Here is a 113,939-nt window from a genome sequence, read left to right on the forward strand (position 1 = left end):
CGATGCACAGAGATAACGCAATTCGATTGCGCTATCTCCACGCTAACACGCCACCGCCGTTAACGCAGCTCCCGTGCGTTACGGTGGGGCCATGCAACGCCGCGCCCGTTCGCCCGAGGCCAAGCTCCGCCGGACCGAAGACCTGCTCGACGCCGCCCGGGCGCTCGCCGCCACCCGGGGCGGTGTCCGGCACCTCACGCTGGCGGCCGTCACCGAGGCCGCGGGCCTGCACCCCTCGGCCGTGCGCCGCTACTTCGACAGCAAGGAGGAGCTCCTGCTCGAACTGGCCGAACGCGGCTGGCACGAGTGGAGCCTCCTTCTCACCGCCCGCCTGGCGGACGCCCGCGACCTCACCCCGGCGCAGACCGCGGACGCCGTGGCGGGCACCCTCGCCGCGCAACCGCTCTTCTGCGACCTGCTCACCCATGTCCCGCTGAGCCTGGAGGGCGATGTCGACATCGAGCGGGCCCGCCGCTTCAAGACCAGCTCGTTCACGTCGTACGACGCCATCGTCGACACCCTCACCGGCGCGGGCACCATGACCGGCGGTCAGGTCCAGGACCTCATCACGGTGGCGCTGGGGCTGACGGCCAACCTGTGGCAGATCTCCCACCCCACGCCCACGCTGGCCGCCCTCTACGCCCAGAACCCCCGCTGGGAGCACATCGCCCTGGACTTCGAGCCCCGGCTGACCCGGCTGCTCCGGGCGACGGCCACCGGGCTCACCGCCGGCGGTTAGAGCCTCTCGTTCCGATCAGCCCGCGCCCGCCTCCGGACGTCCGGCGCGGCGCGTCCGGCCGGGCCGGTTCCGTGAGGGTGAGGAAGAGCAGCCAGCTCAGGGCGGGCATCGCGATCAGCGGCAGCAGGGCGGTCCGCAGGGACGTGGCGTCGGCCAGCCGGCCGATCAGCGGGCTGAACAGGCCGCCGACGCTCACCGTCAGCCCCAGGGTGATGCCACTGGCCGTGCCGACCCGGCTGGGCAGGTAGTCCTGAGCCAGGGTCACCTGGAGGGAGAACGGGATGTAGAGGCCCGCCGAGGTCAGGGCGATACACACGTAGAGGGCCGACGCCCCCGGCAGGAGGACGAGCCCCGCGACCGCCCCCACCGTGAGGAGGTAGGACCGGCGCACCACCGTCACCCGGTCCCAGCGCTCGGCGAGAGCGCCGCCCAGGACGGTGCCGACCGCGCCGCCGAGGTAGAGGACGACCAGGGCCGCGGTCCCCGCCGCCGCCCCGCCGCCGGTGCGTTGGCGCACGTAGAACGCGATGAACGTACTCAGGCCGATGAAGACGACGGACCGGCAGACCACGGCCAGGGCGAGCCTCACGAACGAGGCCACATCGTCGGGGACCACGGGTGCCGTGCCCGCTTCCGGGGCTGCTGACGTCCGGCGTTCCAGGCCGCGCAGTACGGGCAGGGTCAGCAGGCTCCCGACGAGGGCGGGGACGACGAGCAGCGGGGTGAGCCCCAGTCCCCCGGCGCCGACGACCACGGCCACCAGGAGGGGCGCGAGGGCGAACCCGAGGTTGCCGCCCAGGGAGAACCAGCCCATCGCCGTATGGCTGCCCCCACTGGCGACGCGCGCCACCCGGGCGGACTCCGGGTGGTACGCGGCCACGCCGACCCCGCCGATGCCCACGAACAGCAGGGTCAGCGCGTAGGAATCGCCCAGCCCGCTCAGGGCGGTCCCGAGGCCTCCGACGAGCGTGCTCACGGGCAGCAGCCAGGGCATCGCCCGGCGGTCGGTCGCCAGGCCGAACAGGGGTTGTGCGACGGAGGAGAGCAGCGACGCGGCGAGCACGATGCCGGAGGCCGCGGCGTAGGTGTAGGCGCGTTCGGCGACGAAGTACGGGACGAGCGCGGCCACAGCGCCCTGGTAGACGTCGACGCACGCGTGCCCGATGGACAGCAGGGTGATTGCCTTGTTTTTCGCCACTCCGCCATCGTCGCCAGGCACCGGCTGTCGGACTTCCGATATAACGACAACCCATGACTGAGATCCGCCATGAGCCGGTCGCCCCGACCCGCACACAGTGGCTGGCGCCCGGTTCGGACATCGACGCCCACCGCCACGACGACCACCAGATCGTCTACGCGGCACGCGGCGTCCTGGCCGTCACCACCGATGCCGGTACGTGGATCGCGCCGGCGAACCGGGCCATCTGGGTGCCGGCGGGCACCGTGCACGCCCACCGTGCCCATGGGGCACTCCAGTTGCACCTGGTCGGGCTACCCGCGACGGAGAACCCGCTCGGGCTGGACGCCCCGGCCGTACTGACCGTGGAGCCGCTCCTGCGGGAGCTGATCCTCGCCCACACCGGCACCCCCGGCGACGACGACAGCCCCGAGGGCCGCCGGCTGCGGGCCGTGCTGCTGGACCGGCTGGCCGCCTCGCCGCAGCAGCCGGTCCAGCTGCCGTCCCCCTCCGACCCGCGCCTGAGGCACATCTGCGACACCCTGCGCGCCGACCCCGCGGACCGGCGGACGCTGGCCGCCCTGAGCAGGGAGGCAGGCGCGAGCGCGCGCACGCTGTCCCGGCTCTTCACCGCCGAGCTGGGCATGACGTTCCCTCAGTGGCGCACCCAGCTCCGCCTGTACCAGGCCTTGGTCCTGCTGGCCGAGGACGCTCCGGTGACCACCGTGGCCCACCGGTGCGGCTGGGCGTCCGCCAGCGCGTTCATCGACGTCTTCCGCCGGGCCTACGGCCACACCCCGGGCAGGCACCTGCCGCGAGGACGCTGACCCCGGTGGGCCCGCCCGGGGCCGCCCGGGCCCGCCCGGTGCCGCCCGCGGCCGCCCGGCGGGGCGGGACCCCCGCTCGGAGGTCCCGCCCGACCTTTGAACGCGTCATACGGCTCGGGGCCGTACGACCGGACTCAGAAGCGGTCCGGGGCGCGCTCCGGGAGCGGCGACCCGGGGAGCTCGTCTCCCTTCCGGTTCTGCCGCGCGTCCGCGTTCGACGCGGCGGTCGCCCGGCAGGTCACGTCCTTCGCCGGAAGCTTTCCGGAGAGCAGGTAGCCCGTGACCGTACCGTCCGTGCACGCGTTGCCGCTCGGGTAGACACCGTGGCCCTCGCCACCGAGGACGGTGACCATCCTGGAGCGCTTCAGGTCCTTGTGGAGGGCCTGGGCGCTGGGCAGCGGGGTCTGCGAGTCCCACTCGTTCTGGACGATCAGGGAGCCGGCCTTGTTGTTCACCACGGTCGCCCGTTCCACCGAGGGGTTCCAGAACGCACAGGGCTTGATGCTGGACGCGAAGTCGCCGAAGAGCGGGTAGCGGCCCTTGTCCGCGATGGCGTCCTGCCGGTAGCGCTCGGGGTTCCGCGGCCAGGCGGCCGAGTTGTCGCCGCACACCACGGCCCAGAAGCTCGCCGTCATGTTGTCCGCCGGCACGTCGGCGGCTTGGCGTGCCGCCCCGGTGGTCCCGGTGAACGCCGTGAGCTTCCGCGCGGCGGCCGGCTGACCGTCCGCGGCCTTCTTCAGCTCCACGAACGCCTCGGTGGCGGTCTGCGGGCTGAAGACCGCCGCCCGCATGCCGATGCGGATGTCATCGCCGGTCAGCAGGAGCCCGTCCAGGTCGATGGGCTTCCTGTCGGCCCGCGCGACCAGCTCCCAGAAGGTCCGGTCGACCTTCTTCGGCGTGTCACCGAGGCCGTACGTCTCCGAACGCGCGGCGGCCCACCCGGTCCACCGGTCGAACGCGGGCTCGGCGCCCCACGCCCACCACTGGACCATGCCCCGCCAGGCGAGCGCCGGGTCGACCGCGCTGTCGAGGACGAACCGGTCGGCGCGGCCCGGGAAGAGCTGGGTGTAGACGGCGCCCAGGTAGGTGCCGTACGAGTATCCGAGGTACGAGATCTTCTTCTCGCCGAGGACCGCCCGGAGCAGGTCCAGGTCGCGGGCGGTGTTGCGCGTGGTGATGTGCGGGAGGGTGGCGCCCGCCTTGGCCCGGCACTTGTCCGCGACCTTGCGCGCCCAGGCGACGTCCTTGGCGTACGTCTCCTTCTTGTACGGCCGCAGCCATTCCTCCTCGTCCGGTGTCAGGCCGCAGGTGACCGGGCTGCTCTCGCCCACCCCGCGCGGGTCGAAGCCGATGAGGTCGTACTTCCGCAGGACGGACTTGGGCAGCTCCTCCCGCAGCGCCAGCGGCATGTAGGTGCCCGATCCCCCGGGGCCGCCGGGGTTGGAGAGCAGCACACCGTGGCGTTTGCCGGGCTCGGCGGTCCTGATCCGGGATATCGCCAGGTCGATCCGCTTGCCGCCGGGTGCCCGGTAGTCCAGCGGGACCTTGATCGTGGCGCACTGGAACTCCGCCGGAGCGGTGGATTCGCATCGCTTCCATCGCGGCTTCTGCTTCGTGTACCGGTCCAGCGCGGCGCCCTGGGCGGCCGACGGAAGCGCGGCGGACGGAGGGGCTGCGTACGAGGAGTCGACCGATGGGGCGGCGGCCGGGGCGGCGCTGGCCGTGGAGGTGGCGAGCGCGGGAGCCAGCGTTGCCGTGAGACTCACGGCCAACAGCGGCACGAGACGTCGTCTGCGCACGATATCGATCCTTCCGGTCGCGTGTATCGGTCGGGAAAGACCCTTCAGGAACCGGCCGCGCCGGCGGATCCCTCCGCGAGGCGCACTTGTCTCCATCCTGGGAATGACGCAAAAGCCGTGTGTGATACCGGAGTTGTAGGCGGTGATCTGGCATCCGGCCGCCGCCGCATATCATCCCGGTGGGGGCTGTCACGGAAATCCGCAGGTGGAGGGCCGTCCCCTGGCGCGTTTCCGCGGCGGAGGGCCGGCCGTGCACACGTTCTTGACTCCCCGTCCCCCAGGTCCCTGGAGCCACCCCATGCCACGCGTCCTCCTCGTCGAAGACGACCGCTCCGTGCGCGAGGGGATCGAGCTCGGGCTGCGGCGGCTCGGGCACGAGGTGCTCGCCACCGCGACCGGCGAGGCCGGTCTGGAGGCGCTGGGGACCTTCCGCCCCGATCTGCTGCTGCTCGACCTGATGCTGCCCGCCATGAACGGCGTACAGGTGTGTCACCGGGTACGCGAGGCTGGGCAGTTGCCGATCATCATGCTGACCGCGCGCGGCGACGACGGCGACATCGTCCTCGGTCTGGACGCGGGCGCGGACGACTACATCGTCAAGCCCGCCCGTGCCGAGATCGTCGAGGCCCGCATCCGTGCCGTGCTGCGCCGTGCCGAGGACCCGGCCGGTGCGCGGCCCCCGGTCGAGCACCACGGTGAACTCACCGTCGACCGCGCCGCTCACACCGTCCTCAGGTCCGGCGCCCCGCTCCCCCTCGCACCGTCCGAACTCAAGCTGCTGCTGCACCTGTCCGCGGTGCCGGAGCAGGTCTTCAGCCGGCAGCGGCTCCTGAAGGAGGTGTGGGAGCTCAGCTACCACAGCGACGTCCGCCTGGTGGACGCCTGTGTGCGCCGGCTGCGCATCAAGATCGGCGAGCCGCCCGGCGCTCCCCGGTACATCCAGACCCTGCGCGGCCTCGGCTACCGCTTCGGCCCGCTGTGAGACGGCCCGCGGCGACCGTCGCGTTCGGGCTGCGCACTCGGCTGGTGCTCGCGTTCCTGCTGGTGGCGGCGGTCAGCGCCGTCACGACCGCCGCGCTGACCTACCGTGAGGCGCGCAACGCGGTCCTCACCCGCGCACAGGACACGGCCGTCGTCTCCTTCCGCGAGGAGGCCGAGCGGTTCGTCCCGGGCCTGCCGCTGGACCCGGACGGGCTGCGGTGGCACCTGTACGACATCGCGGCGCGCGCCAAGCCCCACCCGTGGATCGTCTTCGCCGAGTACGGCTCCGTACGCGCCTCCTCGGGTGACCGGCCCGTCTCCGGGGTGCTCACCGCGGAGCTGCGCCGCGCCGCGCGCACCTCGCCGCACGGCAGCTTCGAGCGGGTCGTCAAGGACGGCAAGGCGTATCTGACGATCGGGATGCCGGTGCTGACCCGGGTCGTCGCCGGTGGCCGCGCGGTGCCGAGCGGCCTCGTCCTGTACGCGGTGATGCCCATGACGAACGAGGAGGTCGACATCGACGCGCTGGTGACCGCCGCCCGCGACGGAGCGCTGCCGGGGCTGGCCGTGGCCCTGGTGCCCGCGCTCCTGGCGGCGCGCAGTGTGCTGCGCCCCGTCCGTGCACTGCGGCGTGCCGCACACTCCATGGGCGGCGGCCGGCTCGACACCCGCATCCCGGTGCGGGGCCGGGACGAGATGGCCGAACTGGCAAGGACGTTCAACGAGTCGGCGGCCCGACTGGAGCACTCCGTACAGGAGTTGCGGGACGCCGGCGGGCGGGCCCGGCGCTTCGCCTCGGACGTCTCGCACGAGTTGCGCACCCCGCTCGCCGGGATGCTCGCCGTCGCGGACGTGCTGGACGAGGACGCCGGGGAGCTCGGCCCGGACACCGCGCGGGCGGTGCGTCTGATCAGCGCCGAGACGACCAAACTGGCCGTGCTGGTGGAGGATCTGATGGAGATCTCCCGCTTCGACGCCCGCGCCGCGGAACTCACCACGGACGAGGTGGACGCGGCGGAGTCCGTACGGAACACGCTGGCCGACCGGCAGTGGCTCGGCCGGGTCCACACCGAGCTGCCCGACGGGTTCCGTATCCGCCTCGACCCGCGCCGCTTCGACGTGGTGGTGGCCAACCTCGTCGGCAACGCCCTACGCCACGGCACCGAACCGGTCACCGTACGGCTCTCGAAACGCGGGGATGCGCTGGTCACGGAGGTGCGTGACTGCGGCCCCGGGATCGCCCCGGAGGCGCTGCCGCACATCTTCGACCGCTTCTACAAGGCGGACGACGCCCGTTCCCGCTCGTCGGGCAGCGGCCTCGGGCTGGCGATCGCCGAGGAGAACGTGACGCTGCACGGCGGCACCCTCCGCGCGGAGAACGTCCCCGGGGGCGGCGCGCTGTTCACCGTGGAACTGCCTTTCGAGGGGCCCACGTCCGGGAGCGGCGCGCCGGACGGTCCGGCGGCCGGTGCGGGCTCGGAAGCTGCGGACAGCCGGGGCGTGAAGAGGTCGGGTAGGTGAGGCGGCCGGTGTTCCGTGTGCGGCGGGCGGGTCTGCTCGCCGCGCTGCTGGTGGTGGCCTGGGGCCCGCTCGTGGGCTGCGGTGTCCAGGAGACGGCGGTGATCGATGCGGGCCGCCCGGCCGTCGCCGATCTGCTTCCCCCGCGCGAGGGGCGCATGCTGTTGTTCTTCTACTCCCCCTCCGGCGAGCTGCTGCCCGTGCCCCGGATCGTCGAAGCGCCCTGGCCGGTTCCGGCCGAGGGCGCGGACGGGCCGGACGCACGCGCCGCCGTCACCGCTCTGCTCGCCGGGCCGGACAAGGCGGAGCGGCGGGCCGGGCTGCGCAGTGCTCCCTCGCTGCCCCGTTCGGCGTCCGCCGCCGACCGGGTCCAGGCGGACGGCCCCACCGTCGAGGTCAGGCTGCGCCTGCGGGTGGCGCGGCTGCCGGCCCGCGCCCGCGACCAGCTCGTCTGCACGGCGGCGTTCGCGGCGCATGCGCAGGGGGCCGTGTCCGTGAGCCTGGTGGGGCAGGACGAGCGCCTCGCCCCGGCGGACTGCCCCCTGCGCCCGGTCCCGGCTCCGGTGCGCTGAGCCGCTCCCTTTCCGCGTGGGCCCGCGCGGAAAGGGGGCGGCCCGCCGGAACGAAGGTTCCGGCGGGCCGCCCCCTCTCCACTCAACGGCGGTCTCTCACCTGCCGAAGAAGGCGTCGTGGATCGTGACCGTCGACCGGTTGCCGGCCTTGTCGGTGACGACGGCCTTCAGCGAGACCGCCTTGCCCTTCTCCGGGGCCCGTACCGTGACCTTGCCCGAACCGACCGGGGCGGAGAGCCATGTGGTGCCGTCGTACGACACCTGGACCTGAAGGGCCTTGAGGTTCGCACCGGCCGCCGCGCCCTGCACCTGGACGGGGACGGTCACCTTGCCGCCCGCCGGAACCGTGGAGTCCAGGGCGAGTTCCGGCCGGAAGCGGACCGTGGAGGCCGGAAGCAACGTCGCTTCCGTGGTGCGGGCCGAGGTGAAGGACCACGAGGCGTCGATCCGGGGGGCGGCGCGGTTGATCGCCGGGTTGCGGCGGACCGTGGTCGCCACCGTGTACGCGGCGGACTCCGCCGGGAGCGTGAAGGTCTGCCGGTCGATGGCGACGTCCTCCCGCGTGAGCAGTCGGCCGTCGCGGTGGACGGTGGTGCTCGCCTCCGTGTACTCGGCGAACCCGGAGTGGTCCGCCCCGTCACTGACCAGCGGCAACGAGCCGTGGAGGTCGTCGCCGTCGCGGACGAGCCCCTCGTCCGCGTTCATCCGCGGCCCCATGACACCGGCGTTGAAGGTCTCGGTGTACGTCGCCCCCGCCGTGAACTTCCGGTCGCCGAGCTCGTACACCGAGTCGAAGCCCCGGTATCCCGTCGGGTCCGCCTCGCCCAGCAGACCCGCGACGATGTTCCAGGCGGCCCCGTCCGCCGTGGAGAGATACACGTTCCGTGTCTCCGGTGCGGACCGCACCGTGTAGAGGGCCTGGACGCCGCCGCCGTTGTCCATCAGGCCGTGCGCCGCGAGGGCACCGTCGGCACCGGGGACGGACGATCCGATCCGCGCCTTCACCAGGGCCATGTCCTTGGTCGTGTAGGTCTTGGTGAAGCCGGTGGCCAGCTTGCGCACCGGGCCGCCGGTGAGGACGTTGTACTCGGTGCCGTTCCGCTCCCAGTGGGCGGACCACTGCTGGGTGAGGGAGCCGTCGGCCATGCTGGGACCCTGGTAGGCGGTACGGAGGTTGGTGAAGCTGCCGTACTCGGCCCCCTCCATGATGAACGTCTCGGGTGTGCTCAGGGTGTACATCATTCCGGCGCGGGTGGGGCGTGCGGCCGGGTCCGGGACCGTGACCTTCACGGGCCGGGTGGTCCGGGCGTCGAGGGTGACCGTCGTGGGACCGGTCACCGACAGCTCCGGATTGCTGATCAGATCGGCGCCCTTGCCGGGGGCGGCGGGGTCGGCCGGCAGGTCGGCGGCAAGGCTGTAGGTGCCGCGCGGCAGCCGGACCGTCGTGGTGGAGCCCGACGACAGGTCCGGGAAGAACCGCAGGCCCGCCGCGGATTCGCGGTAGCCCTTCAGGTCGGCGTGCCAGGCGGTGCTGGGTGCTCCGTCCCGTCCGAGGGTCTTGAAGGTGACGTCGTACGACTCGCTCTCCCGGTCCACCGCCGCCGGGGTGCGCACGGTCTGACCGCCTCCGGTCGCGACGACCGTGGCCGAGTACGAGCCGTCGACCGTGCCGCCGAGCCGGGTGTCGGCCGTCAGCTCCACGGCGGCGGTGGAGCCCGCCGGGACCGTGATCCGCTGCGCGCCGAGGGTGAAGAACCCGGCCGGTGCGGGCTGTCCGTCGCCGCCGGTGGGTGCCTCCAGCGCCAGGTCCACCGTCACGTCGGCGGTGCCGTTGTTCCGGTACGTCACCCGCTCGGTGACGGGCGTGTCGTCGGTGTGGGGCCACGGCTGGGTGCCCAGGGTGACCGAGACCGGTTCGGCGACGAGCGTCTGGTCGATCGCCTTGCCGACGGCGAGCCGGCCCGCGCCCTGCTGGAAGACCGTGTGGGGGCCGCCCTCGGCCGAGCCCGTGAGGGCGGCCTTGATCTGTGCGCCCGTCCAGGCGGGGTTCTTCTGCTTGAGGATGGCCGCGGCTCCCGCGACGTGCGGGGTCGCCATCGATGTGCCGTCCAGGGTGGCGTATCCGGGCGGGTTCTGTCCTCCGGTGCCGGTGGCCGCGGCCGCGGTGATGCCCACGCCCGGCGCGGTGAGGTCGGGCTTGACTGCGCCGTCCCCGGTGCGGGGCCCGACGCCGGAGAAGTCGGCGATCGCGTCGTCGTCGTCGACGGCGCCGACCGTCAGGGCCGCGTCGGCGCTGCCCGGCGACGCGACCGTGCCCAGACCCGGCCCGTTGTTGCCCGCGGCTACCGCGAAGAGGATGCCCTTCTCCGCGGAGACCTTGTCGACCTGTGCCTCCAGCGGGTCGATCCCCGGGGTGTCGGGGCCGCCCAGGCTCATGTTGATGACATCGGCGCCCTGGGCGACGGCCCAGTCGACACCGGCGATGACACCGGAGTCGTCACCGGCTCCCCGGTCGTCCAGCACCTTGGCGTTGATCAGCTGCGCCCCGGGGGCGACGCCCTTGAACCGGGCGTCCTTCGCCCCCGTACCGGCGGCGGTGGAGGCGACGTGCGTGCCGTGCCCGACCCGGTCCTTGGCGTCCGGGGAGCCGCTGAAGTTCCGCTCCGCCACCACCCGGCCGGCCAGATCCGGGTGGGTGGCGTCGATGCCGGTGTCCACGACGGCGATCTTCGTACCGGTCCCGTCGTACGAGCGGGCCCAGGCCGCCGGGGCGCCGACCTGGCCGGTGCTGCGGTCGAGCGAGGCCTTGCGCACCCCGTCGAGCCAGATGCGCGCGATGCCGGCAGTCGTGGCCGCCGAGCCGTCGCTCCGCTCACGCGTCAGGGCGTCCCACAGAGCACCGGTGCTGTCGGTGGTGGCGCTGGTGACGGCATCGGCGTCGAGGGCGGACAGGGTGCGGCGGAGGGTGGTGCCGTCGGACGAACGCACTTCGCTGCGGGCGGACTTGGCCGCAGCGCCCCGGTAGCCGACGATCACCTTGAGCCCGGCCCGGTGGGCCTTGCGGCTCTCCGGTCCCGCGAGTTCACCGATGTCGAACAGCCGCTGGTCCAGCGTGCCGTCGGCGATCAGGCGCCGTGCGTCGCGCGGCACGACATAGGTACGGCCGTTGTGGGTCTGCGTGAAGAAGGGGATGCCCTCCCGGCCCTTCGCCCGCTCGATACCGCCGGCCCGGCCGCGCGAGTCGACGAGGACCCGGTCGCCGGTGATCAGGGTGACGGTGGTGCCCGACGCCCCCAAGTCCTCGGCGATGGCCAGGGGTTGGGGTCCGGCTTCCCCGTTCTGCGCCGATACCGGGCCGGTCGTGCCCGCCGTCAGCACGACGGCGGCCGCGGCCGCGACGGCGTACGCCTTCTTTGATCGTTTACGCAAGATGGCCCCTGCTCAGGAGTGGATCGGGCGGGCGAAGGCCCAGCCCGCGCAGGGCCGTTCGGATACGCGTACGGCCCCGGGTTCCGAAGTATGCCGAGGCCCCTGAAAGGCACTCAATGATCGTTGTGTAACAGCGGTCGGGGCGGATCCGGCGGGCCGGGAAGGACCGTCTCCGCGCGCGAGCAGCGCATCACCGGCCCGAAGGCCGACCGCGAACGCACCCTAGCTTGGTCTAGACCAAGCGGGGTACGCTCCCCTGGTCGCCCATGACCGCCCGAACGTCATGCACGACACCGCTTGTCATGTCCATGCATACCCATTCCTTGGGCATGCACCAACCCCTGCAGAGGAGTTGTCATGAAGAGCAAGAAGCTGCTGGCCGTCGCTCTCGGCGCGGGCATCGCCCCGCTCCTGGCCGTCACCCTGCCTGCCGGCGGCGCGAGCGCGCACGGCTACATATCCTCGCCCCCCAGCCGGCAGGCCCAGTGCGCCGCCGGCACGGTCTCCTGCGGCGCCATCAAGTACGAGCCGCAGAGCGTCGAGGGCCCCAAGGGCTTAACGAGCTGCAGCGGAGGGAACGCCGCCTTCGCCGAGCTCAACAACGACAACAAAGGCTGGAGGGTCACCCCGGTCAGCCGGACGACCAGCTTCAACTGGCGGCTGACGGCACGGCACGCCACCAGCACCTGGCAGTACTACGCGGGCGGCCGGAAGATCGCGGAGTTCAACGACGGTGGCGCCCGGCCGGGAGAGACCGTCACCCACCAGGTGAACTTCGGCACCCTGACCGGCAAGCAGAAGGTGCTGGCCGTGTGGAACATCGCCGACACCGCCAACGCCTTCTACGCCTGCGTGGACGTGAACGTGAGCTGACGCGCGACCGCACCACCGTACCGCCGCACCTCGGCGCCACCCGGCTCGGCCGGCAGGCACCGGAACCTGAGTGAACCAGTCCGGCCGACGCCCGGCCGGTGCCCGGAGCGGGCGGTGCACCGTCCGCTCCGGGCACCGGGCGGCACCTCGCGCTCGTGTGCAAGCGATCACGTCAAGCGCGTACGCGTACGCGGGCGAGGATGCCGCCGGACCGCCGGGCGGACCCGACGACCACCCCATCGAGATGAGGTCCCATGAACCGCCACCGAGTCACCGCCCGCGCAGCCGTCGTGGCCCTGCTCGCCACCGGCCTCGCCGCGTCCCCGGCCGTCGCGGCTCCCGCCGCCACCGGTGCCAAGGCCCGCATCGGCGCCGACTGGGCGAAGCAGTCGATCACCTTCACCGCCGCCCCGGGGCAGGTCAACGACCTCCACGTGGTCCCGATGGACCAGGGCGACGGGGTCCGGCGCATCGGCTTCCGCGACGCGGTCCCCCTCCAGCCCGGCGACCACTGCACGTACCTGGAGCCGGGGGTCGAGACGTACGTCGTCTGCGAACTGCCCACCGGCAGCTCCCGGCCGGACCGGATCGATGTCTTCCTCGGCGACGGCGACGACGAGATCGCCACCAGCGACCCCGGGGTGGCCACCGTCAGCGGTGGTCCCGGTGACGACACCCTGCACGCCCACACCGCACACACGGTGAGGGGCGACGCGGGCGACGACATGGTCATGGGGCGCGTGGTCCTGGACGGCGGTGACGGCATGGACCACCTGATGGGCGACGACGGCGACCAGCGGATGTGGGGCGGCCGGGGCGACGACATGATCGAGGGCTACGGCGGCAGGGACCTCGTGTACGCGGGCCCGGGCGACGACCACGTTATGGGCGGGGACGGCAAGGACGTCCTCCTCGGCGGCCCGGGCGACGACATGCTGCACGGCGAGGCCGGCGACGACGTGATCCTGGGCGGACCGGGCAAGGACATGGTCGAAGGCGGTCCCGGCCGGAACCTCGTCCTCCCGTAAGCAGCACCCGTCCCCCGTATGGGCGCGCGATGGCCGGGTTTCGGCCGGCCCGCGCGTCAGCTGCCCCGGAGACCGACCGCCAGCGTCAGTTCCAGGACCTTGTCCGGCGACGCGAGATCCGGGAACAGCTCCCGTAGCTGCGACATCCGGTAGCGGACCGTCTGGGGATGGACGAACAAGGCCGCCGCCGCCTCGTCCCGCCGGCCCTGGTGCAGCAGCCATGCCCGCAGCGTCTCCTCCAGCCGCCGCGCGGTCGCGGCAGGCAAGGTCCGCAGCGGCGCGAGGGCCCGGGCACGCAGGTCCGCGAACGCGTCCGCGTCGGCGCTCAGCACCAGCTCGGGCAGGTGGTCCTCGGTGTCGCGGATGTCAGGGGAGAGGGAACGCGCCCGCACGGCTCGCGCGTACGAGGCGGACACACGGGTCCACGGCCGTGCCGGGCCGACCACGGCGGTGCGGTCGGTCAGCTGCCGCAGGAGATGCGACCGGTCGGCGTCCGGGACGAGCAGCACACCTGTGTCATCCGGCAGATCGTCGAGGACGAGGGTGCTCGGGTCGAGTGCGCGGTAGGCAGGCCGGGCCTGGGCGGCGGGCAGCAGGACCGCGGTCAGCGTGACCGGAGGCTGCCACCCGGCCCGTTGGCCGGAGGCCAGCAGCACGTCCGGTCCCGCGCCGGTGAGGAGGTCCCGGGCCAGGTCTTCCAGGAGGCGCTCGTGGGCCCTGCCCCGGGCGGCCAGTTCATCGGCGTGGCCCGCGGCGCTCGCGGCGGAGAGCTCGTCGATGTAGGCGAAGGTCAGCTCGGCGAACTTGGCGACGTCGGCGGCGGGCAGACCCGCGGGTACGGCACCCGCCGCCAGGCATCGCCAGGCCACGCGGGCACCGACGCGGTAGGCGCTGAGCAGGGCGTCCATCGAACGGCCGTCGCGCACCTCGCCGCGGCCCAGCTCGTAGGCCGCGTCACCGCCGTCGCCGCCTGTGGCCTTCCCGCTCGCGAGGTCCAGGTAGTGCCCCAGCGCGGTGCGGACCGCCCGGCGGATGGTGCCGCCCATACGGCCCGCAAGGGCGTTGGCATAGGAGGGCACCTCGTCGATGATCGCCTGGACGATTTCGTCGGCGGTGGTCTTCAGCGCGGCCCGCAGCGCGGTGACCGTCGTTTCGTCAAGGGTCAGCTCGCTGGCCCTCCGGACTGCATGGCTCATGTTTGTTCCCTGCGAACAATCCTGCTGATCAGATTCACGCCCTACGGTCAGGACTTTACGCCTTGAGGCACAGCAAGCTGGGGCCATGACGAGTACAGCCCTCCGCGGCAGGGCGTGGAAACTGCTGGAGATGGTCACGACGCCGCTCCTGCCGTCGGACTACCTCGACCTGGTCAGCCCGCTCCGTACGGGCGCCGACCTACGGGGGCGCATCGAGGCCGTGACCCCCGAGACGAGTGACGCCGCGACGGTCGTGATCAGACCGGGACGGGCCTGGCGCGGCCACACGGCAGGTCAGTACGTGCGGATCGGGGTCGACGTCGACGGGGTGCGCCTGTGGCGTGCCTACTCCGTCACCTCGCCGACGAACCGCCAGGACGGCCGCATCACGATCACCGTGAAGGCGATCCCGGACGGCAAGGTCAGCAATTACCTGGTCCGCAGGGCGAAACCGGGCACCCTGATCCAGCTGGACCAGCCGACCGGTGACTTCGTGCTGCCGCGGGCCAGGCCCGCCAAGGTGCTCTACCTGACGGCCGGCAGCGGCATCACGCCCGTGATGGGCATGCTGCGCGACACCGCGTTCGACGACGTCCTCATGGTCCACTGCGCACCACAGCCGCGCGACGTGATCTTCCGCGACGAACTGCACGGTCTGGTCGCGGCCGGGCGGCTGCGCCTCACCGAGGTGCACACCGACACGGACGGCCTGCTCGACATCTCCCGTCTCGGCGAACTCGTGCCCGACTGGGCCGAGCGCGAGACCTGGGCCTGCGGGCCCGCGGGCCTGCTCGACGCCGCCGAGGAGCACTGGACCGAGCACGGCTCCCGGGAGCGGCTGCACACCGAGCGCTTCCGCCCCGGCATCGTCGTCGCCGGCGAGGGCGGCGAGGTCACGTTCAGCACCACCGGCAGGACCGTGGCCGCGGACGGCGCCACGCCGCTGCTGGACATCGGCGAGGAAGCCGGCGTGCTCATGCCCTCCGGGTGCCGCATGGGCATCTGCTTCGGCTGCGTCACGCCGCTCAAGGCGGGTGCCGTACGTGACCTGCGCACCGGCGAGATCACCGAGGCCGAACCGGGCGTCCTCATCCAGACCTGTGTGTCCGCCGCGGCGGGCCCCTGCGACATCGAACGGTAGGAACACCTTGACCGCCATCGACCCCACCGCCCACCTGACCGCGGAACAGATCGAGGAGCTGGGCCGCGAGCTGGACGCGATCCGCGACGAGGTGATCGCCGACCGCGGTGAGAAGGACGCCGCTTACATCCGTAGAGTCATCTCGGTGCAGCGCAAGCTCGAACTGGTCAGCAGGGGCGTGCTGCTGTTCTCGCTCTTCCCGCCCGCGTGGGTGCTCGGCACCGCCGGGCTGTCCGTGGCGAAGATCATGGACAACATGGAGATCGGGCACAACGTCCTGCACGGCCAGTGGGACTGGATGCGGGACCCGAAGATCCACTCCACCACCTGGGAGTGGGATCACGTCTCGCCGTCCGATCAGTGGAAGCACTCGCACAACGAGCTGCACCACACGTACACCAACGTGATCGGCAAGGACAACGACCTCGGCTACGGCATCATGCGCGTCGACGAGGACCAGAGGTGGCACCCCTTCCACCTCGGCCAGCCGCTGTGGAACTTCCTCAACGCCTGCTTCTTCGAGTACGGCATCGCCGCGTACGACCTGGAGCTCGGCAAGAACCTCCACAAGCGCCGCCGCAAGAACCCGGAGTTCCGCGCGCGAGCCAGGGCGGTGGGCCGCAAGATCCGCAAGCAGGTGCTCAAGGACTACGTGATCCACCCGCTGCTGTCGGGCCCGTCGTTCCTCACCACACTCGCCGCCACGTTCACCGCGAACCTGGTCCGTAACCTCTGGACCCACTCGGTGATCATGTGCGGGCACTTCCCCGAAGGCGTACAGGTCTTCGAGCGCCGGTCGATCAGGGGCGAGACGCGCGGCCAGTGGTACCTGCGCCAGATGATGGGCTCGGCGAACATCAGCGGCAGCAAGGCCATGCACTTCATGACCGGCAACCTCTCGCACCAGATCGAGCACCACCTCTTCCCGGACCTGCCGAGCAACCGGTACGCCGAGGTCGCGGTGAAGGTGCGCGCGCTGTTCGAGAAGTACGAGCTGGAGTACGTCACCGGCCCGCTGCCCAAGCAGGTGTTCTCCGCGTGGCACAAGGTCTTCCGGCTCTCGCTGCCGAACCGGAAGCCCAAGGCCGGAACACCTGATCAGGAGCGGGAACTGGTCACCGCCTGACTCCGGTACCGGTGCGGATCACTGGACCGTACCCGGCGGCATCGGCCGCGCCGCCCGAGTCCGTCCCTGGCGTCGGTGGCACCGTTTCCGTCGAACGGCCACGGGTCCTCGGCGCCGACCGTTCTCAGTCAGCCGGCGGAGGCGGTCGCCGCGAGGTCGAGGGCGATATCCGTGATCATGTCCTCCTGGCCGCCGACCATCTTGCGCCGGCCGGCCTCGACGAGGATGGCCCGGGTGTCGAGGTCGTACCGGCGGGCGGCGGCCTCGGCGTGGCGCAGGAAGCTGGAGTACACGCCCGTGTAGCCGAGGGTGAGGGTCTCGCGGTCGACGCGGACTTCGCGGTCCTGGAGAGGACGTACGACGTCGTCGGCGGCGTCCATCAGGGGGAACAGGTCGCAGCCGTGCTTCCAGCCCATCAGGTCGGCGACCGCGATGAAGGCCTCCAGGGGGCAGTTTCCGGCTCCGGCGCCCTGTCCGGCGAGGGAGGCGTCGACGCGGGTGACACCGTTCTCGACGGCGACGACGGAGTTGGCGACGCCCAGGCCGAGGTTGTGGTGGGCGTGGATGCCGATCTCGGTGTCCGGATCGAGGACATCGCGGTAGGCGCGGACGCGGTCACGGACGCCGTCCATGGTCAGGCGGCCGCCGGAGTCGGTGACGTAGACACACCCGGCTCCGTAGGACTCCATGAGCTTGGCCTGACGGGCCAGTTCGGCGGGTTCGGCCATGTGGGACATCATCAGGAACCCGGCCACGTCCATGCCCAGGTCGCGGGCGGCGGCGATGTGCTGGGCGGAGATGTCGGCCTCGGTGCAGTGGGTGGCGACGCGGACCGAGCGGATGCCGAGGGTGTGTGCCTGGCGCAGGTCGTGCAGGGTGCCGATGCCGGGCAGGAGCAGCGTGGTGGGCGCCGCGAGGTGGACGCTGCCGCAGACGGCCTCGATCCACTCCCAGTCGGTATGCGCGCCGACGCCGTACGTGATGCTGGAGCCGGACAGGCCGTCGCCGTGAGCGATCTCGATCGCGGCGACCCCGGCCTCGTCGAGTGCGGCGGCGATCGTACGGGCCTGGTCGACGGTGTACCGGTGGCGTACGGCGTGCATGCCGTCCCGCAGGGTCACGTCCTGTACGTACAGGGCGGGGGGCTGGTTCGCGGTCATCGGGAGTCCACCTTCGTGAAGGGCAGCGCTGCGGCCATGCGTTCGGCGGTGCGCAGGGCTGCCGAGGTCATGATGTCGAGGTTCCCGGCGTAGGCGGGCAGGTAGTGGGCGGCGCCCTCGACCTCCAGGAAGACCGAGACCTTCGCGGCGTCCGTGGACCGCGTGCCGGCGGGCAGCAATGGGCGCAGGGGGTCGTCGGCGGCGACGCGCTCGAACTGCACCTTCTGCTTGAGGCGGTATCCGGGCACGTACGTCTGGACCCGGGCGACCATCTCCTCCACCGAGGCGGCCACCGCGGCGTCGTCGCACTCACCGACCAGGCAGTACACGGTGTCACGCATGATCAGCGGGGGTTCGGCCGGGTTCAGGACGATGATCGCCTTGCCCCGCGCGGCGGCGCCCACCTTCTCGATGGCCGACGAGGTCGTCTCGGTGAACTCGTCGATGTTGGCCCGGGTACCGGGGCCGGCCGAGCGGGAGGAGATCGAGGCGACGATCTCGCCGTAGTGGACGGGGGTCACGTCGGCGACGGCGGCCACGATCGGGATGGTGGCCTGGCCGCCGCAGGTGACCATGTTGACGTTCGGCGCGTCGAGGTGGGCCTCACCGTTGACCGGCGGGACGACGTACGGACCGAGCGCGGCGGGCGTCAGGTCCACGACCCTGCGGCCCAGCGAGCGCAGTACCTCGTCGTGGTGGCGGTGCGCGCCGGCCGAAGTGGCGTCGAAGACGAGCTCGACGTCGGCGAACTCGTCCAGCTTCACCAGGCCGTCGACGCCCCCGTGGGTGGTGGCGACCTTCAGGCGGCGGGCGCGGGCCAGGCCGTCGGAGTCGGGGTCGATCCCGACCATGGCGGCGATCTCCAGGGAGTCGGAGAGCCGCAGGATTTTGATCATCAGGTCGGTGCCGATGTTGCCCGACCCGATGACGGCGACCTTCGTGCTCCTGCTCATGCTGTGGCTCCTTCCGTGGCGGCGGACGCGAACGAGGTCCCGACCGTGCCGAGGCCTTCGATGTACGCGGTGAACTCGTCGCCCTCGGCGGCGACCGTCATCGGGCCGAGCGCACCGGTCAGGACGATGTCGCCGGCCCGCAGCGGGTCGCCGAGCCCGGCGAGGGTGGAGGCGAGCCAGAGGGCGGCGGTGAGCGGGCTGCCCAGGCAGTCGGCTCCGGTGCCTTCGGAGACCGTCTCGCCGTTCCTGGTGAGGGTCATCGTCACGGCCCGCAGGTCGACGCGGTCAAGCGGGACAGGGGTTCCGCCGAGGACGTACAGGCCGCAGGAGGCGTTGTCAGCGACGGTGTCGACGATGGTGATGTCCCAGTCGGCGATCCGACTGTCGACGATCTCCAGTGCGGGCAGCGCGAATGCCGTGGCGCGCAGCAGGTCCGCGACGGTCGGGTCTCGGTGCGGCAGGTCCGTGCCGAGCACCAGGGCGACCTCGGCCTCGACCTTCGGCTGGAGGAGTCGGCCGGGAGCGATCGGCTGCCCCTCGGGAACCGCCATGTCGGCGAACAGCGCGCCGAAGTCCGGCTGGTCCACGCCGAGTTGCCGCTGCACGGCGGGCGAGGTCAGGCCGATCTTGCGGCCGACCAGCCGCCGCCCGGCGGTGATCCCGCGTTCCACGTTCAGGCGTTGCACGGCGTACGCGGCTTCGATGTCCGCCGCGGTGTCCTCGGGCAGGAGCGAGCGGACGGGGGCGCAGGGGACGCCGGTGCGGGCGGCCTCCGCCAGGACGGCCGCCGCCCCGGTCACGGCGTCGGCGGGCTTGTGCGGGCTCACGGTCGCCCCCTGCGGGGGCTGGTGCGGCGGTACGGGGCGAACATGCGGGTTACCTCCGGGCGGGGGGTGGCGGGACTGTGGGAGAGGCGGCGATGGGCGGCCGCCGATGCACGACAGGTATAGGCGTACGGTTCGAGCGGGGGCAAAATGCGTTCCATGACACGGAACAACGTGCAGGGAAACATGCTCGACAAAGCGGCTTCCGTCCTGGATTGCTTCCGTCCGGACGGCGGAACGTTCCGTCTCACGGAAATCGCCGCCCGCTCGGGACTGGCGAAGACGACCGCGTTCCGCCTCTGCGCCGATCTGGTGCGCCTCGGGCTGCTGGAACGCGACGGCGAGAGCTACCGGCTCGGCGGGAAGCTCTTCGAGCTGGGCTCACTGGTGCCCCGCAGGCTCGACCTGCGGGAGGCGGCACTGCCGTTCCTCCAGGACCTGTTCGAGGCCACGCACGAGACCGTGCACCTCGGCGTCCGGGAGGGGCACGACGTGGTCTACATCGAGCGGATCCACGGCCACCGGACCCTGTCGCTGCCCTCCCGCATCGGGGGACGGCTCCCCCTGACCTGCACGGGCGTCGGCAAGGCCCTGCTGGCCTTCTCCGGCCCCGAGCTGGCGGACGAGGTACTGGCAGGGCCCCTGCCCCGGCTCACCCCGTACTCGGTCACCGACCCGGCGCGGCTGCGCACCGCCGTGGAGCAGATCCAGGTCTCCGGTCTCGCCTACGAGGAGCAGGAGGCCGCCCTCGACGTCAGCTGCATCGCCTCGCCCGTCTTCGACGGGCCGACGGCGGTGGCCGCTCTTTCCGTCGCCGTACCGCGTGGCCGGTTCCACCCCGCCCAACTGGCACCCGCCGTGCGGACAGCCGCTCTGGGCCTGTCCCGCGTGCTGCGCGCGGGCGGCGGAACGGTGGGCGGTACTTCGCTCTGAGCCGGCACCGAACTGCCCGGCGGTGGTACATGTCATTCCTCTCGGACTCCGACGAGAACGCGTTCCCGCCATCGGAGATCCGCCGCGGCTTCGTCCGTGGGCCGTGCACGCCGTCCTACGGCGCTGCCCGCCCACCCGAGGAGGAATCCCACGGGAACGGCCATCGCGGCGGTCGACTGGAGCCCGATGAGGTGGAAGTCGTGTTCCGGCAGCAGCGAAGTGGGCGTGCCCGAGAAGGAGAGGGAGCAGACGAACAGGACGGTGGTGCAGAGGACACCGCCGTACACCGTCCACAGCATCCCGGTCCGGTTGTACCGGCTCCAGAACAGTCCGTACAGGCAGGCGGGCAGGACCGTGGAGGCGGCGAGGGCGAGTGCCAGATAGGTCAGGGACTGAAGGTTCCGTCCCTGGGCCGTCGCCGCGAGGAAGATGCCGAGCCCGCCCACGGCGCCTACGGCCCATCTGGCCGACCGGACCTCCCGACGCTCGGACATGCGTCCCCCGCGTGCCGCGTGGGCGTGCAGGTCGTGCGCGAGGGCGGCCGCGGCGCTCAGGGCTATGCCGGCGACCACCGCAAGTACGGTCACGAAGACGGAGCATGCGACGGCGGTGTACAGCACGCTGCCCGCGAACCCCGATGTGCCACCACCCAACTCCTCGGCCAGGAGGAGAAGGGCCATCTGGCCGCCGCTGTCGACGGCACGGATCTTCTGGCCGCCCACGACCCCGGCGGCGCCGAGTCCCGCGATGACGACACAGAGGAGGAAGAGGGCCATGATGGCGATGGTCCAGCGGGTCGCCCGGCGGGCGGTGACGCCGTCGGCGGCCGAGTTGATGCGCATCACGACGTGCGGCATGCACGCGCCGCCCAGGACGACGGACAGTTGCAGGCTCAGGAAGTCCAGGCGGCCGGCCGCACTCTCCCCCGCGGCGTGACCGGGTTCGAAGTAGCGGTCGTGGAACCCGCTCCCCTGCTCGGCCGCGGTCAGCAGGGCGCCGGGCGCGAAGCCGTGGTGGCGCAGGACCAGGAAGGCGAGGATCAGCATGGTGGTGAGCACCACTGCCACCTTGACGATCTGGACGAGGCTCGTCCCTCTCATGCCGCCGAGCACCGTGTAGCCGATCATCAGCAAGCCGACGAAGACGGTGCACACCTGTGCGGCGCCCGGGCCGGTCAGTCCGAGCAGCAGGGCCGTGGCACTGCCGGCTCCGGCCAGTTGGAGGACGAGGAAGGGCAGGCAGACGGCCAACGTGGCCGTGGCGGCGGCGATACGGGACGACGGCCCCGGCGAACGCAGCGCGAAGATGTCGCCCAGGGTGTAGCGGCCGGCCTGGCGCAGCGGACCGGCCAGCAGCAGGAACACCCCGACGGCCAGGCAGCTGCTGACCGCCAGGGAGATGCCGTCGTATCCGGCCACGGCCACCAGGCCGGACACGCCCAGGAGGGTGGCGGCCGATATGTAGTCCCCGGTGAGCGCCAGCGCGTTCTGCGCCGGCGTCAGTGACCGGTTGCCGGTGTAGAAGTCGGCCGTGGTGTCGTCCTCGGGACCGGCCAGGACGCACAGCAGGAGGGACAGCACGATGAACGCCATGAAGGCGGTCACCACCATCGTCCGGTCGTCGGAACCGCCTGCGGCCGATACGAGCCCCGCGGCGAGTGACAGCTCGCTCATCTCCGCCTCCCCGGAGCTTCTGCCGGAGCAGACTGAGGCGGGGGCGTGCTCACGAGCTCGGCATGACGTCGTATCAGGCCGGCGAGTGGATCTGCGTGGCGGCGGAGCGTGCGGTCGTACCACCAGGAGGTGAGCAGCAGAACGGCCAGTTGCAGGATGCCGAGCACGACGCCCAAAGGCAGGGTGCCGACCGGGCGGGTGGCGAACAGCTCGCCGGCCGTGGCGGACAGCGAGGCGGTGAGCAGGAAGGCGGTGCCGTTGACCGCCAGGAACCGCCGACGCGTACCGGACAGCGTGCGGGGCAATCGCTGCACGGCCCTTGCGACGGCGTCGCGGGGCCGGTCCTGCGACGGGGGCCCGTTGCCGGGGCCGGGCGGTGGGACGGACATGGGTCGGAGTCCTCTCGCGAGGTGGATGGCCGCTCACCGGGTTCCGGCATCACGGTTCCTGGCGTGCCGTACGGGAAGCACGACGGGCGGTGTGCCGGGGGGGCCGGGCGGTGGAATGACCGTGCCGGGTCAGTCGTCGGCGATGCCCGCGCCGCTGAGGGCGGGCACCGCGTTCTCGGGGTGGGCGAGGGAGCGGGCGCCGGCACGGAACTGGGCGAGCTTGTCCACGATGGTCTGGCCGACGGGGAGGTGGCCCCAGATGCTGATGCCCTGGTGGGTGGAGGGTTCCCAGATCGTCTCGTCGATGACGATCGGGTTCCAGCCGACTTCCCATTCGAAGCCCGAAGGGGTGCGGGCGTAGTAGGACAGTTCCTTGTCGTTGGTGTGCTGGCCGACCGACAGCGCCATGTCGAAGCCGAGTTCGTGCACCCGCTGGTAGCTCTGGGCGACGTCGTCCAGGGTGGCGGCCTGGATGTTGAGGTGCTGGACGCGGGTGCGGATCGGGTCGATGGGCAGGCCGCGGGTGGCGGCCACCGCGATGGAGTGGTGGCGTTCGTTGACGCGAAGGAAGCGGATCTTGAGTTTGACGCCGCTGATGGTCTCATCGATGTAGTCGGTCAGACGGGCGTCGAAGACGGTGTTGAAGTAGCCGCGGATCCGCGTGGGCTTGGTGGAGGTGAGCGCGATGTGCCCCATGCCGGAGTCGCCGGTGACGAAGCCGGACGCCAGCATGCGCAGCGGTTCGGCGGAGGTCAGCGGGGTGGTGTAGATCTCCTGGGTGATGCCCTTGGGGCCGGGGAAGCACAGGAGGCGTTCCACGCCGCGCAGAGCGGCCTCCTCGTCGGAGCCCCGTACGACAGGGACGCCGTGCGCCCGGATACGGGCCTCGATCTGCTCGAAGGAGGCATGGTCGTCGATGTGCCAGCCGGTGGCGACGACGTCCTCGGCCGGGCCGCGCCGGAGCAGGAAGCGGCATTCCTGGTCGTCGAGGCGGAAGCGCATGAGGTCGTGGGAGAGGGTGTCGTGGTGCATGCCGATGGCGTCGGTGCCGAAGCGGCGCCAGTCGGCGAAGCGGTTGGTCTCGATGATGATGTAGCCGAGGTGGACGGCGCCGAAGACGGAGGCTGTGCTGGTCGCTGCGGTGTTCATCGTCGGCCTGCCAGGAAGTCGGCGCACAGCCGGTTGAAGAGCTCCGCGCGCTCGAACTGGACCCAGTGCCCGGTGTTCGCGGCCATGTAGAGGTCGCAGTTGGGCATGCGTTCGGCGAGCATCGGGCCGCCGGACGGCCGGTTGACCCTGTCCTGCGCCCCCCACAGCACCAGCGTAGGCACCGGCAGTCGGCACAGGCGTGCGTCGCGGGTGAAGTCCATCTTCCACACGGTTCGCAGGGCGTTGGGACCGGAAGGCCTGCGTAGCGGCGGTGAGGCGATCACTTCCGGATCGATGCTGGCGCGGTAACGCTCGTCGATCGCGGCGTCGGGGACGTCGGCGGCGTTGAAGACAAGGTAGTTGCGGATGAACTTCTCCAGCTTCCGCCGCGAGGGTCCGTCGCCGGTGTAGTAGTTCAGCAGGCTGTTGAGACCTGGGGTGGGCAGGCTGCGGGTGGTGCCGATGCCGCCGGGGCCCATCAGGACCATCCGGTCGACCCGGTCCGGGGTGTCCAGGGCGAGACGCAGGGCGCAGGCGCCGCCGTAGGAGTTGCCCACCAGATGGGCCTTCTCCAGGCCGAGTTCGTCGAGCAGTCCGCGAATGCCGTCGGCCAGGTGGCCGAAGGGGTCGCTGCCGTCGACTCCCTTGGTACTGCGGCCGTAGCCGGGCAGGTCGGGCACGATGACCCGGTACTCCTTGGCCAACTCGACGATGTTGCGGGCGTAGTTGGAAACGCCGGAGGCCCCGGGGCCTCCGCCGTGCAGCAGCAGGGCCGGCGGGCCGTCTCCGGTCTCCGCGGCGAAAATTTTCCTTCCGCCGATGTCGTACGTCGTCTCCTGCATCGTCGGCAGGTCGGTCGGTGTCGTCGTCATGATGCCGGTGTCCTCACTGTGCCGGGGTTCTCACTGAGCGGTGGATGCGTCGATGCGCGGGGGCGTGGACGGAGTCGTGGACGGGGTGAAGCCCTGGGGTGGCGGGGGAAGCAGGGCACCCCCGGAGGCCGCCGCGTAGACATAGGCGTCGGGGCGCAGGGCGAGCGTGGCCGCGCCGTGCCGTCTCATCCAGGGCAGCAGGACGCCGTCGCTGTCGACGAGGGTGTCCTCGGCCGGCCCGGAGCCGACAGGTGTGACGGTCAGGGAGGAGACGCCGGAGAGTCTCCAGGCCGGCTGGGCGACGGCGGTGCCGGCATGGAGAAGGTTCCATCGGCCGCCGAGGGCGTCGTCGAGCCGGACACGGGTGCCGTCCGGGGCGGTGACCCAGGGCTGGGGAATCTGGTGGCCGGTCGCCTTGGTGCGGGGGCCGGCCTGCAGGCCGGCTTCGTAGCGGGCGACGGGGATCCAGTTCGAGTTCTGCGTCCAGTCGCCGAAGCCCGGTATGCGGTCCAGGGCGCGCAGGGCACCGTTGCGGACGCGGGCGACCGGCCGGCGGCGCTCGGTGATGATCCGGCCGACGAACACCGCCCGCTTGGTGACCTCCTTGACGTGCGGCATGCGCTCGGCCTCGTAGCTGTCGAGGACGCCCTCGGGCAGTTCGCCGCGCAGCACGGCGTCGAGTTTCCAGCAGAGGTTGGCCACGTCGCGCACGCCGGCGGCCATGCCCTGACCGATCCACGGCGGCATGGCGTGGGCGGCGTCGCCGGCGAGAAAGACCCGGCCCATACGGAAGCGGCTGGCGAAGCGCACGTGGTGGCTGTAGACGGTGGCGCGCAGGACGTCGATGCTGTCGCGGGAGATGCCGTACCGGGCCACCAGCCGGTACACGGCCTCCTCGGTCGTCAGCTGCTTCTCGTCGTCGCCGGGCAGGATCGGGAACTCCCACCGGTGGTGGCCGAGCGGGGTCGGGCAGTCCACGGCCGGACGGGCCGGGTCGCAGTGGAAGCGCAGCTTGTCGTGGTCCGGCCAGGGCTTGAGCATCTTCGTGTCGATCACCACCCAGCGGTCCTCGTACGTCGTGCCCTCGTAGCCGATGTTCAGCTGGGCACGGGTGAGGCTGGATCCGCCGTCGGCCGCGATCACGTACGACGCGCGCAGCCGGTGAACGGAGTCGTCGGCGGTGCCGACGACCGTCAGTTCCACCCCGTCGGCGTCCTGGCGCAGGCGCAGGCACTCGTGGCGTACCAGGATCTTCACGTTCGGGTAGCGGTCGACGCCGTCACGCAGGACCTGCTCCAGAGCCGGCTGGTAGATGAACATCTGCGGCGGGTGACCGTGCCCGCGTGGGGTGGGGCGGGCACTGATGAACGGACGGCCGCCGGCGTCGACGAAGTCCACGTCCCGCTCGGTCAGCATGTCCTGCTTGAGCCGCTCGGCCAGGCCGATGCGCTGCCAGATGCGGACGACCTCCTCGTCGGTGGAGATGGCCCTGGCGCGGGTGAAGATCGCGGCGTCCCGCTCCAGGACGAGGACGCGCAGGCCCATGGCTCCCAGCAGGTTCGCCGCGGTCACGCCCGTGGGCCCGTATCCGATCACCGCGACGTCGTAGACGTCTTCGGCCCCGGTTTCGGCCGTGGTCTCACTCATCGGGCCACCTCGTTGTCGATCATGACGCTCGACCCTTCCTGGATCGGTCACTACAATTGGAACGATTGCTACGGTAGGCTGGTCGTCAGCGACGGTCAAGCGGCCGGCGCGGAACGCACCGACAGGAGGGCACCTGCCATGACGAAGCCGCAGACGACCCGCAAGAAGCGCGCGAACGGAGTGGAATCGCGGCAGCGCATCCTCGACGCCGCCGTGGATATCGCCGGCGAGCGCGGTTACGAAGGCACGTCGATCGCCGCCGTCAGCGCCGCGTGCGGACTGCCCGCCAGCTCGATCTACTGGCACTTCAAGGACAAGGACGACCTGATCGCCGCGGTCATCGAGCGCAGCTTCGACACCTGGCTGGCTGCCTTCGAACTCCCGGGCGAGGAAACCGGCACTCCCCTGGAGCGGGTCACCGCCGTGGCCGGGAACGTGGCCAAGTCACTGGTCGACGCCCCCGACTTCCTGCGCCTGGGGCTGATGCTCGCCCTCGAGCGGCGCCCCGTCGAACCCCGCGGCCGTACGGTGTTCCTGCACGTCCGCGACATCGCGAGGGCCAAGATCGCCGAGATGGCCGAAACCCTCGTTCCGGGCCTCGACAAGGAGTCCGTCCAGATCCTGACGGCCTACGCCGTCGCGGGTGCCGACGGGCTGTTCGTCCAGCGGGAGATCAACGGGGACGCCCTCGACCTGGTGGCGATGTTCGAACTGCACGCCCAGCTGGTCTACGAGGCTGCGACACGCATGGCCACCAAGGGCGAGGCATGAGGCCGGCGGCTGTCCGGCACCGCGCGGAAGCCGCACAGCTGCTACGAGAGGCCGAGCGCCGCACGGCCCCGGTCGAACCTCTCTCCATGACGTGGCCTGCCCTCGACCTGGCCGACGCCTACGCCGTCCAGCAGGACAGCGTCACCCGCCGCCTGGCCACCCTCAGCCCACTCCGAACTTCTCCGCCGCTCTCCCGACAGCTCTCCGCCACCGCCACGCCGGACTTCTTCGCCACCCCCTGGCACCCGTCCTCATAGCCTCATCGAGTCGGCGGAGACGCACGGTCGGCGGCCGACGAGGCCTCCCCTCCGCACTCCGCAGACCCCACGAAAGGCCGCTTCATGTCCCCCGCCGCACAGCGCATCGACGTACATCAGCACATAGTGCCCGCTTTCTACCGCGACGAGCTCGCCAAGGCCGGCATCGCCGACGCCGGCGGACGCGCGCTGCCGGACTGGAGCCCCGAGTCCGCCCTGCAGCTGATGGACCTGCTCGGCACCACCACGTCGATCGTCTCCGTCTCCACGCCCGGAACCGGCTTCCTCACCGCACCCGCCGACGCCGCCGGTCTGGCCCGACGCCTCAACGACCACTGTGCGGCCCTGGCCTCCGACCATCCCGGCCGCTTCGGCTTCTTCGCCACCCTCCCCATGCCCGACACCGATGCCTCGGCCACCGAAGCCGCGCGCGCACTGGACGAGCTGCGCGCCGACGGCGTCACCCTGCTCGCCAACAACCGCGGTGCCTACCTCGGCGCGGACGGCCAGGACACGCTGTGGCGGGAGCTGCACGACCGCGGCGCGGTGGTCTTCGTACACCCGGCCGAACTGCCCGCTCCCCCGGTCGACGGCATCCCCGCCTTCGCCGCCGACTTCCTGCTGGACACCACCCGCGCCGCCTACCTCCTGGTCCGCAACGGCATCCCTCGCCGCTACCCGAACATCCGGTTCATCCTCAGCCACGCCGGCGGCTTCGTTCCTTACTCCTCACACCGCATGGCCCTCACCATCGCCAACGACACAGCGCGCAGCCCGCTCGACGTACTGGAAGACTTCCGCTCCTTCTACTTCGACACCGCCTTGTCCTCCAGCCCCGCCGCCCTGCCCACCCTGCTCGCCTTCGCCCGCCCCGGCCACGTGCTCTTCGGCAGTGACTGGCCCTTTGCCCCCACTCCCGCCGGGCAGTACTTCGCGAGCGGCCTCGACGACCACCTCGCCCCGGACACCCGCGAGGCCGTCAACCGCACAAACGCCGAAGCGCTCCTCCCCCGCCTGTCCGCAACTCCCCCAACGGCGCCCCCGCCACTGCCGGCACCGGCGCGCCTGCGCCAGGCGGCGCAGCGCACCGCCGCGCGCCTGGTCTTCAAGCTCCTCCAGCCCAGCACCGACTGAGACAGGTTCCTCATGTCCTCCACTCCCCACGACAAGCCCGAGAGTCAGACCGAAGACCGGCAGGACGCCGTCGCGACCGGCCGGGGCGGCCACAACGGCGTCCTCTTCGCCATGTGTCTGTCCCTGGTCCTCGTCGTCGCCTCCGTCTCCGCCCTCAACCTCGCCCTGCCCGACCTCGCCATCGACCTGTCGGCCACCAACGGCGAACTGACCTGGATCGCCGACGGGTACACCGTCGCCCTGGCCGCGCTCGTCCTGCCTTTCGGCGCCATCGGCGACCGGATCGGCCGCCGCAACGTCCTCGTCGCGGGCACCGTCGTCTTCGGCGCCGCCTCCCTGGCCGCTTCCTTCGCCGACTCCACGACCACGCTCATCGTCTGGCGGGTCGTCATGGGCCTGGGGGCCGCGATGATCATGCCGGGCACCCTGTCCACGATCACCGCCGCCTTCCCTCCCGAGCAGCGCGTCAAGGGCGTGGCCACCTGGTCCGGATTCGCCGCCGCCGGAGCCATCATCGGCATGCTGGCCGCGGGGGCCCTGCTGGAGTGGTACTCCTGGCGGTCGATCTTCATCACGAGCGCCGCGGCCGCCCTCGTGGCCGCCGTCGCCGCCCTCCTCCTGTCGCCCGACACCAAGGACGAGCGCCCCTCCCCACCCGATGTCTCCGGAGCCATCTCCACGGCCGTCGGTATCGGCGCCCTCGTCTTCGCCATCATCGAGGGCAACGAGCGGGGCTGGACGGAACCCGTCGTGATCGCCGCCCTCGTGGTCACGGTGCTGGCCTTCACCGCGTATGCCTGGCTCGGGCTGCGGCGTGAGCACCCCCTGCTCGATCCCGCCCTGTTCGGCATCCGTGGCTTCCGGGCGGGTGCGATCACCGTCCTCGTGCAGTTCATGGCCGTCTTCGGGTTCTTCTTCGTCGGCCTGCAGTACCTGCAGCTCATCCTCGGCTACAGCCCGCTCAAGGCCGCCGCCGCCCTCGTACCCGTGGCGGTCGTCGTCCTGCCCACCTCCCAGGCCACCCCTCACCTGGTGCGAAGGATCGGGATGAAGCTCACCATGACCGTCGGGCTGCTCCTGCTGAGCGCCGGCCTGTTCGTCATCTCCCGACTCGACGTCGGCTCCGGCTACCTGCCGTTCCTCGGCGGACTCGTCCTGGCGGGCCTCGGCATCGGTCTGTCCGGAGCCGTGGGCACCTCCGCCATCACCGGCTCTCTCGGCCGCGGCCAACAGGGGGTCGCCTCCGCGATGAACGACACCACCCGCGAGGTCGGCTCGGCCGTCGGCATCGCCCTCATGGGCTCGATCTACGGCAGCCACTACCGCTCGAACCTGCCCGACTCCATCGACCGGCTTCCCCACGAAGCCGCCGAGGCCGCACGCGACTCCGCCGCGGCGGGCCTGCACGTCGCCGATCAGCTCGGTGCCCGGGGCGCGGCCCTGGCGGACGGCGTCAAGTCCGCCTTCATGGACGGCCTGTCCGCCTCGCTCGTCGCCGTCGGCGTCATCGTGCTCGCCGCCGCGATCGGCTGCCTGCTCCGGGCACCGAAGACACCACCGACGTCGGACTGAACCGCCCGTGGCCGGATGCCCTGCGGGCCTGTGGCGGAGCGGGACCCTCGGCTCCGAACGGCGCCGCTGACTGCGGCAACGACGCATCTGGGCCGCTCTCGTTCATCCCGATGGCGCCACACGGGGGTCGGTGGACCCGTACGGCCTCCTCCCGTCGCCGAGCGGAGGACAGCCCAGGCCGGGAACCCCACCGCACCCCTCTCCCCGTCAGTCCGACCACTCGAAGGACCGCAGGTACCCGTCATGCAGCACCCCCTCGACGACACATGGACCGGCCTGATCGACGACCGGTACGCGCTGCGCCGGATGATCGGCCGCGGCGGCATGGGCGAGGTCTGGTCGGCCGACGACCTGGTTCTGCGCCGCGCGGTCGCCGTGAAGCTGCTGCACACGCAGCTCACCCTCGACGAAGTCGCCCAGAGCCGCTTCCAGCGCGAGGTCCGCGCGGCCGCCTCCCTCAACCATCCGCGCGTCGCGGCCGTTTACGACGCCGGCCGACTCCCGACAGTGCCTCCGCGTCCCTACCTGGTCATGGAATACGTCTCCGGACACACCGCAGCCGAACGGCTGAGGTCGGCCCCGCCCTCGACGCAGGAAGCGGTCGACTGGGTCGCAGGAACGCTGGAGGCACTCACCTGCGCACACGCGGCCGGGCTGGTCCACCGGGACGTCAAGCCGGCCAACGTCATGATCACCGCCGACGGGCTGGTCAAGGTCATGGACTTCGGGATCGCCCACATCTCCGACGGACACGACAAGGGGGTGACCAGGACGGGCAGCGCGGTCGGCACCGCCGCCTACATGTCCCCCGAGCAGGCACAAGGCCGACCCGTCGATGCCCGCTCCGACCTCTACTCGACCGGCTGCATGCTCTACGAGCTCCTCACCGGCCGCCAGCCCTTCAGCGGGGACAGCCCGTTCGCCATCGCCTACCAGCACATGTGCGCAGACCCGCAGGCCCCGAGGGACCTCGGGGTGCAACTGCCCCCGCACGTCCAGGCGGTGCTCACCCGAGCCATGGCCAAGAACCCCGACGACCGATTCGCCGACGCGACGGCCATGCATAAGGCTTTGGTCGCCCATCGAAGTCACGGCTTCGCGCCTCCTCAGGACACCACGCTCCTGGAAGCGCCGACCTTCCCGGAGGAACCGGCGACAACGGTGCTCAGGACTTCCAAGGAGTCCCGCGGTCCGCAGCGGACGGCCCTGGCAGCGTTGGCTCTTCTCGGCGCAGGCGCAGTCACCGCTGCCGTCCTCACCACGGCTCCGGACGCGACGCACGCCATCGGTCCCGGCCCGATGAGTCCGCGCGCGTCGACGGAGCCCACGACGCCAGCCGTCGCCGTCCCCGGAAACCTGGTCGGGAAGACCCTCGCACAAGCCAGAGCAGACCTGGCCGAGCTGGGCCTGAACATCGCGCTCACTCCGCGCTCCAGTGGCGTCGACGCCAGCATCGTCACGGCAACCATTCCGTCTGCCGGGACGCGGTTGAGCCGCGGCGACACCGTTCTCCTCGCCACCCGGACCGATCGCCATGCTCGCGACGCTTTCCTGACGGGCGATCACATTCCATGAAAACCAACGCAACAGAAGCGCGGCACAGGGCTGAGAGGTCTCCGGAAGGGCAGAGCATGAACGGACCGAAGAACAGCCGGGCGATGCGGCGCACGCGTCGCCGGAACGGATTGATCGCGGTCGCTCTGGCACTGCTCATCAGCGCCGGCGGCGGCGAGATGTGGGCCACACAGTACGCGCAGAACCGCATCGCCGACTCGGTTCGGCGGGGCATGGGCCTCGACTCCGATCCCCAGGTACATGTGAACGGCCTTCCCGTGTCACTGCAGCTGGCCCGGAAGAAGATCACTGAGGCGGACATCGACGCCGCGCAGGTTCCGGCCACCGTGAACGGCCGGGTCCTGATCATTCAGGACCTCGCCGTCCATCTGCGAGGAGTCCGGCAAGAGCAGAGCGGACGGGAACGGGCCGACGAGGCGGAGGTCACGGCGACCATCGCGTACGAGGACCTCTCGGCCTTCTACGGGGTCGCCGTCGACCGAGGGCACGGCGACGACCGATTGAAGGTGACCACCCGGGTCCCGCTGCTCGGACAGGTCTCGGCCTCCACACGCGTCGGCATCGCCGGCCCGAGAGCCATCGGAGTCGACGACGTCCGGCTCTCCGAGAATGTGCCTCCTGCCGCACGCACCCTGCTGGAGAGCAGCTTGGAGCGCACAGCCCCGCTCGACAACCTGCCCGAAGGGCTCGCGATCCGGTCCGTGACCGTCACCGACAACGGAATCGTTGCCCTCTTGTCCGGGAGTGATGTCGACCTGCAACCGCGCACCGCCTAGAAGCCGGCCCCGGCCGCGGTCAAGGCGGCAAGTCGAGCAGACCTGGCTCGGCGGTGAGGGGTTGTTCGGTCCAGATGGTCTTTCCGCTCCGGGTGTAGCGGCTGCCCCAACGGGTGGTGAGCTGGGCGATGAGGAACAGGCCTCGGCCCCCTTCGTCGGACCAACGGGCCCGGCGCAGCCGTGGCTGGGTGTTGCTGGGGTCGTTGACCTCGCAGACCAGCACGTCTCCCCGGATGAGGCGCAGGCCGATGGGGCCGCCCGCGTACCGGACGGCGTTGGTGACGAGTTCGCTGACGACCAGTTCGGTGGTGAAGGACAGCTCGTCCAGCCCCCACGCGGCCAGTTGCCCGGCCGCCGCCTTGCGGGCGGCGGCGGCGACGGACACGTCCGCGGGGAATTCCCAGGTCTCGGTGTCCTCCGGAGCGACGGCACGCGTGCGCGCCAGGAGCAGGGCCATGTCGTCGCGGGCCGGAGCATCGCCCAGGCTCCGGAGCAGCTCGTGTCCCACGTCGTCCAGATCACGGCCGGGGCCGCCGGACCGCGCGAGACGGTCGGTCAGCCGCCGCAGGCCGGCGTCGGGATCGTGGTCGTCCCGGTAGATGACGCCTTTGGTGTACACCGCGATGACGCTGCCGGACTCCAGGTCGAACGTGGTGGCCTCGAACGGCATCCCGCCCACACCGAGCAGCGGTCCTGGCGAGACCTCGACGGATTCGACGGTGCCGTCGGGCCGGATCACGACGGGCGGCGGGTGTCCGGCGCTGGCCAGGGTGCACTGGCAGGTGACGGGGTCGTAGACCGCGTACAGGCAACTGGCCCCGACGGTGTCCCCTTGGTGGGGTGCCTCGCCCTGGAGCTGCTGGACGAGGTCGTCGAGATGGGTGAGGAGTTCGTCCGGGTCCAGTTCCAGGTCGGCCAGGGTGTCGACGGCCGTGCGTAGCCGGCCCATGGTGGCGGTGGCGGGCAGACCGTGTCCCATGACGTCGCCCGCGACGAGGGCGACGCGGAAGGACGGGAGGGGTATGACGTCGTACCAGTCACCGCCGATCTCCGCCCCGCCTCCCGCGGGCACGTAGAACCCCACGGTCTCCGCCGCGCGAGTGTCGGTGGTGGCCGCGGGGAGCAGGCGCTGCTGCAGGGCGACGGCCGCCCGGTGCTCGCGCGTGTAACGGCGGGCGTTGTCCACGCCGAGTGCGGCCCGCGACGCCATCTCCGTCAGCAGGTCGGCGTCCTCCTGGTCGAAAGGGCCGGGTCGGCGGGTGCGCCAGACGACCACGGTGCCGAGGACGAGGCCACGGGCGAACAGCGGAGCCGCGATCGCCGAGTGGCCGTGCTCGGGGACGAACAGCGGAGCCAGCTCCGAGTACCCCTCGGCCGCGGCGATCACGCTGTCCCGGTCGGGCAGCAGGACGGTCTCCCCTTGCCCGATCCTCCGTAGGAGTGCGTGGTTCGGCAGTGCGGGCGAGAGTGCGCCTGCGGCCGGGAGACCGGTGGGCCAGCCCGCACCCGGTGGGGCCACGCCTGTCCGGCGCAGGTTCCACTGCCCCGGGCCGGACATCTTCGGGGGCTCGTCCCCGTCGAGTACGGCCTCGGACAAGGCAACCCAGGCCACGTCACCGAGGGCCGGAACGAGAACGTCCGCCAGCTCCTGCGCGGTGCGTGCCACGTCCAGCGTGGCACCGATGCCCGCACCGGCCCTGGTCAGCAATTCCCGTTGCCGCTCGGCCCGGTAGCCGTCCGTGATGTCGACGTACGCCTGGCACATGCCGAGGAGGCGGTCGGCCGGATCGGTCAGCCGGAACGTGGACAGCGACCACATCCGCTCGCCCTCCGGACCGGACGGGGGGCTCCCGCGTACCGGAAGCCCGAGGACGGACTCGCCGGTTTCCCGCACCTGCCGCAGAACCCGGTCGATCACTCCGGAGTCGACGTGGAGGGCGTCAGCGCCGGCGTGCCGGCCGATGAGCCGGTTTCCGGGACGGTCGAGGACCCGCTCCGCCGCTCCGTTCAGCAACCGGTACCGCGACTCGCCGTCAAGGAGGGTGATGGGGGCGGGGTACTGCTCGAAGAGAGCCCGCATCATCGCCCGGTCGACGCCCTCCCGCTCGATCAGCCCAGCGTCCCCCGCGGAGACCGACCATCCCGCCCGGCCCACCCGGTCCGTGAGCGGACGCACGCGCAGCGCGACCCTCACCTCGTGCCCGTCACGGTGACGCAGGGCGAGAACGCCGTCCCAGCTCCGACCATCGTCGGACCGGTCACGACCGGCCAGCGCCGCTTCGCGGTCTCCGCGCGTGGTCAGCAGCTCCGCCGCCGGTGTGCCGCAGACTTCCCCGGCCGGGTGTCCGAGAAGGGCCTCCGCCTCCGCACTCCACCATCGGACGGTGCCCGTCCGGTCCACCCAAGCGGTGGCGGGATAGAGCTCCGGCGACGGTCCTGCCTCTCCGGCGCCGGCCCCCTGGGCGTTCACGGGTCCACTCATCGGCATCAGCCCGTTTCTGGCCTAGCCCCCTTGCCATCATAAGAGAAGTGGACATTCCGTACGTATTGGATGCTCGTGAGGGTCGTGGCGCTCACCCCGGCGGTCCGCCAGCCGCTACCGGATCCCAGAGGCCGCTCGCCAGGAGAGTCAGCAAAAGGTCAGCGTCGATCCTTCAGCGGACCCGCCCGCGCGGTTTCAGCGGGGTGGCGGGCAGCTCCGGGGCGGGCAGGCGGGCGCCGTCGTAGCCCTTCACCTCGCCGAACCGCGAGCCCTCCTCCCAGTCTTTTCGCGCCTGTGCGATCTCCTCACCGGATCGGGCGATGAAGTTCCAGAACATCACGATCTCCTCCTCGAACGGCTCGCCGCCCAGGAGCATCAGCCCGGCGTCGGAGAGGGCGCGCAGGGGCAGTTCCGTGCGGCCGCAGCCGAGGTAGAGCATCGAGCCGGGCAGCACGGGTACGCCGTCGACCTCGGCCTCTCCCGACATCGACAGGACCGCGTACTCGAAGTCCGGGTCCAGTGGGAGGCGGGCCTCTGCGCCCTCGGCCAGGGTGAGGTCGGCGCCGACGATCGGGGTGTAGGTGGTGCCGGGTGAGGCCGCGCCGTCCAGTTCGCCGAGGATCACGGTGGCGGTGAGGCCGGGGGCGGTCACAGTGGGGAGGTCAGTGTGGTGCTGGAAGTGCGGCTCCACGTGGCGGTGGGCGTCGGGGAGCGCCGCCCAGAGCTGGGCGCCGTGGAGGAACCGGGCGTGCGGCTTCGGGCTCTCCTCGGAGTGGCTGATGGCGCGGCCCGAGGTCATGAGGCCCAGCTCGCGGGGGCGCACCGTCTGCAGACTGCCCAGACTGTCCCGGTGCAGGACCTCGCCGTCGTGGAGCCAGCTGACGGTCTGGAGCCCCATGTGCGGGTGGGGCGGCACCTGCATACCGGGTTCGTCCGCGATGTCGTCCGGCCCGTAGTGGTCGACGAACGCCCACGCCCCCACCATGCGGCGGCCCAGGTTGGGCAGCAGGCGGCGCACCTCGGTGGACTCGCCGAGCGGTACCCGGCGGGGGGTGAGGAGTTCACGGACCGGCTCGGCGACGACGAAGCCGCGCCCTCCGCAGACGGAGGGAGTGGCCTGGCGATCGAGATTGCTCATGGCGCTCAACCTATTCCCGTACGAGCGTGGAGCGTCGGCACCCACGCCAAAGATTTAGTGGAATGTTCAACCAGTATGCGGTGTTGTCACGGCTGAACGGATGGCGGGACGGGAGCTCGGCGGCTCGGCCCCGAGCGGGTGGCCCGCACGATGACGAGGAGGACGCGTGAACGAGACCTACTACGAGTTCGGCACGGCCGCCGACCGGTGGGACCGGGCGCAGATGTTCTTCGAGGCCAAGGAGTACCTCACGGCCGCCCGGATCCTGGGCGGGCTCGTCGAGGAGGCGCCGGAGCAGGTCGCTCCGCGGCTGCTGCTGGCCCGGTCCTTCTACCACTCCGCCCGGCTCGGCCGGGCCGAGGAGGAGCTGCGCGCGGTCCTGGAGCTCGACCCGGTCGAGAGCTACGCGCGCCTCATGCTCGGCCGGACGCTGGAGCGCCAGGGACGGCAGGCCGAGGCGGCGACGCAGCTGCGGATGGCCGCCGCGTTCGAGGGCGACTTCGGGCCGTGGGAGGGCTGACTCCCACCCGTACGACAGCAGGGCCGCACCGGACCGGTGCGGCCCTGTCCTCCTTTACCAGCCGGTACGAGCAGCCGATAATGAGCTTTCCGGGACGAAGGGGCGGGGGATGCGCAGATCCAGGGATGCGGAGTTAGGCCGGGCGCGGGTGGCCGCGCTCATCGCATCGGCGGCGGTGGCCGTGTCCGGCTGCTCCGGGGGCGGCCAGGAGGGGGCCGGGGGCCCGGGGAAGCCCGCCGCCCGCGCACCAGGGGTGCACAGCTGGACCGGCAGCCCGTGCGCACTGCTCGCGGACACGCCGCTCGCCCGGGGGTTCACCGTCGGCTCGACCACCGATTCCGCCGACCCCGACGCCCGGGAGGACATCGGCGAGAACGGCGCCCGCCCCCGCTACCGGCAGACGGGCTGCCTGGCCGATCTCACGGGCCCGGACGGGGCGTTGTGGAGGCTCAGCACGACCGCCGCCGTGTACGAGGACGTCGGGGCCGCCCACCACGCGTACCGCGTCAAGGAGGACCTCGACCGGGCGCACGGGCGTGGGCCGCAGCGGGTGCACGACGCCGCGTACGCGAAACCGGCCGACGACCAGGGGCGCCCCGGCCGCACGCTCCTCCTGTGGAACGGCGACCTCCTGCTCTCGGTGACCGCGTACGCCCCGTACGGGAGCAAGGAACACGAGGTGCGCGACGACATCGGGAGCATCGTCGAGAACACCGCCCGCCTCATGGAGGACGGGCTGCGCGATCGTGACGCCCCCTCCCCCACGGCATCCTGACGGACGGGCGCTCCCAGTCCTCCGGGCCGGTGCGGACGGGCGGGCGCCGTCAGCCCTCCGGGCCGGCGTTCGCCACCCGGTCGAGCCACTCCTTCATCAGCGCCGCCTCCGCGGTGCTGAGCCCCGACCCCTGCGCCTGGCGCAGCAGTGCGCTCAACCGGGCCGCGGCCGAGGGGACTTCGGCCTCCTCCCCCGCACCCGTCCCCGGGTCCGGGTCGGGATCGGAGTCCGGGGTGAGGATAGAGGCGTGTACGGCGTCCCGCACCCGGCGGGAGAGGCCGGGGTCGTCGAAGGTGGCGGGGCGGGCGACCAGCATCAGCGCCACCCCCACAGTGGCCGACATGACCATCTGGGCGGCGAGCTCGGGCGCGACCCGTATCCGGCCCTGGGCGGCGGCCCGTTCCAGGTCCCGGGTCAGGATGCGGTGCGACTCCAGGGCAGCGGCGGGCGGCGTCCGCATCGCCGGTGAGTTCATCAGGCGGTAGAGGTTCGGGTTGCGGACGGCGAACTCGACGTGGCTGTCCCAGCCGCGGCGCAGGTCCTCCACGGGGTCCGCGCTCGCCTCGCGCTCTCGTTTCGTCGCGAGATACTGCTCGAAGCCGTGGTCGACGACGGCCGACAGGAGGCCTTCCTTGTCCCCGAAGTGGCGGTAGAGGGCGGGGGCCCCGACCTGGGCCGCCTCGCACACGGCGCGCGTGGAGATGTCACCGTCGGGCGAGTCACCGACCAGTTGGGCGGCGACCTGGAGGATGCGGGTCCGTGTGCTCGTGGTGCTGCTCATCGGACGGACGCTATCAAGGCGGGACACGGCGCTCAGACGATGCCGCCGTTGGCCCGCAGGACCTGGCCGTTGACCCAGCGGGCGGGACCGGCGAGGAAGGAGACCACCTCGGCTATGTCCTGCGGGGCCCCGAGGCGCTCCAGCGGCGGCTGGGCGGCCATCCGCGCGACGGTCTCCTCGTCCTTGCCGTCCAGGAAGAGGGCGGTGGCGGTCGGCCCGGGGGCGACGGCGTTGACCGTGATGTCCCGGCCACGCAGCTCACGGGCGAGGATCAGGGTCATCGCCTCGACGGCCCCCTTGGTGGCGGCGTAGGCGGTGTATCCGGGCAGGGCGAGCGCCAGCACGGAGCTGGAGAAGTTGATGACGGCCCCGCCGGCCCGGACCCGGCGCGCGGCCTGCTGGTCGACGACGAAGGTGCCGCGGATGTTGGTGCGGATCATCCGGTCGAGCGCGTCGAGGTCCAGCTCGGCCAGCGGCGCGAGAGCCATCACTCCGGCGGCGTGCACGACCACGTCGACGCCTCCGTACGCCTCCTCCGCGGCGTCGAAGAGCCCGGCGACAGCCGTCTCGTCGGCCACATCCGCCCGGTGGGCGATCGCCTCGCCGCCCGCGGCCGTGATGGCGGCGACGGCCGCTTCCGCCTCGTCCTTGCTACCCGCGTAGGTGACGACGACCGCGAGGCCGTCGGCGGCGAGCCGCTCGGCGCTCTCCCGGCCGATGCCCCGGGATCCTCCGGTGACCACGGCCACGCGGCGAGGGGCGTCGGCGGTGGGCACGGACTGGTTCTGTTCGGTCATGACATCGCTCCTGGCGACAGGGGTCGCGGCGGTTCCGTGAAACCCGACAACATCAACGCTAACATCGATACGTTAGCAACGCTACCAACTCCCTGGAGACGACCGGGAACGACCAAAAAAGACAGAACCCGCCGGTTGCACCCCGGCGGGTTCTGTACGGAGCGCGGGCGGTCAGCCCACGGGCGTCGCCACGCGGCGCGCGTCGGCACCGTTCCCGGAGACCAGCAGCCGCTCGGTGAGATAGCCGAAGATCAGGCCGAACCCGGCCCAGAAGGTGGTCTGGACGGCGAGCGTGGAGAGCCGGAACTTCCACAGCAGGCTGGCCGGGAAGTCCTTGCCGACCTCGTCGAACGAGGGCAGGAAGGCGTAGGCGAGGCCGACCGCCAGGATGAAGCCGGCGGCGGCCACGATGGTGGCGTTCCAGTTGCCCAGGGCCGGTGCGAGCCGCTTGCCGATGATCACGGCGGCGACGGCCAGCAGCAGGCTGAGCGCGACCATCAGGAAGAACAGGGTGGTGCGCTTCCCAATGGTGTCGGGGTTGCCGACGGCCGGCGGGTTCGCCGGGTACTTCAGGAACGGCACCACGTAGACGGTGAGGAGGGCCGCTCCCGCGATCAGCGCGGCGGTGGCACGCGGGCCGAAGTTGCCGATGCGGCCCAGCGCGTACGCGTACACGAGGGCGGCGATGCCGCCCACCGCGACGCCGAAGACCAGGAGTGCGGTGGCGAGGCCGCCGGTCGCCTGCATGGTGCGGCTGACCAGTTCCTCTTCCTCGCCGCCGCCACCGTGCGCGGCGTGGCTGTGGGCCTCTTCGATGGCGATGGCGGCGTCCACCTGGGACTCGCCGAGGAAGTACGCGACGGCGAGCGCCAGCGCACCCGCGATCACGCCCGCGATCATGCCGCGCACGAGCAGAGCTCTGACAGATATGGAGTTCACGAGACTTTCCCTGTTTCCCTTGTTCCTTCGCTGAACCGGATGGAGCGGGTGGCTCAGTGGCAGGGGAAACCGAGCAGGTGACGGCCGTCGTGGACCCATTCATGGACGCCTTCGCCCGAGATGAGGGCGGTGGCGCCCTGCTCGGCGCCGACGAAGTACAGCAGTACGAGCGCCAGGATGCCGACGAAGACCGCCCAGGGAGCGAGAGCCTTGGCCGAGATCGGAACGATGGCGGGTGCCCCGGTTGCGGGAGCGGCGGACTGCGCCATGGCGGAACCTCCTGTGGGAACACGCGTCCCTGTCGTGGTACATCCGACGAAGGTGCTGGGTCTGACTTCCCGCACAGGTACGGGTACACAGTGGCGCGACCGTGCCGGATTCTCACCGGGCTTCCGTCACACCGTCGTCATGGTCGACGTGACCATACCGCCTGTACGCAGGCACCGCCATGGTGCAATCTGCGGAGCTTCGGGCCCCGAATCGCCTGCCGGTCACGGGCGTTGAGGCCGTCACGGAACGACTTGAGGCAGGAACATGACAGTACGGGTGATGTTGGTCTCACCGGCGATGAACGCGGCGCTGCGGGAGGCCCGTTTCGACGGCGATGCCCCGCTGGACCGGGCCGGGGAGCGGAGCGCGCGGGCGGCGGCCGCCGCCGTGCCGAGGTCGGGCGCGGTTCTCAGCGGGCCTTCCGAGCGGTGCCTCGGGACCGCCGCCGCCCTCGGTCTCGCCGCCCGTGCCGAACCGGCGCTCACCGGCTGGAATCTCGGACGCTGGAGCGGCCGCCGCCTCGACGAGGTGGGCGCCGCCGAACCCGACGCGGTGGCCGCCTGGATCGGCGACCCGTCGGCGGCTCCGCACGGCGGCGAGTCACTGCGGGCGCTGGTGGAGCGGGTGGGCGGCTGGCTGGACGGAGTCCTCGGCGCCGAGGAGGGGGGCGTCCTCGCGGTCGTCGAGCCCGCCGTCGTACGGGCCGCCGTCGTGCACGCTCTGGCCCTGCCGGTGGAGGCGTTCTGGCGGCTCGACGTCGCGCCCCTGGTCCTGACGGAGCTCAGCGGCCGGTCGGGCCGGTGGAACGTCCGGCTGGGACGGCCGCTCGCCGCGGCTGAGGGGCCCTGAGCCGCTCCTCAGGAATCCCGCCAGTCGGGCCGTAGCAGCACGGCCGTGGCCACGATGCCGTCCTCCACACGCCACTTGCCGTCCAGCACCGGCGGCAGGGCCGGATCGGTGCGCAGCAGCCGGGCGGTGAACGTGCCCAACGCCGCCCCATCGCCGTCCCGGTGGAAGGTCAGGTCCGCCTCGTCGAAGTCCAGCTCGGTCAGGGTGAGCGGGTACCAGGTCTTGAAGACGCTCTCCTTGGCGCTGAACAGCAGCCGGTCCCAGTGGATCGCGCCGACCTCGCCCGCCTCCCCGCCCGGCGGCCCGGCGAACCGTTCGCGCTCCGAGCGGCGCACCACCAACTCCCCCACGCCTTCCGGCAGCGGAGCGTGCGGTTCGGCGTCGACGCCGAGCGAGAGCACGTCCGCCTCGCGCGCCAGCGCCGCGGCCCGGTACCCGTCGCAGTGCGTGAGGCTGCCGACGATGCCCTCGGGCCACTGGGGCATGCCGCGCTTGCCGTGGAGTACGGCGACGGGTTCCAGCCCGAGCCGGCCCATGGCCCGCCGCGCACAGGCCCGCGCGGTCGCGAAGTCGTTGCGGCGTTTGGGCACGCTCCGGGCGACCAGCGCCTCCTCCTCGGGGAACAGGGTTCCGTCCGGCACGCTCTCCTCGCGCGTCGCGGCGCAGGAGACGTACGCGGGCAGCAGACTCTCGATCACCGGGAGCCTCCGGAGGTGGCGGTGCCGGTACGGGCGGGGGGCTCGGACTCCGCCTCGTACGGGAGGATCTGGCGCAGGAGACCGCGCGGGTGGCCCCGTTCGCGCCACTCCCTCGGGTAGCCGATGGAGACCTCCTCGAAGCGCACGTCGTCGTACCAGGTCGTACGGGGGATGTGGAGGTGCCCGTAGACGACGGCCGCGACGTTGAACCGGCGGTGCCAGTCGGCGGTGAGCTCGGTGCCGCACCACTGGGCGAACTCCGGGTACCACATCACCGACGTGGGTTCGCGGACCAGCGGCCAGTGCCCGGCGAGGACGAGCGGGATCTCCGGGTCGTGGGCGGCGAGCCTGCGCTCCGTCTCCGCGACCCGGGCCCGGCACCAGTCGTCGCGGGTCGGGTACGGGTCGGGGTGGAGGAGGTACTCGTCATTGCAGACGATGCCGGACTCGTGGGCGACAGCCAGCGACTCCTCCTTCGTGTGCGTCCCCGGGGCGCGGAAGGTGTAGTCGTACAGGAGGAACAGCGGCGCGATCGCCACCGGTCCCTCGGGGCCCGGCCACAGCGGGAACGGGTCCTCGGGGGTGATCACGCCGAGCTCGCGGCAGAGGTCGACGAGGTGCTCGTACCGGGCCTGGCCGCGCAGTTGTACCGGATCCTTGTCCAGGGTCCACAGTTCGTGGTTGCCGGGCGTCCATATGACCTGGGCGAAACGCTCCGCGAGGAGGCTCAGTGCCCACCGGATGTCGTCGGGGCGCTCCGCCACGTCGCCCGCGACGATGAGCCAGTCCGCGTCGGACGTGGGGTGGAGGGACTCCACGATGGGCCGGTTGTCGGTGACCGCCGCGTGGAGGTCGCTCACGGCCAGCAGACGGCCGGTCCCGCGCGGGGCGGGAGCGCCGCCGGGCGACGGAACGGCTGAAGGGGCACCGGTCGGTGCGGGATCGCTCGGAGCGGTCATGTGCGCTGGTTCCCCGTTCTGTCGGCCGTCGTCCGGCTCCGTCCGCAGAGGGTGCGGAGCCGCTGGAAAGGTAGCCTCTCATGAGCCTCCGACAGCCGCCCCGGGGTTCCCGCGCAAGTCCGTCGGTCCGTTCGCCCGGCGCCACGGCGGAGTCGTCGACAGGTCAGCGGCGCTCCTGTGCACGGCCGTTGTTCAGTTCCTCCACCGCCCCGAGCGCGTCCCCGACGGTCGTGTAGTCGACCGCGACGAAGTTCACCGGACTGTCACGCTCAGCCTCGCAGGTCCGGGCCCGCTCCAGCAGCCAGTCACGCGAGTTGATCCGGCCCGCGTCCAGCCTGCTGCCGCCGCCGTTGGTGACGAAGTGGTTGAGGAGGAAGAGGCGTTTGCCGGTGCCGCCCCGGTTCGGTGCGCAGCTCATCTCGTCGGGGCTGCGGAAGGCGAACGGGGTCTCCATCCCGTACCGGTAGAAGTTGCGGTACCAGGGCGCCGGGCCGTCCGCCTTCTCGGCGAACACCACCAGCCGTCGGCCGCTGTCGATCATCTCCTCCAGCGTGGGCCACGGCTCGTCGGGGTCCTCGGACGGGGTGTGGAGCAGGTCGTCGAGGCCCGCCCGGCGGAAGGCCTCCGCGGTCTCCTCGGCGCCGATGTCGTCCTGGACGATGAGCGTCACGATCTCGGACGGGTGGGCGCGGAGCCAGTCGCCGATGTCCTTCAAGGTGGGTGTCAGTTCGATCGCGCCGGCCCGGCAGACGCTGTGGCAGAGCCAGAGGCCCTCGCGCGGCGGGTTGGCCTTGTCGATCGCGGCCGAGATGAGCCGACGCTGCTCGGGCGTGAACTCGGGGTTGTCGAGCCGGGCGGCGACGTCCTGCGGGCTCTCCCAGTGGTACGTGTCCAGTTGCAGCGCCCGGACCCCGGTGTCGAGCTGGGTCGTGATGTCGGGGTCCTGGAGGGGGCCGATGAACCGGTCGGCGGTGGTGGACATGGCGTTGTGGGCGGTGAGGTGGGCGACCTCGTCGTACCGCAGGTCGCAGAGTTCGGCGCTGCCCTGGCAGCGGCGGGGCGCGGACGGGGCGAGTACGGGCGGGACGAGTAGCGCGCCCGCCAGCGCCGCGCAGGTCACGCCCGCGGCCACGCCCCGTACGGCGGTGGGTGCCGGGAGCGTGCGCGGGCGCACCAGGAAGGCCCAGCCCGTGGCGGTGAGGAGGGCACCGCCGACGAGGGCGGTGAGGGCGGCGGTCAGTCCGGTGGCCACCGCCTGGTCCACGGCGTTGCGCTGGAGGTCCTCGACGAGGGCGCTGACGCTCGGCGGCCAGGAGGCCGGGATGGTGAGGAACCGGCCGCCGGTGACCCACCGGGTCAGCAGGACGGCCGTCGCCGCGAGGATCCCGCCGCAGGCGACCGCCTGTCCCAGCGCCATCAGCCGCCGGGCGGAGGCGCGGGGGCCGGTGGCCCAGAGAGCGGCGAGGGAGGTCAGGGCGAGGGCGGTGGCGAGGATCTGGAGGTACGTCAGCCACCGCACCCGCTCGCGCGCCTGCTCCAGGGCGTCGAGGTCGTTGCCCGCCGCCGTCAGGGCCGCGGTGAGGTCCCACGTACCCCCTTGGAGCGTGGTGCGCAGGTCGGCGGCGGCGGTCCGTGACCCGTCGGCGAGTGCGGCGGACGCGGTCGTCGCCAGGGCCGTCGATACGTCGCCCCTGCCCAGGGCCACTTCCACATCGGGGCGCAGCTCCGTCCGGTCCCGCTCGGGCACCAGGGTCAGCAGGGCGTCGGTGGCGCGGGCCGCCTGGTCGTCGGTGAGCGGCAGGGCGGGGAGCGCGGGCGCGCGGCCCTCCCTGAGCGCTTCGAGCGCCCCGGTGAGGTCGTCGGTGAACCGGGCGAAGTCCGGTTCCTCCTGGTCCTGGAGTCCGGCCACCAGGTCGCCGAAGTAGATCCGGGCGAGTTCGGCCAGGTTCCGCAGCACCGGGTCGATGTCCACGTTCAGCCGCAGCTCGTCGGTGTCGCCGCGCAGGTAGTCGGTGAGGGCGTGGATCTGCTGGTCGGTCAGGGAGCGGACGGTCTCCGGCGGCAGGACGACCTTGATGTTGGAGGTCACGAGCGCCTCCGGCACGGGCAGGTGGGCGAGGAGGTCGCGGGTGACCGGGGCGATCGCCGGGTCGACGAGCACCTCGCTGTAGAGGCGGTCGTACGCCGACTCCTCGTCCAGGACCGACCGGTAGTACCCCGGCGACAGGACGGTGGCGCGGACCGTCGAGGTGAGTGCCACCGTCAGCACGCTCAGCGCGGCCAGTACGAACGCCACCACACGCACCGCCCGCCGGGCCCGGCCCGGGGACATGGGGCCGGGTTCCGGGGGAAGCGGGTACTCCAGCGGTGCGGCGATCACTCACTCAGCCTATGCGGATTATCGACTTTTATGCATGAATGATGAGATTCATGCAGTGAGGAGCTCCGCCGTGCACTCCGTCCACCTGGCCGTGCTGATGACGAGTCACAACAGGCGCGCGCGGACCCTGTCGGCGCTCAGCGCCCTGGAGAGCCAGCAGGGCCTTCCGGCCCACGCCACGCTGGGCGTGCACCTGGTGGACGCGGGCTCCACCGACGGCACTCCGGAGGCCGTCCGCCTCCGCCATCCGTCCGTCGAGGTCATGTCGGTGGGCGCGGACGTCCCCCGTAACCAGGCGATGCGCATCGCCAGCCGCAACAGCCGCAGCGGCGGGGGCGGAGGCGGTTCGCACCGCGGCAGACCGGGCGGCCCGAGCCACCGATGGACGCACCAGCTGTGGCTGGACGACGGGGTCGACCTGTACCCGGACGCCCTCGCCCAGCTCATGGCCGCCGCGGACGTGGTCGGGGCCGGGGCGGTCGTCGTCGGGGCGGTCCGGGGCGCGGACGGAACCACGGTGTACTCGGGGCGGCGGGGCCGGTCCCTGGTGCTCGTGGAGCCCGGCGGGGAACGGCCGGAGCCGTGCGACACGTACGACGGCCGGGTGGTGCTGCTCTCGCGGGCCGCGTACGACCGGGTCGGGGACCTCGACAAGGTCTTCCGCCACCGGATGGGCGACTACGACCACGGGTTCCGCGCCCGCCGGGCCGGGGTGCCCGCGTTCGTCGCCCCGTGGCCCGTCGGCGGGTGCGCGGAGGGGCCGGACGTCCCCGGCTCCAGGGAGCCGGGGATCGGGGTGCGGGAGGCGCTGCGCCGGGTGACCTCCGTGACCGAGCTGCCGCCGCGCCAGTGGTGGGTGTACTGCCTGCGCCACACCTGGCCGTGGGCGCCGTTCCTGATGGTGTCCCCGTACGCGCGGACAGCGGCCCGGGCGACGGTCGGGCGGTGGCGGGGGTGAGGAGTGGGGGCTGCGGCCCTCGGGGTCAGCTCCGGTCGGCGGTGACGCCGACGGCGGGGCGGCCGGTGGGCGGCGGGGGCACGGTGGGGCGGCCTGCCGGGGTCCTGGCCGGCTCGGCGGCTGCCGGGGCGGTGCCGGCCGGGGCGGGTGGCGTGGACGGGGCGGCCGGTACCGGGGTGCCGGGGGCCGGGCGGCGGGTGCCGGTCCTGGGCGGAGCCACGTACGCCGGGATCCTCAGCAGGGCGAGGACGGCCAGGGCACTGCCGACCGGCGGTACGAGGGCGAGCGCGGGGTGCAGCACCCCCGCGTACACCAGCGCGCCGATCGACACCGCCACGCCCGCCCACAGGCCGAGGACGACGGCCGTCCCGGGCACGGTGACGCGGATCCGGCGCAGGCGGTGCGTGATGTGGTCGCCGCCGTCCTGGAGCAGGGGGCGCGAGGCGCGGCGGCGGGAGGCCAGGACGAGGGCCGTGTCGGCGAGGGCGACGGTCGCGAGGACGGGCAGCGCGGCCCAGGCGGCGCGCTCCGGCGGTGCCGCCGCGTGGATCAGCGCGCCGGAGGAGGCGAGGACGAAGCCGGTGAAGAGAGAGGCGGAGGCGCCGGGGCGGAGGCGCGCGGGGTGCCAGTTGTGGAGCAGGAAGCCGATGAGCCCGGCGAGCAGGGCGGCGGTCAGCAGGGCGGGCCCGGACCGGCCGTCGAGCGCCGCGCAGGCGAGCAGCCCGGCGGCGGTGACGGCGCCGACGGTCGCCAGGGCCCCGTCGGAGGTGTCGAGCAGGGCGAAGGCATGGGTGACGAGGACGATCCAGATCACGGCCAGGACGCCCGCCACCGGCGACAGACCGGCCAGGCACACGGCGAGCGTGGCGGCGGCCGTCTGGACCGCCATCCGCAGGGGGACGCCGAGCGGCCGCACGTCGTGGACGAGCCCCAGGGCAGCGACGATCCCGGCTCCGGCGAGCAGTCCGGTGACGGCCCGTCCCCCGTCGCCCGCCGCTCCGAGTCCCGAGCCGGCGGCGGCCGCCGCACCGACGCCGATGACGACCGTCGCGCCGCCCAGTCTGCGCACCACCCCGGCACGCGAGGGGCGTGCGCCCGGCTCACGGCCGATGCCGGAGCGGAGCGCCGTACGGCGGACGCCCTTGGCGAGTACGACCGTGATGAACAGCGCGGCCACAGCGGAGGCGATGATCCCAAGCACGTTCACCTGCCCTGCCTTTCCTCGTTCGTGAACAGCGGCGCGCGGGGCGCCGGGCGACCGGTGGAACACGGCGGCCCGGCGCTCGTCCGGCTGCGGTGTCGGGGGACGTAGGACGCCAGTCGAGTGGCGGTTCTCCCCAACCTACGGGGCCGATGTCCCTATTCACCCCGAATAACACGAAAAAGGCGTTGATTCCCAGATCTGGTGGTCGAGCCGAGAGGGCGGAGGGCTGGAGCCCCCGTCCCCGCCCCGCGTCTCAGGCGGGCAGGGCCTCCCTGGTGTCCCGGCCGTCCACGTACGTCGTCACGACCTCGATGTCCCCGATCCGCGCGGGGTCCACCCGGTGCGGGTCGTCGCCGAGGACCACCAAGTCGGCACGCTTGCCCGGGGAGAGGGTGCCCGCCGTGTCGTCCCAGCGGCAGGCGTGGGCGCCGGCGACCGTGTAGGCGCGTACGGCCTCCGCGACGCCGATCGTCTCGTCCCCGCCGATGATCCGGCCGGAGACGGAGGCCCGTTCGGCCATGAACTGGATCGCCCGCAGCGGGGAACCGTCGGTGACGGGCCGGTCGGAGGAGCCGACGAGCGTGACACCGTGGTCCAGGAACCCCCGACCCCGGTACATCCAGCCGGCCCGCCGCTCCCCCATCACCGTCGCGTAGTCGTCGCCGAAGTACCGCAGGAAGTTGGGCTGGACCACCGCGCTCACGCCGAGCGCGGCGAACCGGGGCAGCTGGTCGGGGCGGATGAGTCCGGCGTGCTCGATGCGGTGGCGGGCGTCGGGCCGGGGCTTGAGCTTCTGGGCGCTTTCCAGGGCGTCCAGGGCGAGGTCGGCGGCGCGGTCCCCGATGGCGTGGACGGCGAGCTGCCAGCCGGCGAGGTGGCCGTCGATGATGAGGCGGGTGAGCCGGTCGGGGTCGTCCTGGAGCCGGCCGGTGTCGTGCGTCCCCTCGTACGGGGAGGTGAGCGCGGCCGTGCGCGCCATCATGCCGCCGTCGGTGTAGATCTTCAGGGCGCCGAGGGAGAGCCAGTCGTCGCCGAATCCGGTGCGCAGCCCGAGGTCCAGGGCCTCGGTGAAGCCGTCGTCGGGGTGGGCCGCGCGGGTACGGAGGGTGTCTCCGGAGGCCATGAGCTGAACGCGCAGGGGCAGTCGGCCCCGGTCGCGGAGGAGTTGGTAGGCGCCGAGTTCGACGGGGCTGTGCCCCAGCAGCCCGCCGCCGACGCCGGCCTCGGCGCAGGCGGTGATCCCCTCGGTGAGGCAGGCGCGGGCGGCGTGTTCGATCGCGTCGGCGAGCTCCTCCTGGGAGTACGGGAGCCGCAGCCGTCGGGCGGCGGTCATGGCGCTCTCGGCGAGGAAGCCCTCCTCGTGCTCCACCTCGGCCGGCAGCAGATCCAGGACGGCGGTGTTGACGACGCAGGCGTGTCCGGAGTCGTGCATCAGGAGGATCTTGCGGCCGTGGCTGACCCGGTCCAGTTCGGCGGCGGTCAGATGGCGGCCCAGGGCCCGCTGGTCGTAACCGGCGATATCCAGCCAGGCGCCGGGGGGTGCGGGCCGGCGGGCGGCCTCGTCCACGACGGCGAGGATGTCCTCGATCCGCGTGCACGGGGCGATGCTCGGCGTACGGGCCTTGAACCCGGCCCAGGCCAGGTGGACATGGCTGTCGATGAAGCCGGGCAGCACGGTGGCGCCCTGGAGGTCGACCACCTCGCGGGCCGGGAGGGCGGTCACCGCCTCGTCCACGCCGACGATCCGGCCCCGCCAGATACCGAGGTCGCGGGCGACGGGGTGGTGCGCGTCGAGCGTGAGGATGCGGGCGTTCGTCAGCCTCGTACAGAGCATGGGAGGTCCCTCCCCGTCGCGGTCGGACCCACGGCGCACGGCCGGAGAGCGGGCCGGGCCAAGCTAACCCGCACGGCCTCACCTGTCGATGTCAGGGGGTGATTCCGGCCGACCTGATCATCTCAACCCCACTATGAATCATGGGCCGTTGTGCTCTTAGGTAAGCCTTGCTTTACTGATTTGCCGGTCATCGCTCTTCCAAGGAGGCACCTCCATGCGGGTCGTCATGTTCGGTTACCAGACCTGGGGGCACCGCACCCTGCAAGCGCTGCTGGACTCCGAGCACGACGTGGTGACGGTGGTGACGCACCCGAAGAGCGAGCACGCCTACGAGAAGATCTGGAGCGACTCGGTGGCCGATCTGGCGGAGAAGCACGGGATCCCCGTGATCATCCGCAACCGGCCGGACGATGAACTGGTGGAGCGCCTCAAGGAGGTGGCCCCGGACATCATCGTCGCCAACAACTGGCGGACGTGGATGCCGCCGGAGATCTACAACCTGCCGGTCCACGGCACGCTGAACATCCACGACTCCCTGCTGCCCGCCTACGCGGGTTTCTCGCCGCTGATCTGGGCGCTCATCAACGGCGAGCCGGAAGTCGGCGTCACGGCCCATCTGATGGACGAGGAGCTGGACGCGGGCGACATCGTCATCCAGCGTTCGGTGACCGTCGGTCCGACGGACACCACCACCGACCTCTTCCACCGTACGGTCGACCTCATCGCCCCGGTCACCACCGAGGCGCTGGGCCTGATCGCCTCGGGGCAGACCGAGTTCACCCGGCAGGACCGGTCGAAGGCCAGCTTCTTCCACAAGCGGGCCGAGGAGGACATCCGTATCGACTGGAACTGGCCGGCCGAGGACCTGGAGCGTCTGATCCGCGCCCAGTCCGCTCCGTACCCGAGCGCCTTCACCTTCCACAAGGGGCAGCGGCTCGAAGTCCTCTCCGCTGTCGTGTCCGAGGGCCGCTACGGCGGCACCCCGGGCCGGATCTTCTACCGCGAGGGCGACGGCGTCGTGATCGTCGCCGGAGCCGACGCCCGAACCGGCCGCAACCACGGTCTGGCCATCACCCGCGTACGGACCGGGGACGGCCGCGAACTTCCCGCGACCGAGTACTTCACCTCGATGGGCGGCTATCTCACCGGCCGCCCCTGACGATCGGGACCCTCACCCATGCGTACCGCACGTGCCCGGCACTACCTCATGTGCCGGCCCACCTACTTCGACGTGGTCTACTCCATCAACCCGTGGATGGACCCGAAGAAGCCTGTCGACACTCCGCTGGCCATCGCCCAGTGGGAGCGACTGCGCGAGGTCTACCTGAGCCTCGGGCACACCGTCGACACCATCGAACCCGTCCGCGGGCTCCCCGACATGGTCTTCGCCGCCAACGGTGCCACGGTCGTCGACGGGCGAGCCCTCGTGGCCCGCTTCCGTGACGCCGAGCGGATCGCCGAGGGTCCGGCGTACCACGACTGGCTGCGCGACAACGGCTTCCCCGACCTGCGCACCGCGAGCGTCGTCAACGAAGGGGAGGGCGACTACCTGCTCGTGGGTGATCTCCTGCTCGCCGGTACGGGGTTCCGCAGCGATCCCCGCTCCCACGACGAGGCCCAGGAGTTCTTCGGCCGCCCGGTGATCGGGCTGACCCTGGTGGACCCCGACTACTACCACCTGGACACGGCCCTCACCGTGCTGGACGAGAAGACGATCGCCTACTACCCGGGGGCCTTCTCCCCCGGCAGCCTCGCGGTCCTGCGACGCCTCTTCCCGGACGCCGTGCTCGCCTCGGCCGAGGACGCGGCGGTGTTCGGGCTGAACGCCACGTCGGACGGGCTGAACGTGGTGCTGCCGCAGAACGCCACGGGTCTCGCGGAGCAGCTCCGTGACCGCGGCTTCCGCCCGGTCGGTGTGGACCTCTCCGAGCTCCTCAAGGCGGGCGGCAGCGTGAAGTGCTGCACGCTGGAGCTCCGGCCGGCACGCTGATCCACCGCTCCCGATGCCCCCGCCCGGGTCGACGACCTGGGCGGGGGCGCCGTGGTCCCGGCGGCTCGGCCTGCCTGTGGACGACCCGCCCGGTGACGACCGCTCAGGTAGCATCGACCGCGCCGGACATGCGCCGTGGGGGGAGCGGAGATGGTCGCGAAGTACGTCGTCTCACCGCGCGGCGGTCGCGGCGTCCACGCCGACATCACCTCCGCGCTCCTGGCGGCGGCCCGGCGGGGCCGGGCGGCGCTGATCGAGATCGCGCCCGGCCGGTACGAGGAAGCCCTCACCGTACGGGGAGAGGTCCGGCTCGTCGCGGCGGGGGCGCCCGGCTCGGTGGTGGTGGGCCAGGCGCGCGGGACCGCCCTCGACGCGTACGGAACGGTCGGTGTCGACGGCCTCGTCCTGACCGGCCGCGACGCCGACACCGTCGCCTGCCATGCGGGGACGCTCACCCTCGACCGGGTCGAGATCCGCGCGTACAACGGGGTCGGCGTGCACGCCGGGCCCAACACCTCACTCACGCTGCGGGACAGCGTGGTGCTGCACGGCCGGGCCCTCTTCAGCGGGGCCCGCGGGCTCGTGGAGCGGTGCCGGTTCACCGATGCCACCGACAACGCGATCGCCGTGATCGAAGGCGCCGACGTCACGGTCCGGGACAGCCGTGTCGAGGGCAGCCGCATCCACGGCGTACGCGTCAGTGGTGCGCGGGCCGAGGTCACCGGGTGCAAGCTGACCGGCACCGGTCTCGCGGCCGTCGTCGCGGACACGCAGGCGGAGCTCAGGGTGGCCGGCTGCGCCGTCGAGGCCGTGCACGCCGAGGGGATCTGGTTCATGGAGCAGTCCAGGGGCTCCGTGGACAGCACCAGCGTCACCGACGCCCAGCACGGGATCGCGGTCACGACCGGCGCCGACCCGGTGGTGCGCGGATGCACCTTCGCCCGGTGCCGGGACACCGGAATCAACGTCGGGTCCGCGGGCCGCGGCCGGTTCGAGGAGTGCACGGTCCTCGACGCGGGGAACGCCGCTGTGCTCTCCACGGAGGGCGGCTCTCCGGAGGTCGACGGCTGCCGCGTCTCGGGCGGCAATGTGGGGATCGCCGTCACCGAAGCGGCCAGAGGCCGTTTCAGCCGCGTCGCGATCGAGGACCTGACGAGCGTCGCCCTGCGGGTCAAGGACGGGAGCACCGCCGTCTTCGAGCACGTCCGGGTCGAACGCTGCCCCTCGCACGTGCAGACCTTGGGGAACGCCGGCACCACGGCCGACATCACCGACGCGGTGTTCCGGGACTTCGACCTGTCCGCCGTCGAGGTCCTGGGCCAGTCGCGGGTCAGGCTCACCGACGTGTCCGCCGAGCGGGGGACGCTGGGCTTCGGCGTGGGTGAGGAGGCTCAACTGTTCGTGCGGGACTGCACGATCGAGGCGGTGAGCAGGTGGGGGGTGAGCGCCTTCGGCAAGGGCAGGCTCGTCGCGAGGAACCTCACCGTGTCCGGCGCCGGCACCGCCGGGCTCAGCGGCAGTGGTTCCGCCTATCTGGACGTCACGGACAGCGAGTTCACCGACTGCGCGGTCGTGGGGGTGAGCCTGCGGGACCGGTGCGGCGGACGGCTGGTGGGCTGCACCGTGGCGGGAGAGGGGGGTGACGCCGCGCGGCACAACGGACTGGTGGAGCTGGTCTCCCTCCGTACGTCGCTGCCGGTGGTGGAGAGCGCGGAGCCGGCCGAACCGCCCCCGACCATCATCAACAACTTCAACGCGCCGGTGTTCAACGACGAGGTCCACGGCGTCCAGCTGGCGTGGAACAACACGACGGCCATCCAGCAGCAGACCGGAGAGGGCGGTACCCCCGCATGAACGACCCGCGGAACGTGCACAACCACGAGGGGCCGGTGTTCAACGAGGCTGTCTCCGGTGCCCAGTTCGCCTGGAACAACCAGTCCGTCACGCAGAACCAGCAGAACAACAGCACGGTCGCCCCGGGGTTCGAGGCGCTCGCCGCACTGGTCGACGACCTGCTCCAGCAGTTGCCCCGGGCTGGCCTCGCCGACCGCGACCGTGAGGACGTGGAGGCGGCGGCCGACGAGGTCCGCGCGACGATCAGCGGGCCGGGCACCCCGGAGGAGGGCCGGGTCCGCCGCGCGCTGGCCATGCTCAAGGGGGTGCTGGCACCGGTCGCGACCGGAGTGGCGGCCGGTACGGCGGCGGGGGCGCAGCAGTGGGCGCAGACGGCGATCGAGGGGCTGACCCGTATCGTCTGACCGCCTCGGCCCACGGCGTCACGGTTGGCCGCCGCTGTAACAGGGCTATTCCTGGCCGATGTTGACCATCCAGGTGATCCCGAACCGGTCCACGAGGGCGCCCGCCTCGTCACCCCATGGCTGCTTCTCCAGAGGCATGGTCACCGTGCCGCCCTCGGACAGCCGCTCGAAGCGGACGCGGAGTTCGTTGTCATCGCCGCCGAGGTAGACCGCGACGTCGTTGCCCGGGCGGTACGGCACCCCTTCCGGCACGTCCCAGGCCATCACCGTGTAGCCGTCCGGGGTGTCCAGCCGGGCGTGCAGGACCTTGTCGGCGTCGGAGGCGTCCGCCGAGCCCGAGTTCGCCGAGCCGGAGTTCGCCGAGCCCGAGTTCGCCGAGCCGAAGTCGGCGGCCGTGGACACCTCCAGCTCGCCGCCGAAGACCTCCTGGTAGAACTTCATCGCCTGCCGCGCGTTCCCGTCGAAACTGATGTACGGGTTGAGTCGGGACCCCATGCGCTGCTCCTTCATATGGATGAACTGCCGCCTTCGGGCGACACATTGAGCCTCGCAGCGCATCACGACACCTCATGTCATGTATTGCCCTAGGGTTTTCCCATGCGCGCCGATCGACTGGTCTCCCTGGTCCTGCTGTTGCGCCAGCGCGGCCGGCTCTCCGCGACCGCGCTCGCCCAAGAGCTGGAGGTGTCCACGCGTACGGTGCTGCGCGACATCGAGGCGCTGTCCGCGGCCGGTGTCCCGGTCCACGCCGAACGCGGCCGGTACGGCGGCTTCGCGCTGCTGCCCGGCTTCCGGACCGAGCTCACCGGGCTGAACCATGACGAGGCCCTCGCCCTGCTGGTCGCCGGATCGCGGCGCGGGGCGCAGGCGTTCGGCCTCGGCTCGGCGCTCGCCTCGGCCATGCTCAAGGTGGTCGACGCGCTGCCGGAGAGCCATCGGGACACCGCGGCCGGGGTAGCCGAGCGGCTGCTCATCGACCCGGAGACCGATCTCCTCGCGCGTCGGCTGGAGGGTGACGACGTACCCGATCCGATCGCGGGCGAGGTCCGGCGCGCGGTGTTCGCCGGGCGCAAGCTGCGCATCCGCTACGAGGCGGTGGGCCGGACCCCGCGCTGGCGCACGGTCGACCCCATCGGCCTGGTCACCGTACGCGAGCAGGGCTACCTGCTGGCCACCAGGTCGGGCGAGGACCGCACGTACCGGCTCTCCCGGATCCTGGCCGCCGAGGAGCTCGCCGAACCCGCCGAGCGGCCGGAACGGGTCGACCTGGACCGGGCCTGGCAGGAACGCGGCACACGGTTCCGGACCGGTGGCGACCAGGTCACCGTGCTGGTACGGGTGGACCCGGCGCGGCGGGAGGAGCTGGTGGGGACGGCGCTGGCGGTCCTCGCGGAGGATGCCGAAGAGGGTGAAAGGAACGGGTGGCTGCGGCTGGAGGTGACCTTCCAGGACGCGCGGCACGCCGAGTGGGTGCTCTGGAAGCTCGCCGCGGACGCGGAGGCCCTGTCCCCGCAGTGGCTGCGTACCGCACTGCACGAACGGGCCACCGCGCTCGCCGCCCGCTACGGGGCGCCCACCAGGTGAGGAACTTGCAGAGTGTGCGGATGGGCCGCACGCTGGAGTAGGCCGCCTGTCCCCTTGGGGGCCGGGCTGGGCTGCGCCGGGGCTGGGCTGAAACGACAGGTCTCGCGGAAAAGCCATGGCCAGGACGTGACGGGGAAGGCGGCTGCCGAGCCTTCGGAGACACGCGGCCCGGGATCGAGGAGAGACGATGCGAGACACCCCCGGCGGGCGCCTCACCCACCACGCCCGAGGCGCCCCCCTGCGCGGGCGGGTCGCGGTCGTCACCGGCGCCGCCCGCGGCATCGGTGAAGCCCTCGCGCACAGCCTCTCCGAGGCCGGGATGGACGTGGCGCTGATCGGACGGGAGAGGGAGACCCTCCAGGTGGTCGCCGATTCCCTGCCGGGCCGGAGCATCTGCGTCGAGGCCGACGTCACCGACCGTACGGCACTCGCGGACGCCGCCCTTCGCGTGGAGACCGGACTCGGCGCGGCGAGCGTGGTCGTGGCCAACGCCGGCATCGCGGTGAGCGGCCCCTTCGACCACACGGCCGCCGAGCTCTGGCAACGGGTCATCGACGTCAACCTCACCGGCTCCGCCAACACCGTCCGCGCGTTCCTGCCCCAGCTCACGGCGGCCCGCGGCTACTTCCTCCAGATCGCTTCCACGGCCGCGTTCGGCGCGGCGCCCATGATGAGCGCCTACTGCGCCTCCAAGGCGGGTGCGGAGTCGTTCGCCCTCGCGCTGCGCGGGGAGCTCGAACCGGACGGGGTCCAGGTCGGCATCGCGTACCTGCACTGGACGGGTACCGACATGCTCACCGGCATCGACGACCACCCCGTCCTGGAAGCCCTGCGACGCAATCAGCCCCGCCCGGCCCGCCGTGTGCACTCCCCCGACCAGGTCGCCCGGTGGCTCACCCGGGGCATCGCCCACCGTGCCCCGCACATCTACGCCCCGCCGTGGCTCCGCTGGTGCCAGCCGCTGCGCCCGTTGTTTCCGGCGCTCGTCGCCCGGGTCGCCCGGCGCGAGCTACGGGACCGGCCCAGCGAGCAGCTCTCCTCCCCCGCCGAGGTCCTGGGCGCCGGAGGCCGTGCCGACTGGTACTCCTACCAGGCCGCTCCACGCGACCGGTAGGCCGGCCCTCGGCCCGGTCCTGCCCACCCTGGTGGCACCCGCTCAGGCGGAACCGAGTTCGGTCACCAGCTGCCGTACCTCCAGCAGCAGTTCACCTCCGACGGCCGCCGCCGTTCCTTCCTGCCGGCGGAAGATCCCGGTGAGCGTGTCGAGGCCGGCCCGGGCCTTCCCCGCCACCGCGTCGCGGTCGTCGCGGTCGTCGCGGTCGTCGCGGTCGTCGCGGTCGTCGCGGTCGTCGCGCGGATTGTCCGACTCGGCGGAGGTGAGCAGTTCCGTCTCCCGTACACAGATGACCGCGGCCTGGCGCAGAACGTCGGACAGCTGCCGGAAGAAGTCCGGTGACGGCCGGCTGAGTTCCGGGTCCTCGCGGATCCCGGCGAGCGTACGGGCGACCGCCAGAGCGCGGGTGCAGACACGGCCCCACCGCATGTCCTCGGCGAACGGCGGAGGCTTCGGTCCCGTGCGGCGCAGACGGCCTCCCGGGTTCCAGCGCGAACCCTCCATCGCCCAGCGGCGGGCGTCGCTCACGTCCTGGAGCGAGACCGTCAGGCGGGTGGCCCTGAGGTGCCAGCCCTCAGCCCCCTCCAGCCCGTCCTCCTCGCGCAGTCCGTCCGCCATGGCGTCCAGCAGGTCCGCCGTCTCCTGCGCGACACGGCCGAGGCGGTCACGGACGCTGCGCAGGTGGACGGGTGGCAGGACGAGCGCGTTGACCAGGAGGCCGATCACCGCACCGATGAGGGTCTCCAGGAGCCGGTGCCCCACCGTGGAGGTGCTGGACACTCCGGCGGTGATCACGAAGAGCGCCGTGGTGGCACCGTAGATGCCCTGGCTGCCGAAGCGGCGGTAGTTGCCGAGCAGCATCATGAACGGGAGGGTGAGCAGCATGGCGGCCATGCTCTGGTCCCGGGTAAGAGCCATCGCCCCGGATGCCCAGACGGTGCCGAGGGCGATGATGGCGAACTGCTGGGCTCCCGTACGCAGCGACTGGTAGACCGTGCTGCCGACCATCGCGATCGCCGTCCACGGAGCGAGCAGCGCCATCGGGGCCTGGAACCACCATCCGCACAACGCCCACGCGAGTATCGCCGCCCCTGCTGCCTTGAGAGACTGGACGAGCGTGTCCCGCTCGGGTCCGGCCTCCTCGCACGCGCTGCGGACGGACCGCCGCACCTCCGCCCACTCCTGGCCCACCCACTGCCGGGCCGCCGACCACCGCGTCCCCGTCCGCCTCAACCTGCCCTCTTCCTCGCCACGTTGCCGGTCGCACCCCCCTGATGACGGGGAGGGCTGCGCCTCCCGTACCCGCCCACTCCGGGCCCACGCGTCACCTTACGTAGTCATCCGGGGGCAGCCCGCACACCGGGCACCTCACCGGGATACGGGCCCCGGTCTCCGTACAGCCCTCATCCCCCTGATCACCGGGCGTCGAGGCCGCCTACGATCAGGCCGGTCAGCGCGGTCACCGCTTCGCTGCCGGTCGTCCGCTCCCCGTTCAGCTCGGCGGCGATCGCCTCCGCCGCACCCAGCAGGCCGACACACCGCAGCCGGAGTGCGTGGGGCGCGAGGCCGGAGTACGCAAGCAGCGCAGTGGCCATCAGGTGCGCATAGCCGGCGGTCAACTCGTGCTGGATCGCCTCCATTTCCGGGCTTCCCTTCAGCGCGGCGGAGACGGCGCCGAGCTCCGGCATATCGGTGGCGCAGGCGAAGTAGGCGGTGCTGATGACGCGGGCGACCTCGTCGGCGCCGGGTGCGGCGTCCCGCAACGCCTGCGTGATCGCGGCCCGGTGGCGTTCGTCGAGTCGCCGGTGGAGCGCGAGCAGCAGGCCGGGGCGGGTGGCGAAGTGGTCGTAGGCGATCGGTCTGCTCACCCCGGCCTCCTCCGCGAGGGTGACCAGCGTCAGGGCATCGGCGCCCCGGGTGCGCACGATCGCCACGGCGGTGTCGAGCAACTGCTCCCGCCTGGCCTGCTTGGACAGGCGGGTGGGTGTGGTGGCCATGGCCCTCCCTTGCGTTCCCCCTCCAACCTAAGCTACAAAACGTAGGTTACAAAATGTAGCTTCATGGATGTGAGGGGAACGCACCGTGGGACAGCCGGAATCAGTACTGTTCTTGGGCGGTTCGGGACAGGCGGGCTCGGGGGCCGCCGCTCTCCTGCGCCAATGGCATCCGGCGCTGCCGCTGACGATCGCGGGCCGCGACATCGGTCGCGCACAGCGGGTGGCCGACGGACTCGGCACCGCAACGGCGGCGACCATCGATCTGCGGCGCGGCGATCTCGGCCTCCCCGCCGACGGCACCTACTCGGCGGTGGTCGCCGCACTCTGGGACGACCACCTGCACGGGCTGCGCTACGCACAGCACCGCGGGCTGCCGTACCTCGGCATCTCCAGCGGCCTGGTGGACATCGCGCCCGAGGTCGTCGCGGGTGCCCAGCGAGCGAACCCCACGCCGATCCTGGTGGCCGGCCACTACTGCGCCGGCACCGTCGTCCTCGCGGCCCTGCACCGGGCCCGGCAGTTCGACCGGATCGACACCATCCGGATCAGTGGCGTGCTGGACGAACTGGACACCGGCGGACCGGCAGGCATAGCCGATCTGGAACGGTGGTCCACGGCCACCTCGGCGGGCCTGGTGCGCCGGGACGGCGTCTTCACCTGGATCACCGGCCCCGACGCGCGGGTCGAGGTGCGCAGCAGCGACGGCACCACCCTGCCCGGGCAGAGCATCGCCATCCTCGACGTACCGAGCCTCGCCCTCGCCACGGGCGCACCCGACGTCCGCTTCGACTTCGCCGTCGGCACATCCGCGGGCAGACGCCTCGGCGGACCCCCTTCCTTCGAGGTCCGGATCGACCTCGAAGGAGCAGACCGGAAGGGTGCGCCGCTCCGTACGAGCCGTCACCTGGTCCACCCGGCAGGGCAGCGCCCCTTGACCGCGACCGGCATCGCCCTCGGCGTCGAGCGGATGCTCGGGCTGCGCGGCGGACCCGTCGCACCGGGCATCCACACCCCCGAGACACTGCTCGACCCGGCCTACGCGGTCGACCGGATGACAGAGTCCGGCGCCGCCTTCACCAGCGCACCCGGCGACAGCTGACCTGCTCCCGGCGTGGTTCCCGGACCGGAGGCGGGCGGCGCACCTGTCGGCCGCCCGGCCTCACGGTCTCCCCGTCGCCCGCCTCGACGCCGGGGGCCCGGCCCTCGGGCTCACGTCCGATGGGGAAGACTGGGCCCATGAGCGACATCGTCTTCACGCGCCGGAGCGGCTGGATACCGAACGTGATCCGCGAGGACGGTGAGCTGAAGCTGATGCTGGGTGCCGGGGCCGATGCCAACCACGAACCGCGCACGTTCACGTTCCCGATCGGGGAAGCCCACCTCTCGGTGATCCAGGAGGATCTGGCCAGACACCTGCTGCTGTGGAGTGCGGTCCTTCCGCTGTGCGACGCCGCCGGAACCCGGGGCAGCCTGGATGAGAACGCCGCCGTCGCGCTCCTGGACCCGATCCTCCTCTCCGCGCCCGCGGACGTCGACGCGCTCTTCCGGCGCATCCCCTGGGACCGGGGCCGGCTCATCGCCCACGGGGCCGGCATCGATCTGCTGGAGCGCGGTCAGGTCTGCGCGGCCCTGCGCACGGCGACGGAGACGTCCGATGCGAAGCGGGCGCAGGAGTACCACGCGAACCGCCGTCGCGCCGAACGCGGGACCGTACTCGGTCCGCTCGACGCCGCGATCCTGCGGTACACGGGCCAGTACCTGCACGGCTCGACCCTCCCGAAGCGGACGCCGGACGCCGTCGACCCCGCGCTGCTGCCCGAGGTCGTACGGGTGGTCGCCACCGCCGAGCAGGCGTGCGCCGGAATGCGGATCGGCCGTGATCCACGACGGGGGAAGCGCGCCACGGACAAGCGCGCCTGGGAGCGGATGGCGGCGGCGGTGGAGACCGCCGTGCGCCGTGCCCACGTCGGCCTCGCCGATGACGCGGTGCGTTCCGTGAGCTTCCTGATGTGCTCGGAGGCCGCGGCCCGCTCCAAGGGCGCGCCCATGGAGGACGACGAGGAGGCGGCCGGCGACCACGCCGACGCCGGCGGTCGCGCGAGGAAGACAGCCCTGTCCTTCACCGATGACAAGGGCGTCGAGAAGAAGTGGCGCCAGGGCGGCCCCCGCTCCGCCGGTGCGGAGTTCTGGGAGTTCGTCGGCGATCGCTCCGCATCGGACAACGAAGTGTTCACCATCGAGGACGAGGAGATGGGCGAAGGCGTCCAGCTCCACTTCTACGCGGACTCCATCGCCCGGGTCACCACGGTGCGCGAGGGGAGGGGCGGATCGGAGCCGGAGTACCGGGTCGAGTACGGCCTCGTCGACGGGATGGACGGGTACCGGAAGCTGGTGAGCACCTTTGCCCTCGGCGGCTGCGCCGCACTCGATCGGCACGGCCCCTGGATGTCGGACGTCGCCGAGTTCGAGCGCGCGCGCCGACGACGACGCGAGGCGCAGTAGCCCCCCCGGCGCGCTCAGGCGCCGGCCTGGAGGCGCAGCCCCGCCAGGGTCAGGTCCAGCGCGGCCCGGAACTGCTCGATGTCGTCGTGCCCGTCGAACTCGTCGACGATCTCGTGCACGAAGGGGAAGCCGTCGGCGTCGAGCTCCCGCCAGGTCGCGGCGAAGCGGCCGAGGAACTCGTCACGGCCGAGGGCTCCGTCGAGGACCTCCTGAGGCGGTTCCTGCCCGAGGTCGACCGCGGAGCCGACGACGACCGTCGTGATCGCCGATACGGCGTGGAACCGCTGGCGCGCGGTGAGCTTCAGCCGCAGAGTCGGCTGCCCCAACTTCTCGTACAGGCGCAGGGCGTTGCCCTGGACGTCGGTGTTGCGCATGAAGTAGTTCCCGAGCCAGGGCCGCACCAGGATCGCGTCGAACAGGGTCAGTGACATCGCGCGCAGGTGGTCGATCGGGTCGTCGCCGGGCTCGATGGCCTCGATCTCGGCGAGGACGCCGCCGATGACGTGGTCGGTGGCGCGGTCGAGCAGCTCGTCCTTGCTCGCGACGTACCAGTAGATGCTGGCCACACCACCCCCGAGGCGCTGCGCGAGCGCCCGGAACGTCAGGGCCGAAGGTCCCGCCTCGTCGAGCAGCGCCACCGCCTCGGTGAGCACGGACTCCATCGAGTGCGAAGCCCGGCGGCGACCGCCGGCGGCTCCACGGTTCTGGTGGCGCGGCATGGCCTCTGCCCCTTCGTTTGCATCTCTATCGAACGCTGTTCTACCGTACCTCATGGAACACCGTTCGATAACCGAGCGGCGTTCGATCGAAAGGAGCGCCGCCATGACGACCGCGATACTGAAACCCCCCGCTTCCCGCACCTATCCCTCCCTGCGCGCCGCCTGGATTCCGCTGGCCGCCCTCTGTCTGGCCTTCTTCGTGGAGATGGTCGACAACACCCTGCTGTCGATCGCGCTGCCCACCATCGGACGCGACATCGGCGGTGGCACCACCGCGCTGCAGTGGGTCACCGGCGCGTACTCACTGACCTTCGGCGGTCTGCTGCTCACCGCGGGCTCCATGGCCGACCGGCTCGGCCGCCGCCGCGTCCTGCTCGTCGGGCTGTCCGTGTTCGGCGCGCTGAGCCTGTGCGCCGTATGGGTCACCACCGCGGGCGAGCTCATCACCCTGCGCGCCCTGCTCGGCATCGCCGCCGCGGCGATGGCCCCGATCACGAACTCGCTGGTCCTCCGCCTCTTCGACGACAAGGCGCTGCGGATGCGCGCCATGACGGTGATGATCGTCGTCGGCATGTCCGGCTTCATCCTCGGACCGCTGATCGGCGGCACGGCCCTGGCCCATGTGCGCTGGGAGTGGCTGCTCGTCGTCAACGCCCCGATCGCGGTGATCGCCTGGATCGGGGTCCGCCTCGGCGTCCCGGCCGACCGGCCCGAGGACCTGACGCGCGACCGGCTCGACATACCTGGCGCCGCACTGAGCGTCGTCACGATCGGACTCGCCTGCTACGCGCTGACCAGCGGCGTCGAGAACGGCTGGCTCTCCGCCCTCACCATCGGCTCGGTCGTGGGCGCGGCCGTCGCAGCGACCGCCTTCATCCTCCACGAGCGCCGCAGCCGGGCCCCGATGCTGGACCTGGGCCTGTTCGCCAACGGCACGGTCCGCGGTGCCGCCGTGGCACAGATCGGTACGTCCATCGCGATGGCCGGCGTGATGTTCGGGCTCATCCTGCACTTCCAGTACGCGTACGGCTGGAGCCCCGTACGAGCCGGCCTCGCCAACCTGCCGCTGATCGTGACCATGCTGCTCGCGACGCCCGTGTCCGAGGGACTGGCCCGCCGCTACGGCCACCGCATCGCCTGCCTGGTGGGCGCGGCCTGCCTGGCCGTCGCGCTGGCGGGACTGTCCTGGGGTGTCGAGCACGGCTATCTCGTCATCGCGCTCTGCATGGTGCTCATGACGATCGGACTGCGGACCGTCATGACGATCTGCGCGGTCGCGCTCGTCGACGCGATGCCGGCCAACCGCACCTCGATGGGGACCGCGCTCAACGACACCGCGCAGGAGGTCGGCACCAGCGTCGGAACCGCCGTGGTCGGCACGCTGATCGCCGCCCTGGTCACCACCCAGCTCCCGGCCGGGCTGTGGAGCAGCGGCCTCGTGTCCTCCTTCTTCCACGGCGAGCGGATCGCGTACGCCGTACTCGCCGTCGCCGTCGGCCTGATCGCGACGGTCGGCGCGCTGAGCCTCACGGACTCCCGCAGTGTGGAGGAGGCAGCACCCGCGGAGGCCGGCTGACCGGGCCACGGGCAGGGACTCCTGCCCGTGGCCCCGCTCTGCGGACGCCGCGCTACTTCGCCGCGTCCAGCGCGGCCAGGGCCTGCGCCCAGCCGACGTACTTCAGTTTCGCGAGGTCGGCAACGGTCTTGATGCCGAACGCCTCGTTCAGCAGATCACCCTGACGGTCCGAAACCCCCTTGAGCGCCGACACCGGCGCCGACAGCACCTCGGGCACACTCTTGTCCGCCCAGGCCTTGTCCAGCACGTTGCCCAGATCGATCGAAGCCACGCTCGTTCCCCTCTTCAGGTCGCGCTTCCCCACGAAGCGCGTGTTCGCCGGGTCGGCACAGACTTCTCTGCCGCCCCGGCGTCATCTACAGGCTTGTAGAGCATAGAAGAGGGGAGATGGCCCCGGAGCGCACACACAGAAGATCGGACACGAGTCCGAAAGCCGCCGCCCCGTCCCACGAGGGGGCCTCAACCCAGCGGCCGGTCTACAGAAATGTAAAGTTCTGTCAGGCGCACGCTCCGGCGGTGCGTACGGCCGTGCCGCACCCGCCCGGCATGGAGAATCATGCGCGGGTGCTCACATCTCGCCCGGACGGAGTCACAGCAGATCAGGACGGACGCGGCGCGGACCGGATCCTCACCCGGGGCACCGGCGACCACACCTCCGCCGATCCGCGGCGCACCCCGATCACCATGGTTGGCCGGAACCCCCGGCCGGATGAGGAGTTACGCGTTGTACGCCAGTACGGGCCCTTCGGGGCCTCCGGAGTCCGGTCCCCGGACTCCATCGAGTGATGAGCCCGCCCCGCACCGGGCGGGTGGACGATGACCGCCGCCCTGCTCGGCCTGCTCGCCGTGTTCGTCCTGACCGCCGGAACGGGCTACTTCGTGGCCCAGGAGTTCGCCTATGTGTCCGCCGACCGCCTGACGCTCTCCCGGGAGGCCGCGGCCGGTGACAAGCGGGCCGCCAAGGCCGTGAAGGTCCTGGAGCGGCTCTCCTTCATGCTCTCGGGCGCCCAGCTCGGCATCACCGTCACCGGCCTGGTCGTCGGCTTCCTCGCCGAACCGTCCGTCTCCGCGCTGCTGAAGCCGGCCCTCGACGGCACCGGCCTCCCCGGCGGAGTGGTCTCGGCGATCTCGGTGACGCTCTCGTTCGTCGTGGCGACCGTCATCCAGATGGTGCTGGGCGAGCTCGCGCCCAAGAACCTCGCCCTCGCCGTCCCCGAGCGGCTGGCGAAGTCCCTGGCCACCTCCACCCTCATCTACCTGCGGATCGTCGGCCCGGTCATCCACGTCTTCGACAGCGCGGCCAACCGGCTGCTGCGCCGGATCGGCATCGAACCGGTCGAGGAGCTCCACCACGGCGCCACCCTGGAGGAGCTCGGCCATCTGATCGGCGAGTCCCACGAGCAGGGCGAACTGCCCGCCGCCACAGTCGAACTCGTCGACCACGCGCTGGAGTTCTCCGAGCGCACGCTGGGCGAGGTCATGGTGCCGCGTGCCGACGTCACCTTCGTACGCCGCGAGGCCAGGGCCCTGGAGGCCGTCGAGCTGATCGGCCGGCACGGCCACTCGAACTACCCCGTGCTCGGCGACCACCCCGACGACCCCGCCGGAGTGCTCGGCGTACGGGAGCTGATGGCGCTTCCCGCCGCCGATGTCGGCCGCACCACCGCCGGGGAGCTGGCCCGCCGCCCGCTCCTGCTGCCCGAGATCCTGAAACTCCCGGCGGCGGTCGCGCAGATGCGGGAGCGGGACGACGAGTTCGCCGTCGTGCTGGACGAGCACGGCGGTGTCGCGGGCATCGTCACGTACGAGGACATCGCCGAGGAGCTGGTCGGGGAGATCGCCGACGAGTCCGACCCGGTCGACGAACACGCGGTCGCCGACGGCGCCGGCTGGGTCGTCGACGCGGGACGCCGCCTGGACGAGATCGAGGAGGCCACCGGCATCGTGCTCCCGGAGGAGGGCGACTACGACACCCTCGCCGGTCTGATCATCGACCGGCTCGGCCGCTTCCCCACCGTCGGGGACCGCCTCACCGTCTCCGGTGTCCGGATCGAGGTCCGCACCCTCGACCGGCACGTGGCCGAGTACGTCCGTATCGAACAGGAGCCGCAGGCATGAGCTTCCCCATGGCGCTCTTCGTCACCCTCCTGCTGCTGATCGGCAGCGGTTTCTTCGTCGCCGCCGAGTTCGCCCTGGTCGCCTCCAAGCGCCACCGCATGGAACAGGCGGTCCTCGCCGGGCAGCGCGGCGCCAAGGCGGCTCTCGCCGGGATGCGCGAGCTGTCCCTCATGCTCGCGGGCGCCCAGCTCGGCATCACCCTCTGCACCCTGGGCCTCGGCGCCGTCTCCAAGCCGGCCATCTCGCACGAGCTGGACCCGCTGCTGGAACGGCTCGGGCTGCCCGCCGGGCTGAGCTACGGCATCGCCTTCGCCCTGGCGATGGCCCTCGTCGTCTTCCTGCACATGGTGGTCGGTGAGATGGCGCCCAAGTCCTGGGCGATCGCCCACCCGGAGCGCTCCGCGATGCTCCTGAGCCCGGCGTTCCGGGCCATGGTCAAGGTGGTACGCCCGCTGATCCGGGTGCTGAACGCGGTCAGCAACGCGCTGGTACGGCTCTGCCGGGTGACCCCGCGCGACGAGCTCACCTCCGTGCACAACCGCGACCAGCTCACCCACCTCATCGAGGAGTCCGAGCGGCTCGGCCTGATCAGCAAGGGCGACTCCGGCCTGGTGACCCGCTCACTGACCGAGCCGCAGACCCCGGTGGCCGAACTGGCGATCCCCGCCGAGCGGATCGTGACCGTACCGGCGGATGTGGACCTCGACCGGATCCTGGCCGTCGCCACCGCCGCCGGCCGCACCCGGCTGCTCGTACGGGACGGGGAACGGGTCCTGGGATCCGTCCACGCCCGCGACGCCCTGGTGGCCCGCGCCGCCGGCCGGCGGGCGTCGGCCCGCGACCTGGCCCGGCCCGTACCGGAACTGGCACCGGACGAGACGGCCGCCCATGCGGTGGAGCGGCTGCGCGAGCGCCGCGCGACGATCGCCGTCGTACGGGACGAGCAGGGCGGGCTCTCCGGACTGGTCAGCCTCGACGACCTCCTGGCCCGGCTGCTCCACCCCCCGGCGGCACGCTAGAGGCCCGTACGCAGCCGCGGTGTGTGTCCGGCAACCGTCGGGCCGGACACACACCGCGGCCGTGCTACGACACCGCCTGCCCCTTGCCGAGGGCGATGACGCCGTTGTGCGAAACGGTGTAGAGCTCACGGTCCCGTTCCGGGTTGACGCCTATCGTCGCCCTGGGCGGGACATCGACGTTCTTGTCGAGGATCGCGTTGCGCACGACCGCTCCCCTGCCGACGCGCACGCCGTGGTGCAGCACGGAGCCCTGGACCACCGCGCCCTGCTCGACGATCACACCGGGCGAGAGCACGGACCCGGTGACCTGGCCACGGATCACGCAGCCCGGGCTGACGATCGACTCGCCGGCGATGCCTCCGGAGACGAACCGGGCCGGGGCCTGGTGGCCCGCATGGGTGTACATGGGCCAGCGATCGTTGTAGAGACTGAAGAGCGGCTGCTCGGAGATGAGGTCCATGTGGGCCTCGTAGTAGCTGTCCAGAGAGCCCACGTCCCGCCAGTACCCACGTTCGCGTTGGGTCTCGCCCGGTACCTGGTTGTCGTCGAAGTCGTAGACATGCGCGGCCCCGCGCTCGGTGAGCATGGGCAGGATGGATCCGCCCATGTCGTGGACGGAGTTCTCGTCCTCGGCGTCCTGGTGGAGGGCGTCCACGAGAACCTTCGTGGAGAAGAGGTAGTTGCCCATCGACGCGAAGACCTTGGTCGGGTCGCCGGACAGGCCGGGCGGGTCGGAGGGCTTCTCCAGGAAGCGTTCCACGCGTGAGCCGTCGGAGGCCGGGGTGATGACGCCGAAGGCGGACGCTTCCGCACGGGGCACCTTGATGCCGGCGACGGTGACGCCGGCGCCGCTCTCGATGTGCCGCTCCAGCATCTGGCGTGCGTCCATGCGGTAGACGTGGTCGGCTCCGAACACCGCTATGTAGTCCGGCTGTTCGTCGTGGACGAGGTTGAGCGACTGCAGGATGGCGTCCGCGCTGCCGAGGTACCAGCGCGGGCCGAGACGCTGCTGGGCGGGGACCGGGGTGACGTAGTTGCCGAGCAGGCTGGACATCCGCCAGGTGGTGGTCACATGGCGGTCCAGTGAGTGCGACTTGTACTGGGTGAGGACGCAGATCCTCGTGATGTCGGCGTTGACGAGGTTCGACAGGACGAAGTCGACCAGCCGGTAGGTCCCGCCGAAGGTCACCGCGGGCTTCGCCCGGTCGGCCGTCAGCGGCATCAGCCGTTTTCCCTCTCCTCCCGCAAGGACGATCCCCAGCACCGAAGGTCCAGCGCGCATGGCCACTCCCCCTTCCGAAACACCGGACCGTTCCCGGCTACACCCTTTTGACGGTCTCCTCGTACACCTCGGCAGTCCGCCGGGCGACCATGTCCCAGCCGAACTCCCGCACCGCACGTTCGCGGCCCGCCTCGCCCATCCGCCGGGCCGCCGGACGGTCGGCGAGCACCTGGCCGATCGCCTCGGCGAGGTCCGCCTCGAACCGGGCCGGTTCAGCGGCCTCGTACGGTACGAGCAGTCCGGTGCCGCCGTCGGAGACGACCTCGGGGATGCCGCCGACCGCGGAGGCGACCACGGCCGCGCCGCAGGCCATCGCTTCGAGATTGACGATGCCCAAAGGCTCGTACATCGAAGGGCAGACGAACACGGCTGCTCTGCTCAGGAGTTGGATGACGTCGGGGCGCGGGAGCATGTCCGGGATCCAGTGGACCCCGTCGCGCGAGCGCCTCAGTTCGCCGACGAGTTCGCGGAACTCGGCCTCGATCTCCGGGGTGTCGGGCGCGCCCGCGCAGAGCACCAGCTGTGCGGAGGGGTCGAGCCGGTGGGCGGCGCGCAGCAGGTGCGGGACACCCTTCTGGCGCGTGATGCGGCCGACGAACAGGACGAAGGGGCGGTCCGGGTCGACACCCAGGCGGTGCAGTACGTCGACTCCGGGGACGGGCCGGTACAGGCGGGTGTCGATGCCGTTGTGGACGACCCTGACCCGGTCGGGATCCAGCTGCGGATAGCAGCCGAGGATGTCGGCCCGCATTCCGTGCGAGACGGCGATGACCGCGTCGGCGGACTCCATGGCGGTGCGCTCGGCCCAGCTGGACAACGCGTAGCCGCCGCCGAGCTGTTCGGACTTCCAGGGCCGCAGGGGCTCCAGCGAATGGGCGGTCACCACGTGAGGGATGCCGTAGAGCAGTCCGGCGAGGTGGCCCGCGAGGTTGGCGTACCAGGTGTGCGAGTGGACGAGGTCGCGGCCTTCGAGCGCGGCGGCGATGGACAGGTCCACCGAGAAGGCGCGCAGCGCGTCGTTGGCGCCGTCGAGCTCCCGGCCCGGCCGGTGCCGTACCAGCCCGTCCGAAGCGCCTTCACCCCAGGTGTGGACCTGCAGATCGGTGAGCGCGCGTAACTCCCTGGCCAGGAACTCGACATGGACACCGGCGCCGCCGTAGACGTCCGGCGGGTACTCACGACTCAGCAGTCCCACCTTCACGTCTGACCCCCTCGTGTCATGGATGATTCTCTTCCCCTGATGGCCGCTCACATGCCTCTGCGGGAACCCGGGTGCGCGCACACCCGTCGTGCGCCGCCTCGCGTCGTCCAGTTCTGCCGGGACGCGCCCGCGGTGATCCGCGATCCACCACCGGCCGGTCCGCGCCCGCCCGGTGGGTAGCCTGGCCACGCGACCGACGGCGCCGCGAAGGCGCCCCGGCGGCAGGACGCGGCCCACAGTCAGGACGCGCCCCGCGCCGTACATCGGTGGTGCGATCGGAGAGGTGAAGAATGCGGCCCATCATTCCCGACTATCTGGCCGAGGTGCTGGGGCAGGTGGAGCCGGACGCCTCCGGGGAACCGGCCTCCTACATCCCTGAACTGGCGGCGGCTGATCCCGAGCGGCTGGGCGCGGCCTTCGCCACCGTCGACGGGCAGGTGCACGGCGCGGGTGACATCGACGTCCCGTTCACGATCCAGTCGATCTCGAAGCCGTTCGCGTACGCCCTGGCGCTGGCCGACCGCGGCTTCGGCACGGTGCTCGCCAAGGTGGGCGTCGAGCCTTCGGGGGAAGCGTTCAACGAGATCTCCCTGGAGAGCGGCACCGGACGCCCGCTCAACCCCATGATCAACGCTGGTGCGATCACCGTTCACTCCCTGGTCGCGGAGGCGGGATCGGGCCCCGCCGAGCGGGTGCGGCGCGTGCTCGACGGCCTATCGGCCTTCGCCGGCCGCCGCTTGGAGATGGACGAGAAGGTGTGCGCGTCGGAGATGGAGCACGCGCACCGAAACCTCGCCATCGCGCACATGCTGCGCAGCCACGACATCCTGACCGAGGACGCGGGGGCGGTCGTCGACGGCTACACCCGGCAGTGCTCGGTCCTCGTCACGGCCCGGGATCTGGCCATGATGGCGGCGACCCTGGCCAACCGCGGCGTGAACCCGCTCTCGGGTGAACAGGTGGTGCCGGAAGGGGTGGTGCGCCAGGTCCTGAGCGTCATGTTCAGCTGTGGCATGTACGACGCCGCGGGTGACTGGACGACCCAGGTCGGCATCCCCGCGAAGAGCGGGGTGGCCGGAGGCCTGATCGGCGCGCTTCCCGGACGTATCGGGATCGCCACCTTCTCACCCCGCCTGGACAGCCACGGGAACAGCGTCCGCGGGGTGTCCCTCTTCGAGCGCTTCTCCTCCGACATGGGCCTGCACGTGATGGAGGTCCCGTCCGCAGGGCGGGCGGTCGTGCGGTCCAGTCACGTCCTCGGCAGCGGACCGGACGCACTCCGCGTTCTGGAACTCCAGGGCGGCATCGGCTTCGCGGGCGCCGAGCGTGTGGTGCGGGAGGTCCTGGACACCGATCCGCAGGAGACCCGGGTGGCCATCGACCTCACCCGGGTCCACGCGATCGACGACGTGGCACGGCGCATGGTGCTGGAGATCGCGCGCCGGCTGACGCTGGACGGTCGGCAGGTCTACCTCGTCGACCCGGAAGCGGTGATTCCCGACCCCGAACCCGGCGACGGCGGCCGGGTCACCGTCATCCGCGAGGTACGTCAAGCAGTGCTCCCCACCGCATGAGCACCGCCCTCCCGGTGCGGACCGCAGTGCGGTTCCACGCGGGGTGGGCGACGACCGGAGACGGGCGGCGACCCGACGCCCGGTCCGAGGGCGCGGCGGTCCCTACCCCCGGTACGTCTCCAGCAGCCGCAGCCACACCTCGCTGATCGTCGGGTACGCCGGCACCGCGTGCCACAGCCGGTCGATGGGGACCTCCCCCGCGACCGCCACCGTGGCGGAGTGCAGGAGTTCGCCGATGCCGGGGCCGACGAAGGTCACGCCGAGCAGGATCTCGCGGTCCAGGTCCACGATCATCCGGGCTCGGCCCCGGTAGCCGTCGGCGTACAGGCCGGAGCCGGCGACCGACGCGAGGTCGTAGTCGACCGCGCGGACGCGGTGGCCCGCGCGTTCGGCCTCGGCGAGGGTGAGGCCGACGGAGGCCGCCTCGGGGTCGGTGAAGACGACCTGGGGGACGGCCGCGTGGTCGGCGGTGGCCGTGTGCGGGCCCCAGGGGGACGTGTCCAGGGGCGAGTCCTGCTGGGCGCGGGCGGCGATCGCGGCGCCTGCGATGCGGGCCTGGTACTTGCCCTGGTGGGTGAGGAGGGCGCGGTGGTTGACGTCCCCGACGCCGTACAGCCAGTCCGTGCCCTCGACGCGGCAGCTGTCGTCCACCGTGAGCCAGGAGCCGGGCTTCAGGCCGATCGTCTCCAGGCCCAGGTCGTCCGTGCGCGGTGCCCGGCCGGTGGCGAAGAGGATCTCGTCGGCCTCGATCCGGCCGCCGTCATCCAGGACGACCGTGACCGGGCCGTCCGGTGCGGGGCGCTCGACGGCGGTGACGGAGACACCCGTACGGATGGTGGCCCCGGCCTCCTCCAGCGCCTCGGCCACCAGCTCGCCCGCGAAGGGCTCCATCTTCGGGAGCAGGCCCCCGCCGCGGATCAGCAGTGTCACCTCGGCGCCCAGCGCCTGCCAGACGGTCGCCATCTCCACGCCGACCACTCCCCCGCCGACCACCACGAGCCGGCCGGGCACCTTCTTGGCGCTGGTGGCCTCGCGGCTGGTCCAGGGGCGGGCCTCGGTGATGCCGGGGAGGTCGGGGACGACCGCCCGGGTGCCGGTGCAGACGGCGACGGCGTGCCGGGCGGTGAGCCGGTGCCCGGTGCCGTCGGGGGCGGTGACAGTGACCTCGCGGGGGCCGGTGAGGCGTCCCGTACCGCGGTAGATGTCCGCTCCGACGCTCTCCAGCCAGTCGACCTGTCCGTCGTCCTTCCAGTTGCTCGTCTTGTCGTCGCGGTGGGCGAGGACGGCCTGGACGTCGAGGGGGCCCTGAACGGCGGTACTCAGGCCCGGGACGCGGCGGGCGTCCGCCCGGGCGACCACGGGGCGCAGCAGGGCCTTGCTCGGCATGCAGGCCCAGTACGAGCACTCGCCGCCGATCAGCTCCGACTCCACCACGGCCGTGCTGAGCCCGGCCGCGCGGGCCCGGTCGGCCACGTTCTCCCCCACCGGACCTGCGCCGATGACCACCACGTCGTACGGGGAAACCTCTACTGCATCAGTCATGGAAACAGTGTCCTCGGGAGTGTGCGCCCGGGCCACACGGGCAGGCGGAATAGCGCACGTGCAGTCACCGTTGTGCCGGACACGTCCGAACGGGCACAGGAAGAGGTATCTGGAGTATGAGCACCGTAGAGCTCACCAAGGAAAACTTCGATCAGGTCGTCAGCGACAACGGCTTCGTGCTGATCGACTTCTGGGCTTCCTGGTGCGGCCCCTGCCGACAGTTCGCGCCGGTCTACGACTCGGCGTCCGAGCGCCACCCCGACCTCGTCTTCGCGAAGGTCGACACGGAAGCGCAGCAGGAGCTGGCGGCGGCCTTCGAGATCCGGTCCATCCCGACGCTGATGATCGTCCGGGACAACGTCGCGGTCTTCTCGCAGCCCGGCGCCCTGCCCGAGGCGGCCCTGGAGGACGTCATCGGCCAGGCCCGGAACCTGGACATGGACGAGGTCCGCAAGTCCGTCGAGGAGCAGAAGCGGGCGGCGGAGGCCGGGCAGGGACAGCCGGAGCCCCAGTAGCTGCCGTACCGGCGCACGGCGCGGCCCGAAGGGCCCTGATCCGCCACCGCTGAGGGACGAAGCGGTGGTCTGCGGTCGGGGTCCTTCAGCCGTGCCCGGGACCCCTCCCCGCCGGTCAGCGCCCCGGGCCGTCTCCGTCGGCGACCTGCACCGACATGCCCGGGTCCAGTTCCTCGCCGTCGATCAGCACCGCCTCCACCGTGCGGGTCTCCGGGTCGATGTCCGCCTCCATGCCCTGGCCCGTGTACCGGGGGTAGCCCGAGGCCCCCGTCTCGCCGGTGGCGGCGACGATCGCCGAGCGGATCGGCCGTCCGGGGGCTCCGGTCCGCGTCCTGCTGTGGTCGGGGATCAGGAGGAGCTCGTAATTCTGCGGATGACTCATGGCCCCGACGCTAGACATCCCCCGTACTCCGCGCATGTCGTCGCGCCGGGGCGGTCAGCTGGACTCCCGGTGCACCGCGCTGGTGCGCAGCAGGTCGTGGTGGACGGGGGCGGTGCCTGGGTGGTGGACGAGGCGGTCGATCGTCTCGGCCAGCGGGTCCGGCATGGCGAGCTCCATGCGGACGGTGGAGAGGCGGGGCCGCAGCAGTCTGCCGAGCAGCAGGTCGTCCGCTCCGACGACCGCCGTGTCGCCGGGTATCGCGACGCCCGCGTCCTGGAGGGCCCGCATCAGCAGCATGGCGTACTCGTCGTTGTACGCGAACACGGCGTCGAGGCCCAGCTCCCGCCAGCGGTGCGCCAGCTCCGCCGCGGACTCCTCCTCGTAGTGGAGCGGGAGGGGGCTGATGTGGGCCCCGGCCGGTTCCGCCGTCCGCCGGGCCCCGGCGAGGCGGGGTTCGGAGAACGGGGTGAGGCCCGCCTCCCGGGGCATCACCACCCCGATACGGCGACGGCCGCGCGCCAGCAGGTGTCCGACCGCGCTGGCCCCGACCTGGCGCTGGTCCATGACCAGCCCGTGCGCGCCCTCGACCGGCTCCGGCCCCAGAGTGATCACCGCCTTGGCGCCGGAGCGGGTGAGGATCTCCGTGCCGTGCGGGGTGAGGGTGATGCCGGGCGGTACGACGACGGCGACGGGCCGCAGTTCGGCCCAGGCCCGCACCGCCTCGTCGTCGGCGAGGCCGGCGCTGCCGTACTGGACGACGGTGTAGTCCAGACGGCGCAGTCCGGCCTGGAGTTCCTGGAAGAAGTGCTGGTGGAGCGGGCCCGCCGGTATATGCCCGGAGGGCAGCAGGACCAGGCGGCTGTGTCCGGCGCGCAGGCTGCGGGCGGCCGCGTGCGGGACGTAACCGAGTTGGGTGGCGGCCTCCCTGACGCGGTGCCGGGTGGGTTCGCTGATCCGGACGGTGGCGTTGTTGTTCAGTACGTACGACACGGTGGCCCGGGAGACTCCGGCGAGGCGCGCGACATCGGCGCTGGTCGGTACGGAGACTTCGGCGGGCTGCTTGGGTAACTGGCTCATGGCGTGCGGCAGTCTTCCAGATCCGGCGGGCCGGGCCGCGCCCCGGGGGCGCCTCGCCGCGGCCCCCGTTCGGCGGACCCGCTCCCGGGACGGGGCCGTGCAGGTCCTACGGTGTTGCGATGACGTTCCACCACAGCGCACAGCGCACCGACAGCCAGCCCGTACCGCCCGGCAGCACCGGTCCGACCGCCACCGTCCAGGCCGATCCGCGCGAGGTGGGCCCGGTCCGCACCTCGTACGCCCCCGACCGCGACGGCGACCCCGATCCGGGCGAGATCGTCTGGACCTGGGTGCCGTTCGAGGAGATGGACGGGCGGGGCAAGGACCGGCCGGTCCTCGTCGTCGCCCGGGAGGCGGCGGGCACGCTGCTCGCCGTCCAGCTCTCCAGCAAGCAGCACGACATGGACCACGAGTGGGTGGCGCTGGGGGCCGGCCCCTGGGACAGCTCCGGCCGGCAGTCCTGGGTGGATCTGGACCGGGTGCTGCGGGTCCACGAGGACGGGATGCGGCGCGAGGCCTGTGCCCTGGACCGGGACCGGTTCGATTCCGTCGTCGGGCGGCTCCGGGAGCGGTACGGCTGGAACTGACCGGGAGCCGTGCTTCCGGTCCGGCCGGGCCGCTGCGGGAGCGGTGCTTCCGGGGCCGGCCGCCGCTCGCCGGTGCGGGGTGTACGGCGCATGCTGGTTCCGGAGCGGTGCGGTGGCGACCGCATTTCCGGTGGCTCAGGCGCACCCTTGTGCGATCCCTGGGTACGGGTTTGGGTGGTAGGTACGCAACTGAGAAGGAGGCGCCTCATGTCCTCGGACACACCTGGCGGCCCCGGCGCACACCCGGATCACGCCACCCTCGACGAGGGTGCGGCCCAGGATTTACTGCGCGGCATATGTTTCAAGACGGGTCCCCCTCGCATCGTGGGGGTGGAACTCGAATGGCTCATCCATGACCAGGAGAATCCCGCCGTTCCAGTGGCCCAGGAGCGGCTGGACAGCGCCGTCGCGGCCCTCCGGGAGCTGCCCCTGAGCGCCGCACTGACGTTCGAGCCGGGCGGGCAGCTGGAGCTCAGCTCCCAGCCGGCCGGCTCCCTGATGGAGTGCGTCGGGACGACCGCGGCGGACCTGGCCGCCGTCCGCGCCTCGCTCGGCCGGGACGGGCTCGCCCCGGTCGGCCTCGGCGTGGACCCGTGGCAGACGCCGCACCGCAGGCTGCGCGAGCCCCGGTACGACGCGATGGAGGCGGCGCTCGACCGGGCGGGCCCGTCCGGGCGGGCGATGATGTGCACCTCCGCCTCCGTGCAGGTCTGCCTGGACGCGGGCGAGGAGGAGCCGGGCCCGCTCGGCTACCGGCGGCGCTGGCAGCTCACCCATCTGCTCGGTGCCGTCCTGGTGGCCGCGTTCGCCAATTCGCCGTTCCGGCAGGGCCGCCCGACCGGCTGGAAGTCCTCCCGGCAGGCCTTGTGGGCCGATCTCGACCCGGTACGGACGCTGGCGCCGGGCAGCGGGCTTCCCCCGCGTGAGGCGTGGGCCGCGCATGTGCTGGACACGACCGTGATGTGCGTCCGCCGCGAGGAGGGCCCCTGGGACGTGCCCGAGGGCCTCACCTTCCGCGAGTGGATCCGTACCGGCGCGCCCCGGCCGCCGGTACGGGCCGATCTCGACTACCACATCACCACCCTGTTCCCGCCGGTCCGGCCGCGCGGGCACCTCGAACTGCGCATGATCGACGCGCAGAGCGGCGCGGACGGGTGGCTGGTGCCGCTCGCCGTCGCCACCGCCCTGTACGACGACCCGGAGGCCGCCGAGACCGTGTACCGCACCGTGAAGCCCCTGGCCGAGTCGGCGGGATCCGCTCCCGCGCCGCGCAACCCGCTCTGGACGACGGCCGCCCGCGAGGGCCTCGCCGATCCGGAGCTGCGGGCGGCGGCCACGGTCTGCTTCGACACGGCGCTCACCGCGCTCGACCGGATGGGCGCCGACAAGGCGGTACGGGACACCGTGGCGGCCTTCAACGACCGGTATGCGGCCCGGGGCCGATGTCCGGCCGACGATCTGCTCGATTCAGGCGTTCTCACCGATCCGGTCCGGCCGACGGGCCTCATCGGCTCCACGGACGACCCGCACACCGGAAGGGTGGCCTCAGCATGACCGACGACCGCACCCCCTCCGTCTCCACCGCGGACGGCTTCCCGACGGGCTCCGGCGGCCATGACCCCGAGGTGCTCCGGCAGCGCGCCCTCGACGCGCTGCTGACCGCCCGGGCGCGCACCGTCACCCTCACCGACAGCGTCGACGACGGTGAACTCACGGCCCAGCACTCCCCCTTGATGTCCCCGCTCGTCTGGGACCTGGCCCATATCGGCAACCAGGAGGAGCAGTGGCTGCTCCGCGCGGTCGGCGGGCGTGAGGCGCTGCGCCCCGAGATAGACGGGCTGTACGACGCCTTCGAGCACCCCCGCGCGGCCCGGCCCTCGCTGCCGCTGCTGGCACCCGCCGAGGCACGGACGTACGCCTCCGATGTACGGGGCAGGGCCCTGGACATCCTGGAGGGCGCCCCGCTGCACGAAGGGGGCCGTCCGCTGGAGCGGGCCGGGTTCGCCTTCGGGATGATCGCCCAGCACGAACAGCAGCACGACGAGACGATGCTGATCACCCATCAGCTGCGCACGGGCCCGGTCGCGCTGACCGCTCCCGCGCCGCCCGCACCCACGGACGCCGCCACGCTGCCCGCCGAAGTCCTCGTCCCCGGCGGCCCGTTCACCATGGGCACCTCCGCCGAGCCGTGGGCCCTGGACAACGAACGGCCCGCGCACCGGCGTGAGGTGGCCGCCTTCCACCTGGACACCGCGCCCGTCACCTGCGGTGCGTACCGGCGGTTCATCGAGGACGGCGGCTACACCGACCCCCGCTGGTGGGCGCCCGAGGGCTGGGACATGGTCCGTGAACACGACCTGGCCGCCCCGCTGTTCTGGCACCGGGACGCCGGGCAGTGGCTGCGCCGCCGGTTCGGGGTGACCGAGCCGGTGCCGGACGACGAGCCGGTGCTGCACGTCAGCTGGTACGAGGCGGACGCGTACGCCCGCTGGGCCGGCCGGCGGCTGCCCACCGAGGCCGAGTGGGAGAAGGCCGCCCGGCACGATCCCGCCACCGGGCGTTCGCTGCGCTACCCCTGGGGCGACACGGACCCGACCCCCGAGCAGGCCAATCTGGGCCAGCGCCATCTGCGCCCGGCGCGGGCCGGTGCGTATCCGGCGGGCCGGGCGCCGTCCGGCGCGGGGCAGCTGATCGGCGATGTGTGGGAGTGGACCTCCAGCGACTTCCTGCCCTACCCGGGCTTCGTCGCCTTCCCCTACCGGGAGTACTCGGACGTGTTCTTCGGACCGGGCCACAAGGTGCTACGCGGCGGCTCGTTCGCCGTGGACCAGGTCGCCTGCCGGGGCACCTTCCGCAACTGGGACCTGCCGGTGCGGCGGCAGATCTTCTCCGGGTTCCGCACCGCGAGGGACGCCTGATGTGCCGTCATATCGCCTATGTGGGCGACCCGGTGGCCCTCGGGACCGTGCTGGCCGAGCCGCCGCACTCTTTGGTGCGCCAGTCCTGGGAGCCGCGCCGCCAGCGGTACGGGACGGTCAACGCGGACGGTTTCGGCGTCGGCTGGTACGCGGACGGCGACCCGGTGCCCGGCCGCTACCGGCGCCAGGGGCCGATCTGGCACGACCAGACGTTCGTGGACCTCGCCCGGGTGGTGCGGTCGACCGCGCTGCTCGCCGCCGTACGGGACGCCACCGAGGCGGGTGCGGACGGGGAGGCCGCGGCCGCTCCGTACGCCGCCGGGCGGCTGCTCTTCAGCCACAACGGCGCGGTGCCGGGCTGGCCGGCCTCCCTGGCGGGCCCGGCCGCCGCGCTGCCCGCCGAGGAGCTGCTCTCGCTGGCCGCCCGCAACGACTCCGCGCTTCTCTGGGCGCTGGTCCTGCACCGCGTCGCCGCCGGGGACGACCTGCCGAGGGCGGTCGCGGAGACCGTACGGGAGGTCGCGGAGGCGGCACCCGGGTCCCGGCTCAATCTGCTGGTCACGGACGGCACCGCCATCGTGGCCACCGCCTGGGGCGACACCCTCTGGTACCTCCACGACCCGGGCCGCTCGACCGCCGTGGCCTCGGAGCCGTACGACGACGATCCCCGCTGGCGCGAGGTCCCCGACCGCACCCTGCTGGTCGCGACCTCCGCAGACGTCACCCCCACACCGCTCAAGGAGCCCGCCGCGTGAGCCCTTTCCTGCTGACCCGCACCCTGCCGGAGGACGCGACGGACGCGGCGCTGCGCGCCGATGTCCTGAGCGGGCTGACCCGGCACCCCAAGACGCTGCCGCCCAAGTGGTTCTACGACGCGCGCGGCAGCGAGCTGTTCGAGGACATCACCCGGCTGCCCGAGTACTACCCGACCCGCGCCGAGCGGGAGATCCTGGAGGAGCGCGCCGGGGAGATCGCCGCGGTCTCGGGCGCCCGGACCGTGATCGAGCTGGGCTCGGGCTCCTCGGAGAAGACCCGTCATCTGCTGGAGGCCCTGGACGGGCTGGAGAGTTACGTACCGGTGGACGTGAGCGAGAGCGCGCTCACCGGGGCCGCCGAATCGCTGCTCGCCGAGCACCCCGCGCTCTCCGTGCACGCCCTGATCGCCGACTTCACCGGCGGACTCGCGCTGCCCGGCACGCCCGGGCCCCGGCTCGTCGCCTTCCTCGGCGGCACGATCGGCAATCTGCTCCCCGAGGAGCGGGCCGGCTTCCTGCACTCGGTGCGCTCGCTCCTGACCCCCGGCGACGCGCTGCTGCTCGGCACGGACCTGGTCAAGGACGAGGAGACGCTGGTCGCGGCCTACGACGACGCGTCGGGCGTGACGGCGGCCTTCAACAAGAACGTGCTGAACGTCGTCAACCGGGAGCTGGGCGCCGACTTCCCGCTCGACGACTTCGAGCATGTCGCGGTGTGGAACCCGGAGCAGCGCTGGATCGAGATGCGGCTGCGCGCCCGCCGGGCGCTGACCGTGAAGATCCGGGAGCTGGACCTGGTGGTGCCGTTCGAGGCCGGTGAGGAGCTGCGTACGGAGGTGTCGTCGAAGTTCCGCCAGGAGGATGTGCGCGAGGAGCTGGCCGCGGCCGGGCTCCAGCTCGCTCAGTGGTGGACGGACGCTGCGGGGCGGTTCGCCCTGTCGCTGGCCACCGCGGTCTGAGCGACGGCTGTCTCGGGAGCCGTCGTCGTCCGGTCCGTTCCGGCGACGGCGGCTCTCGCCGTACGGGCCAGTGCCCGGCGGCCCGGCTCACGGCTCCCCACGGTTCCCGCGTGATCGCCTGCCGGGATGGGGGCGAGGACGTCGACCTCGGCGGTGAGCCCCGCCGCCCGCACCACCCTCCACAGGGAAGCGGCGAGCGGATCGTCCCCCACGAACGCCACGGCGCCCGGGGCGCGGTAGGTGATGCGGACCGGTCGTACGGAGACCTCCGCGTCGATCGCCGCCTGGAACACGGCCGGCCGGAACACCCCGCCGCTCCCCCGCCCGCACCAGGTGCTGCCCTCGGGGAACGCCACGACGCGGGAGCCCGAACGCAGGGCTCCGGCGACGGTGTCCACGGCCCCCGGCAGCGCGCGCAGCCGGTCCCGGTCGATGAAGAGCGTGGAGCCGAGCCCGGCGAGCCGGCCGAGCAGCGGCCAGCGCCCGACCTCGCTCTTGGCGAGCATCCGGCCGGGTAGCACGGAGGCGACCAGGGGGATGTCCAGCCAGGAGACGTGGTTGGCGACGACGAGCTCGCCGCCGGGGCCGTAGGCGTACGGATGCACCCGGACCGTCACCCGTACGCCGAAGGCACGCGGCACACCCCGGGCCCAGCGCCGTACCAGCCACGCCCGCGGAGCCTTGGGAAGCAGCCGGACCGGCAGGGCGCAGGCCACCCCCAGCAGCGTCCACGCGCAGCCGGTCAGCAGCCGCAGGACGGCGGGGAGCGGCGCCCGGACCGGGCCGGTGTGCCGGGCGCAGGCGTGCGGGGTGCAGGGGGCGACGGGCAGCCAGGCGCTCGTGGCGGTGGGACGGGAGGCGCTCACGCGTGCGGGACGGGCGGTGCTCACGTCTGCGGGACGGGCGGCGCTGACACCGGGCGTACGGGCGGCGCTCACGTCTGCGGGGCGAGCGAGAGGAAGCGGCGCAGGTAGCGCGGGTCGGTGCGGCGCAGCGAGAGCAGGACGTACAGGTCCGCCACGTTGAACTCGGGGTCGTACGCCGGGGCTCCGCAGACCCAGGCGCCGAGCCGCAGATAGCCGCGGAGCAGGGGCGGCAGGTCCGCCCGGGAGCCGGGTCCGGCCTCCGGGTGCGCGGAGGCGTCCCAGAGGCGGTGCGGGGAGACCCAGAACTCCTCGGGCGCCAGGTGGGCGGTGCGTACGGTGTTCCAGCTGCGGGCGGCGAGCGTGCCGCCGTCGGCCAGCGGCAGGGAGCAGCAGCCCGCCAGCCAGGTGTGGCCGGAACGCTCCATGTAGCGGGCGAGCCCGGCCCAGACGAGGGCGATGACGGCGCCGTCGCGGTGGGCGGGGTGGACGCAGGAGCGGCCGACCTCGACGAGGTCGTCGCGGATGGGCGCGAGGCGGGTGAGGTCGAACTCGCTCTCCGCGTAGAGCCGTCCGGCTATCCGGGCGCGGTCGGGCGGCAGCAGGCGGTAGGTGGCGACGACCTCGTCCGTGGCGGTCTCGCGGACCAGCAGGTGGTCGCAGTACGCGTCGAACGCGTCGCTGTCGATGCCCGGTTCGGGCCCCTCCAGCCTGGCTCCCAGCTCACCGGCGAACACCTGGTGGCGCAGGCGCTGGGCGGCGCGTACGTCCTCCTGGCCGGTGGCGAGGGAGACCCGGTAGGCGGGTTCGGGGAGACGGGGAGCGGCGGGGGCGGGCCGGGTGGGGAACGGTGCGGGCGGGGCGGTGGGCAGCACGGTCATGGCAGTCTCCGGGGACGGATCAGCAGGGACGGCTGCCGGGCCCTCGGGGTGCGAAGGCCCGGCCCCCTACTTCTTCCGTCACCGGCTGGATTCGACGTGTCCGCCGTGGAGCGCGGGGATGTGCGACGGCTGAATCCCCAGGGACGCCGTCCGGCCGTCCAGGGGTACCGGCGGCCCGGTCAGCTGCCGGCGAGCATGGCCGTGATGCGCTCCGACGCCTTCTTCGCCGCCAGGGCCGGGTCGGCGCCCGTGAGCACCGCCGTCATGTACGGCTTGATCGGGTTCTCCGCCTCGACCTTGGCCCACTGCGAGGAGTTGGGCGTGGCGCGGCCCTGGCTCGCGCCCTCGGCCATCGCGGCGGTGCCCTCCTCGCCTTCGACGACGTGGGCGAGCTTGGGCTTGTTGGGAACGTAGCTCATGGTGCGGGCGAGTTCGGTCTGCCACTTCTCGCTCGCCAGCGCCTTGACGACGGCGATACCGGCGCTGCGCTGGTCGGCCTTCTTCGGGACGATGAGGTCCGAGCCGCCGGTGAAGACGGAGCCGGGGGCCTTGGCGGTCTTGCCGGGAATGGGGAAGTAGCCGAGCTTTCCCTTGAGTTCGGGATTCTTCTGCTCGATGAGCGCGGCGCTGCCGGGGAGCGAGATGATCTGGGCGACGTCTCCCTTGGCGAATACGTCGTTCTGCGGCGGCTTCTCCTCGTCGGAGTCCGCCGGCCCCTCGCCGAGCGCCTGGAGTTCCTTGTAGAAGTTCATTCCGGCGAGCGCCTGGGGGGTGTCCAGGGTGCCCCGCCAGTCACCGCCGCCGCCCTCGGCGAGTTCGCCGCCCTCGTCCCAGATGAATCCGGCCAGCACGTACCAGTTCTGACCGGCCAGATAAATACCCTGCTTGCCCTGGGTGTTGAGCTTCTCGGTGTCCGAGATCCACTCGGCGCGCGTCTTGGGGAGGTCGTCCACGCCGGCGGCCTTGAAGATGTCCTTGTTGTAGATCACCACGCGGTTGGCCGCGTACCAGGGGATGCCGTACTGCACACCGCTGATCTGGCCGGGCTGGGCGAGGCCGGGCAGCCAGTCCTCGCTGCCCAGGTCACGCATCGATTCGAGGGTGAGGTCACGCAGGCCGCCGCTCTCCGCGTACTGCGCGACCTGGGTGTTTCCGACCTCGATCACATCGGGGGCGTCGTCGCTCTCCAGGGCGTCCAGGACCTTGGGGCCGATGCCGCCCCACTCCTGGATCTTGAACTCCAGCGTGACGGAGGGATTCTCCTTCTCGTACGTGCTGGTGAACTTCTCCAGGAATCCCTGCGAGACGCTGTCCTTCATCAGCCAGACCGTCACCGTGCGGTCTCCGCCACCCGAGCCGGAGAAGTAGCCACATCCGCTGAGCGTGACGGACGAAACGAGCGCGACGGCTCCGACGAGTATGCGGTTCTTCACGTGGTCACCTTCTGCGAAACGGCACGACGAAATCAGGACCCGGTGTGGGGGGATTGCGGGCGGCGCTCGCACGGGTGTTTGGCTGAATTTTGGTATGGACCAATCAGTAGGTCAAGGCGTGTGCTCGTCCCCATTCGCCCCACTCGCCCTCTCGCGCGACACCCGGCTTTGAGGCACCGTGGTCAGCAGAGAGGAGACAAAACATGTCCAACCACACCTATCGGGTCACCGAAATCGTAGGAACCTCCGAGGAGGGCATCGACGCGGCGATCCGGAACGGCGTCGCAAGAGCCGCGGAAACGTTGCACAATCTCGACTGGTTCGAGATTAACCAAGTGCGCGGTCATATCGAGGATGGCCGAATCGCGCACTACCAAGTCGGCCTGAAGGTGGGCTTCCGGCTCGACGAAAACGCCTGATCAGGTACGCCCGTCCCGCTCCTGTCCATCCTTCAGCGCCTGTGACGGGTCGAACCAGCGGGCCCGGACCACCGGGAATCCGGCCACTTCGGCCGCATCGCAGACCAGCTCGTCGTCGTCGACGAGCATGCGCACCTCACGCGACCGGCCCAGCCGCCGGAGGATGTCCAGCTTCGTCCGGCGGGCCGGGCGCCGGTCGTCGTTGCGCCGCATGAACAGCTGTCCGCCGGGCAGTCCCTGACGGCTCAGCCAGTCCACGGTGGCCCGGCGGCAGCGCTCGGGCCGCCCGGTCAGATAGACGACCTCGCACTCCTCGGCGCTCGCGAGCACGAGGGCCACCCCTTCGGCCAGCGGCGGATCGTCCGGGGCGGCGGCGAAGAAGCCGTTCCAGTCGCGCTTCGGCCCTTCCAGGAAGTGCTGCCGGTGGGCCGTGTCGGCGAGCGTGCCGTCGAGGTCGAACACGGCCAGCGGCCGGGCGTCTTCGTTCATCCGGCCAGCTTAGGAAAGCTCGGCGCCGACCGCGTACCGAAGCACTCCGGCCCTGCCCCCGACAGCTGACGCCCGGCCCCGCCGGGAAGGACCGGCGGGCGGCTGCCGCCGTCACCGCTGCCCGTTTGTCTCTACGGACGGCCGAGGTCAGAAGGCACTCTCACTCTGGCGCCGGTATCGACCGCGGCGCGACCACCGACCGAGGAGAGACGGCGATGTCCGACCACACCGAGAGCGTCTACCGCGTCGTACTCAACGACGAGGAGCAGTATTCGATCTGGCAGGCCGAGCGCGAGCTGCCCGCGGGCTGGCGGGCCGAGGGAACCCAGGGCAGCAAGGAGGAGTGCCTCGACCACATCGGGCGGGTGTGGACGGACATGCGCCCCGCCAGTCTGCGCCACCGGATGGAGAGCGAGGCCGCCGAGGCGGCCACCGGTAGGGCCGGATGCCAGAGCCTCCCGGTCTGATCCGCCTACCGACACCGAGGGGAAGTCCGGCGATGAACTCCGTCTCCCAGCCGAGATACCGGTCGGCCCTCGTGGCGCAGGCTGCCGGGCCTGCGGACGAGGTAGCCCTACCGTCCGACACCATTCAGCCGCCCGGCCCCGCATCCGCCGGGTACGGCCCGGACCGTGCGGGCGCGCTGTCGGCCGTCGGCGGGACGCCTCTGGTGGAACTGACCCGGCTGGTGCCCGGCGCCCGCTTCCGGGTCTGGGCCAAGCTGGAGTCGGTCAGCACCGGCGGCAGCATCAAGGACCGTTCCGCCTACGCCATGCTGAGCCACGCCGTCGCCACCGGCGCGGTGGTCCCCGGCAGCGGTACCGTGGTCGAGTCCAGCTCGGGCAACCTCGGTGTCGGCATGGCCCAGGTCTGCCGCGCCCTGGACCTGCGGTTCATCTGCGTGGTGGACCCACGCACCAATCCGCAGAACATCGCGATCATGCGAGCGCTCGGCGCCGATGTGCACACGGTCACGGAAGGCGACCCGGTCACCGGCGAGTTCCAGCCGGTGCGGATCGCACGCGTGCGGGAGCTGGTCGACGCGCTGCCCGGGGCCTACTGGCCCAACCAGTACGCCAACCCCCGCAACGCCTGGGCGCACCGGATCACCATGGCGGAGATCGTCGAGGACCTGGGCGCCGCGCCCGACTACCTGTTCTGCACGATCAGTTCCTCGGGCACTCTGCGCGGCTGCGGCGACCTGATCCGCGACCGCGGACTGCCCACCCGGGTGGTCACCGTGGACGCCGAGGGCAGCGCCATCTTCCGGCCGCCGACCGGACGCCGGCTGATCCCCGGTCATGGCGCGGCGGTCCGGCCCCCGCTCTACCGGGGCGGGCTCGCCGACGAGGTGGTGCACGTCAGCGATCTGGACAGCCTGGTGGGATGCCGCCGGCTGGCGCTGCGCGAAGGGCTGCTGCTCGGCGGCTCCTCCGGCGCGGTGGCCACGGCCCTGCAACAGATGGGCGACCGCATCCCGGACGGTGCCACCTGCGTGCTGATGATGCCGGACCGTGGCGAACGTTATCTGAACACGATCTACGACGACGGGTGGGTGGAGCGCCAGTTCGGCGAGGTGTCCCACCTGTGGAAGGACGAGGTGGCCGACGTGGCCGAGAACAGCGGGATGACCGGGGTGGCAGGATGCTGACGATCGGCAACGGAGACGTACGGCGGCTTCTGGACGACCGGGAGCGGGAGGTACTGGACGCCGTGCGCGAGGCGTATCTGCTCCATGCCGCCGAAGACACGTCGCTGCCGCACTCGGTGTTCCTGCGCTTTCCCGACGACCCCGGCAACCGGATCATCGGGCTGCCCGCGTACCTGGGTGGGGCGGAGCCACTGGCCGGGATGAAGTGGATCGCCTCCTTTCCCGGGAATGTCGCGGAGGGTCTGGAGCGCGCTTCCGCCGCGATCATCGTCAACTCCATGCGGACGGGCAGGCCGGTGGCTCTCGTGGAGGGGTCCACCATCTCCGCTCGCCGCACCGCGGCGAGCGCCGCTCTCGCCGCCGTCTCCCTGCCGTCCGAGGACGGCCGGGAGACGGGTGTGTCGCTGATCGGCTGCGGTGTGATCAACTTCGAGGTGCTCCGCTTCCTCCTGGTCGTACGGCCGGAGATCACCGACATCACCGTCCACGACCTGGATGCCCGGCGGGCCGCGGACTTCCGGGACCGCTGCTCCGCCGAACTGGCCGGGGACGGCCGTGTGGTGCGCGTGGCGGAGAGCGCCGGGGCGGCGCTCTCCGCGCACCGGCTGGTCAGTCTGGCGACCACGGCCACCGTGCCCCATCTGGATCTCGACGAGTGCCTGCCGGGCACGCTGGTGCTGCACGTGTCACTCCGGGACGTCACGGTCGAGGGCGTCCTGGACGCGGTGAACGTGGTGGACGACCCCGACCATGTCTGCCGGGCGGCCACGTCGGTCCATCTGGCGGAGACGCGGGTGGGCAGCCGCTCGTTCATCGGCGCCACGCTCGGCGAGCTCCTGAGGGACGCGGAACCGGGCCCGCGGGACCCGGCACGCACCACTCTGTTCTCGCCGTTCGGTCTCGGGGTACTGGATCTGGCGCTGGCCGGACTGGTGGTGCGCGAGGCTCGCGCGGCCGGTGTCGGCCACGAGATCGCCGGCTTCCTCCCGGAACCCAGGACCGTCGAGACCGTCTGAGCGGGCCCGCGTCTGGGGAGCGGCCCCCCATATTTCGGCTGCACCCCCATACCTCTTGGCCAGGAACCGACTTCTCGCAGGTCAGAGCCGATCCTCACCCACGGCCCCCGTGCGTTTCCGGACGCGCACGGGGGCCGTTCCGCGCTCATGGACATCGCGGGGGCGACCGGAGGTGGGGGCACCGCGGAAATCTGGGGGTGGTGTACCGATGTCCCGCGCGCCCTCGGACTCGATGCTCGGTGACACCGGCGAGAGCCGTTGCCGAGCGAGGAGGAAGATCCATGAGGAATACGGTGCGCGTGAGCGTCGTCGCTGTGGACCCGGTGCTGGAGGCAGGCACCTTGAGCGCCCTGGCGAGCAGCCCGGAGATCCTGCCCGCCGTCGGGGGCGAGCTTCCGGACGTGACGGTCGTCGTGGTCGACCGGGTGGCCGACCCGGTTCTGGACCTGCTGCGCCGTACCCGGGCCGCTGACCACCGCCCGGAGGTCGTCCTGGTCGCCACCGAGCTGAGCCCGCCGGAGGCGCTGCACGCCATTGCCACGGGGGCCCGGGGTCTGCTGCGCCGCCGGGAGACCAGCGGCCCGCGACTGGCCCACGCCGTGCTGGCCGCGGCGAGCGGGGACTGCACGGTGCCGCCCGATCTGCTGGACGGGCTGCTGGAGCAGCGTACGGAGGACGCCGGGGCGGGTGTCGCCGATGCCTGGGGGGCGGCGGGGCTCAGTGAGAGGGAACGCGCGGTGCTCCGGCTGGTGGCCGAAGGCCACGAGACCAGCGAGATAGCGGGACGGCTCTCGTACTCGGTCCGGACGGTGACGACGGTGATGCACAACGTGACCCAGCGATTCCGGCTGAGGAACCGCGCCCACGCGGTCGCCTACGCGCTCCGGGCGGGTCTCCTGTGAGCGCCGCGCCGCCCACCGCCCGCACCCCGGCCGGCGCCTCCGCGCCCCACCGTGCCGCCACGGACCGGACCGCGGTGCGCGTCCACGTGCGCGCCGCGGACGACGACCTGCGGCGGTCCTGGCACCGCCGGCTGTCCGGGGCGGGAATCCCCCTGGTGGAGGGCGGATCGCCCCGCCCCGATCTGGTCGTGCTGGCCGCCGGGAGGACCGTGGACGAGGCGGTCGAGTCGTGCCCCGCCCCCGCGCTCAGAGGCCGGAACCGGCACGGGGTCCTGGTGGCCGCCCAGTCGGTCTCCCCGGACGGTGTGCTGCGGGCGGTGCGGGCGGGGGCCCGGACGATCCTGCGGACCACCGACGCCACTCCGGAGCAGCTGGTGGCCGCCGTCCACTCGGCCCACCACGGCGACGGCCGGCTTCCCTACGGTGTGCTGGTGCGCCTGCTCGGCGCCTCCCAGCAGTCGGGTCCCGAGCCCGCGACGGCTCTCCCCGACACTCCCCGTACCGCCCGGACAGCCCCGCTGACGCCGCGCCAGACAGCAGTGCTCACCCTGGTCGCCGAGGGCCACGGCAACGCGGTGATCGCCCAGGCGCTGTCCTGCTCGGAGCACACCGTCAAGAACGTCATCTACGAGCTGATGGCCCGGCTCCAGGTCCGGAACCGGGCCCATGCGGTGGCACGCGCGGTGCGAGCCGGGCTGATCTGACGCAGCGGCCCCGCAGGAGCCGCGAACCGCGTGTGGGCCCGAGGTCGGTGACCTCGGGCCCGCACGCGGTTCCGTCGCGTCAGTGGACGAGATCACCGCGGACGGTGCCGCTGCCGGGCGCGGGCTCGGCCAGATCCGAACCGGTGAGCGACACCTGCCGGTTGTGCTGGTCCACGTGGACGACGCTGGGCACGAGCGCCTTGGCCTCGGCGTCGGCGACGGAGGCGTACGAGATGATGATGACCAGGTCTCCCGGCTGGACCAGCCGCGCCGCGGCTCCGTTGATGCCGATGATCCCGCTGCCGCGTTCGCCGGAGATGACGTAGGTCTCCAGGCGGGCGCCGTTGGTGATGTCGACGATCTGGACCTGCTCACCGGGGAGCAGGTCGGCGGCGTCCATGAGGTCCTCGTCGATCGTCAGCGATCCGACGTAGTGCAGATCGGCCTGGGTGACGGTGGCGCGGTGGATCTTGGACTTGAACATGGTCCGGAACATGGCGTGGTCTCCAGTATCTGTCGTACGGGAAGGGGATGGACAACGGGTTGCTCAGTGGTGACCGTCGGAGCCGGCCCCGGTCGCCCCGGCGGGTGCCTTGCGGGGTTCGGCCGGAGCGGGCACCTCGGCGGGCGCCGGTTCGGCGGGGGCGGTGATCGCGGTCATCGTGGCCCGGCGCACCGGGCGGGAGAAGGTGGCGGCCAGAGCCATGAGCACCATCCACCCGGCGAGCACCGCCGCCGCGGCCCGCACCCCGAAGCCGTCCAGCAGCAGGCCGCCTGCCAGCGCCCCCAGCGACAGCGCGCCGTTGGCCAGCAGGCTGGACGCGCTCAGCACCCGGCCACGCAGTCCGTCGGGGGTGACGGCCAGCTGGTAGGTGCCGACCGCCACGTTCCAGATGGGCCCGACGAACCACATCGCCGTGTAGGCGATCGCGGCCGGCCACAGCCCGCCCCCGAAGGCCAGTACGCACATGAGCAGGGCCCACACCCAGTTGGCCCCGATCACCAGGGAATTCATCCTGAGGGTGCGGCCGATCCGGCCGGCGACCAGCGCCCCGAGCATCCCGCACCCGCCGGCCACGCCCACGAGCACACCGATCGCTGCCGGACCCGCGCCCTCCTCGGCGAGCAGCACGATCATCAGCAGGAAGAGCGCGCGGAACAGCAGGTTGCTCCCGGCCACCAGGAGCGCGGTGGTGCGCAGCAGCGGTTGCCGCCAGAGCCAGGTGAGCCCCTCGGCCATCCGGCCCGCCTGCCGCCGCACCCGGGTGGTGCGGCTCTCCCCCGCCGCGCCGCCGCTCGGACCGGCCCCGGCCCGTTCGCCGGGGCGGGCCGTCTGGAAGTCCTTCCGGATGCCCAGCAGGGTGGCCAGCGAGACGAGATACGCGAAGGTCTCCAGCACGAAGGGGACCGCCCGGCCGACACCGAAGAGAATCCCCCCCAGGGGAGTCCCGATCATGGTGGCGGCCCGGCCCCGCGCCTCGTTCCCGGCGAGCGCCGCCGACAACTGGCTGGGGTGGACCACGTTGGGCACAGCGGCGGTGGAGGCAAGCCCGTTGAGGACCGTGAGCGTGCCCTCCACGAACCCGACCACCATCACATGGGCCAGCCGGAGTTCGCCCAGGAGCAGGGCCAGCACCACACTCGCCGCGCCGACGGCACGCAGTCCGTCGCACCACATCATCACGCGCTTGCGGTTCCAGCTGTCGACCAGGATCCCGGCCGGCAGCTGGAAGATCAGGGCGGGCAGCAGCACCACGAACCCGACCAGCCCCGCGGCGGAGGGCGACCCCGTGACCGCGAGCACCAGCAGCGGGTAGGCCACCGTGGACGCCGTGGATCCGATGATCGCCACCGCCGAACCGCTCCACAGCAGCAGGAAATCCCGATTGCGCCGCAAGGGCGGTGGCGCGGGTGCGGCACCCGCGTGGTCGGCGACCCTGCTCATGGGCCTGTTCTCCATTCAGACACGGGGAATCCTCTCGAAGGCCGCACGGGACACCCGGCACGACGGTTGGGCCACCGGGCCGCACGGTGACGTCAGCGTGCCGCGCGGCGGCGGACCGGCCCAGGGAAGGACGCGCAGAATGGGGCGCACCCACCGTGCCGACGACTCCGCCGGATGTTCTCTGCCCTGTCGGGAGCCGTGCGCCGACCCTGGCCGGTATGACCGCAAACCCTTCAGCCCTGTTCACGCCGGCCTCGGCCGAGTCCCGGACCTCAGGGCAGACGCTTCCTCATCTGATGACGGCCGCCCCCGGGGGCTCCGCGGCGGGCCGGCTGGCCGCCGCCCGGCCGGAGATCCGCGCCCGACTGCGTGAGCACGGTGCCGTGCTGCTGCGTGGTTTCGGCGACGACGGCGTGGACGGCTTCGAGCGGACGGTCCGCGCCATCGGCGGCGAGCCGCTGACGTACGCGGAGCGCTCCTCGCCCCGCTCCACCATCAAGGGCCAGGTCTACACCTCGACCGACTATCCGCCCTCCGAGGAGATCTTTCTCCACAACGAGAACTCCTACCAGGCGACCTGGCCGCTGACGCTGTTCTTCCTCTGCGTGACCCCGCCCGACACGCTGGGCTCCACCCCGCTCGCCGACACCCGGCGGGTGCTGGCCGCGATCGACCCGCAGGTACGGGAGGAGTTCGCCGCCCGGGGCTGGATGGTGGTGCGCAACTTCACGGACGGCTTCGGCGTCCCCTGGCAGCACGCCTTCAACACCGAGGACCGCGCCGAGGTCGAGGCGTACTGCGCTCGCAACGGTGTGGTCGCCGAGTGGACCCCGGGGGGCCTGCGGACCCGGGCACGCCGCGAGGCGGTGCACCGGCATCCGGTGACCGGGGAGCGCGTGTGGTTCAACCACCTGACGTTCTTCCACGTCACCACGCTGGGGCCGGACCTCTGCGGTGCGCTGCGGGAGATGTACGAGGAGGCGGACCTGCCGACCAACACCTATTACGGCGACGGCGCCCCGGTGCCGGACGAGGTGGTGGCACACCTGCGGGACTGCTACCGCGCCGAGCAGCGGCGCTTCGACTGGCAGCAGGGCGATGTGCTGGTCGTGGACAACATGCTGGCCGCACACGCCCGGGAGCCGTTCACCGGCCCCCGCAAGATCGCCGTCGCCATGGCCGAGCCGTCCAGCGGTCCGGTCGAACAGGACTGACCCGCCGCCCGGCCCCGTACGCCGACCGCGCCCCACCGCCCCACCGCCCCACCATCATCTGCCCAGGGAGACGACCGATGGCACCCGTCGACGGCGGTTATCCGCTGTCCTTCGCACAGGAACAGCTCTGGCTGCTCGACCAGCTCAGGTCGGGCGACGCCGCCGAGTATCTGATGCACGAAACCTTCCGCATCCGCGGCCCGCTGGACACGGAGGCGTTGATCGCCGCGCTCACCGAGACAGCCGCCCGGCACGAGGTGCTCCGCACCCGGTACGCCGACGAGGACGGCGTCGGCATCCAGCTCATCGACGAGCCGGAGCCGGTGAAACCGGAGCTGGCCGACCTCGGCGACGTCCCGGAAGAGCAGCGCGAGCAGGGCCTGCGGGAGTTCGGCGCGAGCTGGGCCGCCAGGCCCCTCGACATCCGCCGGGAGCATCCCTGGCGTGTGGCAGTGGTCCGGCTGGCACCGGAGGACTGGGCTCTGCTGCTCACCTTCCACCACATCGCCTTCGACGGCTGGTCCTGGGGCCTGCTCGCCGACGAACTGCGCGAGTCGTACGCGGCGTTCGCCTCCGGTGGCGCCCCGGCGCCGGCGGATCCGGAACTCCAGTACGCGGACTACGCGGAGTGGCAGCGCGAGTGGTGGACGGCGCAGCCCGAACTGATGGACCGCCAACTCGGTTACTGGCGGCAGCGGCTGACGGACACGACTCCCCTGGGCCTGCCCACCGACCGGCCCCGGCCGGCCCAGTGGGACGCCACGGGTGACACCGTCGCCTTCACCGTGCCGGCGCCCCTCGCGGCAGGCTTCTCGGCGCTCGCCAAGGAGCAGGGCACCACGCTCTTCATGGCCGGGCTCGCCGCGTACCAACTGCTGCTCGGGCGCTACTCCGGGGCCGAGGACATCGCGGTCGGCGTCTCCCTGGCCAACCGGGACGACGCCCGGCTGGAACGGCTGATCGGGCTGTTCCTCAACACGGTGGTGCTGCGTACGGACCTGGGCGGCGCCCCGGACTTCCGGGAGCTCCTGTCCCGGGTGAAGAGCACCACGCTGGACGCCTACAGCCACCAGGAGGTGCCCTTCGAGCGGGTGGTCGCCGACCTCGCCCCGGAGCGGGACCCGGGGCGCAACCCGGTCTTCCAAGCCGGGTTCGCACTGCACAACGCACACCGCCGCCCGTTCGCGCTCCAGGGCCTGGAGGTCACCCGGGTCGCCGGGGGCGCGCGCAGCTCCGCCTTCGACCTCTCCCTCCACCTGACGGAACGTCCGGACGGCACGATCGGCGGTGAGTTCATCTATCCGACCGCGCTCTTCGACCGGGACCGGGTGGAGCGCATGGCCGAGAACTTCCTCCATCTGCTCGGCCAGGTGGTCGCCTCGCCCGGCACCCCGGTGGACCGGCTGGAGCTGACCGCACCGGCGGAGCGGGCCGTGCTCACCGCCTGGGGGCAGGGTGTGTCCCGGCCCGCCTCGCAGGACCGCTCCGGCCACGGCCTGGTCGGGATGGTGCTCGACCGGGCGGCCGCCACCCCGGATGCGACAGCCGTGGCGTACGACGGAGGCTCGGTGGACTACGCCGGGCTGGCCGGCCGGATCACCGGGCTGGCGGTCCGGCTGCGGGAGGAGGGGGTCCGCCCCGGCACCCCCGTCGCGGTCAGTCTCCACCGCGGCCCGGAGCTGGTGACAGCGATCCTGGCCGTGCTGGCCGTCGGCGGAGTCCATGTGCCGCTGGCCCCCGATCTCCCCGACGTCCGGCGGGAGTTCCTCCTGTCGGACTCCGGCGCGGCGCTGGTGCTCACCGAGGAGGCCCTGCGCGACGGCTTCGGCGGGGACATCCCGGTGCGTGCGCTGGACGCCGAGTGGGCCGGGACCGGTCCGGACGCCTCGTCCGCGGCCTTCCCCCACCAGGCCGGTCCGGACGAGGCGGCCTGCGTGGTGTACACCTCCGGATCCACCGGTACCCCCAAGGGCGTGGTGGTGACCCACGGCGGGCTGCGCAACCGGGTGCTGTGGTCGGTGGAGGCGTACGCGATGACCGCGGCGGACCGGCTGCTCCAGAAGACCACCATCGGGTTCGACGCCTCCCTCTGGGAGTTCCTCTCCCCGCTGGTCTCCGGCGGCACCGTGGTGATGGCCCCGGCGGACGCGCACCGGGACCCGTCCGTGATGGCCGCCGCCATGGCCCGCCACCGGGTCACCCTGCTCCAGGTGGTGCCCTCGGTGCTGCGGCTGCTCGTACAGGAGCCGGCCCTCTCCCGCTGCACCGCGCTGCGGCTGGTCAGCTCGGCCGGGGAACCACTGCCCGCCCAGCTGTGCGAGCGGCTGCGCGCGGCGGTGCCCGGGGTGGAGGTCTCCAACACCTACGGCCCCACCGAGTGCTCCATCGACTCGACCGCCCACCGCTACACGGGCGAGGGGCTGCCCGGATCCGGCACGGTCGCCATCGGCGCTCCCCTGACCGGTGTGGGTGTCTCCGTGGTGGACCGGGCGGACCTGCTGGTCCCGGTCGGGGTCCCCGGTGAGCTGTGCGTACGGGGAGCCGGCCTGGCCCGGGGGTATCTCGGCCGCCCCGGGCAGACGGCCGAGCGTTTCGGCGTCGACCCGTACGCCACGGTGCCCGGCGGTCGCTGGTACCGCACGGGCGACCTGGTCCGCTGGCGGGCCGACGGGACCCTGGAGTTCCTGGGCCGGAGCGACGACCAGGTGAAGATCCACGGTGTCCGGGTCGAGCCGGCCGAGATCGAGGCCCTGCTGCTGGCCCATCCCGCGGCGACCGCTTCGGCGGTCGTGGCCCGGCCCGGGGCGCACGGCCAGCTGGAGCTGACCGCCTACGCCGTGCCTGCCACCGGAACGGACCCGGCCGGGCTGCGGTCGGAGCTGCTGGCCCACCTCGCCGCGCGGCTGCCCGCCGCGGTCGTGCCCTCCCGGCTGGTCCTGCTGGACGCCCTCCCCCTGACCGCCAGCGGGAAGGTGGACCGGGGAGCGCTGCCCGGCCCCGAGGAGGACGTGGCACCGTCCGCCGCGATCGGACCGGACCGCACCACTCCCCGTACGGCGACGGAACAGGCCGTCGTGGCAGCCATGGCCTCGGTCCTGGAGATTCCCGAACCGGGACCCGATGACGACTTCTTCGGACTGGGCGGCCACTCGCTGCTCGCCATCCGGCTGATCCTCGGGCTGCGCCGTGCCTTCGGCATCGAGATGACGGTGGCCGACCTCTTCGCCGACCGCACCGCCGCCGCCCTGGCCTCCCGCATCGACCGGGCCACCGGGGCCGCTCAGGCGGAGGAACCCGGTCAGGGACCTGGCGGGATCGTTCCGGTCTCGCGGGACGGTGTGCTGCCGCTCTCCTTCGGCCAGCAGCGCATGTGGTTCCTGGACCGGCTGGAGCCGGGGAGCCAGGAGTACCTGATCCCGCTGGCCCTGCGGCTGCACGGCCCGCTGGACACCGAGGCCTTCCGGCGAGCGCTGGAGGAGGTGGTACGGGTGCACGAGGTGCTGCGAACCCGGTACGAGGAGCGGGACGGCAGCCCGGTGCAGCTCATCGACCCGCCCGGTCCGGTGGCGTACCGGGAGGTGGACCTCTCGGGAACCGACGACGGACCCGTCCGTGCCCGGGAGCTGCTGGAGGAGGCCCTGCGCGTCCCCTTCGACCTGGCGGCCGAACACCCCTTGCGGGTCACGGTGATCCGCGCCGCTCCCGGCGACCACTGGGTGGCCCTGGCCGCCCACCACATCGCCTTCGACGCCTGGTCGACCAAGGTGTTCCTGCGTGACCTGGACACCGCGTACACCGCGTTCGCCGCGGGCCGTCAGGCGCCGCTCCGTCCGGGACCGGTCCAGTACGCGGACTTCGCCGCATGGCAGCGCGCCCAGGAGGACACCCCGGAGACCGCTCGTCAGCTGGAGCACTGGCTGGAGCGCCTCGGCGGTCTCACCCCGGTCGAGCTGCCGTCCGACCGGCCGCGCGGCGCCACCCGCGACGCGGCCGGGGACACCGTCGTCGTCGACGTCCCCGACGCCCTGGGCCGCGCGGTGACGGAGCTGGGCGAGCGGTCAGGCGCGACGCCCTTCATGACGCTGCTCGGCGCGTTCCAGGTGCTGCTGCACCGCTACACGGGCCGTACGGACATCGCGGTGGGCGTTCCGGTGGCCGCCCGGACCCGGGAGGAGGCGGAGGGGCTGCTCGGCCTCTTCGTGAACAGCCTGGTCATCCGTACGGATCTGAGCGGGGACCCGGCCTTCACCGGACTGCTGGAGCGGGTGAAGGAGGTCTGCCTGGAGGCGTTCGCCCACCAGGACGTCCCGTTCGAGCAGCTCGTGGACGAGCTGGCGACCGACCGCGACCTCTCCCGCAACCCGCTGTTCCAGGTGATGTTCGAGCACCAGCACATGGGCGGGCTCACCTCCACGCTCGGCGGGCTGGCGGCCGAACCGCTCAACGCGGGTCCGCGGACCGCCAAGTTCGACCTGACGCTGACCGTGAAGGAGCGTCCCGACGGACGGATGCACTGCTGGTTCGAGTACGCGAGCGCACTCTTCGACCGCTCCACGGTGGAGCGGATGGCCGCCCACTATCTGCGCCTCCTGGAATCGTTGACCGCCGCGCCCGACACGGCCGTGGCCGGTCTCGATCTGATGTCGGACGCCGAGCGCCGGCAGTTGCTGGACGTCTGGCCCGACCCGTACGCCGCCCGGCTGCCGGAGATAGTCCCCGAGGACGAACGCGGGCTGACCGTGCCGGAGCTGTTCGTCCGGCAGGCCGCCCGCACCCCGGACGCCACCGCCCTGGTCTTCGGTGAGGAGGAGCTCGACTACGCGGCTCTGGAGGCCCGCTCCGCCCGCTTCGCCCGGCGCCTGCGAGCCCTGGGGGCCGGTCCGGAGACCCCGGTGGCCTCCTGCCAGGAACGCGGCATCGACGCCGTGGTCACCCTGCTCGGTGTGTTGCGGGCGGGTGCGGTCTACGTACCGCTGGACCCCCGCCATCCCCGGCAGCGCCTCCTGCGGACCGTCGAGGACGCCGAGGCCCGGTTCCTGGTCACCACGTCCGAGCACGCGGACAGCCTCACCGGCGCCGGCCATCAGGTGCTCACCGTGGACGCCCTGGCCGCTGACGGCGCCGAGGGGGCGCTGCCGGACGTTCCGGCGGCCCCGGAGAACCTCGCCTACGTGATCTACACCTCCGGTTCCACCGGGCGCCCCAAGGGGGTGATGATCGACCACCGCGCCTATGCCCACCACTGCCGCATCGCCGCCGACGCGTACGGGATCGGCCCGGGTGAACGGGTGGTCCAGCTCTCCTCCCTGACCTTCGACGTGTCGATGGAGCAGATCGCCGCCCCGCTGCTGACCGGTGCCGCCGTGGTGATCGCCGACCCGCTGTTCTGGAGCCCGGCCGAACTCCCCGCCCGGCTGGCCGAACACGGTGTCACGGTCATGGAGACCACCCCGGCCTACTACCGGGAGGCGATGAACTACGACACGAGCGTGCTCACCGGGCTGAAGCTGATCAACCTCAGCAGCGACGTGGTCACCGTGGCCGACGCCCGGCAGTGGGCCGCGAGCGGGCTGCCCGGACGCTTCGTCTGCTGCTACGGCCCCACGGAGGCGACCGTCACCTGCCTGCTGCACACCGGTCCGGCCGGGCAGAGCGGGGAACGGGACACCGCGTCCATGCCGCTGGGCCGCCCCTTCGCGGGCACCCGGGCCTACGTCCTGGACGCCGGGCAGCGCCCCGTACCGATCGGTGTGCCCGGCGAACTCTGTGTCGGCGGCGTCCGGCTGGCCCGCGGCTACCACGGGCGGCCGGAGCTGACCGCCGCACAGTTCGTGCCCGATCCGTTCGGCGGCGCGGGCGAGCGGCTCTACCGCACCGGTGACCTGGTGCGCTACCGGCCGGACGGCACCCTGGAGTTCCTGGGCCGGATCGACCAGCAGGTGAAAATCCGCGGGCTGCGCATCGAGCTCGGGGAGATCGAGGCGGCCCTCACCGGCCATCCCGGCGTCGGTGCGGCGGCGGTGACCGCGCCCGAGATCACCCCGGGCGACCGCCGGCTGGCCGCCTATGTGACCGGCCTGGACGGCGCCCCCGCCCCGGACCCGGAGACGCTCCGTGAGCATCTGCGGGAGGGGCTGCCCGACTACATGGTTCCGGCGCTGTGGACCGTGCTGGACTCCCTGCCGATGACCGCCAGCCAGAAGATCGACCGCAAGGCCCTGCCCGCCCCCGCCACCGCTCTCGAACGCGCCTTTGTGGCGCCCCGGGACCCGGTCGAGGAGGCGGTCGCCGCGATCTGGGCGGAGGCGCTCGGGGTCGACCGGGTCGGTGCCGAGGACGACTTCTTCGCCCTGGGCGGGCACTCGCTGCTGGCCACCCGGGTCCTGGCCCGGCTGAGGGAGGCCTTCGCGGTGGAACTTCCGCTGCGCCGCCTCTTCGAACACACCACCGTCACCGCCCTCGCGGCGGCCGTCACCGAGGCCGTCGAGGCCGCTGTCGCCCAGCTCTCCGACGCAGAGGTCGCGGAACTGCTGAACCCGGAAGGCGCACGATGACCCACCAGACACTCGACCCCGCGGACCTCCGCGCCCGCCTGCTCCGGCAGCGGCTGCGCGGTGCGGCCGCCCCCGCCCCGTCCGACGGCATCCCCCGTGCCCCGCGCGGCGGTCCGCTGCCGCTCTCCTCCGCCCAGCAGCGGCTGTGGGTGCTGGACCGGCTGAGTCCCGGTTCCACCACCTACCTCATGACGGCCGCGCTACGGCTGCGCGGCCCTCTGGACCCCGGGGCGCTGCGGGGTGCGCTGGACGCGCTGGTGAGACGGCACGAAGTGCTGCGCACCCGTTACGAGGTCGTCGACGGCGACCCGGTCCAGATCGTGGACCCGCCCGCCCCCGTGGACCTCGTCGAGGAGGATCTCGCCGCGCTGGACCCGGCGGACCGCGCACGCCGGCTGGCGGTGCTGGGCACCTCGGGGCGGCGGCCGGTGGACCTGGCCGAGGGGCCCGTACTGCGGGCCGTCCTGGCCCGTTGCTCGGCCGAGGAGCACGTTCTCTTCCTGACCGTGCACCACATCGCGGCGGACGGCCTGTCGGAAGAGCTGATGGTGCGTGAGCTCATGGCCGACTACCGCCGGTCGATTGCCGGGGAGGAGTATCCGGAACCTGCCGCGCCCGCTCTCCAGTACGCGGACTTCGCCGTCTGGCAGCGGGCCCGGCTCACCGAGGAGAAGCTCCGGGAAGGCCTCGCCCACTGGCGCGGGCGGCTGGCGGGGCTCACGCCGCTGGAGCTGCCCACCGACCGGCCGCGGCCCGCGGTCCGGGACGAGAGCGGGGCCGTGGCGCCCTTCACCGTGCCGGCCGACGTCGCCGGCCGGCTCTCCCGGCTGGCCCGTGAACGCGGCGCCACCCCGTTCATGGCCGCTCTCGCCGCGTTCCAGGTGCTGCTCGGCCGGTACGCGGGCAGCACCGACATCGCCGTCGGCACCCCCGTGTCCGGCCGGGACCGGACCGAGACCCAGAACATGCTGGGGCTCTTCCTCAACACCCTGGTCCTGCGCACCGACCTCTCGGGAGCCCCCGGCTTCGGCGAGGTGCTGGACCGGGTGCGGGAGGGCTCGCTGGACGACTACGGCCACCAGGAGGTGCCCTTCGAACGGCTGGTGGACGCGCTGGCTCCGGAGCGCGATCCCTCCCGTACACCGTTGTTCGGCGCCATGTTCCTCTGGGAGGGCACCGACGGTGAGTCCTCGGAGGCGGACGCCGGGGGTGCGGAGACGATCGTGGTGGAGCGGCTCGCGGTCGGTGAGACCACCGCCAAGTTCGATCTGACGCTCAGTGTCGCCGAGCAGCCGGACGGATCGCTCTCCGGCGGACTCAACTACGCCACCGCGCTGTTCGACGCGGCGACGGCCGCCCGCATGGCCGGTCACTTCGTCCGGCTGCTCACCGCCGCCGTGGCCGAGCCCGACGTCCCGGTGGCCGAGCTGGAGCTGATGTCCCCGGCGGAGCTGGAGCAGGTCGTCCACCGCTGGAACGACACCGCCGTCCCGTTCCCCACCGGCACGCTGCACGGGCTGTTCGAGGCCCAGGCCGCGGCGACCCCGGACGCGGTGGCGGTGGCCGACGAGGACGGCACGCTCGGCTACGCCGAGCTGGACCGCCGCGCGGAGGCGGTGGCCGACGCGCTCAGGGCCCGGGGGGCCGGTCCCGGCACCGTGACCGGGGTGTGCCTGGAGCGCTCCCGGGGGCTGCTGGTCGCCCTCCTCGGTGTGCTCAAGGCGGGCAGCGCCTACCTCCCGCTGGAGCCGGATCTCCCTGCGGAGCGCCGCCGGTACATGCTCTCCGACTCCGGTGCCCGGGTCGTGCTCACCGATACCGGGGCCGGCCCGGACGGGGTGCCGGAGGAGGTCGCGGTCGTGCCCCTGGCGCGGGGCGGAATGCTGCCCGACGGGGCCCCTGCCCTGCCCGGGGGCTCCTCCGGCCCGGACGACGCCGCGTACGTCATCTACACCTCCGGGTCCACCGGCCGCCCCAAGGGGGTGCTGGTGGAGCACCGGGCGATCGTCAACCGGTTGCACTGGATGCAGCGGGAGTTCGGCCTCGACGCCACCGACCGGGTGCTCCAGAAGACCCCGATGGGCTTCGACGTGTCGGTCTGGGAGTTCTTCTGGCCGGTGATCACGGGCGCCACCCTGGTGATGGCACGCCCCGGAGGCCACCGGGATCCGGCGTACCTCGCCCGGACCATCGCCGAACAGTCCATCACCACCCTGCACTTCGTCCCGTCGATGCTGCGCGCGTTCCTCGCGGGCCCCGTGCCGGCGCTGCCCTCGGTGCGGCGCGTCGTCTGCAGCGGCGAGGCGCTGCCGGGGGACCTGGTCACCGCGTCGGTGGAGCGTCTGGGGGTCGCCCCGCACAACCTCTACGGCCCGACCGAGGCGGCCGTGGACGTCACCCACGCCCCCTGCGTTCCCGGACAGCGCGTCACCATCGGCAGGCCCATCGCCAACACCCGTACCTACATCGTGGACGCGGCCCTGCGGCCCGTCCCGGTCGGGATCCCGGGAGAGCTGCTGCTGGGCGGTGTCCAGCTGGCCCGGGGCTACCCGGGACGGCCCGCGCTGACCGCCGACCGGTTCGTCCCCGACCCCTTCGGCGGGGAGCCCGGCGCGCGGCTCTACCGCACCGGCGACCTGGCCCGCCATCTGCCGGACGGCTCCATCGACTATCTGGGCCGGATGGACCACCAGGTGAAGATCCGCGGCCAGCGCATCGAGCTGGGCGAGATCGAGGCGGTCCTGCACGAGCACCCCTCGGTCAGCGCCGCGGCCGTCACGGTGCACGACGGGCGGCTGGTGGCCCATCTCGTCGGCCACCCCTCGCCGGAGGCCGGCGCCCCGGACACCGACGCCGTACGGACCTGGCTCCGCGAGCGGCTGCCGGACGCCATGGTGCCCGGCGACTGGACGGTGCTCGACGCCCTGCCGCTGACCGCGAGCGGCAAGACCGACCGCAAGGCGCTGCCCGCCCCGGACCGCAGCCGGGAGAGCCGGGCCGGTGAGTACACCGCGCCCCGCACCCCGGTGGAGCGGACCATCGCCGAGGAACTGGCCGCCGCGCTGGACCTCGACCGGGTGGGCGTCCACGACCGGTTCTTCGACCTCGGCGGCGACTCCATCCGGGCGATCCGCGCGGTGGGGGCGCTCACGGCCCGCGGCCTGGCCCTGTCCGTACAGCACCTCTTCACCCACCCCACGGTCGCCCAGCTCGCCACCGTCGCCACCGAGACCAGCGGCAGCGGGCAGGGGCACGAACTGGTCGCCCCGTTCAGCCAGCTGACACCGGCCGACCGCGAGCGGCTGCCGGACGGGCTGGCCGACGCCTATCCGCTGGGCGAGGTCCAGGCCGGGATGGTCTACGAACTGCTGGCCGATCCGGACGCCAACACCTACCAGAACGTCAGCAGTTTCCACTTCACCGACGACGGCCCCTTCGACCTGCCCGCGCTGCGGGAGGCGATCCGGCGCCTCGTCGACCGGCACGAGATCCTCCGTACCTCCTTCCGGCTGTCCGGTTTCTCCGGACCGCTCCAGCTCGTGCACGCCAAGGCCGAGGCGGAGGTCGGGTTCACCGATCTGCGGGAGCTGGACCGGGCCGGACAGCGCGCCGCCGTCGCGGAGTTCCGCGCCGCCGAGCAGCGCGTACCGTTCGACCTGGAACGCGCCCCGCTGCTCCGCTACCACGTGCACCGCACCGGTGAACGCACCTGGACGCTCACCCACACGGAGTGCCACGCGATCCTGGACGGCTGGAGCCACCACTCGGTGATCCAGGAGATCCGCGCCGACTACGGCCGTATCCGCGAGGACGCCGACTGCGCCGTCACACCCCCGCCGCGGGCCCGCTACGCCGACTTCATCGCCCTGGAACAGCAGGCGCTGGAGTCCTCGGAGGACCGGGCGTTCTGGCAGAGCAGGATCGACGGCTTCCCGCGCCTGGAGCTGCCCGCGCCCACCGCGCCGACGGAGTCGGGTGGGCCCGCCCATGAGGTCCGGGTCTCCTGGGCGGGACTGGACCCGGAGCTGCGCGCCCTGGCGGCCCGTACCGGCACCTCGCTCAAGACGGTGCTCTACACCGCCCATCTCACGCTGCTGGGCCTGATCTCCGGACAGCGCCGCTTCTTCGCCGGAGCCGTCTGCAACGGCCGCCCCGAACTCCCGGACGGCGACGAGGTGCGCGGCATGTACCTCAACACCGTGCCGTTCGCGGTCGACCTGGAGGCACCGAGCTGGGAGGAGCTGCTGCGCGCGGTCTTCGCGGAGGAGGCCGCCATCTGGCCGCACCGCCGGTACCCGCTGCCCGCCATGCAGCGGGAATGGGGCGCGGGGGTCCCGCTGGTCGACGTGATCTTCGGCTACCTCGACTTCCATGTACTGGACCAGTCCGGCTCCGCCCCCGAGGCGGTCACCGACAGCAGCCCCAACGAGTTCACCTTCGACGTGTGGACCTTCCCGGGCGAGCTACGGATGACCTGCCGGCCGGGCTGGGCCGACCGGGCCCGGCTGGAGACGATGGCCGCCGCCTTCGTGGAGGTGCTGCGGACCATGGCCGAGCGGCCGGAGTCCTCCCCCGCGTCCTTCCGCGCCGTCGGCCTGGCCGGCGACGCCTCCGGTCCGGTGCCCCGTCGGCTGCCGCCCGAGGTGACCCTGCCGGAGCTGATCGGCCGGGGCGCCGACCCGGGGGCGGTGGCCCTGGTCGACCGTGAATCGACCGTGACCTACGGCCAGTTGGAGGAACGCGCCAACCGGTTCGCCCACCTGCTGCGGGCCCGCGGGGTGCGCGCCGAGGACCCCGTGGCGGTCTGCCTGGAGCGCGGCGCGGAGACGGCGGTCGCCCTGCTCGGCGTGGTCAAGGCGGGCGGCTGCTACGTACCGGTCGACCCGGAGTACCCCGAGGAGCGGATCGGCTATCTGCTCTCCGACTCCGGTGCCCGGCTGCTGGTCACCCGCTCCGACCTGGCGGACCGGCTCCCCGGAGATGTCCCGACGGTGCTCCTGGACACCGCGCGGGACGAACTGGAGGCACAGCCTCCCACCGCCCCGGAGGCGGGCATCTCCCCCGACAACACCGCGTACGTCATCTACACCTCCGGATCCACCGGCCGTCCCAAGGGCGTCCAGGTCACCCACCGCAATGTCGTGCGTCTGGTGCACGACGAGAACCACGCGGAGATCGGGCCGCGGGACACCGTCCTGGTGGTCTCTCCGCTGGCCTTCGACGCCTCCGCCTTCGAGCTGTGGGGCACGCTCGCCAACGGCGGCCGGCTGGCGTTCGCCCCGCCCGGCACGCCCACCACCGCGGGCATCGCCGAGGTGCTGAGCGAGCACGGGGTGACCGTGGCGTTCCTGACGACCAGCCTCTTCCATCTGATGGTGGAGAGCTGCCCGGACACGCTGACCGGTCTGCGTACGCTGCTGACCGGCGGGGACGTGCTCTCCGCGAGCCGGGTACGGGACGCGCTCGGCCACGGGCTGCGGGTCAGCAACATGTACGGGCCGACCGAGTGCACCACCTTCGCCACCGGGCAGCACGCGCTCACCCTGGAGCAGACGGACCGGCCCATCCCCATCGGCCCGCCGATCGCGCACACCACCGCGCTGGTCACCGACGAGGACCTCCGCCCCGTTCCGTACGGTGTCGCCGGCGAACTGCTGCTCGGCGGTCCCGGGGTGGCCCGTGGTTACCTGGGCCGCCCGGAGCTGACCGCCGACCGGTTCGTACCCGACCCCACCGGCACCTGGCCCGGTGGCAGGCTCTACCGCACCGGCGACCTGGTGCGCCAGGACCCGGACGGCGTGCTGCACTTCCTGGGCCGCCGCGACCACCAGGTCAAGGTGCGCGGCCACCGTATCGAGCTGGGCGAGGTCGAGGCGGGTCTGAGCGGTCTGCCGGGGGTGCACGAGGCGGCGGCCGCCGTGCGTCCGGGCCCGGACGGCGACAAGCAGCTCGTCGGCTACATCGTTCCGGCGGAGCACAGCGGTTTCGACCCGGCGCTCCTGCGTTCCTCACTCCGTGCGAAGGTCCCCGGCTTCCTGGTGCCCAGCGCCTGGGTCCGGCTGGACGAGCTGCCGCTCAACGCCAACGGGAAGCTGGACCGCGCGGCGCTCCCGGCGCCGGACGGCGGCACCGGTGGTGAGGTGGTCGCCCCGCGCACCGCGGCCGAACGGGCCCTGGCCGAGGTGTGGGCGGAGGTCCTCAACCTCGAACAGGTGGGAGTCCACGACGACTTCTTCCTGCTCGGCGGGCACTCCCTGCTGATTCTGCGGGCCATCGCACTGCTCCGGGAACGCCACGGCCTGGAGCTGACCGTACGGGCGTTCGTGGAGCACCACACCCTGGACGCCATCGCCGCAGCGGCCGAGCGCGGCGACTACGGGGACACCTCGCGCACCGCCCTGATGTGGCTGCGCGCCGAGGGCGACCGGGCGCCGCTGTTCTGCGTCCACCCCGGCGGCGGCAGCGCCCACTGGTACCAGCGGCTGCTCCCGCACCTGGCGCCGGATCTGCCGGTCGCCGCCCTGGAGTGGCCCGGCCTCCAGTCCGGTCCTGGGCTGCCGGTGCCCACCGCCGCGGAGATGGCACAGCGGTACGTCGCCGAGATCCGCGCGGCCCGTCCGCACGGCCCGTACCGGCTGCTGGGCTGGTGCGGCGGCAGCGGCATCACCGCCGAGATGGCGGACCGGCTGCGGGCGGACGGGGAGGAGGTGACGTTCGTCCTGCTCGATCCGGGCCTGGACAGCCACGAACGGCAGGGCCTGTGGGAGGAGTTCCACCTGATCGAGAGCTGCACCGCCAAGCTGGAGGAGCTGGCCGCCGCCGGCCCGGAGGAGGACACGGGTGCGCTGCGCGAGGAGATCCTGAAGCTGCTGGACCACCTGGTGGACGATGCCGACCCGGAGACCGGGATCGTGCTCCCCGAGCGGAACGGGGCCGATGTCTGGCTCCCTTCGGCCCGGATCTGGCGCGAGGTGATGGAGATGACGCTCACCTACCGGCACCACCACGTCCCCGGCACGCTGCATCTGATCATCAGCGACGAACTCGCCCGCGGTGAGCACGAGGTGGCCCTCGGCCAGTCGTACGAGGAGTACCTGAGCCGCTGGCGGGAGCTGAACTCGGGGGTCGAGGTCCACCGGGTCCCCGGCGACCACTTCGGCGTCATGCGCCTGCCCCACGTCACGTCCCTGGCCTCGACCCTGGCCTCGGTGCTGGACTGACGTCCCGGGGAGAGGACCGGACAGAGCCCGGCCGGAGCACACGCTCCGGCCGGGCTCCGTGCTGTCGCCCGCGCCCGGCCGATGCGGAGGGCGCGGGGGACACTCCGCGCGGCGGACGGGTGGGCGGTCGCGTCGATCCTCGGCGGCCCACTCCGTCGACGGGCGGTGCCCCGACCGCACCGGCCGGCTCCCCGTACCTCGGTCCGGCCCCGGACATGACGACGGGGTGCCCGGCCGCTGCGGCCGGACACCCCGTGCGAGGGTCTTCGGTGTTCTCAGTCGTGCTGGTCGACGGCGACGAAACGGAGTTCGGAGGCGTAGGTGTTGCCCTGGTCGTCGGTCAGCCACGCATGCTCGGGACTGGGCAGCATCTCCGTGATCGTGAGCTTCGCCTCCGGATCCTTCCGCGCCAGCCGACGAGCGGCCTTGGCCAGGATGTTCACATACACCGGAGCATCGAAATCCACATAGAACGGACGCGGCTCCGTCGGCGACACCACGAACACATACCGCGGCAACCCCCGCTCACTGCGCCAGTTCCGCGCCCGGACATACCGCCGGGCCTCACTCTTCTCCTCCGCGAACCCCAACTCCCCACCCGTGAACCGCCACGACTCACGACTCACCACCAGCTTGTCCACCATCACCCGCGGCACATGATCCGCATCGGGGAACAGCCGGAACATGTCCATGGCCAGGGTGGTCAGCACATGGCCGAACACATCGGTGACGGGGAACTCCGTGCCGTCGGGCAGTACGACGACCGGCCGGCCGTCGCGCCGGACGACGTGGGCGTCGGCGCTGAGCACGGTACGGTCCCGGTGCGGGTCGGCGGTGAGCTCCATCAGGGCGACGTAGTAGTCCTCCGGCCGGACCAGCACATTGCGCACCCGGGTCGAGAGCCGTGCCTTGTGCTCCTTGGGCAGCAGGGGCAGCAGGCGGGGGCCGGGGTGGTCCCGGCCGGTGAGCCGGAGGAGTTCCGCCGGCTCGGGATGCTGGCTGACGAACAGCGAGGCGCCCATGGTGTTGGACGCCAGGTGCAGTTCACCGAGGACGAGTTCGAAGTCGCCCCGGCCGATCGACTCGGTGTCACGGGCGGCGATCAGCACATCGGGGCTGAGGTAACGGGCGGCGCTCCAGGCGACCGGGACCGCGGGGAACGCCTCGGCCACCTGGGACGCGACGGCCGGGTGGGTCACCCGCACCCGCGCCTCCCCCTCCGGCAGCGGGATGATCCGCGCCCAGCGGCGCTGGAACTCCGCCAGCACCTCCTGTGCGTCGGTGACCGCGTCGCCGTGCAGGATCGGCATGGAGGCGAACCAGAAGTCGGCGAGGTTGACCCGGTCCTCGCCGGAGGCGGCGGACAGCTTCTCGTAGACCTCGACGGCCCGCTGCTCCACCCGGGCGCCGAGCCGGCCCATGAGCCACGCGGCGCTGGTCATCAGCGGGTCCAGGGGCGCCATGGCCTCCAGGACCGTGCCGCCGATCCGGGCGGTGGCGGAGCGCCGGGTGTCGGAGTAGACCAGCGACCGGTTCGGAGCCGTACCGCTGCCCTTGGCACGCTGGGACGCGGTATCGGTGATCCGGGTGAAGTCCTCCTCCAACGCCGCCAGCGCCTCGCACAACGCCTCCGCGTCACGCCCGGCCGCCTCCACCCGCTCACGGCCTCGCTCCAGCACCGCCAACGGCTCCAGCGCACCACGCCGCAGCTCAACATCCCCCACCCGCTCCAGAACCGCACGCAACTCCCGGTCCGGACGCGCACCCGAAGGCACCTCCAACCGCCAGCTCACCCACCGACGACCCACCAGCTCGGTGAGTCGGGAGGTGACCTCGTCGAGTGAGGTGCCGAGGATCCGGGCGAGCTCGTGCGGTGAGCGCCGGCCGTCCGCCAGCCGCAGCAGGGCCACCAGATGGGGCGGCGCCGGCTGCGGGCGGCGGCCGGGGACGTGGACGGGTCCCTCGTCGGACTCGGCGCGGATGTAGGGCAGCCGTCGTGGGGGGATCCAGGCCATCAGCCGCTCGTCCGCCGACAACGTCTTCGCCAGCGCATCGATCGACCAACTCGAGAAGAACACCGACGACGACGCCGTCAACCCCTCCCCCGCATCAACCTCCACACCCCCCACCGAACCATCCACACGACCCCAGCCCACCGGACCGAAAAACCCGATCGTGTCATTCTTCACACAGAAGCGCTGCCAATAATGCGCCACCAACTCCTCACGCTGACGCGGCATACTCGACCGACCCGACGCCGAAGGAACCCACCCCAGAAACGGCCGCAAACCCGTCCGCAACACCGTCCGGTTCTGCCACGCCACCGCAGCGGTGAAATCCGAAGAACCCGCAACACCCTGCAACCTCACCGCAGTACGCGCCGCGACCTCCCCGAACACCCCCTCGAACTCATCCCAGTCAGGACCCGACAACACCCCACCGGCAAACTTGTCCGCATACACCGACACATCCACCGGAGCCAGATCCAACACACCCCCCACCGGAAAACCCGGCCCACGCAACGAAAACTGCTCCCACAACCGCCAACGGCGGCCCAGCAGCAGCGCGCCGTCGTCACTCATGGGTCGCACCCGCCGGGAGGTCGGCGAGTTCCTCGGCGACGACCTCGGCCAGTTCGGCGGGGGTCGGGTAGGTGAAGACGAGGGCGATGGCGATCTCCGTGCCGACCGCCTCCTGGATGCGTCCGGTGATCTGGAAGGCCGTCAGCGAGTCGCCGCCGGACTCGAAGAAGTCGGCGTGCTCGTCGAGGCCTTCGTTGGCCAGCGCCTCCTGGTAGAGGACGGTGATGAGTTCGGTCAGCCCGGCGACGCTCCGGAGGTCGCGCGCGAGGGTCTGGTCCTGGACGGTCATGGTGACTCCTTCGGGTAGGGAGGAAGTGATGTCGGAAACAGCGGGGTGGGCGGGGACGGGGACGGGCGTCACGACAGGACGGAGACAGGAGGGGCGGGGAACGGCGGAGCCTGATCGGCCGCGCCCCTCCCGGCCTCCACCCCCATGGCGGCCAGCGCGGACGGCGAGTTGCCGCCGGAGACCACCACGGCCGTACGCCCGTGGAAGCCGCGCCGGAGCGCGCCGGCCAGGGCCACGCTGCCGCTCGGTTCGGCGGGCAGGCCGGCCCGGTGCAGCAGCTCCATGGCCCGGAGGACCTCGTCGTCCCCCACGGCGATCAGCTCGTCGACCCGTCCTCGGACGATGGGAAAGGTGATCTCGCCGGGCCGCTGGCCGCGCAGCCCGTCGGCGACGGTCCTCGACGCGGGCAGCTCGACCGGGTTTCCGGCCGCGAGCGACACGGCGTAGCGGCGCGCCTCCTGGGGTTCCACGCCGATCACGCGCGGAGGGCGCACGGCGAGACCGGCCGCGAGGCAGCAGCCCGCCAGCAGTCCGCCGCCGCCGACCGGGACGAAGAGCAGATCGAGGTCGGGCGCCTCCTCCAGGATCTCCAGGGCGACGGTGCCCTGGCCCGCGATGACCCGCTCGTCGTCGGAGGAGTGCACCAGCAGGGCGCCGGTGTCCGCCGCCAGCCGCCGGGCCAGCTGGTCGCGGGCGGCCACACCGCCGTCCGCCGTCACCACACGGGCGCCCAGCCGGCGGATGGCGTCGGCCTTCTCCCGGCCGGCTCCCGCGGCCATCACCACGGTGGCCGCGGCGCCGGTCCGGCGCGCCAGCGCGGCCACGGCGATGCCGTGGTTGCCGGAGGACCCGGCGACCACGGCCGCGGTGTCCCGGCCCAGGAGCGCGTTGGCGGCGCCCCTGGCCTTGAACGAACCGCCCCGTTGCAGGTGTTCGGCCTTGAGCAGCACTCCGCGGAGCCCGGCCTCCGCCAGTCCCGGCAGTGCGTCGGCGGCCAGCAGAGGTGTTCGGCGGACCGGGCCGCGGATCCGTTCGGCGGCCGCCCGTACGTCCCCCGCGCCGAGGCGGGTTCCGGCGGCGGTCATGGTGTGCGGTCCGGGACCGGGGCGGCGGTGCGGCGCAGGGCCGCCCGGTCCGTCTTGCCCGTACGGGTGGTGGGCAGCCGCTCGATGCGGTGGAACCTGCGGGGCATCATGTGCGGCGGCAGGACCGTCGCGAGGTGCCGGCGCAGCTCCGCGTCGGTCACCTCGTCGAGGGGGCCGGTGACATGGGCGTACAGGAACACCCGCCCCTGCTCGTCCGGTTCGGCCGTGACCACGGCGCCGGTGACGCGGGGGTGGCCGAGCAGGACGCCCTCGATCTCGGCCGGGTCGACCCGGTAGCCCCGGATCTTCACCTGCCGGTCGGAGCGGCCCAGGTACTCCAGGACGCCGTCCTCACCGGCCCGTGCCAGGTCTCCGGTGCGGTAGGCGCGGGCGCCGGGTGGCCCCCCGGGGTCGGGGCGGAAGCGGTCGGCGGTGAACCCGGGGCGTCCCAGGTAGCCGCGCGCCACGCCGATCCCGCCGAGGACGATCTCACCGGTGCCGCCCGGGGGCACCTCGTCACCGCCGGGGCCGGTCAGACGGACCGTCATCCCGTCGATGGGTGTCCCGACCAGGTCACGGGTGGTGTCCGGCTCAGGGGGCACCGCGTAACGGGTGGCCGTCATGGTGCATTCGGTGGGGCCGTACTGGTTGACCAGGCTGCCGGGCAGCAGGCGGCGCGCGCCGGAGCGGAGGAAGGGCAGCAGCGACTCCCCGCTGGTCACGACGAGGCGCAGTCCACGCAGATGTTCCTCGGCCAGGTCCTGCTGGGCCAGAAAGGTGAGGAAGGACGGGGTGACGCTCAGCAGGGTGTTGACGCCTTCGCGGCGCAGGGTCTCCGCGAAGCTGTCGGCGCGCAGCAGGGTGCCGCGTTCCGCCAGGACGACGGTGCCGCCGGCGACCAGCGGGGCGAAGGTGTCGCGGATGGAGGCGTCGTAGCCGAGGGGTGCGACCTGGAGCGCCACGGTGTCGGGGCCCAGGCCGTAGTCCCGGGCGATGAACCCGAGGTACGAGTCGAGGCCCGCGCGCTCGATCAGGACGGCGTTGGGGGTGCCGGTGGAGCCGGAGGTGTGGCTGACGTAGGCGAGCTGCCGACCGGAGCCGGCGGGTGTTCCGCCCGGCGGTCCCGAGCCGCCCGGTCCGTCCGGCTCTGCGGCGTCGTCGAGGTCGATCACCGGCCCGTCGACGGTCAGCCCCGTCCTCTCCCGCACCGCGCTCCGGGTGATCAGAACGGTGGCGCCGCCGCTGCGGACCATGGCGGCCAGCCGGGGCGGCGGCTGGGTCACGTCCAGCGTGAGGAAGGCTCCTCCGGCTCGGAGGACGGCCGCCACCGCGACCACGCTCTCCGGGCCCGGTTCCAGGGCCAGGGCGCAGACCCGCTCGGGTCCGACCCCGTGGGCGGTCAGCAGGCGGGCCAGCCGGTCGGTCCAGGTGTCGAACTGCCGGTAGCTGACGGTGCGGCCGGGGGCGCGCAGCGCGGTGGCCTCCGGGGTGCGCGCGGCGTGGTCCCGGATGGCGTCGAGGAGGCTCACCATGAGGGGACGCCTCCCTGCTGGTGTTCCTGGTCGACGGCGACGAAGCGGAGTTCGGAGGTGTAGGTGTTGCCCCGGTCATCGGTCAGCCACGCGTGCTCGGGACTGGGCAGCATCTCCGTGATCGTGAGCTTCGCCTCCGGATCCTTCCGCGCCAGCCGACGAGCGGCCTTGGCCAGGATGTTCACATACACCGGAGCATCGAAATCCACATAGAACGGACGCGGCTCCGTCGGCGACACCACGAACACATACCGCGGCAACCCCCGCTCACTGCGCCAGTTCCGCGCCCGGACATACCGCCGGGCCTCACTCTTCTCCTCCGCGAACCCCAACTCCCCACCCGTGAACCGCCACGACTCACGACTCACCACCAGCTTGTCCACCATCACCCGCGGCACATGATCCGCATCGGGGCGCAGGGCGAAGCGGTCCATGACACGGTTGGTCAGGGCGTGGCTGAAGACGTCGAGCACGTCGAACTCACTGCCGTCGGGCAGGACGGCGGTCAGCCGGCCGTAGCGGTCGGCCACCGTGACGTCGGCGCTGAGTACGGTGCGGTCCCGGTGCGGGTCGCTGGTGTGTTCGGCGATGGCGACGAAGTAGTCCTCCGGGCGGTCCAGGGCGGGTCGGCTGCGGGCCGACCACTTCAGCGGCAGTTCCTTGGGCAGCATCGGCATCAGCCGGGGACCGGGGAAGTCGCGGTCGGTCTCGGCGATCAGCTCCTCGACGACGGGGTGCTGGTTGACGAAGAGGGAGGCGGCCACGGTGTTCATGGCGATGTGCAGTTCGCCGAGGACGAGTTCGAAGTCGCCCCGTTCGACGGCGGCGGCGTCCTTGGCCATGATGAGCACGTCGGGGCTCACGTAGCGGGAGAGCGACCAGCCGTCGCGCGGTCCGTCGAACTCCTCGTGGACCCGGTCGGCGATGTCCGCGGAGGACAGCTGTACGCGGCGTGCGCCTTCCGGGGCGTCGATGATCCGGGCCCAGCGCTCGCGCAGTTCGGCACCGATCCGGTCGGCCTCCGGCATGGACGCGGCGTGCGGAGCGGGCAGGCAGGCGAACCAGAGCGAGGCGAGGTCGGTGGTCGGCCGGTCGCCGCGCACCTGGTCGAAGCTCTGCCGGATGTGCGCGCGCATGGACTCCGCGTACCGGCTGGTCAGCCAGCCCACGGCCGTCAGGCACAGGGAGAGCGGGGTGAGTTCGTCCAGGACGGCGGGGCTGAGCCGGGCGGTGGCGGAGCGGCGGGTGTCGGAGTAGACGAGCGACCGGTTCGGAGCCGTACGACTGCCCTTGGCGCGCTGCGAAGCAGTGTCCGTGATCCGGGTGAAGTCCTCCTCCAAAGCAGCGAGCGCCTCGCACAACGCCTCCGCGTCACGCCCGGCCGCCTCCACCCGCTCACGGCCTCGCTCCAGCACCTCCAACGGCTCCAGCGCACCACGCCGCAGCTCAACATCGCCCACCCGCTCCAGGACCGCACGCAACTCCCGGTCCGGACGCGCTCCGGAGGGCACCTCCAACCGCCAGCTCACCCACCGACGACGCACCAGCTCGCGCAGGTGCTCCTCGGCCAGGCCGGCGGGGAGCGAGAGCTCGCGGGCGAGGTCGCCGAGGGTGCGGCGGCCGTCGACCAGTTCCAGCATCGGCAGCAGCTCGCCGGGGACGGGCTGTTCGGGCCGCCCCGGGAGCCGTACGAACGTGCCGCCGTCGCTCCGTCCGATCCGGGCGAACGGAGTGCGTCGTGGGGGGATCCAGGCCATCAGCCGCTCGTCCGCCGACAACGTCTTCGCCAGCGCATCGATCGACCAACTCGAGAAGAACACCGACGACGACGCCGTCAACCCCTCCCCCGCATCAACCTCCACACCCCCCACCGAACCATCCACACGACCCCAGCCCACCGGACCGAAAAACCCGATCGTGTCATTCTTCACACAGAAGCGCTGCCAATAATGCGCCACCAACTCCTCACGCTGACGCGGCATACTCGACCGACCCGACGCCGAAGGAACCCACCCCAGAAACGGCCGCAAACCCGTCCGCAACACCGTCCGGTTCTGCCACGCCACCGCAGCGGTGAAATCCGAAGAACCCGCAACACCCTGCAACCTCACCGCAGTACGCGCCGCAACCTCCCCGAACACCCCCTCGAACTCATCCCAGTCAGGGCCCGACAACACCCCACCGGCAAACTTGTCCGCATACACCGACACATCCACCGGAGCCAGATCCAACACACCCCCCACCGGAAAACCCGGCCCACGCAACGAAAACTGCTCCCACAACCGCCAACGCCCACCGGGCAGATAAACGGCTTCCTGGTCTTCCGCGTGCTTTTCCGTGTGCTTTTCCGCTTGCTTTTCCGCGCCCATGACGCTCTACCTCTCGAAGCTCCGGTCGGCCGCGCACCATTCGAGAACGGCGCGGGCGCTGTGGTATTTGTTCTCGGCCTGGTCGAAGGCGATGCTCGCCGGGCCGTCGAGCACGTCCGCGGTCACCTCTTCGCCCCGGTGGGCGGGGAGGTCGTGCATGAAGACCGCGTCGGGGCTGCTTGCCATGGTTTTCTCGTCGACCTGGAAGGGCGCGAACACCTCGCGCCAGTCAGGGGTCGGTTTGGCGGTGCCGGTGGTCTGCCAGCGGGTGGTGTAGACGACGTCGGCGGCCGGCAGGTCCGCCATGTCGTGGCGCTCCTCGATCCGGGCGCCGCTCCGCCGGGCATGGGCCGCCGCCCGCTCCAGATAGGCGGGGGCCAGTCCGTACCCGGGCGGGGTGCGCAGCGTGAGCCGCGTGCCCGGGAAGCGGGAGAGCGCCAGGGCCAGGGCGGAGGCGGTGTTGTTGCCCTCGCCCACGTAGACCACGTGGAGGTCCTCGATGCGCCCGAACCTGCGGAGCAGCGTGGTGAGGTCGGCCAGTGCCTGGGTGGGGTGCTCCTCCTGGCTCATCGCGTTGATCACGGCCATCCGCCGCTGGTCGGCGTAGGCGCGCAGCTCCCGCTCGGGCCCGGCGGTGCGCGCCACCAGGACGTCGATCATGCGGGAGAGCACGGCCGCGCTGTCCTCGACGGTCTCCCCGGTGTTCTCCTGGAGGTCCCCGGGGCCGTAGGTGATCAGCCGTGCGCCCAGCCTCAGCGCTCCGGCGGAGAAGGCGGTACGGGTGCGGGTGGAGGTCTTGCGGAACAGCACGCCGACGACGGTGTCCGCCAGGGGGCGCGCGTCGTCGGCGGCGCCCGCGGAGAACTCGGCGCCTCGCCGGGCGATGTGCAGCAGTTCGTCGTCGGAGAGGTCGTCGATGGAGATCAGATGGCGGCGTTCGGCCTGGGGCATGGTGCTTCCTCCTGGATGGAGCGGTCGGTGCGGTCTCAGCGGCCGAGCAGTGCGGCGCGGAGCACGCCGATGCCGTGGTCCAGTTCCTCGGGGGTGACGGTCAGCGGCGGCAGGATCTTGATCACCTCGTCGTCACGGCCGGAGAGTTCGACGATGAGCCCGTGCTCGAAGGCGTACCGCTGGACCTCCTCGGCGCGCTTGCCGCCGCCGGCCCGGCCGAGGTCGATGCCGAGCACCATGCCTCGGCCCCGGACGGTGATCTCCGGTTCGGCGGCGGTCAGTTCGGCGCCGAAGCCGGCCAGGGACCGGGCCGGCACGGGCAGCCGCTCCACGAACTCCGGGTCGCTCCACAGCTCGGCGGCGGCGGTCGCGGCGACGAACGCGAGCTGGTTGCCGCGGAAGGTGCCGGTGTGCTCCCCGGGCTCCCAGACGTCCAGTCCGGGCCGGAAGAGGGTGAGGGCCAGCGGGAGACCGTAGCCGCTGATGGACTTGGAGACGGTCACCATGTCCGGGACGATGCCGGACTCCTCGAAGCCGAAGAAGGTGCCGGTACGGCCGCATCCGGACTGGATCTCGTCGCAGATCAGCAGGATGCCGTGCCGTTCGGTGACGGCGCGCAGCCGCCGCAGCCAGTCGGCGGAGGCCGCGTACACGCCGCCCTCCATCTGCAGGGGCTCGACGATCACCGCGGCGGGCACCTCGACCCCGGAGGAGGAGTCGGCCAGCAGCCGTTCGATGAGGGCGACGGAGTCGAACGGGCCCTGGGGACCGTCCTCGTAGGGGATGAACGTGACCTCGTCCTGGCCGTGCACCCCCCCGGCCCGGCGGGCCCGTCCGTTACCGGTGACGGCCAGCGACCCCCGGGTCATCCCGTGGTACCCCCCGCTGAAGGCGAAGACCCCCCGGCGGCCCGTGGCCTTCCGGGCCAGTTTGAGGGCGGCCTCGACGGCGTCGGCTCCGGTCGGGCCGGAGAACTGCACGGTGTAGTCCAGGCCGCAGGGGCGCAGGATGTGCTCGGTCAGCGCGGTCAGGAAGGACCGCTTCGCCGCGGTGTACATGTCGAGGCCGTGCATCATGCCGTCGGAGGCGAGGTAGTCGGTGATCCGCACCTTGATCGGGTCCGGGTTGTGGCCGTAGTTGAGGGAGCCCGCGCCGCAGAAGAAGTCGGTGAAGACCCGGCCGTCCTCGGCGTACAGCCGGGCGCCCTTGGCCCGGACGAAGACCGCCGGGAACTTGCGGCAGTAGCTGCGGACGTGGGACTCGTACCGTTCGAAGACGTCCACATCGGGCGCCCCGGCCGCGCCGAAGGACGGAACGACTACGGGGGGAGGGGTGAAGGCGATGGTCATGGTGGTCGGTGGTCCTTTCGGTTCTCGCCCGTCGTGCCGGTCCCGGTCGGGGACGGCACGCCCCGGCGGGACGGCTGCGTGAGGCGACTGGCGGCGGTGTGCGTGGCGACGGCCGGCGGGGCCGGCTGCGCCGCCCCGGTGGAGGTT

The 113,939-nt window shown here is 72.2% G+C and carries 92 protein-coding genes and 1 pseudogene; 47 read left to right on the forward strand and 46 right to left on the reverse strand.

Annotated elements, in window-relative coordinates; translation table 11 throughout:
* Positions 1 to 91 precede the first annotated feature (91 nt).
* Positions 92 to 739, forward strand: a complete 648-nt coding sequence (locus R2B67_RS01840) for a TetR family transcriptional regulator (protein WP_317816044.1) — start codon at positions 92 to 94, stop codon at positions 737 to 739.
* On the opposite strand, the gene R2B67_RS01845 is transcribed toward R2B67_RS01840, so the two are convergent.
* Positions 723 to 1,937, reverse strand: a complete 1,215-nt coding sequence (locus R2B67_RS01845; protein ID WP_317816045.1) for an MFS transporter — start codon at positions 1,935 to 1,937, stop codon at positions 723 to 725. The genes R2B67_RS01840 and R2B67_RS01845 overlap by 17 nt on opposite strands.
* Before the next feature lie 53 nt (positions 1,938 to 1,990).
* Here R2B67_RS01845 and R2B67_RS01850 point away from each other — a divergent pair, with 53 nt between their 5' ends.
* Entirely contained in the window at positions 1,991 to 2,743 is a 753-nt protein-coding gene (locus R2B67_RS01850; RefSeq protein WP_317816046.1) for an AraC family transcriptional regulator, read from the forward strand.
* A gap of 134 nt (positions 2,744 to 2,877) precedes the next feature.
* Here the strand turns inward: R2B67_RS01850 and R2B67_RS01855 are convergent, their stop codons facing one another.
* The gene (locus R2B67_RS01855; RefSeq protein ID WP_317816048.1) at positions 2,878 to 4,542 is read right to left on the reverse strand and encodes an alpha/beta hydrolase; all 1,665 of its coding nucleotides are present in this window, start codon (positions 4,540 to 4,542) and stop codon (positions 2,878 to 2,880) included.
* A gap of 298 nt (positions 4,543 to 4,840) precedes the next feature.
* Here R2B67_RS01855 and R2B67_RS01860 point away from each other — a divergent pair, with 298 nt between their 5' ends.
* Genes R2B67_RS01860 through R2B67_RS01870 form a run of 3 tightly spaced genes read left to right on the forward strand, consistent with a single transcriptional unit; the run spans position 4,841 to position 7,613 of the window.
* Positions 4,841 to 5,524, forward strand: a complete 684-nt coding sequence (locus R2B67_RS01860) for a response regulator (RefSeq protein WP_317816049.1) — start codon at positions 4,841 to 4,843, stop codon at positions 5,522 to 5,524.
* The gene (locus tag R2B67_RS01865) at positions 5,521 to 7,044 is read left to right on the forward strand and encodes an ATP-binding protein (protein WP_317816050.1); all 1,524 of its coding nucleotides are present in this window, start codon (positions 5,521 to 5,523) and stop codon (positions 7,042 to 7,044) included. The genes R2B67_RS01860 and R2B67_RS01865 overlap by 4 nt, the downstream gene beginning before the upstream one ends.
* An 8-nt stretch (positions 7,045 to 7,052) precedes the next feature.
* On the forward strand, positions 7,053 to 7,613 hold the full coding sequence (locus R2B67_RS01870) for a hypothetical protein (protein WP_317816051.1): 561 nt from the start codon (positions 7,053 to 7,055) through the stop codon (positions 7,611 to 7,613).
* Between the two features lie 96 nt (positions 7,614 to 7,709).
* Here R2B67_RS01870 and R2B67_RS01875 read toward each other — a convergent pair whose 3' ends face one another.
* Positions 7,710 to 11,042 carry a S8 family peptidase gene (locus R2B67_RS01875; RefSeq protein WP_317816052.1) on the reverse strand — a complete coding sequence of 1,111 codons (3,333 nt, stop codon included), beginning with the start codon at positions 11,040 to 11,042 and terminating at the stop codon, positions 7,710 to 7,712.
* A 357-nt stretch (positions 11,043 to 11,399) separates the two neighbouring features.
* On the opposite strand from R2B67_RS01875, the gene R2B67_RS01880 reads away from it, so the two are divergent.
* Both R2B67_RS01880 and R2B67_RS01885 read left to right on the forward strand, forming a co-directional pair.
* A complete protein-coding gene (locus R2B67_RS01880; RefSeq protein WP_317816053.1) occupies positions 11,400 to 11,915 on the forward strand; it encodes a lytic polysaccharide monooxygenase auxiliary activity family 9 protein in 516 nt (171 codons plus the stop codon).
* Positions 11,916 to 12,169: 254 nt separating this feature from the next.
* A complete protein-coding gene (locus R2B67_RS01885) occupies positions 12,170 to 12,943 on the forward strand; it encodes a calcium-binding protein (RefSeq protein ID WP_317816054.1) in 774 nt (257 codons plus the stop codon).
* 56 nt (positions 12,944 to 12,999) lie between these two features.
* Here R2B67_RS01885 and R2B67_RS01890 read toward each other — a convergent pair whose 3' ends face one another.
* Complete coding sequence (locus tag R2B67_RS01890) at positions 13,000 to 14,139, reverse strand: PucR family transcriptional regulator (RefSeq protein WP_317816055.1); 1,140 nt, start codon at positions 14,137 to 14,139, stop codon at positions 13,000 to 13,002.
* Between the two features lie 85 nt (positions 14,140 to 14,224).
* Between R2B67_RS01890 and R2B67_RS01895 the strand changes: the two genes are divergently transcribed.
* Both R2B67_RS01895 and R2B67_RS01900 read left to right on the forward strand, forming a co-directional pair.
* Positions 14,225 to 15,280 carry a ferredoxin reductase gene (locus tag R2B67_RS01895; protein WP_317816057.1) on the forward strand — a complete coding sequence of 352 codons (1,056 nt, stop codon included), beginning with the start codon at positions 14,225 to 14,227 and terminating at the stop codon, positions 15,278 to 15,280.
* Positions 15,281 to 15,287: 7 nt separating this feature from the next.
* Positions 15,288 to 16,406, forward strand: a complete 1,119-nt coding sequence (locus R2B67_RS01900) for a fatty acid desaturase family protein (RefSeq protein WP_317816058.1) — start codon at positions 15,288 to 15,290, stop codon at positions 16,404 to 16,406.
* 128 nt (positions 16,407 to 16,534) lie between these two features.
* On the opposite strand, the gene dmpG is transcribed toward R2B67_RS01900, so the two are convergent.
* The 3 genes from dmpG to mhpD are packed head-to-tail and all read right to left on the reverse strand — an operon-like array spanning position 16,535 to position 19,346.
* Positions 16,535 to 17,566: a 4-hydroxy-2-oxovalerate aldolase gene (gene dmpG, locus R2B67_RS01905; protein ID WP_317816060.1), complete on the reverse strand. Its 1,032-nt coding sequence runs from the start codon at positions 17,564 to 17,566 to the stop codon at positions 16,535 to 16,537.
* Positions 17,563 to 18,519, reverse strand: coding sequence for an acetaldehyde dehydrogenase (acetylating) (locus R2B67_RS01910; protein ID WP_317816061.1), 957 nt, complete (start codon positions 18,517 to 18,519; stop codon positions 17,563 to 17,565). Before R2B67_RS01910 ends, dmpG begins: the two co-directional genes overlap by 4 nt.
* On the reverse strand, positions 18,516 to 19,346 hold the full coding sequence (gene mhpD / locus R2B67_RS01915; protein ID WP_317816062.1) for a 2-keto-4-pentenoate hydratase: 831 nt from the start codon (positions 19,344 to 19,346) through the stop codon (positions 18,516 to 18,518). Before mhpD ends, R2B67_RS01910 begins: the two co-directional genes overlap by 4 nt.
* A 183-nt stretch (positions 19,347 to 19,529) precedes the next feature.
* Between mhpD and R2B67_RS01920 the strand changes: the two genes are divergently transcribed.
* Positions 19,530 to 20,276: an IclR family transcriptional regulator gene (locus R2B67_RS01920; protein WP_317824759.1), complete on the forward strand. Its 747-nt coding sequence runs from the start codon at positions 19,530 to 19,532 to the stop codon at positions 20,274 to 20,276.
* Between the two features lie 32 nt (positions 20,277 to 20,308).
* Here the strand turns inward: R2B67_RS01920 and R2B67_RS01925 are convergent, their stop codons facing one another.
* From R2B67_RS01925 to R2B67_RS01945, 5 genes are all read right to left on the reverse strand, one after another.
* Positions 20,309 to 21,949, reverse strand: coding sequence for a sodium/solute symporter (locus tag R2B67_RS01925; RefSeq protein WP_317816063.1), 1,641 nt, complete (start codon positions 21,947 to 21,949; stop codon positions 20,309 to 20,311).
* Positions 21,946 to 22,338 carry a DUF485 domain-containing protein gene (locus tag R2B67_RS01930; RefSeq protein WP_317816064.1) on the reverse strand — a complete coding sequence of 131 codons (393 nt, stop codon included), beginning with the start codon at positions 22,336 to 22,338 and terminating at the stop codon, positions 21,946 to 21,948. Before R2B67_RS01930 ends, R2B67_RS01925 begins: the two co-directional genes overlap by 4 nt.
* A 129-nt stretch (positions 22,339 to 22,467) precedes the next feature.
* On the reverse strand, positions 22,468 to 23,487 hold the full coding sequence (locus R2B67_RS01935; protein WP_317816065.1) for a VOC family protein: 1,020 nt from the start codon (positions 23,485 to 23,487) through the stop codon (positions 22,468 to 22,470).
* A complete protein-coding gene (locus R2B67_RS01940; protein ID WP_317816066.1) occupies positions 23,484 to 24,359 on the reverse strand; it encodes an alpha/beta fold hydrolase in 876 nt (291 codons plus the stop codon). The genes R2B67_RS01935 and R2B67_RS01940 overlap by 4 nt, the downstream gene beginning before the upstream one ends.
* A gap of 30 nt (positions 24,360 to 24,389) precedes the next feature.
* Positions 24,390 to 26,006, reverse strand: a complete 1,617-nt coding sequence (locus R2B67_RS01945; protein WP_317816067.1) for a bifunctional 3-(3-hydroxy-phenyl)propionate/3-hydroxycinnamic acid hydroxylase — start codon at positions 26,004 to 26,006, stop codon at positions 24,390 to 24,392.
* Between the two features lie 138 nt (positions 26,007 to 26,144).
* On the opposite strand from R2B67_RS01945, the gene R2B67_RS01950 reads away from it, so the two are divergent.
* From R2B67_RS01950 to R2B67_RS01975, 6 genes are all read left to right on the forward strand, one after another.
* The gene (locus R2B67_RS01950) at positions 26,145 to 26,777 is read left to right on the forward strand and encodes a TetR/AcrR family transcriptional regulator (protein WP_317816068.1); all 633 of its coding nucleotides are present in this window, start codon (positions 26,145 to 26,147) and stop codon (positions 26,775 to 26,777) included.
* An 86-nt stretch (positions 26,778 to 26,863) separates the two neighbouring features.
* Positions 26,864 to 27,034: a hypothetical protein gene (locus tag R2B67_RS01955; RefSeq protein WP_317816069.1), complete on the forward strand. Its 171-nt coding sequence runs from the start codon at positions 26,864 to 26,866 to the stop codon at positions 27,032 to 27,034.
* A gap of 84 nt (positions 27,035 to 27,118) precedes the next feature.
* The gene (locus tag R2B67_RS01960; protein ID WP_317816070.1) at positions 27,119 to 28,168 is read left to right on the forward strand and encodes an amidohydrolase family protein; all 1,050 of its coding nucleotides are present in this window, start codon (positions 27,119 to 27,121) and stop codon (positions 28,166 to 28,168) included.
* A 12-nt stretch (positions 28,169 to 28,180) separates the two neighbouring features.
* Positions 28,181 to 29,740 (forward strand): MFS transporter, encoded by a 1,560-nt coding sequence (locus tag R2B67_RS01965; RefSeq protein ID WP_317816071.1) that lies wholly within the window; start codon positions 28,181 to 28,183, stop codon positions 29,738 to 29,740.
* A 243-nt stretch (positions 29,741 to 29,983) separates the two neighbouring features.
* The gene (locus tag R2B67_RS01970) at positions 29,984 to 31,315 is read left to right on the forward strand and encodes a protein kinase domain-containing protein (RefSeq protein ID WP_317816072.1); all 1,332 of its coding nucleotides are present in this window, start codon (positions 29,984 to 29,986) and stop codon (positions 31,313 to 31,315) included.
* Entirely contained in the window at positions 31,312 to 32,091 is a 780-nt protein-coding gene (locus R2B67_RS01975) for an LmeA family phospholipid-binding protein (RefSeq protein ID WP_317816073.1), read from the forward strand. The genes R2B67_RS01970 and R2B67_RS01975 overlap by 4 nt, the downstream gene beginning before the upstream one ends.
* Positions 32,092 to 32,110: 19 nt before the next feature.
* Here the strand turns inward: R2B67_RS01975 and R2B67_RS01980 are convergent, their stop codons facing one another.
* A complete protein-coding gene (locus R2B67_RS01980; protein WP_398867859.1) occupies positions 32,111 to 34,561 on the reverse strand; it encodes a SpoIIE family protein phosphatase in 2,451 nt (816 codons plus the stop codon).
* Positions 34,562 to 34,745: 184 nt separating this feature from the next.
* Positions 34,746 to 35,711, reverse strand: coding sequence for a pirin family protein (locus R2B67_RS01985; protein WP_317816074.1), 966 nt, complete (start codon positions 35,709 to 35,711; stop codon positions 34,746 to 34,748).
* A 166-nt stretch (positions 35,712 to 35,877) separates the two neighbouring features.
* On the opposite strand from R2B67_RS01985, the gene R2B67_RS01990 reads away from it, so the two are divergent.
* Both R2B67_RS01990 and R2B67_RS01995 read left to right on the forward strand, forming a co-directional pair.
* A complete protein-coding gene (locus R2B67_RS01990) occupies positions 35,878 to 36,231 on the forward strand; it encodes a tetratricopeptide repeat protein (protein WP_317816075.1) in 354 nt (117 codons plus the stop codon).
* Between the two features lie 109 nt (positions 36,232 to 36,340).
* Positions 36,341 to 37,006 carry a hypothetical protein gene (locus R2B67_RS01995; protein ID WP_317816076.1) on the forward strand — a complete coding sequence of 222 codons (666 nt, stop codon included), beginning with the start codon at positions 36,341 to 36,343 and terminating at the stop codon, positions 37,004 to 37,006.
* 49 nt (positions 37,007 to 37,055) lie between these two features.
* Here R2B67_RS01995 and R2B67_RS02000 read toward each other — a convergent pair whose 3' ends face one another.
* From R2B67_RS02000 to R2B67_RS02015, 4 genes are all read right to left on the reverse strand, one after another.
* Positions 37,056 to 37,787, reverse strand: coding sequence for a TetR/AcrR family transcriptional regulator (locus R2B67_RS02000; RefSeq protein ID WP_317816077.1), 732 nt, complete (start codon positions 37,785 to 37,787; stop codon positions 37,056 to 37,058).
* A 32-nt stretch (positions 37,788 to 37,819) separates the two neighbouring features.
* A complete protein-coding gene (locus R2B67_RS02005) occupies positions 37,820 to 38,584 on the reverse strand; it encodes an SDR family oxidoreductase (protein ID WP_317816078.1) in 765 nt (254 codons plus the stop codon).
* Between the two features lie 171 nt (positions 38,585 to 38,755).
* Positions 38,756 to 39,523 (reverse strand): CbtA family protein, encoded by a 768-nt coding sequence (locus R2B67_RS02010; protein ID WP_317816079.1) that lies wholly within the window; start codon positions 39,521 to 39,523, stop codon positions 38,756 to 38,758.
* 53 nt (positions 39,524 to 39,576) lie between these two features.
* The gene (locus R2B67_RS02015; protein WP_018513014.1) at positions 39,577 to 39,792 is read right to left on the reverse strand and encodes a CbtB domain-containing protein; all 216 of its coding nucleotides are present in this window, start codon (positions 39,790 to 39,792) and stop codon (positions 39,577 to 39,579) included.
* A 265-nt stretch (positions 39,793 to 40,057) separates the two neighbouring features.
* Here R2B67_RS02015 and R2B67_RS02020 point away from each other — a divergent pair, with 265 nt between their 5' ends.
* Positions 40,058 to 40,642 carry a histidine phosphatase family protein gene (locus R2B67_RS02020; RefSeq protein ID WP_317816080.1) on the forward strand — a complete coding sequence of 195 codons (585 nt, stop codon included), beginning with the start codon at positions 40,058 to 40,060 and terminating at the stop codon, positions 40,640 to 40,642.
* 8 nt (positions 40,643 to 40,650) lie between these two features.
* On the opposite strand, the gene R2B67_RS02025 is transcribed toward R2B67_RS02020, so the two are convergent.
* The 3 genes from R2B67_RS02025 to R2B67_RS02035 all read right to left on the reverse strand — a co-directional run bounded on the left by R2B67_RS02025 (position 40,651) and on the right by R2B67_RS02035 (position 44,631).
* On the reverse strand, positions 40,651 to 41,340 hold the full coding sequence (locus tag R2B67_RS02025; RefSeq protein ID WP_317816081.1) for a 4'-phosphopantetheinyl transferase family protein: 690 nt from the start codon (positions 41,338 to 41,340) through the stop codon (positions 40,651 to 40,653).
* Positions 41,337 to 42,299, reverse strand: a complete 963-nt coding sequence (locus tag R2B67_RS02030) for a metallophosphoesterase family protein (RefSeq protein ID WP_317816082.1) — start codon at positions 42,297 to 42,299, stop codon at positions 41,337 to 41,339. Before R2B67_RS02030 ends, R2B67_RS02025 begins: the two co-directional genes overlap by 4 nt.
* 163 nt (positions 42,300 to 42,462) lie before the next feature.
* Positions 42,463 to 44,631: a PI-PLC domain-containing protein gene (locus tag R2B67_RS02035; RefSeq protein WP_317824761.1), complete on the reverse strand. Its 2,169-nt coding sequence runs from the start codon at positions 44,629 to 44,631 to the stop codon at positions 42,463 to 42,465.
* Between the two features lie 118 nt (positions 44,632 to 44,749).
* Here R2B67_RS02035 and R2B67_RS02040 point away from each other — a divergent pair, with 118 nt between their 5' ends.
* The gene (locus tag R2B67_RS02040; protein ID WP_317816083.1) at positions 44,750 to 45,637 is read left to right on the forward strand and encodes a glycosyltransferase family 2 protein; all 888 of its coding nucleotides are present in this window, start codon (positions 44,750 to 44,752) and stop codon (positions 45,635 to 45,637) included.
* Positions 45,638 to 45,662: 25 nt separating this feature from the next.
* Here R2B67_RS02040 and R2B67_RS02045 read toward each other — a convergent pair whose 3' ends face one another.
* Together R2B67_RS02045 and R2B67_RS02050 are read right to left on the reverse strand one after the other, a co-directional pair.
* Positions 45,663 to 46,844 carry an MraY family glycosyltransferase gene (locus R2B67_RS02045; RefSeq protein WP_317816084.1) on the reverse strand — a complete coding sequence of 394 codons (1,182 nt, stop codon included), beginning with the start codon at positions 46,842 to 46,844 and terminating at the stop codon, positions 45,663 to 45,665.
* A gap of 250 nt (positions 46,845 to 47,094) precedes the next feature.
* Positions 47,095 to 48,675 carry an amidohydrolase gene (locus tag R2B67_RS02050; RefSeq protein WP_317816085.1) on the reverse strand — a complete coding sequence of 527 codons (1,581 nt, stop codon included), beginning with the start codon at positions 48,673 to 48,675 and terminating at the stop codon, positions 47,095 to 47,097.
* 214 nt (positions 48,676 to 48,889) lie between these two features.
* On the opposite strand from R2B67_RS02050, the gene R2B67_RS02055 reads away from it, so the two are divergent.
* The 4 genes from R2B67_RS02055 (at position 48,890) to R2B67_RS02070 (ending at position 52,923) form a co-directional block, all read left to right on the forward strand.
* A complete protein-coding gene (locus tag R2B67_RS02055; protein ID WP_018513022.1) occupies positions 48,890 to 49,834 on the forward strand; it encodes a methionyl-tRNA formyltransferase in 945 nt (314 codons plus the stop codon).
* Between the two features lie 18 nt (positions 49,835 to 49,852).
* Positions 49,853 to 50,665 (forward strand): dimethylargininase, encoded by an 813-nt coding sequence (gene ddaH, locus R2B67_RS02060; RefSeq protein ID WP_317816086.1) that lies wholly within the window; start codon positions 49,853 to 49,855, stop codon positions 50,663 to 50,665.
* Positions 50,666 to 50,815: 150 nt separating this feature from the next.
* Positions 50,816 to 52,519 (forward strand): right-handed parallel beta-helix repeat-containing protein, encoded by a 1,704-nt coding sequence (locus R2B67_RS02065; RefSeq protein ID WP_317816087.1) that lies wholly within the window; start codon positions 50,816 to 50,818, stop codon positions 52,517 to 52,519.
* The gene (locus R2B67_RS02070; protein WP_317816088.1) at positions 52,516 to 52,923 is read left to right on the forward strand and encodes a hypothetical protein; all 408 of its coding nucleotides are present in this window, start codon (positions 52,516 to 52,518) and stop codon (positions 52,921 to 52,923) included. The genes R2B67_RS02065 and R2B67_RS02070 overlap by 4 nt, the downstream gene beginning before the upstream one ends.
* Positions 52,924 to 52,968: 45 nt before the next feature.
* Here the strand turns inward: R2B67_RS02070 and R2B67_RS02075 are convergent, their stop codons facing one another.
* A complete protein-coding gene (locus tag R2B67_RS02075) occupies positions 52,969 to 53,418 on the reverse strand; it encodes a VOC family protein (RefSeq protein ID WP_317816089.1) in 450 nt (149 codons plus the stop codon).
* A 102-nt stretch (positions 53,419 to 53,520) separates the two neighbouring features.
* On the opposite strand from R2B67_RS02075, the gene R2B67_RS02080 reads away from it, so the two are divergent.
* Positions 53,521 to 54,507 (forward strand): helix-turn-helix transcriptional regulator, encoded by a 987-nt coding sequence (locus R2B67_RS02080; RefSeq protein ID WP_317816090.1) that lies wholly within the window; start codon positions 53,521 to 53,523, stop codon positions 54,505 to 54,507.
* A gap of 187 nt (positions 54,508 to 54,694) precedes the next feature.
* Entirely contained in the window at positions 54,695 to 55,621 is a 927-nt protein-coding gene (locus tag R2B67_RS02085) for an SDR family oxidoreductase (protein WP_317816091.1), read from the forward strand.
* Between the two features lie 42 nt (positions 55,622 to 55,663).
* Here R2B67_RS02085 and R2B67_RS02090 read toward each other — a convergent pair whose 3' ends face one another.
* Together R2B67_RS02090 and R2B67_RS02095 are read right to left on the reverse strand one after the other, a co-directional pair.
* Complete coding sequence (locus R2B67_RS02090) at positions 55,664 to 56,854, reverse strand: FUSC family protein (protein ID WP_317816092.1); 1,191 nt, start codon at positions 56,852 to 56,854, stop codon at positions 55,664 to 55,666.
* Between the two features lie 182 nt (positions 56,855 to 57,036).
* Positions 57,037 to 57,618 carry a TetR/AcrR family transcriptional regulator gene (locus tag R2B67_RS02095; RefSeq protein ID WP_317816093.1) on the reverse strand — a complete coding sequence of 194 codons (582 nt, stop codon included), beginning with the start codon at positions 57,616 to 57,618 and terminating at the stop codon, positions 57,037 to 57,039.
* A gap of 112 nt (positions 57,619 to 57,730) precedes the next feature.
* Here R2B67_RS02095 and R2B67_RS02100 point away from each other — a divergent pair, with 112 nt between their 5' ends.
* A complete protein-coding gene (locus tag R2B67_RS02100; RefSeq protein ID WP_317816094.1) occupies positions 57,731 to 58,717 on the forward strand; it encodes a saccharopine dehydrogenase in 987 nt (328 codons plus the stop codon).
* 137 nt (positions 58,718 to 58,854) lie between these two features.
* Complete coding sequence (locus tag R2B67_RS02105) at positions 58,855 to 60,120, forward strand: DUF6357 family protein (RefSeq protein ID WP_317816095.1); 1,266 nt, start codon at positions 58,855 to 58,857, stop codon at positions 60,118 to 60,120.
* Positions 60,121 to 60,134: 14 nt separating this feature from the next.
* Here R2B67_RS02105 and R2B67_RS02110 read toward each other — a convergent pair whose 3' ends face one another.
* Positions 60,135 to 60,782 (reverse strand): TetR/AcrR family transcriptional regulator, encoded by a 648-nt coding sequence (locus tag R2B67_RS02110; RefSeq protein ID WP_317824762.1) that lies wholly within the window; start codon positions 60,780 to 60,782, stop codon positions 60,135 to 60,137.
* 160 nt (positions 60,783 to 60,942) lie between these two features.
* Here R2B67_RS02110 and R2B67_RS02115 point away from each other — a divergent pair, with 160 nt between their 5' ends.
* On the forward strand, positions 60,943 to 62,415 hold the full coding sequence (locus R2B67_RS02115) for an MFS transporter (RefSeq protein ID WP_317816096.1): 1,473 nt from the start codon (positions 60,943 to 60,945) through the stop codon (positions 62,413 to 62,415).
* Positions 62,416 to 62,467: 52 nt separating this feature from the next.
* Here R2B67_RS02115 and R2B67_RS02120 read toward each other — a convergent pair whose 3' ends face one another.
* Positions 62,468 to 62,686, reverse strand: coding sequence for a hypothetical protein (locus R2B67_RS02120; RefSeq protein WP_018513034.1), 219 nt, complete (start codon positions 62,684 to 62,686; stop codon positions 62,468 to 62,470).
* A 545-nt stretch (positions 62,687 to 63,231) separates the two neighbouring features.
* Between R2B67_RS02120 and R2B67_RS02125 the strand changes: the two genes are divergently transcribed.
* Positions 63,232 to 64,533, forward strand: coding sequence for a hemolysin family protein (locus R2B67_RS02125; protein WP_317816097.1), 1,302 nt, complete (start codon positions 63,232 to 63,234; stop codon positions 64,531 to 64,533).
* The gene (locus tag R2B67_RS02130; RefSeq protein WP_317816098.1) at positions 64,530 to 65,552 is read left to right on the forward strand and encodes a hemolysin family protein; all 1,023 of its coding nucleotides are present in this window, start codon (positions 64,530 to 64,532) and stop codon (positions 65,550 to 65,552) included. The genes R2B67_RS02125 and R2B67_RS02130 overlap by 4 nt, the downstream gene beginning before the upstream one ends.
* A 64-nt stretch (positions 65,553 to 65,616) precedes the next feature.
* Here R2B67_RS02130 and glgC read toward each other — a convergent pair whose 3' ends face one another.
* Both glgC and glgA read right to left on the reverse strand, forming a co-directional pair.
* Positions 65,617 to 66,834: a glucose-1-phosphate adenylyltransferase gene (gene glgC, locus R2B67_RS02135; RefSeq protein ID WP_317816099.1), complete on the reverse strand. Its 1,218-nt coding sequence runs from the start codon at positions 66,832 to 66,834 to the stop codon at positions 65,617 to 65,619.
* A 37-nt stretch (positions 66,835 to 66,871) separates the two neighbouring features.
* Positions 66,872 to 68,035, reverse strand: a complete 1,164-nt coding sequence (gene glgA / locus R2B67_RS02140; RefSeq protein WP_317816100.1) for a glycogen synthase — start codon at positions 68,033 to 68,035, stop codon at positions 66,872 to 66,874.
* Between the two features lie 290 nt (positions 68,036 to 68,325).
* Between glgA and R2B67_RS02145 the strand changes: the two genes are divergently transcribed.
* A complete protein-coding gene (locus tag R2B67_RS02145; RefSeq protein WP_317816101.1) occupies positions 68,326 to 69,609 on the forward strand; it encodes a glutaminase in 1,284 nt (427 codons plus the stop codon).
* 102 nt (positions 69,610 to 69,711) lie between these two features.
* Here the strand turns inward: R2B67_RS02145 and R2B67_RS02150 are convergent, their stop codons facing one another.
* Complete coding sequence (locus tag R2B67_RS02150; RefSeq protein WP_317816102.1) at positions 69,712 to 71,151, reverse strand: dihydrolipoyl dehydrogenase family protein; 1,440 nt, start codon at positions 71,149 to 71,151, stop codon at positions 69,712 to 69,714.
* 116 nt (positions 71,152 to 71,267) lie between these two features.
* On the opposite strand from R2B67_RS02150, the gene trxA reads away from it, so the two are divergent.
* Complete coding sequence (gene trxA / locus R2B67_RS02155; protein ID WP_073876374.1) at positions 71,268 to 71,666, forward strand: thioredoxin; 399 nt, start codon at positions 71,268 to 71,270, stop codon at positions 71,664 to 71,666.
* A 115-nt stretch (positions 71,667 to 71,781) separates the two neighbouring features.
* Here trxA and R2B67_RS02160 read toward each other — a convergent pair whose 3' ends face one another.
* Both R2B67_RS02160 and R2B67_RS02165 read right to left on the reverse strand, forming a co-directional pair.
* Positions 71,782 to 72,048, reverse strand: a complete 267-nt coding sequence (locus R2B67_RS02160) for a hypothetical protein (protein ID WP_076968732.1) — start codon at positions 72,046 to 72,048, stop codon at positions 71,782 to 71,784.
* Between the two features lie 54 nt (positions 72,049 to 72,102).
* On the reverse strand, positions 72,103 to 73,125 hold the full coding sequence (locus R2B67_RS02165; protein ID WP_317816104.1) for a LacI family DNA-binding transcriptional regulator: 1,023 nt from the start codon (positions 73,123 to 73,125) through the stop codon (positions 72,103 to 72,105).
* A 119-nt stretch (positions 73,126 to 73,244) separates the two neighbouring features.
* On the opposite strand from R2B67_RS02165, the gene R2B67_RS02170 reads away from it, so the two are divergent.
* The 5 genes from R2B67_RS02170 to egtD all read left to right on the forward strand — a co-directional run bounded on the left by R2B67_RS02170 (position 73,245) and on the right by egtD (position 78,344).
* Positions 73,245 to 73,712: a type II toxin-antitoxin system PemK/MazF family toxin gene (locus tag R2B67_RS02170; RefSeq protein WP_317816105.1), complete on the forward strand. Its 468-nt coding sequence runs from the start codon at positions 73,245 to 73,247 to the stop codon at positions 73,710 to 73,712.
* A 207-nt stretch (positions 73,713 to 73,919) separates the two neighbouring features.
* On the forward strand, positions 73,920 to 75,266 hold the full coding sequence (egtA, locus tag R2B67_RS02175) for an ergothioneine biosynthesis glutamate--cysteine ligase EgtA (RefSeq protein ID WP_317816106.1): 1,347 nt from the start codon (positions 73,920 to 73,922) through the stop codon (positions 75,264 to 75,266).
* Positions 75,263 to 76,630: an ergothioneine biosynthesis protein EgtB gene (egtB, locus tag R2B67_RS02180; protein WP_317816107.1), complete on the forward strand. Its 1,368-nt coding sequence runs from the start codon at positions 75,263 to 75,265 to the stop codon at positions 76,628 to 76,630. Before egtA ends, egtB begins: the two co-directional genes overlap by 4 nt.
* The gene (gene egtC / locus R2B67_RS02185) at positions 76,630 to 77,385 is read left to right on the forward strand and encodes an ergothioneine biosynthesis protein EgtC (RefSeq protein ID WP_317816109.1); all 756 of its coding nucleotides are present in this window, start codon (positions 76,630 to 76,632) and stop codon (positions 77,383 to 77,385) included. Before egtB ends, egtC begins: the two co-directional genes overlap by 1 nt.
* The gene (gene egtD, locus R2B67_RS02190) at positions 77,382 to 78,344 is read left to right on the forward strand and encodes an L-histidine N(alpha)-methyltransferase (protein WP_317816110.1); all 963 of its coding nucleotides are present in this window, start codon (positions 77,382 to 77,384) and stop codon (positions 78,342 to 78,344) included. The genes egtC and egtD overlap by 4 nt, the downstream gene beginning before the upstream one ends.
* Here egtD and R2B67_RS02195 read toward each other — a convergent pair.
* The 3 genes from R2B67_RS02195 to R2B67_RS02205 form a co-directional block, all read right to left on the reverse strand.
* The gene (locus tag R2B67_RS02195; RefSeq protein ID WP_317816111.1) at positions 78,287 to 79,210 is read right to left on the reverse strand and encodes a lysophospholipid acyltransferase family protein; all 924 of its coding nucleotides are present in this window, start codon (positions 79,208 to 79,210) and stop codon (positions 78,287 to 78,289) included. The two genes, egtD and R2B67_RS02195, sit on opposite strands and share 58 nt — an antisense overlap.
* A gap of 68 nt (positions 79,211 to 79,278) precedes the next feature.
* Complete coding sequence (locus R2B67_RS02200) at positions 79,279 to 80,088, reverse strand: GNAT family N-acetyltransferase (protein ID WP_317816112.1); 810 nt, start codon at positions 80,086 to 80,088, stop codon at positions 79,279 to 79,281.
* A gap of 179 nt (positions 80,089 to 80,267) precedes the next feature.
* A complete protein-coding gene (locus tag R2B67_RS02205; protein WP_317816113.1) occupies positions 80,268 to 81,521 on the reverse strand; it encodes an extracellular solute-binding protein in 1,254 nt (417 codons plus the stop codon).
* A 203-nt stretch (positions 81,522 to 81,724) separates the two neighbouring features.
* Here R2B67_RS02205 and R2B67_RS02210 point away from each other — a divergent pair, with 203 nt between their 5' ends.
* On the forward strand, positions 81,725 to 81,940 hold the full coding sequence (locus R2B67_RS02210; protein ID WP_018513053.1) for a dodecin: 216 nt from the start codon (positions 81,725 to 81,727) through the stop codon (positions 81,938 to 81,940).
* Here R2B67_RS02210 and R2B67_RS02215 read toward each other — a convergent pair whose 3' ends face one another.
* Positions 81,941 to 82,429, reverse strand: coding sequence for a phosphatase domain-containing protein (locus R2B67_RS02215; RefSeq protein WP_317816115.1), 489 nt, complete (start codon positions 82,427 to 82,429; stop codon positions 81,941 to 81,943).
* A 215-nt stretch (positions 82,430 to 82,644) separates the two neighbouring features.
* Between R2B67_RS02215 and R2B67_RS02220 the strand changes: the two genes are divergently transcribed.
* The 5 genes from R2B67_RS02220 to R2B67_RS02240 all read left to right on the forward strand — a co-directional run bounded on the left by R2B67_RS02220 (position 82,645) and on the right by R2B67_RS02240 (position 86,702).
* The gene (locus R2B67_RS02220) at positions 82,645 to 82,896 is read left to right on the forward strand and encodes an MbtH family protein (protein WP_018513055.1); all 252 of its coding nucleotides are present in this window, start codon (positions 82,645 to 82,647) and stop codon (positions 82,894 to 82,896) included.
* Positions 82,897 to 82,928: 32 nt separating this feature from the next.
* Positions 82,929 to 84,080 carry a 2,3-diaminopropionate biosynthesis protein SbnA gene (gene sbnA, locus R2B67_RS02225; protein WP_317816118.1) on the forward strand — a complete coding sequence of 384 codons (1,152 nt, stop codon included), beginning with the start codon at positions 82,929 to 82,931 and terminating at the stop codon, positions 84,078 to 84,080.
* A complete protein-coding gene (gene sbnB, locus R2B67_RS02230; protein WP_109980568.1) occupies positions 84,074 to 85,096 on the forward strand; it encodes a 2,3-diaminopropionate biosynthesis protein SbnB in 1,023 nt (340 codons plus the stop codon). The genes sbnA and sbnB overlap by 7 nt, the downstream gene beginning before the upstream one ends.
* Before the next feature lie 281 nt (positions 85,097 to 85,377).
* Positions 85,378 to 85,998, forward strand: a complete 621-nt coding sequence (locus R2B67_RS02235; RefSeq protein ID WP_026241672.1) for a helix-turn-helix transcriptional regulator — start codon at positions 85,378 to 85,380, stop codon at positions 85,996 to 85,998.
* On the forward strand, positions 85,995 to 86,702 hold the full coding sequence (locus R2B67_RS02240; RefSeq protein ID WP_317816119.1) for a response regulator transcription factor: 708 nt from the start codon (positions 85,995 to 85,997) through the stop codon (positions 86,700 to 86,702). Before R2B67_RS02235 ends, R2B67_RS02240 begins: the two co-directional genes overlap by 4 nt.
* Before the next feature lie 79 nt (positions 86,703 to 86,781).
* Here R2B67_RS02240 and panD read toward each other — a convergent pair whose 3' ends face one another.
* A complete protein-coding gene (gene panD / locus R2B67_RS02245) occupies positions 86,782 to 87,198 on the reverse strand; it encodes an aspartate 1-decarboxylase (RefSeq protein WP_018513060.1) in 417 nt (138 codons plus the stop codon).
* A gap of 51 nt (positions 87,199 to 87,249) precedes the next feature.
* Entirely contained in the window at positions 87,250 to 88,647 is a 1,398-nt protein-coding gene (locus R2B67_RS02250) for an MFS transporter (RefSeq protein ID WP_237329077.1), read from the reverse strand.
* A 296-nt stretch (positions 88,648 to 88,943) separates the two neighbouring features.
* On the opposite strand from R2B67_RS02250, the gene R2B67_RS02255 reads away from it, so the two are divergent.
* From R2B67_RS02255 to R2B67_RS02265, 3 genes and pseudogenes are all read left to right on the forward strand, one after another.
* The gene (locus tag R2B67_RS02255) at positions 88,944 to 89,861 is read left to right on the forward strand and encodes a TauD/TfdA family dioxygenase (protein WP_317824763.1); all 918 of its coding nucleotides are present in this window, start codon (positions 88,944 to 88,946) and stop codon (positions 89,859 to 89,861) included.
* A gap of 77 nt (positions 89,862 to 89,938) precedes the next feature.
* Complete coding sequence (locus R2B67_RS02260) at positions 89,939 to 96,415, forward strand: non-ribosomal peptide synthetase (protein WP_317816120.1); 6,477 nt, start codon at positions 89,939 to 89,941, stop codon at positions 96,413 to 96,415.
* Positions 96,412 to 103,635, forward strand: a pseudogene (locus R2B67_RS02265) (non-ribosomal peptide synthetase); the annotation flags it as partial. The gene R2B67_RS02260 and the pseudogene R2B67_RS02265, both read left to right, overlap by 4 nt.
* Before the next feature lie 275 nt (positions 103,636 to 103,910).
* Here R2B67_RS02265 and R2B67_RS02270 read toward each other — a convergent pair.
* The 7 genes from R2B67_RS02270 to R2B67_RS02300 all read right to left on the reverse strand — a co-directional run bounded on the left by R2B67_RS02270 (position 103,911) and on the right by R2B67_RS02300 (position 113,792).
* Entirely contained in the window at positions 103,911 to 106,217 is a 2,307-nt protein-coding gene (locus tag R2B67_RS02270) for a lantibiotic dehydratase (protein WP_317816122.1), read from the reverse strand.
* A complete protein-coding gene (locus tag R2B67_RS02275; RefSeq protein WP_109980562.1) occupies positions 106,210 to 106,506 on the reverse strand; it encodes an acyl carrier protein in 297 nt (98 codons plus the stop codon). Before R2B67_RS02275 ends, R2B67_RS02270 begins: the two co-directional genes overlap by 8 nt.
* A 68-nt stretch (positions 106,507 to 106,574) precedes the next feature.
* Positions 106,575 to 107,591 carry a threonine ammonia-lyase gene (locus tag R2B67_RS02280; protein ID WP_317816123.1) on the reverse strand — a complete coding sequence of 339 codons (1,017 nt, stop codon included), beginning with the start codon at positions 107,589 to 107,591 and terminating at the stop codon, positions 106,575 to 106,577.
* On the reverse strand, positions 107,588 to 109,123 hold the full coding sequence (locus tag R2B67_RS02285) for an amino acid adenylation domain-containing protein (protein WP_317816125.1): 1,536 nt from the start codon (positions 109,121 to 109,123) through the stop codon (positions 107,588 to 107,590). The genes R2B67_RS02280 and R2B67_RS02285 overlap by 4 nt, the downstream gene beginning before the upstream one ends.
* On the reverse strand, positions 109,117 to 111,492 hold the full coding sequence (locus R2B67_RS02290; protein ID WP_317816127.1) for a lantibiotic dehydratase: 2,376 nt from the start codon (positions 111,490 to 111,492) through the stop codon (positions 109,117 to 109,119). The genes R2B67_RS02285 and R2B67_RS02290 overlap by 7 nt, the downstream gene beginning before the upstream one ends.
* A gap of 6 nt (positions 111,493 to 111,498) precedes the next feature.
* Positions 111,499 to 112,443: an ornithine carbamoyltransferase gene (locus R2B67_RS02295; RefSeq protein WP_317816128.1), complete on the reverse strand. Its 945-nt coding sequence runs from the start codon at positions 112,441 to 112,443 to the stop codon at positions 111,499 to 111,501.
* A 35-nt stretch (positions 112,444 to 112,478) separates the two neighbouring features.
* A complete protein-coding gene (locus R2B67_RS02300; RefSeq protein ID WP_317816130.1) occupies positions 112,479 to 113,792 on the reverse strand; it encodes a diaminobutyrate--2-oxoglutarate transaminase in 1,314 nt (437 codons plus the stop codon).
* Positions 113,793 to 113,939 lie beyond the last annotated feature (147 nt).

It is taken from the genome of Streptomyces cyaneofuscatus (genome assembly GCF_033109485.1).
In the GTDB taxonomy this organism is placed as follows: domain Bacteria; phylum Actinomycetota; class Actinomycetes; order Streptomycetales; family Streptomycetaceae; genus Streptomyces; species Streptomyces cyaneofuscatus.

What these genes read in the sequence shown, in the direction of transcription:
- R2B67_RS01860 (WP_317816049.1), top strand. Translation starts at nt 4,841, where the DNA reads ATGCCACGCGTCCTCCTCGTCGAAGACGACCGCTCCGTGCGCGAGGGG.
- R2B67_RS02145 (WP_317816101.1), top strand. Translation starts at nt 68,326, where the DNA reads ATGCGGCCCATCATTCCCGACTATCTGGCCGAGGTGCTGGGGCAGGTG.
- R2B67_RS02125 (WP_317816097.1), top strand. Translation starts at nt 63,232, where the DNA reads ATGACCGCCGCCCTGCTCGGCCTGCTCGCCGTGTTCGTCCTGACCGCC.
- R2B67_RS02255 (WP_317824763.1), top strand. Translation starts at nt 88,944, where the DNA reads ATGACGGCCGCCCCCGGGGGCTCCGCGGCGGGCCGGCTGGCCGCCGCC.
- R2B67_RS01850 (WP_317816046.1), top strand. Translation starts at nt 1,991, where the DNA reads ATGACTGAGATCCGCCATGAGCCGGTCGCCCCGACCCGCACACAGTGG.
- R2B67_RS01935 (WP_317816065.1), bottom strand. Translation starts at nt 23,487, where the DNA reads ATGAACACCGCAGCGACCAGCACAGCCTCCGTCTTCGGCGCCGTCCAC.
- R2B67_RS02200 (WP_317816112.1), bottom strand. Translation starts at nt 80,088, where the DNA reads ATGACCGTGCTGCCCACCGCCCCGCCCGCACCGTTCCCCACCCGGCCC.
- R2B67_RS02110 (WP_317824762.1), bottom strand. Translation starts at nt 60,782, where the DNA reads ATGGAGTCCGTGCTCACCGAGGCGGTGGCGCTGCTCGACGAGGCGGGA.
- R2B67_RS01910 (WP_317816061.1), bottom strand. Translation starts at nt 18,519, where the DNA reads ATGAGCAGGAGCACGAAGGTCGCCGTCATCGGGTCGGGCAACATCGGC.
- R2B67_RS02015 (WP_018513014.1), bottom strand. Translation starts at nt 39,792, where the DNA reads ATGGCGCAGTCCGCCGCTCCCGCAACCGGGGCACCCGCCATCGTTCCG.
- R2B67_RS02030 (WP_317816082.1), bottom strand. Translation starts at nt 42,299, where the DNA reads ATGACCGCTCCGAGCGATCCCGCACCGACCGGTGCCCCTTCAGCCGTT.
- R2B67_RS02055 (WP_018513022.1), top strand. Translation starts at nt 48,890, where the DNA reads ATGCGGGTCGTCATGTTCGGTTACCAGACCTGGGGGCACCGCACCCTG.
- R2B67_RS02000 (WP_317816077.1), bottom strand. Translation starts at nt 37,787, where the DNA reads ATGAGCAGCACCACGAGCACACGGACCCGCATCCTCCAGGTCGCCGCC.
- R2B67_RS01970 (WP_317816072.1), top strand. Translation starts at nt 29,984, where the DNA reads ATGCAGCACCCCCTCGACGACACATGGACCGGCCTGATCGACGACCGG.
- R2B67_RS01890 (WP_317816055.1), bottom strand. Translation starts at nt 14,139, where the DNA reads ATGAGCCATGCAGTCCGGAGGGCCAGCGAGCTGACCCTTGACGAAACG.
- R2B67_RS02295 (WP_317816128.1), bottom strand. Translation starts at nt 112,443, where the DNA reads ATGCCCCAGGCCGAACGCCGCCATCTGATCTCCATCGACGACCTCTCC.
- R2B67_RS01965 (WP_317816071.1), top strand. Translation starts at nt 28,181, where the DNA reads ATGTCCTCCACTCCCCACGACAAGCCCGAGAGTCAGACCGAAGACCGG.
- R2B67_RS01955 (WP_317816069.1), top strand. Translation starts at nt 26,864, where the DNA reads ATGACGTGGCCTGCCCTCGACCTGGCCGACGCCTACGCCGTCCAGCAG.
- sbnB (WP_109980568.1), top strand. Translation starts at nt 84,074, where the DNA reads ATGCTGACGATCGGCAACGGAGACGTACGGCGGCTTCTGGACGACCGG.
- R2B67_RS01950 (WP_317816068.1), top strand. Translation starts at nt 26,145, where the DNA reads ATGACGAAGCCGCAGACGACCCGCAAGAAGCGCGCGAACGGAGTGGAA.
- panD (WP_018513060.1), bottom strand. Translation starts at nt 87,198, where the DNA reads ATGTTCCGGACCATGTTCAAGTCCAAGATCCACCGCGCCACCGTCACC.
- R2B67_RS02160 (WP_076968732.1), bottom strand. Translation starts at nt 72,048, where the DNA reads ATGAGTCATCCGCAGAATTACGAGCTCCTCCTGATCCCCGACCACAGC.
- R2B67_RS02250 (WP_237329077.1), bottom strand. Translation starts at nt 88,647, where the DNA reads ATGAGCAGGGTCGCCGACCACGCGGGTGCCGCACCCGCGCCACCGCCC.
- R2B67_RS01895 (WP_317816057.1), top strand. Translation starts at nt 14,225, where the DNA reads ATGACGAGTACAGCCCTCCGCGGCAGGGCGTGGAAACTGCTGGAGATG.
- R2B67_RS02170 (WP_317816105.1), top strand. Translation starts at nt 73,245, where the DNA reads ATGACGTTCCACCACAGCGCACAGCGCACCGACAGCCAGCCCGTACCG.
- R2B67_RS02285 (WP_317816125.1), bottom strand. Translation starts at nt 109,123, where the DNA reads ATGGTGAGCCTCCTCGACGCCATCCGGGACCACGCCGCGCGCACCCCG.
- R2B67_RS02085 (WP_317816091.1), top strand. Translation starts at nt 54,695, where the DNA reads ATGCGAGACACCCCCGGCGGGCGCCTCACCCACCACGCCCGAGGCGCC.
- R2B67_RS02130 (WP_317816098.1), top strand. Translation starts at nt 64,530, where the DNA reads ATGAGCTTCCCCATGGCGCTCTTCGTCACCCTCCTGCTGCTGATCGGC.
- R2B67_RS01930 (WP_317816064.1), bottom strand. Translation starts at nt 22,338, where the DNA reads ATGTCCGTCCCACCGCCCGGCCCCGGCAACGGGCCCCCGTCGCAGGAC.
- R2B67_RS01920 (WP_317824759.1), top strand. Translation starts at nt 19,530, where the DNA reads ATGCTCGACAAAGCGGCTTCCGTCCTGGATTGCTTCCGTCCGGACGGC.
- R2B67_RS01960 (WP_317816070.1), top strand. Translation starts at nt 27,119, where the DNA reads ATGTCCCCCGCCGCACAGCGCATCGACGTACATCAGCACATAGTGCCC.
- R2B67_RS02115 (WP_317816096.1), top strand. Translation starts at nt 60,943, where the DNA reads ATGACGACCGCGATACTGAAACCCCCCGCTTCCCGCACCTATCCCTCC.
- R2B67_RS02065 (WP_317816087.1), top strand. Translation starts at nt 50,816, where the DNA reads ATGGTCGCGAAGTACGTCGTCTCACCGCGCGGCGGTCGCGGCGTCCAC.
- egtA (WP_317816106.1), top strand. Translation starts at nt 73,920, where the DNA reads ATGTCCTCGGACACACCTGGCGGCCCCGGCGCACACCCGGATCACGCC.
- dmpG (WP_317816060.1), bottom strand. Translation starts at nt 17,566, where the DNA reads ATGACCGCGAACCAGCCCCCCGCCCTGTACGTACAGGACGTGACCCTG.
- R2B67_RS01945 (WP_317816067.1), bottom strand. Translation starts at nt 26,006, where the DNA reads ATGAGTGAGACCACGGCCGAAACCGGGGCCGAAGACGTCTACGACGTC.
- egtB (WP_317816107.1), top strand. Translation starts at nt 75,263, where the DNA reads ATGACCGACGACCGCACCCCCTCCGTCTCCACCGCGGACGGCTTCCCG.
- R2B67_RS02050 (WP_317816085.1), bottom strand. Translation starts at nt 48,675, where the DNA reads ATGCTCTGTACGAGGCTGACGAACGCCCGCATCCTCACGCTCGACGCG.
- R2B67_RS02210 (WP_018513053.1), top strand. Translation starts at nt 81,725, where the DNA reads ATGTCCAACCACACCTATCGGGTCACCGAAATCGTAGGAACCTCCGAG.
- R2B67_RS01880 (WP_317816053.1), top strand. Translation starts at nt 11,400, where the DNA reads ATGAAGAGCAAGAAGCTGCTGGCCGTCGCTCTCGGCGCGGGCATCGCC.
- R2B67_RS02020 (WP_317816080.1), top strand. Translation starts at nt 40,058, where the DNA reads ATGACAGTACGGGTGATGTTGGTCTCACCGGCGATGAACGCGGCGCTG.
- R2B67_RS01975 (WP_317816073.1), top strand. Translation starts at nt 31,312, where the DNA reads ATGAAAACCAACGCAACAGAAGCGCGGCACAGGGCTGAGAGGTCTCCG.
- R2B67_RS02075 (WP_317816089.1), bottom strand. Translation starts at nt 53,418, where the DNA reads ATGGGGTCCCGACTCAACCCGTACATCAGTTTCGACGGGAACGCGCGG.
- R2B67_RS02095 (WP_317816093.1), bottom strand. Translation starts at nt 57,618, where the DNA reads ATGGCCACCACACCCACCCGCCTGTCCAAGCAGGCCAGGCGGGAGCAG.
- R2B67_RS01995 (WP_317816076.1), top strand. Translation starts at nt 36,341, where the DNA reads ATGCGCAGATCCAGGGATGCGGAGTTAGGCCGGGCGCGGGTGGCCGCG.
- R2B67_RS01840 (WP_317816044.1), top strand. Translation starts at nt 92, where the DNA reads ATGCAACGCCGCGCCCGTTCGCCCGAGGCCAAGCTCCGCCGGACCGAA.
- R2B67_RS02220 (WP_018513055.1), top strand. Translation starts at nt 82,645, where the DNA reads ATGTCCGACCACACCGAGAGCGTCTACCGCGTCGTACTCAACGACGAG.
- R2B67_RS01885 (WP_317816054.1), top strand. Translation starts at nt 12,170, where the DNA reads ATGAACCGCCACCGAGTCACCGCCCGCGCAGCCGTCGTGGCCCTGCTC.
- R2B67_RS01985 (WP_317816074.1), bottom strand. Translation starts at nt 35,711, where the DNA reads ATGAGCAATCTCGATCGCCAGGCCACTCCCTCCGTCTGCGGAGGGCGC.
- R2B67_RS01925 (WP_317816063.1), bottom strand. Translation starts at nt 21,949, where the DNA reads ATGAGCGAGCTGTCACTCGCCGCGGGGCTCGTATCGGCCGCAGGCGGT.
- R2B67_RS02165 (WP_317816104.1), bottom strand. Translation starts at nt 73,125, where the DNA reads ATGAGCCAGTTACCCAAGCAGCCCGCCGAAGTCTCCGTACCGACCAGC.
- glgC (WP_317816099.1), bottom strand. Translation starts at nt 66,834, where the DNA reads ATGCGCGCTGGACCTTCGGTGCTGGGGATCGTCCTTGCGGGAGGAGAG.
- R2B67_RS02300 (WP_317816130.1), bottom strand. Translation starts at nt 113,792, where the DNA reads ATGACCATCGCCTTCACCCCTCCCCCCGTAGTCGTTCCGTCCTTCGGC.
- R2B67_RS02260 (WP_317816120.1), top strand. Translation starts at nt 89,939, where the DNA reads ATGGCACCCGTCGACGGCGGTTATCCGCTGTCCTTCGCACAGGAACAG.
- R2B67_RS02070 (WP_317816088.1), top strand. Translation starts at nt 52,516, where the DNA reads ATGAACGACCCGCGGAACGTGCACAACCACGAGGGGCCGGTGTTCAAC.
- R2B67_RS02035 (WP_317824761.1), bottom strand. Translation starts at nt 44,631, where the DNA reads ATGTCCCCGGGCCGGGCCCGGCGGGCGGTGCGTGTGGTGGCGTTCGTA.
- R2B67_RS02150 (WP_317816102.1), bottom strand. Translation starts at nt 71,151, where the DNA reads ATGACTGATGCAGTAGAGGTTTCCCCGTACGACGTGGTGGTCATCGGC.
- R2B67_RS02275 (WP_109980562.1), bottom strand. Translation starts at nt 106,506, where the DNA reads ATGACCGTCCAGGACCAGACCCTCGCGCGCGACCTCCGGAGCGTCGCC.
- R2B67_RS02105 (WP_317816095.1), top strand. Translation starts at nt 58,855, where the DNA reads ATGAGCGACATCGTCTTCACGCGCCGGAGCGGCTGGATACCGAACGTG.
- R2B67_RS02080 (WP_317816090.1), top strand. Translation starts at nt 53,521, where the DNA reads ATGCGCGCCGATCGACTGGTCTCCCTGGTCCTGCTGTTGCGCCAGCGC.
- R2B67_RS02235 (WP_026241672.1), top strand. Translation starts at nt 85,378, where the DNA reads ATGAGGAATACGGTGCGCGTGAGCGTCGTCGCTGTGGACCCGGTGCTG.
- ddaH (WP_317816086.1), top strand. Translation starts at nt 49,853, where the DNA reads ATGCGTACCGCACGTGCCCGGCACTACCTCATGTGCCGGCCCACCTAC.
- R2B67_RS01940 (WP_317816066.1), bottom strand. Translation starts at nt 24,359, where the DNA reads ATGACGACGACACCGACCGACCTGCCGACGATGCAGGAGACGACGTAC.
- R2B67_RS02280 (WP_317816123.1), bottom strand. Translation starts at nt 107,591, where the DNA reads ATGACCGCCGCCGGAACCCGCCTCGGCGCGGGGGACGTACGGGCGGCC.
- R2B67_RS02005 (WP_317816078.1), bottom strand. Translation starts at nt 38,584, where the DNA reads ATGACCGAACAGAACCAGTCCGTGCCCACCGCCGACGCCCCTCGCCGC.
- R2B67_RS02290 (WP_317816127.1), bottom strand. Translation starts at nt 111,492, where the DNA reads ATGGGCGCGGAAAAGCAAGCGGAAAAGCACACGGAAAAGCACGCGGAA.
- egtC (WP_317816109.1), top strand. Translation starts at nt 76,630, where the DNA reads ATGTGCCGTCATATCGCCTATGTGGGCGACCCGGTGGCCCTCGGGACC.
- R2B67_RS02270 (WP_317816122.1), bottom strand. Translation starts at nt 106,217, where the DNA reads ATGAGTGACGACGGCGCGCTGCTGCTGGGCCGCCGTTGGCGGTTGTGG.
- trxA (WP_073876374.1), top strand. Translation starts at nt 71,268, where the DNA reads ATGAGCACCGTAGAGCTCACCAAGGAAAACTTCGATCAGGTCGTCAGC.
- sbnA (WP_317816118.1), top strand. Translation starts at nt 82,929, where the DNA reads ATGAACTCCGTCTCCCAGCCGAGATACCGGTCGGCCCTCGTGGCGCAG.
- R2B67_RS02215 (WP_317816115.1), bottom strand. Translation starts at nt 82,429, where the DNA reads ATGAACGAAGACGCCCGGCCGCTGGCCGTGTTCGACCTCGACGGCACG.